Here is a 111667-nt window from a genome sequence, read left to right as displayed (position 1 = left end):
ACAGGACATACCCTCACCCCGACCCTCTCCCAGGGGGAGAGGGAGAGGGGGGCACATCAGCTCAGCTCGATTCGCTCGCCGCCCTTCTTCCTCACCCAGACCTTCGGCTTCGGGGGCACCGCCGGCTCCGGCCTCTGCGGCGCTGTCTCCTGGAGCGCCTTCGACGCCGCTCGGCCCCGGGGCAACACCACCTCCGGCACCGACTGCGGCTTCGCGTCGTCCACCCAGGCCGCCGGCCGCCGATCCGTCTTCACCAGCAACCGCAGCTTCTGGTAGTGCGCCGAGCAGTAGCCCTTCGAGCGCGCCGGCCTCTTGCACCCGATGACCGCACACCGGCGCTCGCCCTCGACCGGCGCCGCGGGAGGACGTCCCGGCCGGCCTCTCGGCGCCGGCACCAGCTCCTCGAACGTCGCCTGCCTCCCTCGGGGCACCGGCGCGGGCGTCGCGCTCCTGCCGCCCCGCCCCACCACCGGTACGTTCAGTCCCGGCAACGCCAGCTGCAGCGACTGCATCCGCGTGGCCAGCGGCGCCAGGCGCTGAACGATGTCCACCAGCTCCTCGATGATGTCCAGCCGCTCATCCATTCGCGTGATGGCCTTGTGCATCGGCCCCAATCGGCCTCGGAGCTCCGCCTGGACCATCTCCCGCAACGGTTTCTCGATCGACATGCGCGCACCATATGCCACCCAGTGGCCCCTCCCGCCAGTCCCACCGCAACCCGCTTTGTCGACCCGGCCACGCCCCACCCCACCGTCCACCTCCTCGCACCCCGTGCGGAATGCTGCGGCGCTCCAGCCCGGCTTGGGGCATGGTGCACGGTCCAAGGGCACGAGGACTCCCAGAACATGATCCACGATCCGACTGATTGGCTTTGCATCAACACCATCCGCACCCTGGCCATGGACGCGGTGGAACAGGCCCACTCGGGCCACCCCGGCGCGCCCATGGCCCTGGCGCCGGTGGCCTACCAGCTCTGGCAACAGGAGCTGCGCTTCGACCCCACCTTCCCCATCTGGCCCAACCGCGACCGGTTCGTGCTCTCCAACGGGCACGCTTCCATGTTGCTCTATTCACTGCTCCACCTGACGGGCGTGCGCCGCGTCACCTCGGAGTACGGCGTCGAGGACCAGTTGGCCGTGGCGCTGGAGGACATCAAGAAGTTCCGCCAGCTGGACAGCTCCACCCCGGGCCACCCCGAGTACCGGTGGACGAGCGGCGTGGAGACCACCACCGGCCCCCTGGGCCAGGGCGTCTCCAACTCCGTGGGCATGGCCATGGCCAGCCGCTGGCTCGCCAGCTACTTCAACCGCCCCGGCTTCGAGCTGTTCGACTACGACGTCTGGGCCATCTGCGGTGACGGAGACCTGATGGAGGGCGTGGCCAGCGAGGCCGCCTCCATCGCCGGCCACCTCAAGCTGCCCAACCTGTGCTGGGTCTACGACAGCAACCACATCAGCATCGACGGCAGCACGAGCCTGGCCTTCACCGAGGACGTGGGCAAGCGCTTCGAGGCCTACGGCTGGCGCGTGCTGCACGTGGCCGACGCCAACGACCTGGACGCGCTCTCGCAGGCCTTCCGCACCTTCAAGCAGGACCGCGGCCTGCCCACCCTCATCATCGTGCGCAGCGAGATTGGCTGGGGCGCGCCCAAGAAGCAGGGCACCGCGAGCGCCCACGGCGAGCCCCTGGGTGAGGAGGAAATCAAGGGCGCCAAGCGCAAGTACGGCTGGCCCGAGGACGCGAAGTTCCTCGTGCCCGACGGCGTGCGCGAGCGCTTCACCGAGCGGATGGGCGAGCGCGGCAAGAAGCTGCGCACCGAGTGGGAGGCCAGGTTCGCCGAGTACCAGAAGCAGCACCCGGAGCTGGCGGACCAGCTGCAGCGGATGCAGCGGCGCGAGCTGCCGGAGGGCTGGGACAAGGAGCTGCCCACCTTCCCGGCGGACGCCAAGGGCGCGGCCACCCGCGAGACGAGCGGCAAGGTGCTCAACGCGCTGGCGAAGAACTACCCGTGGCTGGTGGGCGGCTCGGCGGACCTGAACCCGTCCACGAAGACGTACCTGAGCTTCTCCGGCGCGATGAAGCCGGGGGACCACTCGGGGCGCAACGTCCACTTCGGCGTGCGCGAGCACGCGATGGGCTCCATCGTCAACGGCCTGGCGCTGAGCAAGGTGCGCCCCTACAGCGCCACCTTCCTCATCTTCAGCGACTACGAGAGGCCCGCCATCCGCCTGTCGGCCCTCATGGAGCTGCCCGCCATCCACATCTTCACCCATGACTCCATCGGTCTGGGCGAGGACGGCCCCACGCACCAGCCGGTGGAGCAACTGGCCAGCCTGCGCGTGATTCCGGGTGTCATCGTCATCCGCCCGGCGGACGCCAACGAGGTGACGGAGGCCTGGCGCGTCATCGCCCCGCTGAAGCACGATCCGGTGGTGCTGGTGCTGACGCGGCAGGCGGTGCCCACGTTGGACCGGACGAAGTACGCGCCGGCCTCGGGCCTGGCCAAGGGGGCCTACGTGCTGGCGGACAGCGAGGGCACGCCGGAGGTCATCCTGATTGGCACGGGCAGCGAGGTGTCGCTGTGCCTGCAGGCCTACGAGCAGCTCAAGAGCGAGGGTGTGAAGGCGCGCGTGGTGAGCATGCCCTCGTGGGAGCTGTTCGAGCGGCAGGACGAGGCGTACCGGGAGCAGGTGCTGCCGTCCTCGGTGAGGGCGCGCGTGGCGGTGGAGAAGGCGGCGGCGTTCGGCTGGGAGCGCTGGGTGGGGCTGCGCGGGGCGGTGATCGGCATGCGCAGCTTCGGTGCGTCGGCCCCGCTGAAGGCGCTGCTGCAGAAGTTCGGCTTCACGGTGGAGAACGTGGTGAAGGTGGCCCGTGAAGTGATGGAGCAGGCGAAGAAGTAGCACCGGGGTGAGGGTCTTCCCGCTCCCGCTCGTGGGTGGAGCGGGAAGGCCCGGCCCTGGAGAGAAGAAGCTACGGAGCGAGCTCCGGGGGAAGACCGAAGCGCGGGAACAACGCCTGGGTGTCGAGGAACGAGTTGATCCCCGTGATGCGATCGCCCGAGAGCTCGAGGACGATCAGCGCCCACGGCTTGTGCGGCCCCCCCGGTTCACCGGGACGGTAGTGCCCGAAAGCGGGCGAGCCGCAGGCCGAGGTCGGCACCAGCCGGGAGCCCCGGCAACCGGAGCCCGGCCCCAACATCCAGGCGCGAATGGACTCGGGACCCTGGAGCCACAGCGCATAGGGAGGCATCGAGAGGGTCGCGTCCTGGTGGAGCAGCTGGGTGAACGCGTCCAGGTCATAGCGCTCGAAGGCGGAGACATACCGGTCGAGCAGCGAGGACTGCGCATCGGACAGCGGCGCGCGAGCAGGGGAGAGGTCGCGGGTGGCGAGCGTCGCCCGGGCACGCTGAAGGGCGCTGTTGACGGAGGCGACCGAGGTGTCGAGGCTCTCGGCGACCTCGGCGGCGGACCAGCCGAGGACCTCGGTCAGGAGCAGCACCGCGCGCTGCTTGGGAGGAAGATGCTGGAGCGCCGCCACGAACGCGAGGCGGATGCTCTGGCGCAGCATCAGGAGCTCGGAGGGATCGGCATCCGCGGGCAGGGCCTGCACGTCGGGAATGGGCTCGAGCCACCGGGAGCCGGGAAGCATGTCGAGCGGCCCGTCGATCGAGCCCACGGGGCCCAGTTCCATCGGGCGCGCGCGGCGCGAACGCTCCTCGAGCGAGTCGAGGCACACGCGGGTGGCGATGCGGTAGAGCCAGGTGCGCAGGGACGAGCGCTCCTCGAAGCGGTCCAGGCTGCGCCAGGCGCGCACCATCGTCTCCTGGACGGCATCGTCGGCCTCGGCGGCCGAGCCCAGCATGCGATAGCAGTGTCCGGTCAACGCGGCGCGGTGCTCTTCGAGGTGGTAGGCAGTGTCCATCACGCCGAAAGTTATCAGCACTCTACCCCTTGCAAGGGGGTGGAAGACGCTCCTGCATCACACCTCGCCCCACCGGAGGATTTTTCATGGGATTCCTGAAGCCCCACACCGAACGCATCTACGCCCTGCTTCGAATCATGACCGGGTTCATGTTCATGCTGCACGGGATGCAGAAGCTCTTCGGTCTGTTCGGCGGCATGCCTCCCGGGGCACCGCCCTTCATCGTCTACGGCGCGGGACTGATCGAGTTCGTGGGCGGCGTGCTCGTCATGCTCGGGCTGTTCGCCGCACCCGCGGCCTTCATCTCGAGCGGCACCATGGCGGTCGCCTACTTCATGGGGCACGTGTTTCCCATCGGCAACATCTTCCCGATCGTGAACAAGGGAGAGCTCGCCGCGCTCTACTGCTTCGTGTTCCTCTACATCGCCGTGCGCGGCTCGGGCCTCTGGAGTGTCGACGCCGCGCGCCGGGGCACGACGAGCTAGGCCCATGCCTGCGAGGAGGCGAGCGCCGCCTCGCACCGTGCTCCTTGGCAGCACGCAAGAGGGCATCCACCCTTGGGATGGCCCGTTGACTCGGACGCGACCTGGAGCCCACATGACCGTGCCGGAGTTCATCGTCACGCAACGCGGGGTCATCATCGAGCGGTGGCTTCACGGCATGGCGGCGCTCGTCACGCCTCGCAGGTACACGCGCGAGGAGCTCATCGACAGCCTGCCCCGCTTCCTGGAAGAGCTCACCGGTGCGCTCCTGCAGCTGGACGGTTCGCCTGGCAGCTCCCAGCTGCCGGGCCACAGCGTGGTGGCCAAGGCGCACGGCCGGCAGCGGCTGCGCCTGGGACTGGACGTGGGGGTCATCGTCCGGGAGTACGCGCTGCTGCGCGAGGTCATCCTCGAGTTCCTCGCCCAGGCCGGAATGGACCTGGCCGAGCCTCACGCGCGCCTGCTCGCCCGCTGCATCGACACCGGCGCCGCCGAGGCCGTCTCGCAGTACGTGCGGGAGGAGGAGCGTCGGGAGCGCCGCGCGCGCGCCGAGTCCCAGGCCCACGAGGACAGCGCCACGCGCGAGGACGAGGAGCGGGTGCGGCTGCTGCTCGACAGCGTGCTCGACTACGCCCTCTTCCTCCTCACGGTGGACGGGCGCGTCTCCAGCTGGAACCCGGGCGCCGAGCGGCTCGTGGGCTACGCCGAGGAGGAAATCCTCGGCCAGCCGCTCGCCCGCTTCTTTCCCCGCGAGGAGATGGCGCGCGGTACCGCCGAGCACCTGCTGCGTGACGCCACGAGCGAGGGGCGGGCCGAACACGAGGGGCGCCTCGTGCGCAAGGATGGGAGCACGTTCTGGGCCAACCTCACCCTGCGCGAGGTGGAGGATGCGGCCGGGCAGCCGCGGGGCTTCTCCGCGGTGGCGCGAGACCTCAGCGAGCGGCGGCGGGCGGACCTGGCGCTGCGTGAGAGCGAGGAGCGCTTCCGGATGATGGTCGACTCGGTGCAGGACTACGCCCTCTTCGGGATCACCCCCGAGGGCATCGTCTCCGGCTGGAATCCCGGCGCCCAGCGGCTCAAGGGCTACACGGCGGAGGAGGCGATCGGCCAGCACATCAACCGGTTCTTCCCGCGCGAGGTGGTGGAGCAGGGAGAGGCCAGGCGCATCCTCGCCCACGCCCACGAGAAGAATGGCGCGGAGTACGAGGGGTGGCTCGTGCGCAAGGATCGGAGCTGCTTCTGGGGCTCGTTGATCCTCGACCCCATCCGCGACGAGACCGGGCAGCTGAAGGGCTTCGCCAACATCGCGCACGACCTCACCGAGCGCAAGCGCACGGAACAGACGCAGACGCTGCTCGCCGAGGCGGGCGAGGCGCTGGCGGGCTCGCTCGACGTGGAGACCATCGCTCAGCAGATGGCCCAGATAGCGACGCCGGAGCTGTCCGACTGGTGCGTGGTGAGCCTCGCCGAAGGGCCGCACCTGCGCCCGGTGGCCGTGGCGCACGCGGACAAGACCCGGCAACCGCTGCTACAGCGGGTGGTGCAGCCGCTGCCGGCCGAGCCCTCCAGTCCCCACGGGCCGGTCCATGTCGTGCATACCGGGCAGGTCGAGCTCATTCCGGACGCGGCCGGGGCCCCCTGGTTCGCCGAGGCGCTCGGGATACAGCCCGCGGGGGCACTCACGAAGCTGGGCACGCACGCGGCCGTGTGTGTGCCCCTCAAGGCCCGGGGCGAGACCTTCGGCGCCATGACCTTCGTGCAGGAGGGCCCGCCTCCGCGCGGACAGGGCCTCACCGACAGGGGGCTCATCGAGGCGATCGCCCACCGCGCCGCGCTCGCCCTGGACAACGCGCGGCTCTACGCGGAGGCCATGCGGCGCGCCGACTTCGAGCGGCACCTGGTAGGCATCGTCAGCCATGACCTGAGCACCCCCATCAGCGCGATGGGCCTGGGCGTCGAACTGCTGCTGGCCGACCGGGAGCTGACGCCGCGCCAACGCACCACGCTCGAGCGCATGGACCAGGCCACCCAGCGCGCCCGCCGGCTCATCCGCGACCTGCTCGACTTCACCCAGGCCCGTGTTGGCGGAGGGCTCCCGGTGAACCCCCAGCCCCTGGAACTGCACGGGCTGGCACGCACGGTGCTCGAGGAGCTCACCTCCGCCAACCCGGCCCGGCAGGTGCGGCTCACGTCCTCGGGCGACACCCGGGGGAGCTGGGATCCGGACCGCCTCGCCCAGGTCATCACCAACCTGGTGAACAACGCGCTCAGCTACAGCCCGCCGGGCACCGCCGTGCACCTCGAGGTGCTGGGGGAGGGCGAGGCCCTGCACCTGCGGGTCCACAACGAAGGAGACCCCATCCCGCCGGGACTGCTGCCGCGGCTGTTCGAGCCGCTCGAGCGAGGGGCGCGGCCCGGCACCGGCGGCCGTAGCATCGGGCTGGGGCTCTTCATCGTGGACCACATCGCGCGGGCGCACGGCGGCGTGGTGGAGGTGCGTTCGGAGCCGCGCGAGGGCACCACCTTCACGGTGCGTCTGCCACGCCAGCGCTGAGGCGCGCACGCGCTTCCCACTGCGAGCGCAGGAGACCCCACACCTGCTGGTCCTTGCGCTGCCCCTCGATGAGGTAGTGCTCGCGCATCACGCCCTCCAGCGTGAAGCCGAGCTTCCTCGCCAGTCCCTGGGACGCGAGGTTGTCCGCCGCCGTGGTGAGCCATACCCGGTGCAGGAACGGCCACTCGAAGAGGCGCTCCAGCACCCACGTCACCGCGCGCGTGCCGATTCCCCGGCCGTGGTACGCGCTCGAGAGCATGTAGCCAATCTCCACGCGCCCGTGGAAGCGCGACAGCTCCCGGGCCGCCACCGTGCCGATGATCCGCCCCTCGAGCTCCACCATCCAGCGGAAGCTCGTGGCCTTCGGGTCGGACAGGTCGCTCGTCGACTCCAGGATGCGCTTGAGCAACGACTCACGCGTGGCCGGCTCCAGCGGCATCATGCGGCGAGAGACCGGCTCCTCGCGCATGGCCTTCCACACGTCCACGTGCTCGGGCAGGGCGGGAACGAGTCGAATGTCCGGTATCGTCATGGCCGAACTGTCCCGCCCAACGGCCTGCCGGGCAAGCGCCCGCTGCACGGAGCGCAGCCAGTCCTCAGCTTCCCGACCGCAAGCGAAACGCGCAAAGGGAGGGAAGACGACATGACGAAGACGAAGCTTCTGCTGGCGGGACTCCTCACGGGAGCGGTGGCGTTCGGAACCGCGTGCAAGACGGACCAGGGCACCGCGAACACCGGCACCGGCACGGATACGACCATCATGACCCAGGATGCCGGCACCGGCGGCGCGGGTGTGGACACGCTGCCCGAGGAGGGCACGCGCGAGATGGAGCCCGGCGCGCACGGCGGCTACCCCACTCCGTCCACCAACCCCGCGGAGCCCGGCACCGGCGGCACCGGCCTCGAGCCGGAGAGCATGGACAACACCGACCGCCTCGGCGGCGAGACGAGTGACGAGCCGCTCAACCCGGGTGCGCCGGCCAACCAGCCCTCGCCGGAGAGCGACATGACGGACACCGACGAGGACAACAAGAGCCTGCGCTAGTCCGCGACAGCCTGGAGAGACCTCGGCCCACGGGCGTCAGGCGCGTGGGCCGAGGTGTTTCCCCGCACGGAGGGGGCTGCGCGGCCTCCAACTCCGCCGCTCGACGCTTCTCCACCTGGGCCTTCAGGTTCTTCAAGCCCTGCTCGAAGTAGATGTCCATCATGTCGTTCATCGCCCATACGAAGTAGCCCCCGATGACCGGGCGCAACAGGCCCTCGTACATCCAGGTCACCTTCGTCCCACCGCCCTCCTGCGTCCACGTGAGGGTGGTGAGGTGCCCGTCGACCTTCTGGCCCTCCTCGTCCAGCTCCTCGAGCCAGACACCCGAGCTCACGTCGCTGCGGGTGATGATCATCTTCCCGTGCTCATGTCCACTCCCGGGAATGCTGTCTCCAGAGGTCTCGCGCCTCGTCCACGCCCACCGCACGGAAACGCACGGACGCCCCCGGCCGACGCGCCGCCAGGCAACCCTGGTCCGCACGAATGACCATGGCGAGCACCGGGTAGCCCCCCAGCGTGGGATGGTCCGGCCCGAGCACGATGGCCTCTCCCGAGGACGGCACCTGGATGGCGCCGCGCACCATGGGCCCGGACAGCCCCGAGCCCTCATCGGCCTGCGGCAACGCCGGCCCTCGCAGCCTCATGCCCACCCGGTCGCTCGTGGGCGACACCGTGAAGGTGCTCTCCAACAACAGCTCCATCGCGTCCGCGCCGAAGCGCCCCAGGTCCGGGCCCAGCACCACGCGTATCTCGGCGTCCAGCGACAGCTCCGCGCCCGCCTCCACCCGCGCGCCGCCTCCGGCTCCGAGCGGCAGCAGATCTCCCCGCTTCAACGGCCGGCCCTCGAAGCCACCGAACCGCGCCACCGGGAGCGTGCCCCGCCCGCCGAGCAGCTCGGGCACGTCGAGTCCTCCCTCCACGGCCACGTAGCGCACCACGCCCCGCTCCGGCGGCGGAACGGAGAAGCGTCCCCCGGCCTCCACCCGGAAGGCCCGCCCATCCACCGACACCCAGGCGTCCCGCCCACGCAGCCCCAATTCCAGCCGCCCATGACACTCGAGCGCCGCCGCGTTCCACGCGTTGCCCACCGCGCGGTTGGCCGCGGTCAACCACTCCGGCACCAGCGCGCCTCCCGGGGGCACGCCCTGGTGCATGTGTCCCGCGCGTCCCCCGTCCTGCACCAGCGCCGGCCCGCCGACCTCGAGCACCTCCAGCCTCGCGTCCATTCAGTCCACCCGCTCGAAGAGCACCCGGGTCCCGAGCCGCAGCACCGCGCCGGAGTCGGGACGGAAGGCGGTGAAATCCACGGCGGTGGCGATGAGGTTCCACCCGCCCGGTGAGGCGACCGGGTAGATGCCCGTGCGGCGCCCGGCGATCCCCACCGAATGCGCCGGCACGCGCGGCCTCGGCGTGGACAGCCGCGGCACGGAGATGCGCGCGTCCACCTCGCCCAGGTAGGCGAAGCCGGGAAGGAAGCCCACGGTGCGCACCGTGTACTCGCGCGAGGCGTGCAGCAGCACCACGTCGTCCACCGAGAGCCCCACGCGCTCGGCCACCGACGCCAGGTCCGGCCCGTCATAGCGCACGCGCACGACGACGAACGGCGCCTCCTTCAGGGGCGCCGACGCCACGGCCAGCCGGCCCAGCACGCGCCGGGGATCCTCCGGAGGCGCCGCCGGGTCGAAGTACACGCACGCGTGCTCCTCGCCCACCACCACGTCCACCACGCCGGGCTCGGCCTTCAGGGACTCCAACACCCCACGCCGCTCCAAGCGCTCCGGCAGCACGAGCCGCAGCGCGCCCTCGCCCAGGGGCTCGGTGCGCAGCGACAGCACGTCCAGCACCGCGCGGACCTCTCGCGCCATCTCCACCGCGCCCGGCGAGTCCCCGTGCACGCACAGCGTGTCCACCGTCCCGCTCAGGGCCAGCCGCAGCGCGTTCTCCCGCGCCACCGTGGAGTCCGTCAGCACCGCGCTCGGCTGCCCTCGAGGAATGAGCGAACCATCCGGCCGCGTCCCCCGGTCCGCGAAGCCCTCGCGCGCGTAGGCCAACCCCGCCGCCCGGGCCGCCTCGCGCAGCGCCCCCGAGCCCGGGCCGATGAAGGTGATGCCCGTGCCCAGCGACTCGACGACACCGTCCACCACCGCACGAGCGAGCGCGGGCTCGCGATTGGCCGAGTGGTAGAGCGCGCCGTGGGGCTTGGCGTGGCGCACGGGCACGCCCACGTCGGTGGCCAGCGTCATCAACCGGGCGCACTGGGTGGCCACCTGGCCGCGCAGCACCTCCGGGGCCACCCGTACCTCCTGGCGCCCGAAGTTCTCCCGGTCCTCATAGGAGGGGTGAGCCCCGGCCCGCGTTCCGTGGCGAGCGCACGCCTCGAGCGCCCGGAGCATGGAGTGCTCGTCGCCCGCGTGTCCGCCACAGGCGATGTTCGCCACCTGCGCGTACGTGTAGAGCCGCTCGTCCTCTTCTGGAAGCTCGCCCAGGTCGATGTTGAGGAGACACTCCGCCATGAGATGACCACCCTAGTCGACCGGCCCCCCCGCACGCAGCCCGGTGGAATGGAAGCATACCCGAGGTGAACACCGGATCGCTCCCGCTGGTGTAGGTCGGGGCTCGAATAAATCCCGCCTCCCCCCGTCGGAACCGGTGTTGGCGACAACCGACCTCCGATACCCCAGAGGATGAACACCATGAACCGCCTCTCTTCCGCCCTCATCACCACCGTCCTCCTCTCCGCCGGCGCGGCCAACGCCCAGTGGGGCCGGCCCCACGAGCAGGCGCAGAACCGCCAGGAAGTCCGTCAGGACAAGCGCGAGCTCAAGGACGACAGGCGCGATGTGGCCGAGTTGGAGAACACGCTGGCGCGCTTCGACCGGGCGTGGTCGCGGCAGGACGAGCGTGAGATGTCCGGCGTGGAAGCGAAGCTGCGCGACCTGCTGCGCCAGGAGTTCGCCGAGAGCCGGAGCGAGATGAGGGACGACCGGCGCGAGGTGCGGCGCAGCGGTCACGAGGAGAACCGGGGAGGCTGGGGCCGTCCGGGGATGGACGACCGCCGCGACCGGCGTGACGACCAGCGGGACGCGGCCGTCGAGGCGGCCACCCTGAGGACGCGGGCGGCCATCGCCCGGGAGCTGCACCAGGTCATGGGCAGCCGCAGCCAGTGGGCCCTGCAGCGCCAGCGCAACCTCATCGTGCAGCTCATCCACATCGCCCAGGACGAGGTGCGGCAGACGAAGCAGGAGCTGCGCGAGGACCGTCGCGAGCAGCGCGAGGACCGTCGCGACCACCGTCGCCGCTACTAGAGCGCGCTACCGGTGATGCCGGCCATCCCGACGGTGCGCTCGAGGGTCATGATGGCGAACGGGCGCTGACCAGCCCCTATGATGGTGGTGATGCACCACCGGGTAGCGCCGCCACGTGTGGAAGAAGTAGTGGGGATGTCCCCACCTCACGACGACGCTCGCGTGCCGGTACTCCGGGACGACGACCCGGACCGAGCCACGCACGGCCCATCCGCCGACGACGAAGACCCACGAGGACCCTCGCTTCACCCATCTCGGAGAGACGAAGACGAGACCTGGCCGGGGCGGCGCAACCCAGCTCCCTCCAATCCAGGTCCACTGCGTGCCGGACCAGTACCAGTATCCGGGTGCCCACGTGAGGTTTGGAGCGGGCGCGGGCGGCGGGGTCTCCACCTTGAGCTGGGGAGGGGCCTGGGTCGTCGTGAGCTCCTCACTCGTCAGCTCGACGGGGACTTCCACCTCCATCGAGCCGGAACGCGCCCATCCGCCCGAGACCCAACGCCAGACATCACCGTCCTGCCGCCAGTAGCCGTTGACGAACTGGTAGCCCGGCATCTTCGCGATCCACGCTCCCGGCTTGAAGCGCCACTGACCGTCATCCCAGTACCAATGGCCCGAGGTCCACACCGCATCGGTGAAGGGACGCGCCGTCGGCGTCTCCTTGGGAAGCGGTGGAGGAGCGGAGGGGGCCGTGGGCACGAGCTCCCCATCCGCATCCACGTCTCCGGCGGACTCGGAATCCGACGTGGCGACCGGGGCCGTCTGCGCATGAACGGCCGGGTTCGCCAGACCCAGAACAAGACAGACCAACCATCGAGGACTCATGATGCGTCTCCGTATCTGCCGCCGAAGCAGCCACTGACACGACTCATGCCACTTCTCCATATGGCTTCGGTCCGAGCGCGAGGAACCGGTCCTGAATACCCCGGAGCCGCCCGAAGGTTAAAGGGCGGCTCCGCCGCACTTGCACCGGGAAATCTTTCGTAACCATCCGTTCATCTGGCTGACATGGGTGGTGCGCACCGTGGCGGGTACGATCGCGAGTCCACCTCTCGGGATGCAACGGGCTCGCGGAGCAGTCTCTCGCTTTGGAGCACCCGAATGCACCGGAAGATGTCGCCGCTGTGGATGTGTCTGGCTCTGTCGCTTTCCGCCTGCGCTTCGTCCTCCTCCTCCGAGCGCGCGTCCGGGGATGCCGCTCGGAAGCCCCTCCCCATGAAGTCCTCGCTGGCCGTGCTGCTCGAGCACCGCGATGAGCTGACCCTGAGCTCCGAGCAGGTCGCCTGGTTGGAGAAGCGGGAGCAGCAGCTCCAGGAGGAGAACGCCCCCCTGAAGAAGAAGGTGGAGGAGTCCCTCCCGCGGCGCGGCGAGGGCGGAAGGAACCCGGGTGGAGGACACAGGGGCGGAGGCATGGGCGGAGGCATGGGCGGAGGCATGGGCGGCGGAATGGGCCGGGGAATGGGCGGCGGAATGGGAGGAGGCATGGGCCGGGGGATGCGCGGCCCGGATGGTGGGGGCGGCCTGAGCCAGGAGGAGAGGAAGGAGCGGATGGCGCAGGTGCGGTCCGCCCTGCGCGAGATGCAGGACAACGACACCCGCGCCTACAACGAGGCGGAGACGCAACTGACCGAAGCGCAGAAGCCTCGGGCCCGGGAACTCATCTCGCAGGAGCGCGAGAAGCTGCTCGAGCAGAACGAGGCCATGCGCCAGCAGATGGGCGGCTACAGTCCCTGAGCTCCGGGCTCGAATAAAGCCCGACGCCTCCCGTCAGAACCGGTGTTGGCGACAACCGGCATCCGAGACCCCAGAGGATGAACACCATGAACCGCTTCTCTTCCGCCTTCATCGCCACCGTCCTTCTCTCCGCCGGCGCGGCCAGTGCCCAGTGGGGCCGGCCCCACGAGCAGGCGCAGAACCGCCAGGAAGTCCGTCAGGACAAGCGCGAGCTCAAGGACGACAGGCGCGATGTGGCCGAGCTGGAGGACACGCTGGCGCGCTTCGACCGGGCGTGGTCGCGGCAGGACGAGCGTGAGATGTCTGGCGTGGAGGCGAAGCTGCGCGACCTGCTGCGCCAGGAGTTCGCCGAGAGCCGGAGCGAGATGAGGGACGACCAGCGCGAGGTGCGGCGCAGCAGCCAGGAGGAGAACCGGGGAGGCTGGGGCCGTCCGGGGATGGACGACCGCCGCGACCGGCGTGACGACCAGCGGGACGCGGCCGTCGAGGCGGCCACCCTGAGGACGCGGGCGGCCATCGCCCGGGAGCTGAACCGGGTCATGGGCAGCCGCAACGCGAGGGACCTGCAGCGCCAGCGCAACCTCATCGCGCAGCTCGTGCAGGTCGCTCGGGACGAGGCACAGCAGACGAAGCAGGAGCTGAGCGAGGACCGTCACGAGAAGCGTGAGGACCGTCGCGACAACCGTCGCCGCGACTAGAGCGCGGCCCGGCTCCAAGGGGGGGTCGACCGCCCCCCCGGCCCCTGGTGACTACATCGGGGGCAGGGACTTGCGGACGCTCTCGCGCGACTCCATGCGAGCGACCCAGGCCTTCACGTGGGGGAAGGCCTCGAGGTCCACGCCCATGGGGGCGCGCATATGCAGGCAGGAGACGAGGGAGAAGTCGGCGAGGGTGAGCCTGCCGCAGAGGTACTCCTGGCCGGCGAGCGCCTTCTCCAGCACGCCGAGCTCCCGGCGGACCTTCTCCAGGCCGGCGGCATACTTCGCCTCGTCCTTCGTGCGGCCCATCATCTTCGTGTAGATCGTCTCGAACATCACCTCACCGGTGGAGGAAGCGAAGGTGGTGGCGTGCCACTGCAGCCACTGCTGGACCTGAGCCATGCCCTTGGGGTCCACGGGCAGCAGTCCGCTCTCGGGCTTCTTCGCGGCCAGGTAACAGAGGATGGCGTTGGACTCCCAGAGAAAGAAGCCGTCGTCCTCGAGCGTGGGCACCTTGCCGTTGGGGTTCTTGGCGAGGAACTCGGGAGACTTGTGTTCGCCCTTCATCATGTCGACGGTGATGAGGGTGACGGGCAGGCCGAGCTCGTGGATGAGCGCGCGGACCTTGAACGCGGCAGAGGAGAACGGGTGCTCGTAGAGCTTCATGGTGTACCTCGGGGTGGGGGGGTAAACGGCGGCGCAAGATAGGCCAGGACCCCGTCATGTCCCTAGCGAGATAGCGGACACCCGCGGGCTCGCACAGCAGCCGGGCGGACACTGCGCGGCTCGTGCCCTCGACGTACCAGATGGATTCCCCGAGCGGACCTGTATTCTGTGCCCCAGCCCATGTCTTCCAAGCCCTCGCTCCTCCAGGTCCTCAAAAGTCCTCGCGTCTGGCTGCTCATCACGCTCGGATTCTCTTCGGGTCTGCCCCTGCTCCTCGTGGGCGGGACGCTCACCATCTGGATGAAAAACGAGGGGCTCAACATCAAGACCATCACCGCCTTCGGTCTGGTCGGCCTGCCCTACTCGCTCAAGTTCATCTGGGCGCCGCTGATGGACCGCTTCGCCCTGCCCTTCCTGGGCCGACGCCGCGGGTGGCTGCTCGTGTCGCAGCTGGGCCTCATGGCCGCCATCGCCGCCATGGCCTTCGTGGACCCCAAACAGTCCCCGCTCACCATGGCCGGCATCGCCACGCTCGTGGCCTTCCTCGCCGCCAGTCAGGACGTCGTCTCCGACGCCTGGCGCACGGACATCCTCTCCGCCAGCGAGCGCGGCTTCGGCGTCGCCACCTTCGTCACCGGCTACCGCCTGGGCATCCTCGCCGCGAGCCCCCTGGCCCTCACCTTCTCGGACTCCTTCGGCTGGAAGCGCACGTACCTCATCATGGCCTCGCTCATGGTCGTGGGCATGGTGGCCACCCTGCTCGCCCCCGAGCCCGAGGGCCGCGCCCCGCGCAACCTGCGCGACGCCGTGGTCAACCCCTTCGTCGACTACTTCCGCCGCCAGGGCGCCGTTGCCGTCCTCGTCTTCCTCGTGCTCTACAAGCTGGGCGAGGCCTTCGCCGGTCCTCCCATCGTCGGCCCCTTCTTCGTCGAGCTGGGCTTCACCAACACGGAGATCGGGTGGATCAGCAAGGTGCCCTCGCTCATCGCCTCCATCGCCGGAGGGCTCATCGGTGGAGCGTTGATGGTGTCGCTGGGCATGCGCCGCAGCCTCTACGTCTTCGGCGCGCTCCAGGCGCTCACCAACCTGACGTACCTGGGGCTCGCGGTGGTGGGGAAGAACTACTGGGTGCTCGCCACGGCCATCTCCGTGGACAACCTGTGCGGCGGCATGGCCACCACCGCCATGGGCGCCTACACCATGGCGCTGTGCAACAAGCGATTCAGCGCCACCCAGTTCGCGCTGCTCTCCGCGCTCTCCAACCTGGGCGGGCGCTTCCTGTCCTCGGGCGCGGGCTTCTTCATCGAGCGCTTCGGCTGGCCCGCCTACTTCTGCTTCACCGTGGCGCTCGCCGCGCCCGCGCTCGTGCTGCTCGCCTTCCTGCGTCCGGAGGCCGGTATCGCCCCCGTGGAAGAGGAGCCCGCGCCCATACCCGCGCCTACTTCGGCCGCTGCTACGCCCACCCCCGCCGCGACGCCCTGAGCGTCAAGGGGTTCCCCGCACGGCTCCGGTCTGCCAAGGTTCCAGATTGCTTCCCAACCCGGAGCACCCATGCGCCGACTCGGTCCGCCGAGCCTCCTTTGCGCCGCGTTCCTCCTGAGCGCGTGCAGATCCCACCCCACCGAGCCCCCGCCGACTCCCGCGCCCGCGCCGGAGTCCTCGGCGGCTTCCACTCCGGGCTACATCCGCTTCACGGGCCTCAGCCTCTCCCTCCTCGAGCCCGTGCCACCCGAGCGCTGCCGGTGGGTACGGCTGGGGCTCGAGGGAGTCCGCGCGGAGCTCTTCACCTTCGACGGCGCGTGCGAGCGGGCGGAGCTCGCCTGGAGCCATGATGGGAGCAAGGGTGCCGTCCTGCTCTCGCCCCACTCCGAGGCGCCCGAGCGCGCGTGGGTGGTGGACTTCGCCTCCGGCCAGGGCGTGGAGCTCGCGCTGCCCCGCCCCGGCGACACCACGGACCTGGGCTTCGACGCCGAGGGCCACCCCATCGCGCTCGTGTCCCCCGGCATGCCCCAGGAGCCCACGCAACCCGCCGTGGCCCGCGCCTTCCTCCATGATGGCGAGGGCTGGCGGCTGCTCGAGTCCAAGGAGACGGCCTACGAGGGCGAGGGCGCCGGCAGTCACGTGCTCGACGCCACGCGGATGCTCGGCCCCACCACCACGCTCCTGGGCCCCGAGGCCCTGCCCGTGACGCGAGAGGTGGAGCGCGGCAGCATGGACATGGCCGCGCTCGGCAATGCCGTCCCCTCCAAGCGCTCCGGCGACAACGGCGAGTGGGGCGTCGCGCCCACCGCGAGCGGCCCGCTCTTCTCCTGGAAGACGTACGCCGAGGAGCCCACCTCCTGCATGCCCCTGCGCTGGTACGAGGGCGCGAAGCTCGCCGAGCCCGAGCGCCTCGCGCTCCCCGCCGACGCCTGCTTCCAGCTCTACGTGCGCGACGATGTGCTGCTCGTCTCCAGCGCCGGGTCCGCGCGCGTCTACGACTTGAAGCAGCACAAGCGACTGGCCTCGGCCGACAAGGTCCTCAAGACGCGCTTCTGGCCCGGCCCGCGGCTCGGCCCCACCGCCCGGACGTCTCCTCCTTGAGAAAGGCGGGAAGGGAAGCGGGGTGGAGGGAGCCGCTCCGCGCCCCGCCTGCCCTCCCGCCTGACGGCGAACCCCGGTTGCCGCCAGGCGGTCGCGCCATGACCGTTATTTCTCGGAGGTATTCCATCATGGCGAACCAGGACCCACGTCCACCACCGCAGCCCGCCGAGGACATGTTCGGACGCCCCACGGATGTGAGGCACGAGAAGGAAGAACCCGAGGGCCAGCCCACTCGCGAGCAGCAGGGCGCCCACCAGCGTCCCGACGACGAGAGCGACGACGCGTTCCGCAAACAGTGCGACGCGTTCCACAAGGACTGCGCCCACCATGCCCAGGAGGAGGTCGCCTACGGCGGCGTCGGAGCGATTCCCGACGGCGACGGCGTGCGCAGCGACCTCGGCACGAATCCGCTCCCCGAGAGCTACTGGTCGGCCTACCCCGACAAGCGGCCGGACGGGCACTGAGGCGCTACTTCTTCTTCTGGGTCGCGAGCCGCTCGAGGCTGGCGGCGAAGCTCTTGCGCTCGGGGTTGAGCGGCGCGTTCAACTGGCGCTGCTCGCGCACCGAGGACGTGGGTGACTCCAGGGGGCCCTCGAGGGCCTCCTTGTCGAAACGGTCCTGACCACTGCCCACGCGGCGCAGGGGCTGCGTGCCGTAGATGCGACGGTTGGGGTCTCTCCCCGCCATGGGACTCCTCCAGGTGCCGGTGGAGGAGAGAGCATAGGCCGAGCGGCGCGGGCATGCACGTGACCCTGGCCAGACATCAGGCTGGAGTGTGCGAGGCAGACACCGGGGCGGGGCTCCGGCGCGCGGCCGCATCCTGCTCGCGCATCGCCGCCAGGGAGAGCCGGATGCCCTCCGCATAGGGCGTCTTCTTCACCTCACCCAGCAGGCTTCGCAGCGCCGAGTCATCCACGATCAACGGCTCCGTGAGCAGGTAGTGCATCTCGAACAGCTCGCGCAGGACGGGGTCGAACAGGCCCAGCACGCGAAGCATGGGGCGGTTGGCCACCATCAGCTTCGGACGCCGGCCGACCTCGGCGAAGATGCGCTCGGCGAGCTCCCGCTGCGTGGTGATGCCCGCGCCCCCGAGGTTCCAGGTCCGCCCATAGGCCCGAGGCTCGTCCATGAGCGCCGTCACCACCGGCCCCACGTCCGGCACGAAGACGAACTCGTGGGGTCTGTCGATGGGCCCGATGAGCTGGGCGTGCTTGCCGTCGAGCGCCGCGCGGAAGGCGCCATGCAGGAAGCTGCGCTCCACGTTCGGCCCATAGAAGTCCGGCAGCCGGAGGATGGTGGTCTGGATGGCGCCCGACGCCCCCGCCTCGAGCACCAGGTCCTCCTGCTGCTTGCGCATCTTCCCCTTGAAGGTGTGCGGCTCGCGCGGATGCTCCTCCGTCACCCGCTCCGCGCGCGGGCGGCCGAACGAGTACAGCGTCCCAATCTGCACCAGACGCTTCACGCCCTCCGCGATGGCACCCTCCAGCGTGCGGCGCGTCAGCACCGGGTGCATACGGAAGTCCGTATAGGGCAGTCCCACCAGGTAGATGAGGGTGTGGACACCCCGCGCCGCCGCGCGCACCGAGGCCGGGTCCTCCGGATTCCACGTCACCAGTTCCGCCCGTGGGTCCGAGCCGAACTCCCTCCGCAGCGACGACATCGAGCGGCCCACCACCCGGAACTCCCGCCCCTGGGCCCTCAGCGCCTGCACCACGCTCTGCCCGATGACACCCGACGCTCCGAACAACGCCACCTTGCCTTGCTCGCTCATGTTTCTCTCCCGGTCCCGAACAGCGGGCGCTTTGTGAACACCGTTCAGTGAACGACGTTCATTTAATGATTGCCGCTCAGGGAGTCAAGGCCTACACTTCGCGTATGGGGACTGCGGAGAGGAAGGAGCGGCAGCGGGCGGAGCTGCGCGAGAAGATATTGGGCGCGGCGCGGGACATCGTGGTGCGCGAGGGCTTCGGCGCGCTGTCCATGAGGAAGCTCGCGGACGCCATCGAGTACGCCCCGGCGACGCTCTACCTGCACTTCGAGAGCCGGGAGGACATCGCACGGGAGCTGAGCGTGCGCGGCTTCCAGCAGCTGCTCGAGTACTTCACACCCACGGCCCGCATCGAGGAGCCGCTGGAGCAGCTGAACGCGCTCGCCCAGGCCTACGTGCGCTTCGGCCTGGAGCACCCGGAGACGTACCGGCTCGTCTTCATGGAGGACCCGAAGCTCAACAGCGCGCTGTTCGGCGAGGGCCATGAAGACCTGGGCATGCGGGCGTTCGAGCAGCTGGTACGTCCGTTCGAGGAGCTCAAGGCCCGGGGCAAGCTCGCGAAGGACGCCGACTCACGACAGCTCGCCGAGATGGTGTGGGCCGGGGTGCACGGCATCGTGAGCTTGAAGCTCGCCTGCTCGGGGTTCCAGGGCACGCCCGCGGAGCCGCTCACCAGCACGCTCGTCTCCACGCTCGTCCACGGACTGCCTGGGCTGACCGGGGCAGCGCGCCCACGCGCTCAAGAACAGCTGGGTACCTGACCCTGGTACTACAGCGGTGGGCCGACGGACTCGGCGCCGATGGCACCGCGGGAGAGCGCGGTGGACAGGGCGGCCTCAAGCGCCTCGGGGCCATGGGAGTCGAGCAACTCGAGCCTCTTGCTGCTCGTAGTCGTTGATGATCTCCTCGAGGAGCAATTGCTGGGCCTTGTCACGCGCGCGCACCTCCACACCCGCTCTTGGGATTGATGTCGAAGGCGCCCTGATAAGAACCAGTCAGGGTGACGAGGAGAGCCCGAGCAGAAAACTCTGAAGAAACGCACCAGCACCTCGGCGGGCGCCTCCTGGCGGAAGGCCAGTGCCTCCAGCGCTCCGGCCCGCAGGGCCGTGTCCTCCAGCTTCAGCAACTCACCCCCAACGCCCGGAGAATGGCGGCACGGGCTGGCGCTTCCGCCCCTCGCAGCCGCACCAGCACCTCCGCCACCTCTCCCAGCGCCAGCAGCGCGTGGGCCGCGGCCGTAATCCGCGGCGCCTCCTCAGACTCGACTTTCGCCATTTTGGGCGCCCCACGGTGTCGAGCGCGTCCGCGTCCTCCAGACGCGCCAGCAGCCGTTCCTCGCGCTCCGCCGTCTCCGCCAGCGTGAAGTCCGGTGCCACCAGGGCTCTTTCCCACTGCACCCACCGGAAGGCCGCCTCGTCCTGGTACTCCTCCAGCACATCCACCAACACCATGACGCCGCTCCTTGGTTGATTCGAACCGAACCGCCCCGGAGGCGAATGACGCCCTCGGCGCACGTCTCCACGTACGTCCCCTCGAAGGGTCTCCCGCCCTGGCGGACACCCCGGGGACGCGGCGTCCATGGCTGTCCACGACACGTGGTGCCTCCCATTGCCATCCGCGGCCTGGACCTTCATCCGGTCCGCGAACTCGATAGCGAAACGCGGAGCAGGACCGGCCCCTCGTGCACGCGGCATGCAGCACACTTGATCCGCTCCGCCCCCTGGACCGGGCGCGAAAGCCCGCCCCCAGGGCAGGCGGGCGTTCGCTTGCATTCGGGATATTTACGAGCGATCACCCCGCCATCGGCTACCCTGCTGGGGGAACCCCCGCCACCTCGCATGTCCTCCTCGTCGACAGCACCGCTCGCTCCCGAGTCGGCCCTGCTCCGCGTCGCGCCTCCTCCCGAGGAGTCACCGCTGCGCCGTGCCGAGCTGCGCCTCAAGCAGCTCCTCGCGGAGATCGACGCACTCGACACGGAGCTCGACTCGCTCGGCCTCGCGCTGGAACGCTTCGCCCGCGCCTACGAGGACGCCCTCGCCGCCCCCTCCGAGGAGGTGAGCCGCTCCGAGCGCCTCCTGCGCCGGCTCCGCAACCTCCAGGACGCCGCCTCCGCCCTCACCCGCCGCCTCGAGCAACCCGTCCTCCCGCCATCGTCGGAGCCCTCGCCGCGGAAGTCCGAGCGCACCTCGCGGCCTCCCGTCTCCGAGCGCCGCGCCCACACGGCCGAGGACAGGGAGGACCCCTTCGACGACGAGGACGCGGATGACTTCGCGGACGACGAGTCCCTTGAGGATGATGAGCCCTCCGAAGAGGAGCTCCTCGCCGAGCGCGAGGACGAGGCCGTGGCCCTCAAGCGGCTCCACCGCCGGCTGGCGCGCCTGCTCCACCCGGACCTCGCGCAGTCGGACGAGGAGCGCACGCGGCTCGACGCCCTCATGGCCCGCGTCAACGTGGCCTACGAGGCGGGCGATCGCACCACGCTGGAGCTCATCGCCGCCAAGGTGGGCGCGGGCGACACCGCCGCGGACTCGCTCACCGATGACGAGCGTCTGGCGCACCTCGAGCGCCGCATCCACATCCTCTCCACCGCCGCGAACACCCTGCGCCAACAGCGCGAGAACCTGCGCTCCACCGCCACCGCCCGCCTCTACGAGGAGGCCCGCCGCCGAGAGGCCGAGGGCCGTGACTACCTCGCCGAGACGCGCGCGGAGATGGAAGAGGAGCTGCACGGACTCGCCCAGGACGCGCGCGCCCGCATGCGCCAGCTCGAGCGCGCCGCGCGCACACTCACTTCCTCGAGGAACAAGCGCATGTCCACGCTCGCCGAGAGCGGCAAGGGCCGCAAGCTCCGCGCCTTCGATCCCGTGCTGGAGAGCCCCCTGGTGCGCCAGGGCGTGCTCCGCCTCGAGCGCCAACGCGCCACGCCCGCCGCGCGCGAGCTCGCCCGCCGTCTCGAGGACACCGTCTCCCAGGAGCCCTGGCAGGTCGCCCTCACCCTCATGGCCTTCTTCGCCGAGGCCGCCGGCCGCCCTCCTCCGGGGCTCGACTCCAGCGAGGCCTGGGCCGAGCGCTACGAGCTGCTGCGCGAGCTCGACATGCCGGAGGCGCCCTCCTTTGATCAGGCCCTCACCCGGCTGCCGCGCCACCTGGAGCTTGGCATGCGCGTGATGAAGAAGGAGGTCCGCTTCGGCCTCCAACTGCGCGACGCCGAGCTGCTCGCCGCCGTACCGCTGGCGCTCCAACGCGAGGACGTGGCCGAGCGGGGCCGCTCCGTGCTCGCCGTCATCGGCCCCCAGGAGCAGTGCAAGCGCTGCGGCGAGGAGGTGCTGCTCCAGCACCTGCTGCGCACCCGCGGGCTCGACGAGCTCAACGGGATGCTGTGCCCCCTGTGCGCCCACGTGCAGAAGAGCTACTGGCTCTACAGCCGCTCCGAGGGCCAGGAGGCCCTGCTGCCCCATGCGCTGCGGCTGCGCACCGTCGTCGAGCAGGGCCTGCGGCTCGCGGGCACCACCGTGGGCTTCCAGTTCCTCCCCGAGGAGCGCGAGGCCCTCACCGCCGCCCAGCTCCTCCAGCGCTTCGTGGACCTGTACCTCCAGCCCTACGGCGTGGAGCTGAACCCCGCGCACCTGCGGCTCGTCCAGGCCGGCAAGACGCTCGAGCCCGAGGTGCTCATCGGCAGAGGCGCCATCAAGCTGGTGCTGGACCCTGAGGCAGGCACGTCCGAGAAGGAAGTCCTCGAGCTGCTGCGCTCGCGCATCGAGCGGCGCTTCCGTCCCGACGCCGCCCGGTAGGATTCAACCCCTCGCGTCTTGACACTTGCCGGATGGGGCCCCGGTTTGCGCCGGGAGCGTTCCCTCCAAACGATGCGCGTCCCATTCCTCGGGAGCCGCTCGTTCATGACCTGGAATCGCATCCCCTGGGCCCAGCTGCTCGCCAGCGCCCTCACCTTCACTGCCTGCACCTCCTCGCCGTCCGGGTCCACCCCCGACGCCTCCACGCCCGACGCCAGCACGGGCGGCGAGTGGGATGGGAGCTACGTCCCACTCGAGGAGAACGGCAACACGTGGCCGTACACGGGCCCCTTGGCTTCTTGCTCTTTCACCGCGACCACCGGAGCCCCCTGCCCCGACGACTTCGACATCTTCGACCTGTCGGCCTGCAACCGCGAGTCGCTCGCGAACGCGAGCACCGATGGCCTGTTCATGCTGACCACCCGCACGAACCAGAGCACCCCCTTCTTCGCCGCCACCTCGCTCCGCCTCGGCAACGACGGCGGCACCCAGTACCTCGGCAACAAACCCATCACCGAGCAGGCGAGTGATGGAAACGCCCGCTTCTACGCCACGGAGAGCATCACCGGCATTGGCACCGTACGCCGCGTGATGCTCGCCACGTGCGAGGCGCCCCAGGCTCCCGAGTTCACCGGCTGCCAGGCCACCTGCAACAACGGGAAGGTCTCCACACTGAGCACCTTCAAGTCCCAACGGGCGGTGTGGCGCGCCGGTGAGGCAGAGGCCTCGGGCCTGGAGCTCGTCTCCGAGAACCACGTGGACATCGGCCTCCCGGTGGACATCTACGTCACCAAGGGCCACGCCTATGTGGTGTCCGTCACCGGCACCAACATCGGGAAGGGGGCGGGCGGCCTCACCGTCTTCGACGTGAGCGACAAGTCCGCTCCCGTGAAGGTGAAAACCATCCAGATGGAGAACGACGACTATTGGAACGGGGTGTGGGCCAAGGGCGACGCGCTCTATGTCGCCAGCGCCGCCCGAGGCGTGCTCGTCTTCGACATCAGCAACCCGGCCGATCCACGGATGGTGCGCAACCTGCCTGGCGGGAGAAGCGATGTCCACACCGTCTTCGTCGATGGCGATCGCCTGTACGCCGCGGATCTCGAGCAGGGCGTCCTCCTCTTCGACATCACGACCCCCACCCAACCCCTCGAGCTCAGCCGCTACATGCCCAACAGCGCCATGCCGCACGACATGTTCGCCATCGGCGACCGGCTCTACCTCAGCGGCTCCGACCTTGGCTTCTTCGTGGCGGACGTGAGCAACCCGAGCGACCCGCGCACACTCGGCAACTTCACCTACCGCTTCCAGTACGCCCACCACAACGCGGTGGGCACCTTCGGGGGCCGCACCATCGCCTTCGAGGGCGGCGAGGGCCCGGGCGAGCACCTGCGCGTACTCGACATCACCGACCCCGCGCGCATCGTGAAGATTGGCGAGTTCCAGCTCCGCCCCGAGTTCTCCATCCACAACATGGTGCTGGTGGGCAAGAAGCTCTACATCGCCTGGTACCAGGAGGGCGTGCGCGTGCTGGACGTCTCCAACCCCACGCGGCCCACCCAGGTGGCCCACTACAACACCTACCGCGCGACCGAAGCGGACACGGGCGCCTACTTCGCCGGGGCCTTCGGCATCCGCGTCCCCGGTGACGGCTTCATCTACGCGGTGGACTCCTGGCGCGGGCTCCTCATCCTGCGCGAGAAGTGAGCCCCGGGGGCCTCAGCCCTGCTGACGGCCCTCGATGGCGCACAGGAGGATCGCCGCCGCGATGCCCAGGCGGCGGTCCAGCCGGCCGGACGTATCCGCGGAGAAGTCCAGGGAGATCTTCTGGATGAAGGGGTTGAAGTGCTGCCGGAAGGTGAAGACCGGCGCACCGCCCACCGCGCCCTGGAAGGTCTGCGGCACCAGGGTGGTGAGGAAGCGCCGCACGATGGCCAGCAGCATGCTGTCCTCCTGGATGGTGCCCACCTCCTGGTCGTTCACATCCAGGATGAGCCACTCGTCACGAAGGATGGACTTGAGGCCCTTGCGGCGCAGCGCGCCCACCTTCCGGCCCGTCTGGGGATCCGTGACGTCGTACGTGGCGCTGATGTCGAGGATGTTGCGCGCCTGGATGGAGAGCACCTGCTCCTGCATGTCCTCGCCGGTGAAGACGCGCAGGTCCTCCTTCAGCTTGAAGGCCTTCATCTTCGAGTAGAAGGCGACGTTGCCCGCCTCGTCGTAGATGTGGAAGGCGCCACCGAAGAGCTTGAAGAACTTGCGGCGGATCATGTAGCGGCGCTGGCCGAAGCGGCCAGCGGCCAGGTCACTGTTCGAGCGCGGCTGGATTGCGGATGTCACGGGAGTCCCCCCGGTCTGAAGCGTGGAAACTCCCTATAGCGCATCGCGCCACGACTTCCACAAGGGGTTGGAGATGTCACGGGGCGTGGGTTGCCGACTTGACCCGGAGGGCCCCGCGCGCACACATGGTGCCCATGTCTACCGTCACCCTGCTCTGTCTCACCCTCCTCGCCGCCACACCCGAGGCCAGGACGCCCACCAAGCCCGCCACGCCCACGGCCGCGGTGAACGCCGTGCTCGACGACTGGCACAAGGCCGCGTCCCAGGCGGACGAGGCCCGCTACTTCGGCTACTTCACGCCGGACGCCGTCTACCTGGGCACGGACCCCACCGAGCGATGGACGCGGGACGAGTTCCGCGCCTGGGCCAGGCCCTACTTCACCAAGGGCGAGGCGTGGAGCTTCACCGCGGTGTCGCGTCACGTGAGCTTCTCGAAGGACGGCGCGGTGGCGTGGTTCGACGAGGCGCTCTCCACGACCAACATGGGCCCGGCGCGAGGCTCGGGCGTGCTCGTGAAGAGCGGGGGCACCTGGAAGATCGCTCAGTACAACCTCTCGGTGCCCATCCCCAACGACCTGCTGCCCGACTTCAAGGAGCGCATCGAGGCCCACTCGAAGAAGCAGCAGGGCAAGTAGTCCGCCCGAGCGCCGCTCAGAAGTCGTCGACGGGGTCCGGGTAGACTTCCTCTTCGTCTTCCTCTTCCTGGGCGCGGGCGCCCCGGCCGCGAGGCTGCGGCTCGGGCGCCGACTCGGGCCCCACCACGTACCACTGCCGGCCCTGCTGCACGCGCTTGAGCAGCCCTTCCTGCTCCAGGGCCGCCAGCAGCTTCGCGAAGGACGAGAAGCCGTGGTCGCGCTCGTCGAAGTCCGGCTCCTTGCGGACGATGGCTTCCTTGATGGCCGACGGGTTGAGCGAGCCCGTGGTCCGCGCGAGCAGACGCTGCACCACCTCCACGACACTCTCCGGCACCTGGGCCTTCTGCGTCTCGGCCTTGCCCTTGTGCCCGTTCGCCTGCTCCTTGCCCTGGCGCTCACCGGCCCCGTGCCCCTTGCCGTGCTTGCGGCCTCGCGAGCCCTCCTCGTTCTCGTGGGCGCGCTTCTCCTTCTCCTTGTCCTTCTCCGCGCGGGTGCGGGGCCGCAGGTAGATGAACTCGTCGCAGGCCTTCACGAAGAGGGGGCTGGTGGCCTCCTTCACCGCGAGCCCGATGAGCTGCCGGCCATTCTCGCGCAGCTTGTACGCGAGCGGGCAGAAGTCGCTGTCGCCCGAGGCGATGGCGAAGGTGTCGATGTGCTCGCGCGCGTAGCACAGCTCCAGCGCGTCGATGACGAGGCGCATGTCCGCCCCGTTCTTCCCCGAGCGCGTCGAGGGCGGCACGTCGATGAGCTCGACGCCGAACTCGTGCAGGTTGCCCTTGGCTTCCTTGAAGCGGGACCAGTCGCAGTAGGCGCGACGGAAGACCACCTTGCCCCGCTCGAGCAGGCGATCCATCGCCGGCTGCAGGTCGAAGTTGGCGGCGGTGAACCCGGTGTTCGTCACCAGGTTCTCGAAATCGAGGAACAGCGCGATGCGGTGTTCTTTCTTCGTATCCAAAAATGCTCCGGTAATGCGTGCCGCCTTGGCGGCGGTGAGAGGGAACGCTCGCTCGGAAACCACTCCGGCGCGCGCCTCCCGGGCCCTACCCTACTCCCAACCGGGACCGTCTCCGTGAACTTCCTGGAGAATCAGCGCCCGAGTGTCTCGCAGAAACGCTCCAGCCTCGCGAGCGCGTCGGGCATGTTGGTGCGGCCCAGCCCCAGGCGGAAGTGGTTGCCCGGGAAGTCATACACGTCTCCCGGCAGCAGCAGCACGCCCTCCTTCTCCACGAGCCGCTGGCAGAACTCCGCCACCGGCAGCGAGCCCAGCAGCTTCGGGAAGGCCACGCTCCCCGCCTTCGGGCGCACCCAGCGGAACAGGTCCGCCCGCCGGGCGAAGAAGTCGTCCAGCACCGCCAGGTTGCGGGCCAGGATGTCCCGGCTCCTCGCCAGCACCCGCTCCTTCGCCCTCAGGGCGATGAGGGACAGCACCTCGCTCGGCGCCGAGTTGCTGATGGTCGTGTAGTCCTTGAATGCCACGCACCGCGCCAGCAGCGCCGCGTCGCGAATGGCCAGCCACCCCACCCGCAGCCCCGCGAGGCCGAACGCCTTCGACATCACCCCCAGGCTCAGCCCCCGCTCGGACAGTTCGACCGCCGCGGGCAGCGTGTCACGCGGGTCGTACTCCAGCAGCCGGTACACCTCGTCCACGAACACGTACGCGCCTCGCTCCTCCGCCAGCGCGAACAGCCCCTTCCACGTCTCCGCGTCCGGCAGCGCCCCCGTCGGGTTGTGCGGGAAGTTCGTCACCACCAGCTTCGTGTTCGGCCGCAGCTCGCGCTTCAGCGCTTCCAGGTCCAGCTTCCAGCCGTCCTCCTCGCGCAGCCGCAGCAGCGACACCTCCGCGCCCGTCGCCCTCGCCACCTCGTACAGCGACTGGTACCCCGGCCACGTCACCACCGCGTGGTCCCCGGGCCCCAGCAACACGTTCATCAGGATGAAGATGGCCTCCTGCGCTCCCGCGAACGTCAGCACCTGCTCCGGCCCCACTCCGCGGTACAGCTTCGCGAGCTCCTCGCGCAGCGCCGGCAGACCCGCCGTCTCCGTGTAGCCCAGCGACAACCGCTCCCACCGCTCGCGCCCGTCCGCGTCCGCCAGCGCGAGCACGTCGCTCATCCTCCAGCCCTCGATGTCGGAGGAGCACAGCAGGTACGGCGCGTTGAACTCCCACTTCGCGAAGTAACGCTCGAGCTTGAAGTCCGGAATCCGCATGCCGACTCGCTACCGCGAGCCGGGCCGCATTGCAAAGAAGCTCGTGACCGGCATCACCCTCGTCAGAGAGAGCCAGCATCCGGCGGAGGGGCGGGCTCTTCCGGCGTGCCCTCATCCGACTGCGTACCTCCATCCATGGAGGCGGGACGCACCGCACGGATGCGCTGGCGAGCGACGAGCTGGTGGTCAAATGACCGAAGAGCGATGTCGGCCTCGACGCACTCCGGTCCAAGCCCGGTGATGTGCTCACCGAACAACCTGAAACGCACGGTCGAGCCGTACCAGTAGCCAGGCTCAAGAACGAGGAGATCCTCCGGGCGGGCCAAAGGCGCGATGATATCCGCTCTGATGGATGCCACAGCGCCATACGTGCAATCCGAGACGTAATTCACTTTCACATGAATGGTTGGAGTGAGCCGCCTGTCCAGGCGGAGTTGACCTTCCTCGGGGCTGACCAGAACTCGTCCAGAGAGGGTCCATCCGTCATATTGGATGTCTTGAACCTCCATCACGGTACGCGGAGGAACCTGTACACCCTGTCTTCCTGTGTCCTTGACTGCCCCACGGCCCGGGGATGATGGAGATTTCTTCCCGAAGAAGGGGAACCCCGTACAGGCTGCCAGCAGAAGCAGGGAGGCAGTTCCAAATCCGAGACGGGTCATTTGCATGACGTCCTCGCGTCGTTCTCGTCAACACATGCACACTCACGGAGGGGCTCTCGCTCAGGTTCATTCCCGGGAACGTTCTGCCCTTGTCCGTGGTCCCAGCCACAAGAATGCGCCAGCTCGTGCATGACGGCCTTGATGACGCACTCACGCGATGCTGGTTCCTCACACCAGTGGGTTTCCTTGACTGGATAAAAACGATGGAGCGTCCCGTGCCAGATCGTGAGTGTAAACGCAAGCAGGGGACGGTCAGGACTCTCCCTCTGCGCCTTGCACTCCCTCCGGCTCCATTCGCTGCACGTCACCGTGATGTCGCGGCATTGCCGGCGCACGCAACTCATGAGGAACTCGTCGTCAATCCCGGACGCTTCCTCGAGACACTCCTCGAGTGTGGGCAACTCCACCGATGAGGGACAGCTCGTTTTCATCGGTGTCCCTGGCGGGCGTGAAGGGGAAGTTGCGCACCCGCCCCCTACGAGAGACCCGAATATCAATGCGAGTCCCAGGGACCACCGGTTCCAGGTGGAACCTACCGAGGAGGCCCGCTTTGGCCGCATGAATCGTTTTGAGCGCACCCGCACTAGCATCCTGCGAAGAGGCGGGCTCCTCCGTGCCCCCATCCGCCTGCGTGCCCCCATCCATGGAGGCGGGACGCACGGCACGGATGCGATGGCGAGCGACGAACTGGTGGTCAAATGACCGAAGAGAGATGTCGGCCTCGACGCACTCCGGTCCGAGTCCGGTGAAGTGCTCATCGAACAGTCCGAATCGCACCGTGGTGCCGTACCAGTAGCCAGGATTGAGAACCATGAGATTCTCAGAACGAGCCAACGGAGCGAAAACATCCGCATGGATGGACGCCACGGACCCGTGCTCACACTCCGAGACGCGCGTGATATCCACGTCAATGCTCGGAATGAGCCGCCTGTCCAGGCGGAGTTGGCCTCCTTCGGGGCTGACCAGAACTCGTACCGAGAGGGTCCATCCATCATATTGGATGTCTTGAACCTCCATCACGGTACGCGGAGGAACCCGCACACCCGCGCCTCCTGCGTTCTCATTGGCCTCACGACCTGGAGATCTCCCAAAGAAAGGGAACCCCGTACAAGCCGCAAGCAGGAGCAGGGAAACAGGTCCGAGTTTGAGCCAGTTCAATCGCATGACGTCCTCGCGCCGCTCTGTCCGGCAGCGGACCGGATTCTCACTTCGCGAAGTCTCACTCAAGTTCGAAATCGGCGTCCACAGTCCGGGGCACGAGAGGCACCGCGAGGTCTGGTAGGATCATCGCCATGTTCCTGAACACGGGCATCTTCAGGCGCTCGAGCGAGAACGAACGGACGCGCGTCGTCAGAGCGAAAGACCTGGCGCGTGTCCCGTCCCCGCTCGGAGCGCACGAGGCCTTCCTCGCGGCCTATGAACGGATGAGCAAGCTGGCCCGCCTCGCCCGACGTCCTGCGATGCTCGTGGCCGCGGTGGATGGCTCCGCGCGCGTGGTGGAGGCCGTGCTCGTCGCGGCCGGCCAGTCGTTGATCATCGGCCGGCACACCAGCTGCGGGCTCCGGCTCCCGTCCGATACCATCTCGTTGCGGCAGCTCGCGGTGCACGTGTGGTCCGAGTCCCCCGATGCCACTCCAGAGACCCGGCTCTGGGACCTCAACACCGAGCAGCCCTTCCTCACCGAGGACGGAGAGCCCAACGCGGCGGTGATCGCCCAGGGCACGCTCTACGCCGCCGTGGGCGAGTACGCGCTCCTCTTCGTGCCCACGCGCGGCGCCCACGAGTCCCCCTGGCCGGCTCGAGCCGAACAGGCCTGGAAGGCACTCCCGCCGCGCCATTTCGTCGACCAGCGCACCCCGACCGGGTCCCGCTTCCGTCACTCCAGGCGCCCGCTGCGGCCGGACGGCCAGGAGTACCACACGCGAATCACCCGCGTGGGCCCGCTGCTGATGCTCGGTGAGAACGAGCAGCCCGAGGATGCCTGGGCCTCGCTGAGGCTGGTGGTCGAGCGGAAGTCGGAGGAGCACCGCATCTCGCTCTCCCGCCTGGAGCAGGGCGTGCTGCTCGGCCGCTACGAGCGCTGCGGAATCCCGCTGGCCGAGCTCGACCATGTCTCGCGCGTGCACCTGCTCCTGGTCCGCATGGGAGGGGACGTGCTGGCCATCGACACCGTCAGCACCAATGGCACCTGGCGTGGCCCCGCGAGAATCCAGACAACCACGCTGGGCGAGACGGACTCGCTCACGTTGGGGGAGGTCCTCCAGATTGACTGGCGCCGCTTGTCACGGCGCGCACCGGGCGAGGATTGAATCCGGCCCCCCCCCCGAGCGATTCAGCGGGCGAAGAGCAACACCAGCGCCACCAAGACCAGCAGCACCGCGCCCACCACCAGCACCACCTTCGCCACCGACACCGGCGCGTCGCCCAGCACCACGCCCGCGTCCTGGCCGTGCACCACCACCCGGTACAGCTTGTCCCGGTACCGATAGGCCAACACATACGCCGGCAGCGCGTAGCGCTTCGTCTCCAGGCTGGAGAGCATCACCGCCACGTGCACGTTGCGATGGCGCCTGCCTGGAATGTGCTCGCGCTCCACCCGCTCGCGCGCCTCCGCCTCCACCCCCGCCAATATCTGCCGCCGCGCCCCCGAGCGCGTCACGTCGAAGCGCTCCACCTGCGCGTCCTCCGGCCCTCGTGGCTCGCGCTCCTGGGTCGTCAGGGAGTACGCGCCCGCCAGCTGCTTGCACTCGCGCTCCTTCAATCCCCGCGACGCGGACACGAGGATGTCCTCGAACGTCATGTCCGCCTGCCCCGCGTGCGGCGCCCAGGCCGAGCGGCCACTCCCCGCGTCCGAGTCCGCCGCCCAGCTCACCCGCGCTCCCGCGCTGAAGCCCCACGCCGGCCACCACATCGGCCGCAGCGACTCCAGCGCCGCCGCCGTCGCCAGGTTCGACGGCCGGAAGAAGCGCTTCTCCGACAGGAAGCGCCCCAGCGCCTCGCGCGCCACCGCCGGCTCCACCGTGAAGGGCAGGAAGGCCTCCGCCTGCTCCAGCGGATCCGCCGTCATCTCCACGTGCATCACCGACGCGCAGAACGCGCACCGCGGCGCCTTCACCTCCGCCGAGTACTCCAGCGAGGCCCCGCACGTGTCGCACCGCACCACCTTCGCCCGCTCCTTCACCGGTACCAGGCCCCGCGCCCGGAGCGCATCCGCCGCCAGCCCGCAGATGGGGCAGCGCAGGTCCCCCTCCTCCAGCGCGCTCCCGCACCGCTCGCACCCCGCCACCACCACCGCCGTCATGACCGGCCTCCCTGGCCCATCAGCAGGTACACCAGCAGCCCCAGCGCCGCCACGACCAGCACCGTCAGCAACACCTTCACCCAGGAGATGGGCGCCTTCCCATACACCTCGCCCGACTGCCCGTTCACCACCACCCGCAGCGGTGGCTTGTCCGGGGCGTAGCGCGCCGCCAGCACCCAGACCGGCACCAGGCACACGTCCAGCGACTCCAATCCCAGATGCGTGTCGTGCTGCAGGTTCCGGTGCGAGTCCCCCGGCATGAAGGCCTCCAGCCGCCGGCCCACCCGCGCCAGCGCCTCCTCGCGCGCCAGCTTCAGGCACTCGTCCCGCGACAGCGACGGCTCCTCCGCCACCCACCCCGCCACCAGCGCCGGCTCGTAGCGCGCCAGCACCCGCAGGTCGAACGGCTCCAGCGCCTCCATCTCCACGTTGGTCAGCCCGCGCGAGGCCGTCACCAGCACGTCCGGCACGTACTCGTCGAGCTCGCCCCGCAGCGGGCGCCACTCCGTCTTCGTCACCGTGCGCGTCCTCGTGACGGTCTTCCCGTTCTCCGTCGTCGTGTACGTCTCCGTCTCGGTGTAGTTCTCACCGATGGAGGCGCTGTACCGGGACGAGGCGAGCGCGCTATAGAGGTACGCTGGCACGTACACGCCCCGCACCTCCTGCAGCGACGCCTTCTTGAGCCCCGAGTGGCTCCACGGGTTGCGCGTGCGCAGCCAGCTCTTCACCCGCTCGCCCGCCGACTGGTGCGTCAGCGCGAAGCCCAGCGTGAAGGTGGGCGCCGGCCTATCCACGCTCGGGGGCCGCTCCACCACCGAGGGCGCCGCACAGTAAGGACATACAGTGGTACGCAAATCTTCCGCCACCACCAGCTCCGCACCACATGATTGGCACCGTAAGTTCATCTCAGGCAGCTCCGTGCGCGCGTGGGCCCTTCCCTTTACCATCGCATTCCACTCAACATCCGCGCGGAATTGCGGTACATCTGCCCACCCTTGCTTATATTCAACCCCATCAACCCCCAGGACGGAATGGCTCTGTCCTTCAACACCCGATTCGTGGCCCCTGGCGGCGAGCCCTCGCCCGCCACGATCGACGGCGGGCTGTGGCCGCTGCTGGTGGTGAAGTTCGGCCGGACCGGCACGATTCGGGACCTGGATGCATACCTGGAGGAACGCCGGGTATGGCTGGAGCGGCGCGAGCCGCACGTCTGCATCATCGACGCGCGTGAGGTGCACATGCCCTCGACGCAGCTGCGCCAGCGCTACATCGACTGGCTGAGCGAGCACGAGCCGCTGCTGCGCCAGTGGCTGCTGGGCACGGCGTACGTCATCCAGTCCCCCGCGGTGAGGATGATGATGAGCGTCATCCGCCACTTCGCGCCGCTGGCCTCGCCGTTCGTCGTCACCGCCACGATGCAGCCCGCGGCCGCGTGGGCCGCCGAGCGGTTCCTGGAGGCCGGGCTCGCCTCCGCCGCCACGCGCATCCGCGCCTGCTACGCCGTCCCGTCGAGCTGAGTCGGGGGCTCCAGCGGGGGCTCCTCGCGGACGCGGTGCGCCAGCGGATCATTCCCATCCGGGAAATCGGCCCCTGACGCGAGGGGGAGGAAGTCATCGTCCTCCCTGGCGCCGGTCCCGAGCGGGGCGGGCGGCCGCTCCCATGTCCACACGAGCGACTCCGCGAGCTCCGGGTCCATGTGCCACACCTCCGCGCCGACGGACGGGCCAGGGAGAAGGTCGGCTCCCGGCGCTCCGGGTGACAGGTGCCCTCGAGTGCAGGGTCTCCGTCCGGAACGGGACAGGAGCGCCCCGCCCTCTTCACTGTTGCCTCCATGAAGGACGGAGGGAAGAGTGGAGCCCTGTCCCTCCCGTCCCCCCGGAGCTCCCCATGGCGCACCCGTCCCCTCCCGTCATCGGCATCATCGGAGGCAGCGGCCTCTACCAAATCGACGGCCTCCAGGACGTCTCCTGGCGCAAGGTGTCCTCGCCCCACGGCGAGCCCTCGGACGAGCTGTGCTTCGGCACACTCGAGGGCACGCAGGTGGTGTTCCTCCCCCGCCATGGCCGGGGGCACCGCATTTCGCCCTCCGACATCAACTTCCGCGCCAACATCGACGCGCTCAAGCGGGTGGGCGTGACGGACGTCATCTCCGTGTCCGCGGTGGGTAGCCTGCGCGAGGACCTGCCGCCGGGCACCTTCGTGGTGGTGGACCAGTTCATCGACCGCACCTTCGCGCGCACCAAGAGCTTCTTCGGCACCGGCTGCGTGGCCCACGTGTCCATGGCGAAGCCGGTGTGCTCGCGGCTGGGCGACGCGCTGATGAGCAGCTGCCAGGGGCTCGAGATCTCCGCGAAGCGCGGCGGCACGTACCTCGTCATGGAGGGGCCCCAGTTCTCCTCGCTCGCCGAGAGCGAGCTGTACCGGAGCTGGGGGTGCAGCGTGATTGGCATGACGAACATGCCCGAGGCCAAGCTCGCCCGGGAGGCGGAGCTCTGCTACGCGACGGTGGCGATGGTGACGGACTTCGACTGCTGGCATCCGGGCCACGACGCCGTCACCGTGGACCAGGTCGTCTCCGTGCTGATGGCCAACGCGGGCAAGGCCCGGGCGCTGGTGAAGAGCGTGGTGCCGCTGCTGGGCAAGCACGCGGGCCCCTGCCGCCAGGGCTGCCAGACGGCGCTCGACCATGCGCTGATGACCGCCCCCGAGGTGAGGGACCCCACGATCCTCGCACGGCTGGACGCGGTGGCCGGCCGGGTCCTCAAGCGCTAGCCACGCTCCCGCTGTGCAACCAACCCTCCCTCTCCCTCCGGGAGAGGGCCGGGGTGAGGGTCTGGGTCCTCCCGTGTTCCCCATCCCGCACACCCCTCGCGAGGAGCCCCATGAAGGTCCACGGAAAGCCGATGCGCAGCATCTGGATCGAAACCGACGGCTGGTCGGTCGGCATCATCGATCAGACGCGCCTGCCCCACGCATTCGTGACGCTGCGGCTCACGACGCTCGACGAGGCGGCGCACGCCATCCGCTCCATGCAGGTGCGAGGGGCGCCGCTCATCGGGGCGGTGGCGGCCTACGGGGTGTGCCTGGCGCTGCGCGGGGACGCCTCCGACGTGGCGCTCGAGCGGGCGTGCACGCAACTGCAGGCCACGCGGCCCACGGCGGTGAACCTGCGCTGGGCGCTCGACGAGATGCGCCAGGCCCTGCGCCCGCTCTCCCCGTCCGAGCGGCTCGCGGCGGCGTACCAGCGGGCCGCGGCCCTGTGTGACGAGGACGTGGCCATCAACCGGGCCATTGGCGAACACGGGCTGGGGCTCATCGCATCGGCGTGGGCGAGCAAGGGCCGTCAGGGGCGGGTGAACGTGCTGACGCACTGCAACGCGGGCTGGCTGGCCACGGTGGACTGGGGCACGGCGCTCGCGCCCCTCTACCTGGCGCATGACAAGGGCATCCCCCTCCACGTCTGGGTGGACGAGACGCGTCCGCGCAACCAGGGCGCGGGCCTGACGGCGTGGGAGCTGGGGCAGCACGGCGTGCCGCACACGGTCATCGCGGACAACGTGGGAGGCCACCTCATGCAGCACGGCGAGGTGGACCTGTGCATCGTGGGCACGGACCGCACCACGGCCCGAGGCGACGTGGCGAACAAGATTGGCACGTACCTCAAGGCGCTGGCGGCGAAGGACAACGGAGTGCCCTTCTACGTGGCGCTGCCCTCGCCCACCATCGACTGGACGCTGGAGGACGGGGTGCGCGACATCCCCATCGAGCAGCGGGATGGACGCGAGCTCACGGACATCAGCGGGCGGCTGCCCTCGGGCGAGGTGGTGACGGTGCGGGTGACGCCGGAGGGGAGCCCGGTGGCCAACTACGGCTTCGACGTGACGCCGGCGCGGCTGGTGACGGCGCTCGTCACGGAGCGCGGGGTGTGCGCTGCCTCCACCGAGGGACTGCTGTCGCTCTTCCCCGAGCGGCGGCCCGTGCGTGGGACGGGAACGTGAGCGGGCCCGGGCACCTCGCGCTGCGCGAGGCGATGATCTCGACGGCGCGGAAGATGAACGCGTCGGGGCTGAACCAGGGCACGAGCGGCAACCTGAGCCAGCGGGTGGAGGGCGGCTTCCTGCTCACGCCCACGGGGATGGACTACGACACGCTGGTGCCGGAGGACATCGTCCTGATGCGCCTCGACGGCAGCCACGAGGGCCGGCGCGAGCCATCGTCCGAGTGGCGCATCCACCGGGACATCCTGGCCGGGCGGCCCGAGGTGGGGGCGGTGCTGCACGCGCACTCGATGTTCTGCACGACGCTCGCGTGCGTGCGCCGGCCGATTCCGTCCTTCCACTACATGGTGGCGAAGGCGGGAGGCGAGGACATCCGGTGCGCGCCGTACGCCACGTTCGGCACGGAGGAGCTGTCGCGCTACGCGGTGGAGGCGCTGGAGGGACGCAAGGCGTGCCTGCTGGCGAACCACGGCATGCTCGCCCTGGGCGCGGACCTGGAGGGCGCCTACAAGCTGGCGGTGGAGGTGGAGACGCTGGCGGCCATGTACTGGCGCGCGCTCCAGGTGGGCGAGCCCGTGCTGCTGGACAAGGCGGAGATGGCCCGCGTGCTCGAGAAGTTCAAGACGTACGGCCAGCAGCCGGAGCCCAGGGGCTGATGAACGGGAGGCCCCTCGACGAACCTGCGTCCGCGCACGATCCGGCTTAAACTTCCCGCATGGACGATCCGCGAGAAATCTTACGGAAGGCCTTCCCGAGCTACGGGCCAGATTGGGATGCGGCGATTGACGCAGGTGTGGACGTGGCCTTGCTCGAGGAGAATCTCCGGCTCACGCCGACCGAGCGGCTCGAACAACTCCAGCGCATGACCGAGCTGTACGAAGCCCTGCGGCCCAAGGACGCCGACGATGCAGCAGACCCCTGAGCTCCTCCGTCTGCTCCTCGATGCAAAGGTGGAGTTCGTTCTCATAGGGGGCGTCGCCGCCATTGCTCACGGCTCGGCCACCTTCACGGTGGACTGCGACGTCACCGCGCCGTTCTCCGAAGAAAACCTCGCCCGGTTGCTCGCCGTGCTCGCACCGCATCATCCCCGCTACGCGCTCGCCGTTCCCAAACGACCCGTTACTGAGTCCCCCGCCGAGCTCGCGAAGAATCGCAATCTATACCTGCTGACCGACCTGGGACGCCTCGACCTGCTCTCCGAGGTTCCACCCGTCGGGAGCTATGCGGAAGTCGCATCCAGAGCAGTCACCCTGGATGTCTACGGACGTCCATGCCAAATCATCAGTCTGGACGACCTCATCGCAGTCAAGCGCCACCTGGGACGGGACAAGGACCGTCTCGTGGAACGCGAACTGCTGGCTCTCCGTAACCGGAAGAAGAGTACCGAGCATTGAGGCGAGCGACTCCACGTGCATGACCAGCGCCAGCCCCACAGCGCATTCCGCAGGAGGATTCCCAAATGAGGGTGCTGCAAACCGTGATCTCGAGCGATGGCTTCCGTGAGCCCAGGTCAGAGCGTGTTCGCACTCAACGCGCACGCCCTGCTCATGAAGGCCAAGACCAAAAACTGCGATGTAGTCGTACTACCCGCCGGCTTCTGGTCAGCGAGAGATAACAAGCATCGCGACCGGCTCATCGCAGATGCACAGAAGGCAGCCCAGGCGCACGGCGTCGCGCTCATCGCCGGTGTCGATGTGGTATGGCCACCCGTTCTCAAGGAGGGCATCCCAGCCTCAATGGTCAAGAACGAGGCCATCCCCTTTTTCGGATTCGCAGTAACCCGCGATGGAACCCTGCACGGCCCCTGGCAACAGCTTTCCATCATCAGTGCGCATACCGGCACCGCGCCAGCAATGGCTCATCGCAAGCGTATCGTTGATATCGCAGGTACTCGGATCATCGTCCTCATCTGTGGTGAAATGCTCAATGAGGACTACCGTCAGCCCCTCGGAAGTGCGACTGCTGACCTGGTAGTCGACATCGGACACAGCACCTACAAGCGGGTGCGGCAGACGATGCGTGTCGTAGCAAGGTTGGCCAACAAACCAGCGCTACACGTGCAGCATCTCTCTTTCATGGACACCATGATCTTCATCGACCGACACGGTCAGGAGCACAACAGATCCGCAGGTCCCGATCACACGTATCTCACCCAAAGCTTCTGGTACGGCTGGACCATTCGCGACATCTGAACGCTCAGCTGGCGCGACGTAAAGGCGAGGGGTCCTTTACTTCCCCAGGATCGACAAGGCATGTCCACGCGCGAAACGTCCCCCCGCCCCGACAAGCTCTCCGCCTCGATGTGGCCGCCCTGCGCCTGCACGCTCTCCCACAAGAGGTAGCGCCAGGCCCTGATTCCAATAGTTCCGCCCCGACACAGCCGCCCAGGCCCACGCGCGGGAGCTGACGAGCCGTTTCGCCCATCGCCGCGATCGCATCCACCACAGCGCGGGCGTAGACGGGACGCCAGCGCGGGAGTTTTGGCGCCCCCATCAACCCAGCGACAAAGCGCGAGGGGCTGGACCGTGTGGACGAGTGCCCCGCGTCGGCTCCCAGCCTCCCGTCCATGTCAGACCCCTCCGTTAATGTCTGTACATCACGACGCATCAGGGAGGCACCTCATGGACGTACCCAGGGAGTCACCTCACGTCTCCGTGAACAAGCTGGGGCGCTATCTCACGGCCACGCCCGCGCTGCGCAAGCGCCTCATCGACAACCAGAAGCACCCGCCCGACCCCCAGTACCTGCGCTATCCCGAGGCCTCCCAGGCCATCACCGACTTCCTGTGCCGCGGCCAGGACGAGGCCCTCCTGCGCCAGCACCAGCACCGGCTCGCCACCACCGTGTTCGCGCATGGGTTCGACGCGCACCGCGCCCAGCTGTGCATCGAGGCCATCGAGTACTACCGCCAGCTCCACCCGCGTCTGGGTCTTCACGACGTGGTGGCCAGCGAAGTGGGCCATGAGCCGCCCGCGCTGGAGATCGCCGGCGTCTCCATCCGCGTCTGGCCCCAGATGGTCCTGCAGACGGTGGACCGTCATGGCAACAACAAGGTGGGGGTGATGAAGCTGTATTTCTCCAAGCACCACCCGCTGGACGAGCGCTCCGGGCAGTACATCGCCACGCTGCTGCAGGCGTTCACCGAGCAGCACCTGTCGCTCCTGGGGCCGGTGGACCCGAAGCTGGTGCGCGTGGTGGACGTGTTCGCCGGGCGCGAGTACCAGCCGCCCAGGGCCCGCACGCGCCGTCTGTGTGACGTCCAACGGGCGTGCGAGGAAATCGCCGCCCGCTGGCCCGTGCAGTAACGGACGCTCGCCCCTGCCCACCTGGTGACGCGTTGCCGGGGGGTTCCCTTGTCGGAAGGGGGTCGCGTCGTTAAGACTTCATGTCCTGCACGACGGGAGGGGCGACGGCCTTGCTGGACGCACTGTGGGAAAGGCGGGCACTGCTCGTCTCCGGGAAGGGAGGCGTTGGCAAGACGACCCTGGCGGCGGCGCTCGCGAGGGCGGCTGTCACCGCGGGCCGCAAGGTACTGCTCGCCGAGGTGGAGGTGGCCCCCGAGGACAAGGACGTCCCCTCGCCGCTGGCCGCCCTGGTGGGAACGCGCGCCTCCGGCGCTCATGTCACCGAGGTGTCTCCGGGCCTCTCCTTCGTCCGCCTGTCCCCCATCGAGGGCCAGCGCCTCTTCCTCCAGGACGTGCTGCCCATTCGCTTGATGGCCGACGCCGCCATGCGCACCCGCGCCCTGCGCCGCTTCCTCGAGGCGGCCCCCGCGCTCCGGGAGATGGGCATCCTCTACCAGATGCTCCACTTCATCCGCCGCACCCGGCCGGATGGCACTCCCCTCTACCCGCTGTGCATCCTGGACCTGCCGGCCACCGGCCACGCGCTCGCCATCGCCGCGCTCCCGGACACGCTGCTGTCCGTCATGCCCGTGGGGCCCATTGGCCGCGCGGTGCGCGAGGGGCTGACGCTGCTGAGGGACCCCCATCTCACGGGCGCCCTGCTCGTCACCCTGCCGGAGCCGCTGCCGGTGAGCGAGACGTTGGAGCTGTCCACCGCCATCCAGCGCCACCGCATCCCCATCGCCGCGGGCGTGCTCAACCGCATGCCGGACAATCCCTTCTCTCCGGATGGCCGGGCCGCCGTGGAGCGGCTGCTGGATACCCACGGGCCGCACCTGGGACAGCGCGCGCTGGGGCGGTTGGACCGGGCCCGTGACGCGCAGGCCCGGCTGGCGGGAAACCTCCCGGCCCCGCTCCTCACCGTTCCCGAGCTGCCCGTCACGGGGAGGGAGCTGGTGGAGCGGATCGCCACGTACCTCGCACGTCCCACCCCCGCTTCCCCTGAAGCGCCCTCTCCCGGGCGCGCCGGAGCCCGGTCATGAGCAACCTCCAGTCGCTGCTGCGTGACAAGCGCGTCCTCGTGCTGTGCGGCGCGGGTGGCGTGGGAAAGACGACGACGGCGGCGGCGCTGGGCGTGGCCGCGGCGCGCGCGGGCCGCAAGGTGCTGGTGCTCACCATCGATCCGGCGCGGCGGCTCGCCGAGGCCATGGGCATGCCCGAGGGCGGCCCCGAGCCCACCGCCATTCCCCCCGAGCGCCTCTACGAGGGCCGCGAGCCCGGCCCGGGCCAGCTCGACGTGTGGATGTTGGACCCGCGCGTCGTCTTCGAGCGCTTCGTGCGGCGGCTGTCTCCCACGCCCGAGGCGGCGCGCACCATCCTGGAGAACCGCCTCTACCGCTTCCTGTCGGACCTGGTGGCGGGCATGCAGGAGTACGCCGCGGCCGAGGCCCTGGACAACTTCCTGGACGAGGGCCGTTACGAGCTCATCGTCCTGGACACGCCGCCGAGCCGCCACGCGCTGGACTTCCTGGAGGCGCCGGGCCGGCTGGCGCGCTTCCTGGATGATCGCATCGTCTCGCTCTTCCTCCCGGAGGAGAAGGGACGCGGGGGCCGGCTGTGGCGCAAGACGTCACAGCTGCTCGGCAACGTGCTGGGGAGCATCTTCGGCGAGGGCTTCACCCAGGAGATGAGGGCCTTCCTGGGCGCCTTCAGCGGGCTGTTCTCGGGCATCCGGCTGCGCGCGGATCGGCTGCGCTCGCGGCTGTCCTCGCCGGACTCGGCCTTCCTGCTGGTGACGTCGCCGGAGGCGGCCTCGCTGGACGAGGCGGCCTTCTTCCGGGACATGCTGCACGAGCGGGGACTGCCCTTCGCGGGCTACGTGCTCAACCGCAGCTGGGCGCGCGAGGACGGGCTGTCGTCCCCCGAGGCGCTGCTGCGGCACGTGGAGGACGACCACACGGCGCGCCACGGGGTGGAGGCGCTCATCCGCCTGGCCGACCAGGAGCGCGCCCGTGCCGAGGCCCACCGGGGCATGCTCGCGCGGCTCGAGGAGAAGCTGCCCGCGGGCGCCGTGGCGGTGGCCGCTCCCGAGGCCGGTGGCGAGTTGGAGGACTTCGGCGGCCTGGTGCGCCTGGGCGAGGCGCTCGCGCCCTCGTGAGCGCGGCGTCGGCCACCGGGCAGTCCGGGTGTCCGGTGGCTGTCATCCGGTGAGGGGGGCCATGCCCTCGGGCCGACAGGAGGGTGCGCTCCACCCACCCGGGCCCTTGGACGAAGCCGGGCCCGTGCCGAGCCTTGGGCACTACTTCCGACCGCAGGAGGTCCCACCCATGGCTCAGAGACACACCGAGGATGGCCGGTCCAATGGCATTCCCAGTGGCATGCCCAACGCTGGAGAGCGCGAGCGCGAACGCCGCGCCGCGGAGGCCCCGCCGGGCTCCCGCGAGCGCTCCGAGTCCGACGTCACCGGCTGGAGCAACGAGCGGGACGAGCCCCCCGAGGTGCGCCAGGGCCGCTTCCACCGCGCCGCCCAGCTTCGCATGGCCCAGCCGCGAACCGAGGAGGGAGGCCCTCCGCCCCAGGACGACACGCGCGACGACGTGGGCCCCCAGCGGCACCACCTCTTCGGCCGGCGCCGCTCCGCCGAGCGTGTGGAGCGCGCCCACCCCGCCCCCCAGGGCCCCTATGGCCGGGATGATCGCGCGGTGGATGATGCCGCCGGGATGGGACCGGGGCCGCGGATGGGCGAGCAGGACCGGTACCACTCGCTGGACGCCGACAAGCCGCACCGGGAGTACCGTGAGTGGGAGCGCACCGGCACCGGGCCGCAACGGTCCGTCGACGAGGAACGCGGCCCGCGGGGTGGAGAGCGCGTGTCCCGCGAGGTGCGCGGCGGCTACGAGCAGCGGCGGCACGAGGAGCGGGAGTGGGAGGATCGCCCGGGGCAGCGGGGAGGCACGGGTGAGGTGTACTCGGGGCTGGTGGGCATGGGCCAGCCGGTGCCCTCGCGTGACGAGACGCGGCGCCGGAGCCGCTGGAAGCGCGAGCCGCTGACGGCCCGGGAAATCATGACGCGCCACGTGAAGGGCGTGCACCTCGACAGCAGCCTGCGCGAGGTGGCGCGCGTCATGAAGGAAGAGGACTGCGGCATCGTCCCCGTGGTGGACGAGCGCGGGCGGCTGTGTGGCGTGCTCACGGACCGGGACCTGGTCATCCGCACCCTGGCCGAGGGGCGGCCGCCGGACAACATGGTCGCCCGGGACATCATGACGGACGACGTGGAGGCGGTGACGCCGGACGAGGACATCCACAGCATCATCGCGCTGATGGGCCGCCGCCAGGTGCGCCGCGTCCCGGTGGTGGAGCGGGATGATCGGCTGGCGGGCATCATCTCGATGGCGGACATCGCCACGCGCGCCGACTACGACGAGGAGCTGCAGGAGGCGCTGGACCGCATCTCGGCGCGGCGCTCGTTCTGGAGCCGGCTCTACTAGTTCCCTCGGTCTGGGGACATGCGCTGACAACTTTCCCTCTCCCCTCGGGAGAGGGAGCATCGGCTCAGGCTGGCGCGGTGGCTGGTGCCTCCGAGCGCCTCGCGTTGCCCTGCGACAGCTCCAGGCCCAGCACCCGCGGGTCGAAGTACGCGTAGAAACGCGCGATGCGGTCGCCATCCCACTCGACGATGGAGACACCCCCGTAGTCCACCGCCGCGCCGTTGTGCGCGGTGCCGTTGGACTCCCACTCCAGCGCCACGCGGTCACCCGCTTCGATCATGTTGCGGAAGGTGGACTTCACCTGGCGCAGCATGCCCTTGTACTCGCGCCAGAACTGACGCGCTCCGTCCTTCCCGTGGAAGGTGCGGTGGGCGGCCACGTTGCTCACCTGCGCGTCATCACTGAAGAGCTCCACGAGGGGCTCCAGGTCGCCGCTCTCCTCCAACTTCGCCAGTGCGTCCACGAAACGCTGCGCTCGCTCCATCGCCATGGGGGCTCTCTCCGTCTGCACGAGGGTCCTTATGAGTCGGAGGGTGCTCACGGGCTTCACGCGGTGCCTCACCCTCTGGCTGTCCGCTCGGCTGGCGGCCGGAAGTGTCGGGCATCGCCCGCGAGGCGAGGAGCGGACGGCCAGGGGTGTCTCCCGGCCCGGGTTCCGCACTGGTCTCGGAAGCCGCCATGGAACGCCTCCAGCAAGTTCCGCCCGCCGCCCATGAAGGCACCGGGTCGGTCCCCTCCCTGCCAGCCGTGGAATCCCGGCCCATTCCCGTGCGCGAGCGGCTGAAACCGCTGCTCGACCCGGGGGTGACGGCCGCGGAGGTGGACGCGTTCCTGTGATGGTGGGGCTGACGTGTCTGTACCTGACGCTGATGGAGCTGCCCGAGGGCTTCTGGATGTACAGCGAGGAGCGGCTCATGGCGCCCGTGCCCGGACCCCTGAAGAAACGAAGGACCGCGCCCGGGTCACGGACGCGGTCCTCGGGTCTCCCCCCGTCTGGGAAAAGGGGGAGAGCCGTGCCGAAAAGAGAGTGGATCAGCTGAGCACGCCGAGCGCGCGATGGTAGTAGGCCTCGCGGCTGGCGAGCCCGTTGTAGCCACCGTTGATGCGGCGGGTGACCTCGCGGAAGTTGCCCGCGTCCGCGTAGCTGTTCAGGTTGCGGCTGTTCCAGAACCAGGCGGCGGTGCGGAAGCCCACGTCCGGATCGGCGGCGCGCTTGGGGTTGTTCTCCAGGTCGATTCCCAGCGCCTGGCCCGCGGCGCGGTAGTTGGCGCGGCCGGTGAGCTGGATGGGACCACGGCCCTTGAAGCGCACGCCGTCGCCCGGCTGCGTGTTGCCCAGGTCCCTGCGGCCCTCGTAGGCGGCGCCGGAGGCGATCTCCTCCATGTAGCGGAACTCACCGCTCTCGTGCGCGAGCTGCGCGAGGAAGGCGGCCTGGCGCTTGGGGGTGTTGATGCCGGCCTCGGCCATGGCCCTGTTGAGGTGGGGCAGGTACTGCTCGGCCTTGGCCTGCGACAGGTTGGGCATGATCTTCCGCAGCTGCGCGAGCGACACGCCGCCCGAGGAGCCACCGGGCTCGGTCGGGCCGACAACGGGGCCGGGGCCGGAGGAGCCGCTGGCCTTGGCGCCGAGCTTCTCGAAGGCGGCGCGCGTCCTGGCACCGTAGACACCGTCGGCCGAGAGGCCATGGGCACGCTGGAACGCCTTGAGGGCCGACTCGGTCTTGGGCCCGAAGGTGCCCGGGCCGGTGTTCATCTCGGCCTGGGTCATGTGGCCCGCCTTCACCAGGGCGGACTGGAGCTTCCTCACCGCCTCGCCGCTCTCACCGCGACGCAGGGTCTCGGTCGGCACGCTCACGCCATTCAGGGAGCCGCCACCCGTGGAGGGGTTGGAGACCACCGGAGCCCCGCCGCCGGCCGGCGCCGTGCCCGGGTTGGGGTTGCCACCGGAGAACGTCACCAGCTCGCCGGTGCTCTTGTAGCCCTTGGGCCCGCCCACGAGCCGGTTGCCCTGGAGCTTGAGGGCGATCTCCTCGCCGGTGGCCGGATCATTGGCGTAGTAGGTGTCGCCCTTGCGGTGCGTGACGGTAATCCAGTGGTCGGTGCCGTTGCCGCCACCGTTGGAGCCGGCCTTGTAGTCCACGCCGATGACGACGGGGCGGCCGGCGTCGATCTGCTTGTTGATGGTGCCCAGGCTCCAGCCGGGCTTGCTGGCGCCGAGCCCCGCCATCCTGGCGGCCTGACCCCAGACGATGGCGTTCCCCGAGTAACCACCATTCTTGTCCAGGTACGCGTCCAGCTCGCCCGGGTTGATGACCTGGCCGGAGATCTTGCTGATGGCCATGGCGGTGGACGCCATGGCGCAGCCGGCGGCGGAGATGCTGCTGCCCGAGCCCAGGGCGCGGCCGCCCCACTGCGCATCGCCCTGACGGAACTTGGGGGTGCCGTCGGCGGAGACGTTGAACGTGCGGCCGTCATCATCGCGCACGGGGCCGCGAACGCCGCCCGTACCACCGGAGCCCCCCGTGGAAGGCGTGGGATCGAAGCCGTCGGAGGAGTTGCCAGGCCTGGAGGTCGAGGAGCCCCCGCCGCCGGGGATGGTCAGCTTCTGCCCGACGGAGATGCGGTTGGGGTTGCTGATGTTGTTGGCCTTGGCGAGCGTGTTCACGCTGGTGCCGAAGCGCTTGGCGATCTCACCGAGGGTGTCCCCGGAGCGCACGGTGTAGCTCCTGGCGGACGAGCCGCTGGCCTGGGTGCTCGAGCCGCCGGGGACGTTGAGCTTCTGCCCGACGAAGATGCGGTTGGGGTTGCTGATGTTGTTGGCCTTGGCGAGCGTGTTCACGCTGGTGCCGAAGCGTTTGGCGATCTCACCGAGGGTGTCCCCGGAGCGCACGGTGTAGCTCTTGGCGGACGAGCCGCTGGCCTGGGTGCTCGAGCCGCCGGGGACGTTGAGCCTCTGGCCGACCTGGATGTTGTTCGGGTTCTTGATGTTGTTGCTCTTGGCGAGCGCGTCCACCGAGGTACGGAATTTCTTGGCGAGCTCGGACAGAGTGTCGCCACGACGAACGGAATAGGTGCTCACGGTGGGCTCCGGGGGGGAGGAGGGGGGGCCTGAATCTCTGGACCCATTCTCGCAGCGGATGAGAAATGGTTGCGTGGGCCCCGAAAAAAACCGGCGCGTTCCGCTTTCAGTGCGTGAACGGGCCCGGAAAAACGGGAGCGGACGCACTCGGAGAGCGGGATCCCCCCAGCGGTTTCTCAAACCTCCTCGTCGAACACACAGGCCCAGCGCGTGCCGTCCCGGAGCCGCTCGCACTTCTCGCCCGGCCCGCAGGAGCCCGGAGAGTCCGGGTGACAGGCGCGTACGCAACGCCGTCGTTCGAGCACAGGAGCTCACACCGCATCCAGACCCTTCCCGCCCTTTCCGGCGGGGCGCGCGTCTCACAGACGTGCGCCTCGGGGCAGGGGGACCGCTGGCAGTTCGTCCCATGGACCACGGCGCAGACCGAAGCGCCCTGGCTGGAGCGGATACAGGCCTGACCAGGAGGACAGCCTCGCGCCTCGCACGTGGGAAGACAGGAGGAGCCGTCGGGACCTCCCTCCCGAGGGCAGGCAGAAGAAGCCCTCGGAGCAGCTCCCCGTCACCTCTGGCTGACAGGGCCGCCCACACCAATCGTTGCAGAGCAATCCCGGAGCACAGGCGCTCGCATGCGTTCCCGACAGCGGCTCGCAGCCCTCGCCTTCCCGCCGATCTCCCTCCAGCGCGCATCGCCTCAGGAGCTCGCCGCCCCAGGTGCTCTGGGCCCCGCAGGCGAAGCCCTCTCCGCATTGGGAATCCGTCACACAATCACTGTCGGCGCAGTAGAGCCCCTGGACCTTCTTGTCGAAGACGCAGGCGAGAGGGGGCTCACAGTCACTGAGAGCATCGGCACCGCCTCTTCCCGCGCGGGAGACAGGCGCGTGAGCGGCACGAGCCAGTTGCTGGCGAGGAGGGCCATGAGCGGCGCGGACAGCAGCAGCCCCGCCACGACCGCGACCAGGAGCCGTCTCCTCACCCGTCTTCCTCCAGGGCTTCTCGGCACTGCCGCTCGCACTCCTGGAGCTTCTTCGGGTGACAGATGGACTGGAGGGTTTCCGGCTCGCGGTCCGTCAGCTTCAACGGCGCCTCACCCCGTCCGCGCGCCCGCGTCGTCGCGCCCGGCGAGCCGCGCCACCGCCTCGATGAGCGTCGCCGGCTCCAGCGGCTTGGCCAGGTGCACCTGGAAGCCCGCGCGGTAGGCCCGCCGCGCGTCCTCCGCGCCCGCGTACGCCGTGAGCGCAATCGCTGGCACCCATTGGTCACTCGCCTCGGCCCAGGCCCGCACCTTCCTCAGCAGCGCGTGCCCGTCCTCCCCCGGCAGGCCGATGTCCGACACCAGCACGTCCGGCATCGCCACCTTCAGCCGCTCCATCGCCTCGGCCGCGGTGCTCGCCGTGTCCACCACCGCGCCCCGCTCGCGCAGCATGAGGGCGATCAACTCGCGCGCGTCCGCCGCGTCCTCCACCAGCAGCACCGACACCCCGTCCAGCTTCACGCCCGGCACCTGGGCCTCCGCGCCCGGCAGGGCCTCCGTGCGGACCTCGGGCAACACCGCCGGCACCGGCAGCAGCACCGTGAAGGTGGCGCCCTTCCCCTCCCCCGCGCTCTCCGCCCGCACGCTCCCCCCGTGCAGCCCCACCAGGTGGTGCACGATGGCCAGGCCCAACCCCAGCCCGCCGTGCTCGCGCGTCGCCGAGCCATCCGCCTGCCAGAAGCGCTCGAAGAGGTGCGGCAGCCAGTCCGCGCGAATCCCCTTCCCCGAGTCCGTCACCCGCACCCGCAGCTCGCGCTCGTCGCGGTCCACCCGGATGAGCACCCGCCCTCCCGCCGGAGTGAACTTCACCGCGTTCACCAGCAGGTTCCAGCACACCTGCTGCAACCGCCCCGGGTCCCCCACCAGCATCGCCGTGCCACTGCCGCCCACGTCCACCTCGAGCGACAGCGACACCCCCTTCTGCTCCGCGTGCGGCCGCACCACCTCCACCGCCGCCTGCACCACCCCCACCAGCTCCACGCCCCGCCGGTGCAGCGTCAGCTTGCCCGTGATGATGCGCGACACGTCCAGCACGTCTTCAATCAGCTGCGCCAGCGTGCGCGCGTTGCGCTCGATGACGGCCAGCCCCTTCTCCACCGCCCGCGCGTCGTTCTGCCGGCTGCGCAGCATCTGCGTCCAACCCAGCACCGCCGTCAGGGGCGTGCGCAGCTCGTGGCTCATCACCGCGAGGAACTCGTCCTTGGCGCGGTTGGCCGCCTGCGTCTCCGCCATCAACCGCGTGTTCTCGATGGCCACCGAGGCCATGCGCGCCAGCTGCACGAGGATGGCCTCGTCCTCGGAGCTGAAGTCGCCCTCGTGGCGATCCGACAGCTGGATGAGGCCCAGGTTGCGCCCGTCACGCCCCACCAGCGGCGCCGCCAGCCAGCCCCGCAGCGGCGGATGCTTCGTCGTGTGCCGGCCGAAGCCACGCCAGGCCGGGTGCGATTCCAGCTCCGCCTGCGTCAGCCGCATGGGCAGGTTCAGCCGGCACACCCACGAGTAGATGCCCGTGCCCTCCGGCGGCTCGCTCCAGTCCCGCCACGCGGCATACCTGTCCGACACGGACGAGGCATGAATGGCCCGCGCCCAGTTCCCCTCCAACGTCAGGCTGGTGAAGGCCTGGTGCGCGCCAATCACCTCGCGGGCCTGCTCGGTGATGGCCTTGAGCACGTGCTCGATGGAGTCCGCCTCGCTGATGACGAGCGCGGCGCTGGCCAACCCCTGCAACTGCACGGAGTGGCGCTGCTCGCGCGCGAGCAGACGCTCCAGCTCGGCCTCGCCCTGGCGCTGGCGGGTCACATCCCGGTGGGCGCCCACCCACTCGCGCACCGAGCCGTCCTCCTCCAGCACCGGCACCGCGCGCGCCAGCATGTGGCGGTACGTCCCATCCAGGTGGCGCAACCGGTGCTCCAGGTGGAAGGGCGTGCGCGTGGAGAGCGCCTCCTCCCAGGCCCGCACGGTGCGCTCCCGGTCCTCCGGGTGCACGGCGTCCAACCAGCCCCAGCCGAGCAGCTCCTCGCGCGTCTGCCCGGTGAAGGCGCTCCAGCCCGGCAGCTCCTCGACGAACTCGCCCGAGGGCGGCGTGGCCCAGATGATGTCCGACGTCGCCGTCACCAGCGAGCGGAAGCGCTCCTCGCTGTAGCCCAGGTCTCGCGCCAGCGCCTCCGCGGTGCGGCGCGAGCGCACCAGGTCCGTCACGTCGTAGGCGAAGATGGCCACGCCCTCCACCCGCCCGGCGGCGTCGCGCTGCGGGTGGTAGGCGATGTCGAAGTACATCTCCTCCGACTGCGCGGTGCCCGGACGCGGCACCCTCACCGACCGGGCGCGCCCCACGTACGGGTTGCCGGAGGTGTACACCTTGTCCATCACCTCGAAGACGCCCTGGCCCTCCAGCTCGGGCAGGGCCTCGCGCGCGGCCTGGCCCACCATGTCCCGGCTCCCATGGAAGCGCCGGTGCAGGAGGTTGGAGAAGACGAAGCGGTGCTCGGGGCCCCGGGTGATGCAGACGGAGGCGGGCGCCAGCATCAGCATCTCCTGGAAGCGGGCGCGCTCGTCCTCGACGGCGGTGCGCGCCGCCTGCTCCGAGGACAACAGCCGCACCCGCTCGTTCTCCGCCAGCCGCCGCTCCGTCACGTCCCGGCTGAAGACGACGAGCCCCTCGCCCGAGGGGAACGCCCGCGCCTCCAGCCACACGCCCGCGGGCCCGAAGAACTCCTCCAGCGACACCAGCGTGCGCACCTCCATGGCGCGGCGCCAGGCCGGGGCGAAGGCGCTCTCCGCCACCTCCGGCAGCGCCGTCCACAGCTCCTGCCCCAGCAGTTGCTCGCGCGAGCGGCCCAGCAGCCGCTCGAACACGGCGTTGAGCCACACCAGCCGCCAGGCCCCATCCACCACGAGGATGCCGTCGGTGACGCCATCGAGGAGCGGATCGAACCCCGAAGGGCCCCGCGGCTCCGGCCCCCCAGTCGGAGTTCTTGGCGTCTCGAGTTTGGCCATGGATGAGGACTCCAGGCTTACCAGAGCGCTCCGACCGCCGCTCGCGAGGGCACCCGGACTGTTCGGCGCAGACCTCTCCGAGGTAGGAGTAGCGAACACCCGGGGGAGCGTGAAGCCGCCCGGGGAGGAAGGAAGCGGCCCGGGGACGCGCGGCCTTGTGCATCCCCGGCGCATCCGTTAGCAGTCGGACCCTTACCCCATGTCCACCGACGTCCAGACCTCGTCCGTCCCCGCGCCGCGCTCCGCGAACCGCTTCCTGTGGGTGGCCCTGGCCTCCGCCGCGTGCCTGTTGGCGCTGGTGGTGGGCCTGTTGCGCCCCCGGCAGGAGACGCTGGAGCGCTACGGCCGGCTCCCGGCCTTCTCCTTCACGCGCCAGGACGGCCAGCCCTTCGGCTTGAAGCAGCTCGAGGGCCGCCCCTGGGTGGCCAACTTCATCTTCACCCGCTGCCCCACCATCTGCCCCGTCTTCACGCAGAAGATGGCGCGCCTGCAGAAGCAGACGGCGGACATCGGCGGCGAGCTCGCGCTCGTCTCCTTCTCGGTGGACCCGAAGTACGACACCCCCGAGCGCCTCACCGCCTACGCCGCGAAGCACGGCGCGGACCCCGCCCGCTGGAGCTTCCTCACCGGCGACTACGAGCAGCTCAAGCAGACCGTCGTCGGCGGCTTCAAGATGGCGATGGGCCGCGAGGGCGATGACGAGAACGACATCGCCAGCATCTTCCACGGCTCGCACTTCGTGCTGGTGGACCGCACCGGCGAAATCCGCGGCTACTACAACAGCGAGCACGACGACGACGTGGAGCGGCTGCGGCGCGACGCCGAGCGGCTGGTGCGCAGCGGCGAGTAGCCTCCCCGACACGGCCATCACCCCACGGGGAGGGGAGCGGACAGACAGGCAGGCAGGGGCGAGGCCGCCCATGACGCGGTGCTCCCAACCGCGAGGCGCGTGCATACCTTGGCCGGAAAGACACGGCCATAGGGAAGGGATGCACATGGTGACGAACGCGACGCGCCTGGTGGACAGGTTGAAGGGAGCGGCGGTGCGGATGGGCACCGAGGGGGTGCGGTACGTGGTGGAGGGCACCATCACGGCGGTGAAGGTGATGGACCGGCTCCAGGAGCTGCTGCCCAGGCAGGAGCAGGTGGTGCGGGTGGCGCGGGTGAAGCTCCAGGAAGAGCCGGAGCTGGCCCGTCCCGTCCCCGCGCGGCCCGAAGTGGAGCCCATGCCCTCGCCGGTGCGCGAGCAGGCGCAGGCCACCGCGGAGCGCGTGCTGGAGGAGGCGCAGGCCGTGCAGGAGCGCATCAAGAAGGCGCGGCCGGCCCGCAATCCCCTGAAGGTCTCCGTCGAGGCGGACGCCGAAGCGCCGAAGCGCCGGACCCGGAGCCAGGGACGCAAGACGACGGCGTCGGCCACGGCGCCCAAGCGCGCCGCGGCACGGAAGGAAGGCTTCAAGGCCAAGCGCGGGCAGAAGCACGACTGAGGCGCCCGCCCCGCGCGCGCCCGTTACCTGCGCGTGACCTTGGGCGAGGTGGCGCGAGGGGCCACCTTGCTGCGCATGCGCGACGCGCTCTTCACCGAGATGCCGGCGGCCTTCATCTTCGCGGCCTTCTCGGCGGCGAGCCGCTCGGCCTCGGCCTTGCGGGCGGCCTCCTCGGCGGCGAGCTGCGCGCGGCGCTGGGCAATCACCTCGCGCATGCCGTCCACGGAGAGGTCCACCTGCGCCAGGTGCAGGCGGTAGAGCAGATCCTCACGCAGGGTGCCCCGGCTGCGCGCGTGCTCCACGGCGCCCGACAGGCCCACGACGATCTTGGGCCGCTCCTCCTGCGTCTGGAGGCAGCGGACGATGAGCCCCTGGGCGATGAAGCTGATGCGCGCCACGTCGGGGATGAACACCACCCCGCGCGTCTTCTTGAGGGCCTCGCCGACCTGCTCGGTCTGGCGGACCTCCACCAACGGGCCCTCCTGGAAAAAGTTCCTCGCCGCCGCCGCCGCCCACGTGCGCCGCTCGTCCTCCGTGCCTCCGCTCAACAGCACCGAAGCACGGTTCGCCACGAGTTCCTCTTCGCGATACCCACGCGGTGTCAAAGGCAGACCTCCCCCGTCTGACAGCTTTGGACAAAGCCTAATTCAAAACGGGTTTCCCGTCGAACCCCGCAAGCGCTCCCGGGCCGGAATTCCGGCTTCTCAGGCGGCGGACAGGGGATTGGCCTCCCACGGGGATACCCGCCAGGTGACCTCGCGCTCCAGCCACCCCAGCTCCGTGGCCACCCCTCGGCCCTCCCGGATATGGGGGCGCAGGGCCTCGCGAAGCCCCGCGGCGGTGGAGACCGGCCCCGAGGGCTCGCAACGCAGCGCGTCACGTATCACGTCCCCCAGCCCCGACGGCAGCCGGAGCCCACGCAACCGCCGGTCCACCTCCTCCGGGGGCAGGCCATGCCTCCACGTCGAGGCGGAGTCGAGCCCCCAAAGTGGTTGGCCCACCAACATCTCCAGCAGCACCACCGCCAGGGAGTAGAGGTCCACGCGGCACGCCGGGAGCTCCCGGAAGCGCGGGGCGGAGGGGGCGTACAGAGAAGCCCGGCACAGGTCCGTCCACTCCCTGCGGCGCTCGTAGCGCCCCACCCGCCGGGAGGCGCGCGTGCCGAAGCCCACCAGCTTCACCCGGCCGTCGGGGCAGAGCCAGATGAGCGAGGGGGAGATGTCCCCGTGACCGAGCGCCCAGCACCACCCGCGCGAGTCCGACCGGGTGTGCAGGTGCTCGAGGGCATCGGCCACCTGCGCGGCGATGTCACACGCGGCGGCCACCGACAGCGGCTTGCGCTCCAACACCGCGGAGAGCTTCAGCACCGAGGCCAGGGAGCGGCCCCCCACGTACTCGAGCACCGCGTAGGGCCGCTCCAGGTGGGACCGCTGCGGGAGGAGGACGAACTGACGCATCTGGAGCAGACCGGGGTGCGTCAGGCCCAGGGCGTGCTTCGCCTCCCACACGAGCTCCCGGAGCCGGCGGCTGTCGACGGAGCGGTGCAGCCGCTCGATGACACACAGGCCCTCGGGGCCCGGGACGTGCTCGAACCGGGCGAGCATGAGTTGCTCCTCCGTCTCGCGAGCCCCCAGCGAGCCGAGGGCCTCGTAGACGAGGCTCCCCAACGCGAAGAAGTGGCGGCGCCGGGTGAAGGGGAGGCGGAAACGACGGACGGGGGGCAGCTCGTGCAGGAAGCTCATCACGGGGGAGACTTCTTACGTCATCTCGCGCCGCGTGTCCTTTGAGGTGGGCGCCGCGGATGACCTGTACGCGCTGGGGGTGAGCCCGTACCGCGCGGCGACGGGGCACTACCCCTTCCCGCCCGAGCGGCTGGAGGACCTGCTGGGATTCGCGATCGCCGTCCAACGAGCACCCGCCGAAGAGGCCGGAGGAGCGCTACCGGGACGGCGCCGAGCTGCATGACGCGCTGATGGCGGCGGCGGCCTTCGGCGGACGGGCCCAGTGGGAGGCGAGCCTCTTCGAGTGGGAGGAACTTCCAGCCAGGCGGGAGGGAGAAGCACCAGGGAGACGCATCCAGAGGCCGGCCTTCCCCACGAAGCGGGTGACACTTCCCGCGCCCCTCGTGAGGCTCGCGACGGGAGCGTCCTCCCTGAGGAAGAGGAGAAGGGAAGGAGCGGAGGTCCCAGCCACCGGGGCACACCCGCGGCGAGGCCTCGCGGGTTCGGGGTGGATGCTGGGAGCGGGGTTGGGGCTCGGCGTGGTGGTAGCGGAAGAACGCGCAGCAGGGAGCGACGGGCAACACCTCGAGTAGCGCGCCCTCCCCTCCAGGCCGTCATGTTCCGTTTCCTCCACCGCCTCTTCAACGGAGAGAACATCGTCCTCCAGAGGCTCGGAGGAAAGCTCATCTTCAATGCGGACTCCAGCTATTGGGCCGATGAGAACTGGCTGCAAAGCAGGCTCACCGTTCCCTTCGAATGCTGTAGAACGCTGAGCGGGCCCATCGACTGCCTCTTCACCCCGCATCGCTGGTGATTCCCCAGTGGCTTGACGGACGAACCCGCTCTTCCGTGTGATTCCAGAGGGATGGCTCGCGACGCCGTCTGTCCCGGTGGGGAACTCGGAGGTGTTCGTCTTCCAGGCTGACGCCGTATCGGTGCAACTGATAGAGCGCTCATTCATGCGAATCGCTGTATCCGGTACTCATCGCGCGGGGAAATCCACTCTCATCGACGAGTTGTCCGACCGCCTCCCCTCCTATGTGACGGTGGATGAGCCGTACCACCAGCTGGAAGAAGAGGGGTACGGGTTCGCGGAGACCCCGTCGGTCGAGGATTTCGAAGAGCAGCTCGCACGGTCCATCGCCAACCTGGACGAGGGTCCTCGCGACGTGTTGTTCGACCGATGTCCGGTGGACTTCATCGGATACCTGTTGGCCCACGAGGACCGCGACGCGTTCGACCTTGACGCGTGGCTCCCGCGCATACGCGGAGCCCTCCAGAAGCTCGATTTGATCGTCCTGGTCGGGATCGAGCGGCCGGACCGGATCGCGCTCTCCGCCTCGGACGACGAGGAGCTGCGCCTGGCTGTCGACGAGAAGCTGAAGGAACTCCTCCTCGATGATCCTTACGCCTTCGAAGTGGAGGTGCTCGAGGTCGAAGGTGCTCCAAGAGCGCGTGCGAAGCAGGTTCTCGAGCACCTTTCCTACTGACACGGCCATGCCGTTGCACGGCGTGGCTACGTCCCCTCCGCGCTCGGCCCTGGCACCCGCACCGGCAGGGAGTGGCTGGTCTCGGTGCCATCCCCGCATCTCTTCTTCACCGGGCTGGACTGCGAGAAAAAAGCACATCCCTCGCCCTCTCCGAAGCGTTGAAGGAAGCTCGCAAGACGCAGGAGGGGCAGGTCATCGAGCTTCCACCCGAACACCAGGCCCTTCCCCATCCCGGCCTCGCCGATGGACTCTTCTCGGGTGCCGTCAAGGAAGGCACGAGCGGATACGCGCTCTGGCGCAAGGCGGGTGGTATCGAGTTCCCCAGCACCGGACAGACACCCGAGGGTCTCAGTGCCGGCATGCACGTCTTCACCCCCAGATCATCGCCCTCCTGATGCCAAAGCGCCCCAGATACCCACTCGTGGCCGCTGGATTCATCTTCGCGGCGGCAGGAGTCTTCGCGCTCAAGTACGGATTCGAGGCTTCCTACATGATGCAATGCCAGAAACTCACCCAGAAGCAACTCGAGGCGGCGCGCACCCATTTCGACCAACTCCATCGGTATGTCCTGAGTGACAAAGGACGCTCCTCCGTACAGTTTCAGTTCAACCTGAGTCCCATGGTGGTGGGCGAATCGCTCTTCGCCATCTATTCCAACCGGACGCTGACAACCGTCTACCTCGGGCCCTATCAGCCCCAGCTCACCGTGGAGATCGACGACAACCTCACCTCGGACAAAGGCTACGATCAGCTCGAGTTCCGGCTCCTCCAGCTCGAGAAGATGCAGGGCTGCCTGTGGGCGAACGAGCAGGACGAGCCCTACTGGCAACCGGGAGCACGGATCGCCATCGAGTTCCTGAGGGCGCAGGTGCTCGATGAGAACGAGCTTCCCAAGCGCTTCGACGTCACCATCCGTTGACGGGCGCGACGTGACGGAGCGAGGACACGGTGCTACACCCCCGCGCCCTCAATCCATGTCCACACCCGAGGAATCTCCTCCACCCTCTTCCTGGATGGCGCGATGAACAACGAAGAGTTGCTGAAGAAGGCACTACACGTGGCCAGGGAAGCGGGCCTGCTCCTGCTTCGCAAGCATGGCTCCGTGCTCCCGTTCGGGAGCATAGGCGGCATGGGAGCCCTGTCGCGGGGGAGGGCCGGGGTAGGTGGTCGTCCAGGAGGGCCGCGCGACACGCATTGGACGGTGCCCTGGGTGAGGTACGCCAGCACCCGCTGCCTTCCTCCGCACCTCGGGCAGGAGAAGACGTCCACTGCGAACGACTTGCGTAACAACCCCGCCCAATCCAGCCTCCGGGCGCGCTGACGCTTCCGGCACATGGTCCGAGCTGCCTCATCTGACGCAGGTGCCTCCTCCTCGCCCGGGGCCGCCGCTGCGGAGAGTGCTCGTGCTGATGGGCGTGAGGTTGACGCAGAAGGCGCACGTGCGGCCTTCGCCCGCGCCACCGTTGCCAGGGGAATCGGGACGGCAGGCGGCGTAGGTTCAAGAACGACGTCGGCGTGAGCGTTGCGCCACGGGCTCCCGGGCGCGGGGGTGATGCAGGCGCAGCGCGGCGAGAAAGGCCTCCAGCGGAGGTTCTGGCTCCTCCGCGCGTGTGGCCACCGACCAATCCAGCCAGAGGCCCTTCGGACCGAGGCTCACCGCGTGCAGCTCCCCGTTGGCGAGGGCCGGTTCCGCGGACCAGCGTGGGGCGAGGGTGATGCCCAGGTTGGCGCGTGCCAACTCCAGGGGCGCGCCGCCCGTGAGGGGAAGGGCCGTCACCCGGCGGGGGAGGATGCTGCCCGCCTCGGCGAACGCGCGCGCGACGAGGCTGTCGCGATGGAACGTTCCCGCCTCGGCCCAGACGTGTTGATCGGCGAAGGCGCGGAGTTCGACCGCCTTCTTCGCGCACCAGGGATGCCCCCTGCCGACCAGCGCAACCAGCTCGTCCCGGAACAGCGGCTCCAGGCGGACGCGTGGAGCGTTCCTGATTTCTCCCGCGACGAGCGCGACATCCAGTGTGCCTTGGACAATCCACTCGCAAGGCGAGGCCGCCGCTTCGGGGACCACCGTGACTTCGATGTCGGGACAGGTCCGTGCGAAGTCCTTCAGGAGGTCGGGAAGCCAGCGGTAGGAATGATGGCAGGCCGTCGTCAGTCGCAGCGTCCCCGTGGCGCCATTCAGCAGCCGGCGTGCCTCCGCTTCCGCGCGGCCCAGCTCCCCCAGGACGGAGCGGGCGACCTCGGTGAGATGGCGCCCCGCGGCCGTCGCCACCAGGCGCCTCCACCTCCTTTGGAAGAGCGCACCGCCGAGCCGTTCCTCCAGGTCGCGGAGCTGCAGGCTGAGGGCTGAAGGCGTGAGGTGCAGCCGCCGGGCGGCTGCATTCAGGCTCCCGGTCTCTTCGAGGGCGACGAGCAGCAACAGGTGGCGTGTTTCGAAGGCGGACACGGCGGTCACCTAAGCACGACTCAACAAATCGCCGAAAACAATTCGCTGCACTGATGTCATCCACCAGCGCATGGTGTCTCGACTTCCTCTTTCGACACCTCTGGAGAGAACCATGAGAATCCAAGCTGCGCTGCGGTGCCTGGTGACATCCCTGATGACCTTCGACTGCACGGGATGCGCTCATGGCGGCGCGCACGAGACTCGGTCGGTGAGTGGTGTGGGGCCGACCGCCGAGCTGATGGAGCAGGTCGCCATCCGGGAGCTCCTCGACCGGTCGAGTGATGCCATCAATCATCAGGACTGGACAGCGCTCATGGCCATGTTCACGGAGGACGCGGTCTGGGAGCGACGGCCGCCCACGGCGTGGCGCATCGAAGGGCGCGAGGCCATCAGGGCATTTCTCGCGCGGAACTCCGACAAGGTGGACGTGGTGTCGTACACGGTCTCCGCCACCGCCATCCACGTGCAGGGGCCGGAGCACGCCTCCGCGCGCTCCACGCTGGTCGAGCTGCTCCGGTTCATGGACACCGGCCGAGGCCTGCGCATCATCGGCACGTATACCGATGAGTTCGTCAAGAAGGATGGGCGGTGGTGGTTCAAGCACCGCACGGGCCATCCCCGCTACGAGGATGAGGTCCCCGGTCCCACGCGCATGCTCGACGGCGATGCGTCCCCCGCCTCCGCGACCGAGAGCATCCGCCCTCCGACGCCCGAGTGAGGCGCTGATCCGTTCCCGCCTTGGCGTAGACTCACCGGATGCTTCGTCCGGGAGGGGCGAAGGGGACCTGGTCTGTGTGCAACCGCTGCCTGGGATCACCTCCCCGAACGCGGTGGCCCCCGCTCCGGGGCTCGCCGCCAATCGTCCGCGAGGGCCAGTTCGTTCACGTCGCCATGGGAACCCTCGTCGATGCGCCCACCCTCCGCCCGACCGAGCACATCTTCGTTGGCTCGAAGGCACCGTGGTTCACGATACCGATGACCTGCCACAAGACGAGGAACACGTCACGACAGCCGGGCCCGATGACGCATAGTCCATGGCGCCGGTGGAATCAGTGCGGAGGTGCGTCTCTCCCGGTGCGCCCGATGAAGACGAAGAGCGCCGCGACGACACCTCCGACGACGGCCGCCACCGGGCCGATGAACGCGCCGAAGCTGGCGCCGAGGATGGTGCCGATCAGCCCCAGCGGTCCGTGCATTCCCTCCCGGATGTGTCCATGAGTGTTGACGCGCAAGCTGGTTGATGGGCGCGTGAGCGAGCTGGGTGATGGGCATCACGCCGGTGGAGGTTCACCACGGCGGGTGATGGGAAGGCGACGAGCCGCCACCCGGGAGAGTGGCGGCCCGCCGCATGCAAGGCATCAGGAGGAGGAGACCTGGTGGTTGAGGACACTGTGGTGAGCGACCACATGATGCCCCGGCGCACTGGGGTGGAGCTGCTCCGGACGCTGCGGGCCGACCCGCTTTAAGCACGGTCCCCCTCCTGCTCTTGAGCGCCGCGCACCCCACGGGCTGGAAGAGGCCGATGCCTTCCTCTCCAAGCCCGTGGATCTCGACACCTTCGAAGCCGCAGTGCTGAAGGTGTTGCGCTCGCGTCCCGCTTCAGGAAGGTAGTGTCAAAGGACTCGCAACGGGGGTCTTGAGCCAGAACGGAACTGGGCGTGGACGGGTAACCGACCGCTCCTCGATTCTTTCCGAGGACTTGGAGCTGGCCCACGGGGTGCATCCTGGCCCGGCGGACCGTACGCAGGGGATGGGGATGGGCTGGCCGTTGAGGATGTTCCAGGAGGAGGGTCTCTATTTCGTCACGTCCAGGTGCTTCCAGGGACGGCTGTTGCTGCGCCCGAGCGCGGAGGTGAACGAGGTAGTGGGAGGCGTGCTGGCGCGAGCCGTCCAGCAGAGTTCCGGCACCATACGGCTGCACGCCTTCACCTTCGCATCCAATCACTTCCACCTGCTGGTGTGGGGTGCCGCGCTCGCCTCCTTCATGCAGTACTTGCGCTCCAATCTGTCCAGGAAGGTAGGGAGGCTGGTGGACTGGAGCGGCGGTTTCTGGGAGAGGCGTTACTCGGCGGAGCCGGTGCTGGACAATGAGGCGATGGTGGGCCGGCTTCGCTACGTGCTGGCCCATGGAGTGAAGGAGGGATTGGTGGAGAGGAGCGCCGAGTGGCCGGGCCTCACGTGTCTGCCACAGCTATCAGGGCCAGCGCGGCGACTGTTCCAGTGGTTCAGCTGGACGAAGCGCTGGAGCAGGCGGGGCAGCGAGGACATGGCAGGAGCACAGGGGCGTTTCGCGGAGGAGTGGGCCGAGCCGGTGGAGTTGGAGGTGGCGCCACTGCCGTGTTGGGAAGGGCTGGGGGAGGAGGGGCGGCAGCGTGCGGTGCGGGGACTGGTGGAGGAGGTGGAATCCGAGGCTCGCGCACCCCAGCACCCGCATACCCGGCCCGAGCATCTCAAACGTAGCCCGCGGCCGTTGGGGCATGCCTCCACGCGCCAGGCGCTGAGGGAGTTGCGCGAGCAGTACCGTGCCTTCATCGCGGTGTTCCGAGAGGCGGCGGCTCGGTGGCAGCGGGGGGACTTTTCGGCCCCCTTTCCGCTCTACTCCTTCCCTCCGCGTGTCATGCCGGGTCGCGTCGCTCGAATTCTTTGACACCCTCTCGGCACGCGGCGCTGCTGACGCGGGAGATTCTGGGCGGGGACGAGACGCGCTGGCCGCTGCCAGGCAGCAAGAGCCAGACGCGCAGGCACGCCTGGGCGCTGTGCGCTCCGGACGCGGTGGTGTACCGGATACAGGAGGGCCGGGACACCGAGGCCGCGCGCAACATGCTCCAGGATTTTGGCGGAATCCTCATGGTGGACGGGCTGAGCACCTACGAGACTCTGAGTGACATCGGCAAGGCGATGGGCCTGCCCTCCTCCAGTACCAGCTTCACCGCACCGGCCTTGAACTCGGGGTTCCACTCCCAGCCATCGAACACCCTTCCATCACACCGGTGGTGTCCACGGAAGCGGGGGAGGCTCAGAAGCTTCCCTGGAAGGCCAGCACCAGTCCCTCGGTTCGCTCACGGGCGCCGAAGCGCTCGCGGCGGGCGAGGTACTGGAGCTGCGCACGCAGATGTTCCTCCACCAGCGGCACGTTCAGCCCGCCGCTGAGCAGGAGTAGATCCTGCTCATCCCGGCGCACCCGGTCGCCATCGAAGAGCTCGCCGCGGGCCACGACTTGGACGGGGCGGCCCCAGACGGGGAAGGCATACCCCAGCTCGAGGTATCCTCCGCACCGGTCTGGGGAATCCCCGGTCCGGCCCCGGGCGCAGATCACCTCCACGAGCGCGCTGGCTCCCCGCCAGACCCCCAGCAGGTCCGCCGAGAGGCCCTCGCCAGGGTCGTTCCCGCCCTCCTGTCGAAACGCGCTCAGCCCGAAGGACACCCCGCTCCCCGAGAGCTCCTGCGGCGAGGGAAAGGTCCAGGGGGCGAGCTCCACTCTCGCCCCGAACATCACCCCCCGGTCGAGATTTGCCATGGCGAAGCCCGGTGTCCCGTTCATCACGCTCACGAGATAGGTCAGACGGTCTCCAGGAAGCTTGCCCCCGAGCACCAGGCCCAGCCTGCGCGCCGGCGTGAGCTCGGTCACGGTGAAGGGGCGCTCCACCATCGAGAGCTGGCTCGAAGGCGCCAGGGCCGAGCGGGAGAAGGGTGGCTTGAGCGTCCCCAGCGCGACCTCCAGCCCCTTCCAGATCTCGAACGCGAGCTGCGCGTCAGCGATCGTCCCCTCGATCTCGGGGTCCGTTTCGAGCAGGTTGGCAGTGAGCAGCAGTTCGACGCGGGGGCCGATGAGTGTGCTCACTCCCAGGCGCGCCCTTCGGATCCGAAACCCTGGCGCGGTGGCGGCATCTCCCCCCTCCGCATCCACCCCCCGGGAGGCGAGCGGCGCCAGCTGAATCTGGGTCAACGCCCCCAGGGCCACCGTCACCTGTTCGGTCTCCACCACCCTCACCGAGGGAGAGAGATCACGGGAGGCGACCGTCTGGCGCTCCACCGTATCCTCCTGCGCCTGCACAGGGCCGCTCACCAGCGCTGCCAGGCAGATGGCCAAGGCTACGAGGTTTCTCTCCAAGAGCCCCTCCGGCTGTGCACATCTCAGCGGCCCCAGGCCTGCTCAGCAAGCCGAATTCCTACGGGAGTCGGGGGACGGACGGTTCCGGTGTTCACTCCAGCATGTCAATGACACGGAGACCCGGGGATGCCTCTTGCTCGTGCCGCCAGCGCCTGCCCGCCAGCGGCGGGACCCTGCCTCTTCCTCGGAGTGGCCCGGAGTTGGCCCGTAGTGGACCTGGGGGGACTCTGAATGGTCCCTGGACCGCCCCCCCCACACACCGGGGAGATTTCCGCGAGAGGCATCTGCGAAAGGCCCGCTCGAAAGTTTCCACCCCCAGCGCTTCCGATGGTCGCCGCCAGAGAAGAGGGTGCGCACGCACCCGCCCGCGCAGCTGGAGGTACTTCGGGAGTAAAGGACGGGCTCTCCTCCGGCTCCGGTCTCGCCCCTGCTTGGGGGACCAGAAATAGCCGCGGTTGCGCGCCTGGTGTTACCGAGCACGCTGGATGAGGGAGAAGTGGGCCTGGGTGAGCAAGCAGAATGATGGAGAGGCCCCCGGGCGTGGCCAGGATTCCATCAGCAAGCCCGGCGAAAAGGGAGGAGGGAGAGGGTCGTCCGAGGAGGCCCGCTCGTCGCGCTCCAGGCACACCCCTCCCCTGCGCAGGCGACCGGTCGCCTTGGGCTCCGCCAGAGAGTGCATCCCTCTGCCGTGCGTCACTCCCACAGCGCCTGCTGCTCTGGCCCCCTGGCAGGTGCCTGGGGTGGGAGCATCTCGGGCAGGAGAAGACGTCCACTGCGAACGACTTGTGTAGCAACCCCGCCCAATCCAGCCTCCGGGCGCGCTGACACTTCCGGCACATGGCCCGAGCTGCCGCATCTGCAGCGGGTGCCTCCTCCTCGCTCGGGTCCGCCGCTGCGGAGAACTGCTGGGACAACGCCGTGGTGGAGAGCTTCTTCAGCAGCTTGAAGCTGGAGCTCGTCTATACCAGCGACTCGTCACGCGCGAGCAGGCCCGCACGGCGCTCTTCGAGTACATCGAGGTCTTCTACAACCGCCAGAGGCGGCACTCGTCACTGGGCTATACGTCAGCCCCATGAGCTTTGAGCTTGCTCCTCCATGAGCCGCCGCGACTCCTCCGCTACGTCCAGCAGCCGCGCCTCGTACCCCCGTTGAGCGTCGACCCACTCCGGGCGACGGTCGATCTCCGACCCGGCCGCCACGACTCTCGCTCTCTGCCGCGAAGGAAGAGGCCGTGAGGACGATCCTGGCCTATGTGCACTCCTGAGAGACCTGGGCGGGCTGACAATCCGACCGGGCCGGGATTGCGGAGCATAGGAGAAATTGGGGCGCTGCTGAGGGGGGCAGGTGCAGAGGGGCCGAGGAGATCGCCGACGGGGTGGCCAGCGTCGCAGGTCATCCTACCCGAGGAGTCTGATTTTATCAAAGTAAAGAGTTTTTTACTGATTTTCCATTTTCAATCGGAGACAGGTGAGTGGGTGGGCGTGTCGTTACCCGGGCGTGTCATGGAATCCGGTGGGGCGAGACTGGTGCCGGCGGATGGCGGCGGACATGACGAGCAGGGGCGGGGTCGGTATCAACTGTCGAGGAGAACATACTGATTTGAAGAGGTTGGCTCTCCGAGGGTAAGAGGCACACCGCTCCACGCCTCTCTCGTGAGTGCTAATGACCGTCCCTTCAGATGCCGATGAGGCAGTTGCTCGGCGGTTGCATGCGCTAGTCGCCCGACAACGGCGATGGCTGCTCGCCCAGGCCAGCGCCCTCTGTCGCAATCCGGCCGATGCCGAGGATCTCACCCAGGAGACGATCGTTCGTTTCCTGAGCACCTTCGGCAAGGTCTCCCAGCTGCCCGATGACAACATCTGTGCCAGCTGGCTCGTCACCACCCTCACGCATTGCTTCTACGACCAGCTCCGCAAGCAGCGCACCCGGGAGCGGAGCGCCTCGGAGCTGGCCCGGCAGGCGCTCGCGGTCGATCCCGAGCCCCCCGCCCGACCCCTCTATGAGCGCGTCTCCGACGAGCAGTTCAGCTCGGCCGTGCAGGCCTTGAGCCCGGCCGCGCGCACCACCTTCGAGCTGCATGCCCGGGGCCGCAAGTACAAGGAGATCGCCGAGGAGCTCGGCATCCAGGAGGGCACCGTAGCCAAGCGGCTCCATGATGCCCGCTCGAGGCTCCGGAAACTGCTCGACCCCCTCATCCAGCTGGGAGAGAACTGATGTCCGCGCCCTGTGAACGAATCGAGCGTTTCGCGGATGGAGAGCTGGCTCCCGACGAGGCGGAGGCCTTTCGTGAGCACCTGCTGGACTGCATCCGCTGCAAGGTCGAGCTGGGCAACCTCCTGCAGCTCGAGATGATGGCCTCGCGCTACGTGGAGCAGCGGCCGATTCCGCTGTTCGCTCCCCCCCGCCGCGTCGTCTCCCGTTGGCGCGTGGTGGCCCTCGCGGGAGCGGCCTGCGCCGCGCTCCTCGCCGTTGCTGTCTTCGTGAGGTCCGGGGCTTCGTGGGCCGACCCGTGGTTGATGCGTGAGCCGAAGCGACGGCTCGAGATGCGCCTGGCCATCGCGGCTGCCGATCACCACCGGCCCCTGGCGGCCCGGAGGATGGGAGAGTCCTCGCAGGGCGCGCAGCTTCCTCTCGAGGCACTCGCGAAGCTCGAACGGAACGGTGATACCGCGGGGCTGGCCGCCGCCCTCCTCGCGAGGAACGACAAGAGCCTGGTGGAGCAGGCGTTGGCCTACCTCGCGCCCCTCCCGAGCACTCCGGAAAACGAGACCCTCCGGGCCACGGCCTTCCTCCTGAAGGGCGCTCCCGAGGAGGCGCTCCGGCACCTGGATCGCGCGCTCGACCAGGACCCCACGTTCCCCCAGGCGCTCTGGAACAAGGCCCTCGCCCTGAGGGAGTTGGACCTCCTGGCGCCTTCGGCCCGTCTCTTCCGCGAGCTCGCCCAGCGGGGAGAGCCCGGGTGGGCGGAGGAAGCACGCCAGCGCGCCGAGGCGCTCAGCGCGGCGGAACAGGCACGCATCCTGCGTTGGAAGGCCATCGTGAGCGCGGGGCAGGCGCTCGCCACGGACGGCACACCGCTCTCCTCCGAGATTCTCGCCGAGCGCGCCCCCATCCTCCGGTTGTACTTCTACGACGCGGTCCGCACCCGCACCTCCCGGGAGCAGGTCCTGGCACTCCTACCCCTGGCACGAGAGCTCGATCACCAGGCCGGAGGCGGGAACGTTCTGGCCCGGTACGTCGAGCGCATCGCCGCGAGCGACTTCGCGCGCCGGGCGCCCCTGGCGCGGGCCTATGGTGAGCTTCGTCAGGGCACGCTGCCGCCCGAGAGGGTCCAGGCGTTGATCGCGCAACTGCTCCGCTCCCCCGAGGATGATCTGCTCCTGGGCGTGCTCGTCTACGCCAGGGCCGTGGGCAGCCATCTCGAGGCGTTCGAGGCTCGGGCCGAGGCCAGCCAGGATCCCTGGTTCCGGCTCCTCGCCGCCCAGGAGCGCGCGGCGGCCCAGGTGGCGCGAGGGGAGGAGGAGGAGGCCCGGCAGACGCTCCTGGGGGCCCTCGCGCTCTGCGCCACCACGCCCATCGAGTATCGTTGTCAGCTCATCCGGATGGAGCTCGCCGGAATCCAATCCAAGCAGTTGCGGCTGGATGAGGCGTGGACGCTCGCGGAGCAGGCCTGGCGGCAGGCCCGCGCGGCGAACAACCGGGAGAAGGAGGCTCTCGCGCTGGGCCACCTCGCACAGAGCGCGCGGCTCCGGAACGATGCGCCGCTCGCACGGGCATGTTTCGCGGAGCTCCTCGCTCGATTCCAGGGGAACAAGGAATACGAGCGGTTCGCCCACCAGAGCCTGGCGCACGTCGCGCTGACTGAGCTTCGTTTCGATCTGGCACGTGCGGAGTTCGATCAGGCGATGGCCACCGGTCTTCCCCTGACGTTCGTCGGGACGCTGGCGCTCGCGGACCTCTCGCGGCAGAAGCCCGCTCCCGGGGACGAGGCCGCGCTCCACCGGGCGATCGCGGAGGCGCCCGCCAGCACCACGGAGGTCCAGCGCTTGATGCTGCGGCATTCCCTGGGCCGGTTCATCATCGAGCGGGATCGCCAGAAGGGCCGCGCTCTGCTCGAGGAGGTGCTCCAGGGGCTGGAGTCCGGTGACCTCCTGGCCCGGGACACGGATGCCCAGAAGCTCAGGGCCTATACCTTCACGTCGCTCATCTTCGACGCGGGCAAGGCTGGCGAGCATGGCGCGGCGCTGGAGCTGTTCGGCCGGGAGCAGGGCAGTCCCCTGCCCGGGCGGTGTCTGGTCGCCGCGACCGAGGACAGCGAGCGGAGCCTGCTCATCGTCCGGGGGGCCGCGGGGCAGCTCCTGGGCTACCACGAAGGAGCGCGCCGGACCCGGCTGCCGGAGAACCTCCATGGCTTCGTCCCTGGCGAGGCCCTCGCCGCGCTCCAAGGGTGTGAGAAGGTGGAGGCATTCGTCCGACCTCCCCTGATGGATCGGCCGGGCCTGCTACCAGCGGACATGGCTTGGAGCTACAGACTGCGCGCGGGGCCCGCTCCCTCACCCCGGGTAGGGCGGAGTGTCCACCTCGTGGTGAAGGACGTGGCGCTCTCTCCCGAGCGTGTGCGGGCCCTGGGGCAGCTCAACGCCTGGAGCGCGGTCTTTGGCCCGGATGAGGAGCGGCGGGTGCTCATGGGCACGGAGGCGACACCTTCCCGGGTGCTCGCGGCCATGCGGGATGCAACGGACATCGATCTGGTGACCCACGGCATCATCACTTCGTCACGATTCTCCTATCTCGTGCTCGCGAAGGAGGGCTCGAGTGACGAGCTGGGCGCGGGGCACATCCGGGTGCAGCACCTGGAGGGAGCGCCACTGGTGGTGCTGGCCGCCTGCCGGGCTGCGCGCGGCGCCTACATCCTCCACGAGCCATCGGGATTGCCCGCGGCCTTCATCCAGGCGGGAGCACGGGCGGTGATGGCCGCCACCGAGGAAATTCCGGACCTGGAGGCGGCCGGGTTCTTCAACGCCGTCCGGGAGAGGATCCGCCAGGGAAGCTCACCCGCTTCGGCTCTCAGGGACGAGCGGCGCCAGTGGCTCGCCGAGGGCAAGGGTCGGCGGTGGCTCGAGGGTGTCCTGCTCTACGAATGAGCCCACGTAAGAAATCACGTGGATGCCGTCTCTTCTGGTGAAGCATCTCGACTCACACCAGGAGACACACATGCCAGAAGCACCTCCTGCGTCACGGACTTCCTCATCGGCTTCCCAGAAGCAGGACGACTCCTTCCTTCCGCGTCCTTCGGTGATGAAGCCGAAGCCCGTGGGCAGTGGCCTCAAGGACAGCCAGGTCGGGGAGAATCCTCCGGGGAGTGGGGGAGGACAGCCTGGTAGCAATGAGCTCAGGGCTCCGGACTCGAGCTCTGACAAGCGAGGAGAGCTCGTACGTAAGAAATAGCGGGCCCCAGAGGAGTCGGAGCCCGGCCGGAGCCAGCGCGGTCTGGTTTCTTCGTCCGTCTGACGTTGGGGGTTGGTAAGAAAAAATAGACATCACGTCTTTATTCGTGAGGCGCGAAACAGGTTGCGCCCCATTGCGGTAAACCCTTTTCCCACCGAGGTTCAAACATGCGTTCAAATCTCAAATCGGGTCTCCGGACCGTTCTGGGTGTCACCCTCCTCTCCGCCACGCTCGGCGCGGGAGCCGCACAGGCGGGCGGCGTGTATGACGATACGTACTCGTACTGGCTCTACAGCAACGGGTGGGCTCTCTTCGCGGGCGGTCCCTATTCCGATGCGTACAACGGGACGCTCCACCTGACGCAGATTCCCGGCTCGGTCGCGACGTTCACCTGCTTGGATTCACAGGCCTTCCAGTTCTTTTACACCAAGGCCTACAATCGCGGCATGTTCGAGGTCTATCTCAATGGTGTGAAGATCGGCACCTACGACGGGTACTCGGAGACCCTTCAGCGGAAGACCCATCTGGTGCCAGGCGGCTACTACGTGGGGTACAGGGGTAACTTCAACGTGACGATCAAGACCCTGGATGCCAAGAATCCGGCCTCGTCCGGGTACTTCGTCGACGTCGACGCCATCGAGTGCAGCGGCTGATGTGCGCCACCACAGAGCCAACAGGCCTGGTCCCCTACCGCGCCCCCCATGGGTGGGCGGCATGGGCAGGCGTGTACCTCAAGGGGGCGGCACCGGCGATACCGAGCGCCCGCCGATCTCCGGGAAGCGCTCGTAGGCCCGTTTGAGCGCGTCCAGGTGGGCGGGGTTGTCCAGGTCGAGCGGCGCATCGGTGAGCTGGACAATCCACCCGTGTTGACGCGCAAGCTGGTTGATGGGCGCGTGAGCGAGCTGGGAGAGGGTGGAGCTGCTCCGGACGCTGCGGGCCGACCCGCTTTTAAACACGGTCCCCATCCTGCTCTTGAGCGCCGCGCACCCCCACGGGCTGGAAGAGGCCGATGCCTTCCTCTCCAAGCCCGTGGATCTCGACACCTTCGAAGCCGCAGTGCTGAAGGTGTTGCGCTCGCGTCCCGCTTCGGAGCCACGCGAGGTGGCCATGACCGCGGGGACCGCGCGGCCCGTCCCGGCAGCGCCGTGCGCGGAGAGATGCTCAACTGGGTGGCCCATGAGATCAAGACCCCCCAGAGCTCCGCGCGGCTCAACGCCCAGTTGCTGCTGCGCAAGCAGGGGAGCAAGGCTCCCCCGAGGAGAAGAAGCGCACCGAGGCGATCCTCCGCCAGCTCGACCGGATGAACGAACTCGTCACCTCCATCCTCGATACGGCGCGCCTGGCCGAGGGGGTGGCTCTACGGACAGAGCTGGTCTGCCAGCTCCTCTTTCGCCCGCGAACCAAGCAGTGCCGATGCCGCGAGCTTCTGAATTCTACCCGCCTTGGAACAGTCATCCGGCTCAGTGAGCGCCTGCTCCAGCAGAGAATCAAGCTTGTCCGTGGGGCCCTCCGCTTTCTTCTTGATGCAGCGGATCGAATCGCCGTTGTGGTAATAATAACGAACCTGCGTCACACCGTCTCGGGTCGCTGGTTTATCTGGAGTGCCCCCACTGGTGAATTCCCAGGTCTTCATCTCATACAGAGCGAAGACGACCTCGCGTTGATCATAGAAGAACAGGTACAAGTCTTCGCCGTGCCCTGGTGGAATGAACTCTAGTTCTGCTTTTTGGACCGCCCCGTTCTTCTCGAACAGCCGGACCCTGCCGCTGCCCTCGCCACCTTTGCACGTCAGGTCGAATTCGCTCTTCTTCAGGCCCTGATCGGCCTGAACTTGTTGATACCTCGCGCGAATCCCCTCGATCCGCGGATCTTCCGGCTTGGACGCCCGCGCTGGCGGAGCGGTGTTCCCGGCCCCAGACGTTTTCGAGGGCAACGGGTCAGGTGATTGTTGACAACCCAAGCCCGCGAAAAACGCTAGCATCACAGAGGCGCGCAGCACATGGTGCATTGAAAATTCCTTCCTGGATGAACCCAATATCACTCTCATCTGAGTATAGGCGGCATGGGAGCCCTGTTGCGGGCGAGGGCCGGGGTAGGTGGTCGTCCAGGAGGGCCGCGCGACACGTATTGAACGGTGCAGGACCCCGAGGAGGCCCGCTCGTCGCGCTCCAGGCACACCCCACCCCTGCGCAGGCGACCGGTCGCCTTGGGCTCCGCCAGAGAGAGCATCCCTCTGCCGTGCGTCACTCCCACAGCGCCTGCTGCTCTGGCCCTGAGGCATCCCCTCATAAAGGCCAAAGGCTTCACGGAAAACGAGCTGCTCGCAGACGCGTTGGGCGAAGCGTTCAATGAGAGGCCGCAGCTGGGCTTCGGGCATGTTGGGCAGAGCCTGGTAGTACATGCAGCCCTGGCGGAAGAGGGAGTAGGTGCGCTTCTTGGAGGTATTGGCTTTGAGGTCGCGCTCCATGCCGAGGCTCTCGCCAGCAGCCCCCAGCAGCGTCAGCAGGGCACATGCCAAGGCACTCAGTAGCAGGAGCCTGTCACGCCTGTCCGTCTGGGCGATTCGGAAGGAGGACAGGCCCATGCCGAAGCGCAAATCCTTCACGTCCCTGAAACTCTCCTCGATGGTGAATCTCCCGCCGTAGAGCGCCACCACCTCGGCTCCGGACGCTTCTCCCAGGCTGGAGGCCAGACACCAGGGCTCCTTCATGCCCTTCTTCTTCACGCATACCACCGCGGCGACTTCCACCTCATCGGCCGTGACGCGTGCGCCTTTGAGCTTGCGCAGGTGGCCTGAGGTCGGCACCCACTCAGCCGCACTCCGGCGCTCTCCCTGGGCGCTGGTGACGATGATTCGCTGGCGGAAGCGCACCACGTACTCAAAGCGGGGCCAGGGCTCCGCGCAGACAGTGGAGAAAGAGAAGCGGAGCAGCCGAGAAATCATCCGGGTGGCGCTGCCAGTCAAGAGTTGGGAGCAGGGGCCACCGGACGTGGAGGCGGTGAGGCCGGGGTGGTGCCCCGGGTGTGGTGCGGCGAGCCGGCCGGTGGGCGGGCGGGTGGTGCTGCACGGGCACGGCACGCGCAGTCGGCAGGTGTTGGGGCCGGAGGAGCCGGGAGGGACACCGAGACAGGTGGAGGTGCGGGTGCGGCGCTACCGCTGCCAGGCGTGCGGGGCCACGTGCACGGTGGCACCGTGGGAGGTGTGGACGCGCAGGCTGTACTCGTTGGCGGCGGTGGCGTGGACGCTGGCGTTGTGGGCCGTGGTGGGGCTTGGGCTGGCGGCGGTGCGTGAGCGCGTCAGCCCCTGGGTACACGTGGGGGCCACCTCGGCCCGGCGTTGGCGTACGCCACTGAAGTGGGTGGAGGCGGTGGAGGAGCGCAGGCTGCTGTCCCGGGTGCGTCCCTGGCCAGCCGGGTGGGAAGCGCGCCGGGCGGCGTGTGGCCACTTCAGGCCGACGACTGGCGGGCGCGGGAGAAGTCCACACATGGAAGGCCTCACCCCCAAGTCCCACGCCGAAGCGGTGGCGGTGTTCCGCCACGGCGTGCTGGGCGCCCTCACCCAGGCTCAGTTGGAGAAGGGGCAGTTACGCGCGGCGTTGCTGACCCTCAGCCAGCAGCGTTTCCGCCCTCCAGGTGCCCAGGCCACACGCGGCTTCTCGGTGCCCACCCTGGAGCGGTGGTACTACGCCTACAAGCGCCAGGGCCTGCCGGGGCTTTTGCCCACCGCGCGTGGCGATAAGGGCCGTGCCCTGGCTCTCACCCCCGAGCAGCGCCAGCTGCTGTTGGACATCGATGATCCTTACGCCTTCGAAGTGGAGGTGCTCGAGGTCGAAGGTGCTCCGAGAGCGCGTGCGAAGCAGGTTCTCGAGCACCTTTCCTACTTCCCCTCCGCGATCAGCCCTGGCACCCGCACCGGCGTGCGAAGTCCAGGCCCGAGGCCATTTCCGTTCGGCTCACAACCTACGCGCTACATCTTCCAGCCCTCGGCCTACCCGGTGGCTTGACGGACGCACCCGCGCTTCCGTGTGATTCCGGAGCGACGGATTGCACGCCGTGTCGCGCCTGGAGATGCACCGTGACCACCCCTCGTGTTGGCTCGCGCCCATCTGGCGCTCGGCGGCATCCCCTGCCAGGCGGCTGGTTTCTCCTCGTCCTCTTCCTCCAGTCGGCCTGCACCACGAGCGCCCCGCACGGCAACCGCCTCGTCGGTTACGGGTATGGCTCGCTCACGCCCCCACCCGCGCCCAAGGCGCGTGAGGCCGCCTCGGCTGAACCCGGCCTCGAGTCCGCCACCGTTTACGTGGTGGACTTCATGGAACCCGGTGCCGTCGCCACCCGGCCGGTGCCCATTCCCAGGGCCGAGTTCCAACAGGCCTTCCTACGCCTCTCCCGTGACGTGCGGCTGGAGAGGAAGACGCCACGGCAGGCCGCCCACGCGCTTCTCAGCCTCCTGGACACGCCACCTGAGGACTCCAGGGTATCCGTGACGGGCTACTGGAAACTGGAGCATTACCGCGGCGAGGGCCTCACCTGGATACCCGAGCGACAGGAGGGCCCGGTTGTCCTCACCCCCCGGGCCGAAGCAGCCCTCAAGGAGAAGTACCTCCGGTGGTGTGCACACCAGAGCGGTGGCGACTGTCTGGGACTGCTGGACGACGACAGCTATCTGCGCACGGATGACCGGCGCACGCTGGCCCTGGCTCTGTCTCTTGGCACCGTGCTCGACGAGACACACGAGGCCCTGGGACGCGAGTTGCTGGACACACAAGCGCTCGTCTCCATGGTCGTCTGGATGGTGGCCCTCTATTGCATGATGTGGGTGGTGCCCGAGCCGACGACCAAGGCCCTGGCGGCCGGCATGACCCTCCTCCTCATCGGCTACCTGGGCCTCCAGACGGTGTACGGACTGATGGACGGGTGGGCCCGCCTGGCTGACACAGCGCACCATGCCACCACCTTCGAGGAACTGCGCGCGGCGGGTGAGGAGTTCGGCAAGGTGCTGGGCGAGGATGCGGCACGAGCCCTGATTCTCGCCGTGGCTACCCTCGGCGGGCACACGCTCGGGCAGGTGTTGCCTCGGATGAAGTCGCTTCCAGGCTTCAACCTCGCGCGAGCGCAGTTCGACGCGCAGGGCGGCGGTGCTGTCATGAGACGCGTGGAGGTCGTGGAGACGGCGCTCGCGACGGAGGCGGCCCTGACCAGGGCCGTGGCGGCGGTGGAAACGGTGGCCACCTCACCACAGGGCCCCCTGGCCGTGGTGCTGCTCAAGAAGGGGACGGGCAGTGGTGGGGGACAGGCCCCAGGGGGCCGCGCCTCCGAGACCGTCATCCGTCACCGAGGTGGCAACCGGCAGGTGCAACTCAGTGACGGCCAACGCTGGCACCTGCCACGCGGCAAATCGGCCGCGGATATCCCCTCCGAGGACAAGGTGGGGGACATGCTCCAGGAAGCCATCACCCAGGCCGCGAAAGAGTGGGGGCCACATAGGCTCACGAATAGAGAGATCGCCGCCATCGAAAAGGCCAGGAAGAACGGTGAGTACTGGCTGGCGCGGCTGCTGGAACGCGAGGCCCGGGGGCGTTTCGTGCAAGTGAAGGTGAAAGAGCAGTTCCAGCATCTCTACGACTTCAGCCTGAGAAAGGGCGTCGACGTCATTGACCCGGTAACGGGCACCCGGTACGAGATTCTCTCCGGCACGGACTCGAATCTGGCGCGCCATGGCAGGCGCATGGCGGGCGAGTTCTTCCGGATGCTCACCTTCTGAAAGAGAAAAGGGCGGCGATGGATTCGCTCGGTAACATCGTCTTCAACGACCGGGAAATCGAAAACGAGCGGTTGGAGCTGACGGACAACAAGGCGAACTACATCCTCGGCCCCAACCTGCTGCTGAAGGACTGTACCCTCGTGCTGAAGGTGTCCTCTCGGCGCCTGAGCCTCCAGCAGCCCCGGTTCGTCGGCTGCACCTTCGAGGTGAAGCAGGAGTTGAAGAATTACCAGAGCTGGGTGGCCGCGTCTCTCAAGGGTTGCCGATTCAAGGGGCGGCTGACGGGGTGCGACTTCGGCCACTGGCCTGAATACATGAGTCTGCCGTGGTATCAGCACGGCTCCATCGAGGACTGTGACTTCACCGAAGCCCGCCTGGATGGCTGCCGCGTCATAGGGTGTGACCCCGCCACCCTTCGCTTTCCCAAGTGGCCCTGCTTCACCATCCTGGACCCCATTGGACGAGCCCCAGAGCTGCGCAGCGTCAAGTGGCCGGGTGCCCATGGCGACATCATCCCGGACACGCTCCTCAAGAACCCACCGACGACCAGGGCCCTGACCTATTACGCTCCCGCCGCCGCCAGGCTGCTCGAGACCACACCCGAAGAGCTCCGCGCCGTCATCGAGAAGTTCGACTGCATCGTCTACTGACGCGGCCATCTCGTACACAGCATGGCTACGTCCCATCCGCGCTCAGCCCTGGCACCCGCACCGGCAGGGAGTGGCTGGTCTCGGTGCCATCCCCCAATTGGCCGTAGGCGTTGAAGCCCCACGTCCATACGGAGCCGTCATAGAGCACCGCCAACGCGTGGGAACCCCCGCCCATCACGGCCACGACATCGCTCAGCCCTGGCACCCGCACCGGCACGGAGCGATAGGACGAGGTGTCATGCCCCAGCTGGCCGGAGGAGTTGTTGCCCCAGGCCCACACGGTCCCGTCGGAGCGCAACGCCAGTGAGTGATGGGAGCCCGCGGCCACGGCCACCACCCCGCTCAGCCCTGGCACCGGCCTCGGCGTGAAGCGATTGGTCGTGGTGCCATCCCCCAGCTGGCCGTAGAAGTTGTTGCCCCAGGCCCATACGGTCCCGTCGGAGCGCAACGCCAGCGCGTGGTAGGCACCGGCGGCCACGTCCATGATCCCGCTCAACCCTGGCACCTGCGCCGGTGTGGAGCGGTAGGGAGTGGATTCATCCCCCAGCAGGCCGTAGCCGTTGTAGCCCCAGGCCCACACGCTCCCGTTGGAGCGCACCGCCAACGAGAAGGACCAACCCGCGCTCACTGCCACCACCTCGTTCAGCCCCGACACCTGCACGGGCGTGGAGCGACGGGTCGTGGTGCCATCCCCCAGCTGACCGGAGGCGTTGTTGCCCCAGGCCCACACGGTCCCGTCCGTGCGCACCGCCAGCGAGTGGTCATAATCGGCGACCACGACCACGGCCTTGCTCAACCCCCGCACCTGGACCGGCCCGGAGCGACCGAGCTCGGTCCCATCCCCCAACTGGCCGGCGTAGTTGGCGCCCCAGGCCCACACGGTGCCCTCGGGGCGCAGCACCGCCAGCGAGTGGTTGTCGCCCGCGGAGACGGACACGACACCGCTCACGCCTTGTACCCGCACCGGCTGCACGGAGTAGCTGGAACCGGAGCCATCTCCCAGCTGGCCGGAGGAGTTGAACCCCCAGGCCCAGAGCGAGCCATCCTCGTGCAATGCCAGGGAATGGTATTCCCCCGCCGCGACAGGGATTCGCACCTGCGTACGCAGCGGCGCGTCGAGCACCGCCCGCGCTTCCGGCACCTCGTTCGCCGGCCCACAGCCGACCACCCCCCCCACTCCGAGCCAGACTCCCAGGAGTCCATTCATCCACAACCCGGTACTGCTTCGCATCCGCTACTCCTGCTCGACCTGAAAGAGGATGCTCCCATAGTCGAGCGGCGGCGCGACACCAACATCACCGGCGATTCACGCGTGGAGAACGACGACGGGGCGCCGGCAGCGCTCCACCAGGGCCCGCGCCACCGCGTCGCTGAGGTACCCGGCTTCACCCGGCGCGCGGGACGTCCCCAGACATACCAGGTCCACGCCCTCGCGCTCGGTGGCCTGGCAGATGGCCCGGGCCACGTCGTCACCGGTGACGCCCTCCATCGTCCACCGCACCTGCTGGGCGCCGTCCTCGTGGGGCACCAGCGCCTTGAGCCGCTCCATGACGAGGGACTGCTCGTGAGGTGGCTCGGGCACCACGCCGTACTGGTCCATCACCCAGGCCCTGTCCGCGACGCGGCGGCGGTGCACGTGCAGCAGGTGGACGCGGCCTCCGGGACGCACCAACGCGCGAGCCTCGGAGATGGCGCGGGCGCTGGCCTCGGAGAAGTCGATGGGCACGAGCACGGAGCGCGGCGGCACGGACGCCCGGACATGGGCCCGGGAGGGCGGCACGCACGCCACGGATTGCTCGGCGTGGCGCAGCACGCCCGCGGACACCGAGCCATGCCACAGCCGGGCCAGGCCTCCGCGCTGGTGGTTGCCCACGACGACGAGGTCCACGCCGCGCGCGTGCGCCACGTGCAGCAGGTGGTCCGCGGGGCGGCCGAAGCCCGGCTCCAGGTGCAGCTCGAGCGTGCCTTCTCCGGGCAGTTCCCCCACGCGCTCGCCCAGCTCGCGCAGCAGCACGCGCTCCACTTGAGGATCGAGCACCTCGATGCGGCGCACCACCGGGTCGAGCACCTCCAGGTGCACGGGGGTGTGGATGCCCAGCCGCTCGCGCTCCTCCACGGGCGAGCACACCACGGCGGCGATGATGTCACAGGGGCCCACGCGGCGCAGCTCGTGCAGCCACGCCACGGCGGCCTCCGAGCTGCGCGAGTCATCCGCGCCGACGAGCACCCGCAGGCGGCGCCGGCCGAGCGCCCACTCCCGGAGGGAGTCGCCATTGCGGCGCACCACGAGCACGGGTGCATGGGCCCGCTGGGCGAGGCGCTCATGGAGGGGAGCGCGGTGCCAGGAGACGGGGCCCCAGCCCTCGGAGGAGAGGACGAGCAACCGGGCGTCCTGGAGGAGCTCGTCGCTGATGAGCACGGAGCCCGGGGGACCTTCCACCAGCCGCGTCTCCACGGCGAGGTCGGGGGAGCGCAGGCGGGAGGCCTCGGCGAGCAGACGCGCGCGGGCGTCCTCGAGGGAGGTGGGGCCCTCGGGAGCGGGGTGGTGGCCATCGAGGACGCCGAGCAACCACAGCGGCTCACGAAGACGGGCGGCGATGGCGGCCGCGGCCAGGGTGGCCCGAACGGAGGACTCCGACAGATTGCTTGCACACACCACGGGCATGACGGCCTCCCACAGAGGGCCAGAGGGAATGCCCTCCTGACAGGAAAACCCACGAGGGGAGGATGACCATTGCCAGAAAGCACCGGAGCCCCCCGGCCGCCCATGCCCCCGCGAGCACGCCCCGTCCCCCGCCCACCAACCACCCTCTCCCTCCGGGAGAGGGCCGGGGTGAGGGTATGCGAGCCCCGAGGCCCTACTCGGCGCTACCGCGACCCGAGCACCGAGTGCCCGTCATGGATGGTGTGGTCCTGGTTGGACCCATTACCGCCGCGCCGCCCATCCTCTCCGAGCGACTGGATGAAGGGCCGTTGCCCATCGCTCGAATAGACATAGGGATGACCCCAGAAGTCGGTCGGCTCGGCGGGGAGGAACTTGGGCACGAGGAAGGAGAGGTCACCCTCCTCGGGGAGGGAGCCATGCTCGGCGCGGTAGGCCTCGAGGGCCGAGAGGATGCGCTCGAAATCAGCGTGGGCCTGGACGGCGCCGGGGTCGCGCTTGCCGCGCAGGCCGAGCCACACGGCGAGGACGAGCGCCACGAAGGCGACCGCCAGGAAGATGACCATCGGATGGGGGGAGCGGCGCTGCGTCACGGTGACCTCTCGAGCCACGCACTACCACAGGGCGCGGAAGAGCGGCACGGGATGTGGCTTGCCCTTGAGGCGGACGGGGGGCAGCTCCTCGAAACCCGAGTCCTGACCGGCCAGCAGGGCGACGGTGCGCTCGCCCACCAGGATTTCTCCCGGCCCGGCGAGGGCGCACAGGCGGGCGGCCACGTTCACCGCGTCGCCGATGCAGGTGTACTCGGCGCGCATGGCGCCGCCGATGTTGCCGGCCACCACCACGCCCGAGTTGATGCCGATGCCCAGCTCGAGCGTGAGGGGGCGGCCCTGACGCGTGGTGGCCCACTCGGCCTCGGCGCGCTCGCGCAGCTCGACCATGAAGGCCATCATCATCTTCGCGGACTGGAGCGCGCGCAGCGGATCATCCGCGCGGGACACGGGCGCGCCGTAGACGGCCATGAGCCCATCGCCGAGGAACTTGTCCAGGGTGCCGCCGCAGGTGAGCACCGCGTCCGACAGTCCGCCGAGCACCTGGTTGAGGACCCCGACGGTCTGCTCGGGCGGGAGGCTGTCGGCGAGCCCGGTGAAGTTGCGGATGTCGGCGAAGAGGATGGTGACCTCGCGATTCTCGCCGGTGAGGACCACCGAGTCGGGGTTCTTGAGGATCTCCTCCACGACGGCGTCGGAGGTATAGCGGGCGAAGAGCTTGCGCATCCGCTCCGTCTCGCCGGTGCGGCGCATGACGCTCTCGATACGCGCGGCGAGCTCGTCCATGGAGGCGGACTTGTTGACGTAGTCGTCGGCGCCCGCGCGCAGACCCCTCACGCGCTCGGTGTCGTTGTCGTTGGCGGTGAGGATGATGACGGGCAGGGCGCGGCTGGGGCCGTCCTTGATGCGGTGGCACAGCTCCATGCCGTCGATGCCGGGCATGTCCAGGTCGCTCAGGACGATGGCCGGCTGCACCTTGTTGACCTGCTCGAGGGCCTCGTAGGGGTCCTGGAAGCAGACGACCTCGTAGCCGAGCGACACGAGCCCGTCCTGGACGAAGGCACAGGCGAGCGGACTGTCATCCACCACCATGACGCGGTGGTGGCCACCCTCGTGGGGCTCGAGGCGGGCGGGGGGCTCCTGGCGGCCGACGCGGCCCTGGAGACCGAGGCCCTCGTAGAGCTGCTTATAGGTGCAGTACCCATTCTCGACGAGGATTTCGCCCAGCTTGCGGCCGGTGCGGCGCTGGAGGGCGAGCGCCTCGTCGAGCTGCGCGACGGTGAGGTACTTGAGGCCCACGAGCAGCTCCCCGAGCGGGGGCTGGATGGGGGTGAGGCCCTGGGGAGGCGGGTTGTGCAGGCCGAGCGCCTCGCCGAGGGCGTCTTGAATCTGCTCGCGGGTGACGTAGCCGAGCGAGATGAGGGCCTCGCCGAGCCGCTGGCCGTTGAGGGCCTGGAGGGCGAGGGCCTCCTCGATTTGATTGGGCGTGACGATGCCGAGCTTGAGAAGGAGCTCGCCGAAGAGCGGGCTGTCCGCGCGAACCGCGGAGCGTTTGCCACTCTCGGCGCGCTCGGCCGGCGGCACGTTGTCCAGGACAGGACGGGTCAACGGGCTCTCCACCTTCGAAAGGGGTGATTCCGGGGGCGCAGCGTATCCCAGCACCCGGGGTGGAGACAGGGACGCGACACGCTTCCCTGGCCGGAGTCCGGGCGGGCGGAAGAATTCTCACGCCACCCTTTACCCCCTATAATCCCTCCCTTCGCTCCCGGGGCCCTACTCCCGGGGCAGCTCCACGGTGAAGGTGGAGCCCTCGCCGGGGGCGCTCCACACCTGGATGTGGCCGCCGTGGGACTCGACGATCTCCCGCGAAATCCACAGCCCCAATCCGAGCCCGTGGAACTGCCTGCCATTCACGGCGCGCTCGAAACGCTCGAAGATGCGGCACTGGTCCTCGGGGGCGATGCCAATCCCGTGGTCCTTCACCACGAGCCGCGCGCGGCCGTCGTGTCCCTTCTCCACGCACACCTCCACGGGCTGACCGCGCCCGTACTTGGCCGCGTTGGACAGCAGGTTGCCCACCACCTGCTCGAGCCGTACCCGATCCCACCGCCCCATCACCGCGGCGTCCGCCACCAGCTTCACCTCGCTACCCGCGCGGGCCAGGGCCTCGGACATGCGCCCCACGGTGTCGCGCGTGAGCGAGGCCAGGTCCATCTCCTCGCGCTGAAGCGTCAACCGTCCGGCGGTGATGCGGCCCGCGTCCAGCAGCTCGTCGATGAGGGCCCCGAGCCGCTCGCTGGTGCGCTCGGCCTTCTCCACGCGCTGGGCCAGCCCGGGCGTGGTGGCCACGTCCCGCGTCACGCGCGCCAGCATTTGAATCTGCAGCCGCAGCGCGCTCAGCGGCGTCTTCAGCTCGTGCCCCGCCACGGAGAGGAAGTCATCGCGCAGGCGCACCGCCTCGGTGGCGGCGCCGTACAGCCGCGCGTCCTCGATGGCCAGTGCCGCGCGCTCGGCCAGACTCTGCAGGAGCAGCTGATCATCCTCGGCGTAGGGCCGTCCGCCGGCCACGTCCCGCACCACGCCCAGGGTGCCGAACACCCGCCCCTTCACCGCGAGCGGCACCACCAACAGGCTCTGCGGGCCATAGCGGTCCAGGTAGGGCAGGTACTCCGGGAGCCCGCCGGACGCGCGCGCCTCCTCCACGTCGATGTCCGGCAACAACACCGCGCGCCCGCTGGAGACGGTGCTCCCATGCAACCCCTCGCCCCGCTTCTGCCGCCGCGCGTGCACCGTGCCCGCGAGAAGCCAGCGCGCCTCCGGGTCCGGGTGGTGGATGGTGACGGGCTCCAGGAAGTCGCCGTCCTCCGCCATGAGCTGAAGCACGCACCCGTCGCCGATGACCTCGGACACCTTGCGGGCAATCACATCCAACACCGCGGGCAGGTCCAGCCCCGCCTCGGCCAGCATCCGGTCCACGTCCACGAGGATGCGCAGGCGCGCGGCGTGGTGGCGGGACTCGGCCTCGGCGGCGCGGGCCTTGCGCAACAGGCGCGCGTTGTCGATGGCCAGCCCCGCGCGCGCGGCCAGGTCCTCCGCGAGCGAGCGGTCCGCCTCCGTGAAGGGCGGCCTCTCCGGCCCTCGCACGAAGGACATGGCGCCCAGGGTGCGCTGGCGCGCCACCAGGGGCACGAGGATGAACGAGCCCCCCTCCGGCTGCCGCCCGCTCCCCGCCTCCGCCTCGCGAGCACCGGGAGGCCTCAGCCCGGTGACGAGCTGCGAGCGCCCGGTGCGCACCACGTCCGTGATGGCCGAGGGCCGCGAGCGCTCCGGGGAGAAGAACTCGATGGTGCCATGGAGCAGCGCCCGCTCGGGGCGCGCGTGCTGGACGGTGAGCCGCCGCAAGGCGCCATGCTCGTCGAGGAAGTCCACCGCGCACCAGTCGGAGTAGGCGTCCACCGCGAGCCGCGCCACCCCGACCACCGTGGACTCCCACTCCAGCGAGCTGGACAACAGCACGCCCGCGTCCGCCAGCAATTGCAACCGCTGCCCGGCGGCCTCCGCCTGGAGCCGGGCCGTGCGCTCCGTCTCGTACAGTCGAGCGCGCTCCAGGGCCTGCGCGCACTGGCGGGCCAGCCCCAGCATGAGGGTGCGCTCCAGCTCGGTGAAGTGCCGCGCCTGCGCGAAACCAAACACGAGCAACCCCAGGTTGCGCTGCTCCACCCGCAGGGGGAGGAAGGCGAAGGCCTTGGCGAGCTGGCGCTCCATGGAGGGCACGAAGGTGGGGTAGCGCGTCCGTGCTTCCTCCGGGGATTCCAACCACACGGGCGAGCCGCGCTCCGCCGCGTCGTAGCCGGGCATCCCGGGCATCTCCCGGGGCAACGACTTCCACGGGGCCAGCTCCTCCTGGGTGGTGCCCACCGCCGCCACCAACTCCACCGAGCGCCCATCCGCCGACTCCTGGTGCACCGTCCCGCCCAACGCGCCCACCGCGGGCACACCCAATTCCAACACCGCCCGCCCCACGTCCTCGCGGGTGAGGGCGCGCCCGAAGGCCTCCGTCACCGCCTGGACGCTGGTGAGGCGCAGCAGCTCGGCCTGTTCGGCCTCGGCCCGGGCCTGCAGCGCGGAGGTGCGCGCGGACTCCACCCACCGGCCGCGCTCGATGGCCAGTCCGGCCAGCCGCGCATACAGATTGAAGCGCCGCGTCTCCTCACACGAGAAGGCGCGCGGCTCGGGCGAGGGCCCCAACAGGATGCCCACACACCCGCCGCTCGCGCCGAGCACCGGCAGCGCCAGCAGCGACGCCGCCCCCATCGCGTCCATCATCCCGGCCAGCTTCGGATCCACTCCCGCGGCCCCCAGCTCGAAGTGCCAGGGCGCGGACGCCAGCTCCGCGCCCTGCAACAGGTGACGCCCACACGAGACCACGGCCTCGGGCGACAACCCGGGCGTGACCTGGGCCAGCAGGGAGCCCTCCACGTCGAACCAGGCGACGGCCGCGCGCTCCATCCCCAGGGAAGCCGCGGCGCAGCGCACCACCTCTTGCAGCATGGCCTTCGCGGATGGAGCCGCAGCCAACTGCTCCAGCGCGCGCGACATGCGCTCCACCGCGGCGACAAAGTTGTTTCCGGGCATCTGCATGCCCCACCCCCCAAACCCGGTCTCCACCAGCCCCGGGCCTGAGATGAGAGTTTTCCACGACTTGCCACGCTTGCCCACCCGCCGCCGGGCGAAGCGTCGGATTCAAGATGAACGGAACTCTCTGGCTCGCCCGGAAGTTCACAGGCTCAATGTTCGAAGACCCGGAGGACGGCGAAGAGGATCTCCAGGACGATGAGCAGCACGACGGTGAGCTCCAGGGTGTGGCTGCGATCCGTGTCCACCTCGCCCTTGAGCAGGCCGTACGTCTGGGCCAGCAGCTGCTGCTTGCGCGTCACCGAGGCCTGCCACGCGGGGATGCGCATGCGCTTGACGGCGGCCTCGTACACCTTGGCCAGGTAGAAATCGCCAATGATTTTGAGGCTGTTCTCGATGCGCTCGATGAACTCGTTGAGGTCCACCAGGGTGGCGAGCGTCTCGCGGGCCAGGGCGCGGTAGGGGCTGCGGAAGAGCGCGCGGAAGCCGTGACGCCGGGCCTGCACCTGGTCGTGGATGCGGGCGATGTGCCCATCGAGCTGCTCGTCGTAGTAGCGGAACTCGAGCAGCTGGGCGTTGGCCACCTCGAGCAGATCCGGAATGTCACCGGAGCCGGAGGGCTCGTAGACGAAGGCGCTGTTCCAGTCGACGACGACCAGGTCCTCCTCGGTGTAGCTGAAGCGCGACTGGGTGACGGCCTCGCGCTCGCGGGAGGACAGCGGCTTGGAGTCCACCTCGCCGAGCAGCACCCGGGCCAGGTCCGCGCGGGCCAGCAGCTCCTCGGCGGAGGGGTTGCCCTCCATCCGCTCGACGAAGAGGACGGTGTAGCTCTCGTTCTGGTCCCACAGGTGGGGCCCCTGCACGGCCGGGGCGATCATCCGGCGCACCGCCTCGATGAGCTCCAGGGCGAGCTCCTCCAGGGCCACGCTGTCATACAGCTCGTCGGCCAGCGAGGTGAGCGCCTCGAGCGTGGTGCCGGAGGACACCGGGACGCGGAGGATGATGGAGGCGGCGCCGTGGTCGAACAGGCGCGCCGTCACGTCCACGGTGACGGGCCCCTCACGCAGGGCGAGCGCGCGCCGGCCCAGCTCGAAGGCCAGGGGCGGGTTGGGCAACTGGAGGTACTGGCTGTTCTCCCGGCCGAGCTTGAGGCGGCGGGTGTCCGAGGAGACGACACGCCGGGCGTGGTCGAGGTTGATCTCCTCGGCGATGTCGAAGGTGCGGTAACAGAGGACCTGGGCCCTCTCGATGATGAGCGGAGCTGCGACCATGGGAAGTCGCAGCCTAACCGCTCATTCCGCCCACAGGAGGCGCAACGGGAGCTCCAATGCACCAAAAGGTTCGGCACGGACGGTACTGGAGCCCGAATGGAGCGCCACGAGCGAGTAGCGGCGGCCGTCGAGCTCGAGCACCTCCAGGGTGCGCACCTCGGGGTCCACCAGCCAGACGTGGCGGATGCCCTCCCGGGCGTAGAGGGGCAGCAGGTGGGCGCGCTCGTCGGGGTGGGCGAGCACCTCGCAGACCCAGTCCGGGGGCAGGACGATGCCGGAGGAGCCCCGGGGCAGGCGGGGAATGCGCTCGCGCCGCCAGCCGAGCAGATCCGGCGAGAGGACGCTCTGGCCGAGGTGGATTTCGAGGCCGGACAAGAGGAGCCAGGAGCCGGGGACGCCACGGCCCGCCCCATAGGTGCCGATGAGCTCGGCGCCGAGCTGGGAGGTGGCATAGGCGTGGAGCGTGGCGGAGCGCGGGGTGACGGGACGCGCGGCCATCGGGAGCCCCATCCGGCGCGGGGCCAGGGGCTCGAGGTGGGAGACGGTGGCGGGGCTCATCATGGCGTTCATGGGGCCACCATGATGAGGAGGGGGTCTGACATCCCCGGGCCGGACGGCGCTACTTCCCCCCCTCCGCGCCGCCGAGGGCCTCGGAGAAGTCCAGCTGGGAAAAGAGGCTGTCGGCGAAGCGCTGGGTGCAGTCCGGGGTGGGGCTGGGGACGAGGGCGCACTGGCGCGGGGCGAGCGCCTCGGGGCCGGCGGCGGCGCGCTCCAGACGCTCGTTGTAGGATTTCCAGTCCTCCTTGGAGAGCTGACGCACGGGGAGGTCGGACTCCTCCACGTGGACGGGGGCGCGGGCGGCGACCTCCCCGGTCCTGGCGCGGTAGGCCTGGAGGGACTCGCGCGCCTTGCGGGCGGGCTCGGCGAAGCCCTGGAGGGCCTTCTCAATCCCCTTCCAGTCCCTGCGGGCCCAGGCATCGGCGTAGAAGCCGCGCCAGGCGTACTGCCGCTGGAGACACTGGAGCTCGGTGTAACCGTAGCCGGTGCCCATGGAGCGCTCTCCGGAGGAGAGGTCGACCCAGTTGGCCTCCTCGAGGGCGGCGCAGGACTCGGCCATCCAGCGGTTGTAGTCGGCCTGCAAGGACATCCACTCCTTGAAGGCGGCGGGCTTCTGCTTCTTGAGGGGGACGATGACCTTGTCGAGCGCCTTGTTCATGGCCTTGCGCAGGCACTCCGCGCGCTTCTGCTCCATGAACTTCATCTCGATGTTGGAGTCGGGCATCTGCTTGGGCGGAGGGCAGGCCTTCCGGGCCCAGGCGTCGATGGGATTGGGATTGGCCACGAGCACGGCGGCGAGGGCGAGCACGAGCATGTCCCCGCTGTCCTAGCACGCGGAAGGAGGGAGCCCAATCCACCCTCCTTCCGGAGTGAACACTCAATCCTCTGGCGAACGCGGAGGGAAGACGACCGGCTTGCCGGGGCCGGGTGCATCATCGGGAAGATTGCCGATGTGCCCGGGAGTGGGAATGGGCCTGTCTCCGGCCTGACGTCGAAGATGTCCCTCGTCATCCTCGGGAAGCGGGGGCTCGTGCTTGGGCCTTTCGTGCTCGGCCATGTGCTCCTCCTTTTCCTGCTCAAGGTAGGAACGAGACACGCCGGGAACAGCGCTGACAGGTGCCCTACCTGCCGGCCGGGGGAGCGAGCTCGGTGCGCACATCCCAGAGCTCGGGGAAGAAGCGCAGGTCCAACGCCTTGCGCAGGAAGCCCACGCCCGAGGAGCCCCCCGTGCCCTGCTTGAAGCCGATGACGCGCATCACCGTCATCATGTGCCGGTAGCGCCAGAGCTGGAAACGCTCCTCCACGTCCACCAGCTTCTCGCACATCTCGTAGGCATCCCAGTGCTTCTCGATGTTCTCGTAGATGCCGCGGAATACCTCCATCACGCCGGCGCTCTTCTCATAGGGCTGACGCCAGTCGCGCTCGACGCGGTCCGCCGGCACCGCGTGCCCCTTGCGCGCCAGGTGCCGCAAGAACTCGTCATATACACTGGGCGACTCCAGGAAGCGCTCCAGCTCCAGGCGCACTCCGGACATGTGCTTGAAGGGCCCGAGCGCGTGCTCGTCCTTGTGGCCGAGCAGGAATTCCAGCGCGCGGTATTGATAGCTCTGGAAGCCCGAGGCCTGCCCCAGCGCGCCCCGGAACTCGAGGTACTCGTTGGGGGTGAGCGTCTCCAGCACGCTCCACTGCTCGAAAAGCATCCGCTGGATGTGCCCCACGCGGGAGAAGATCTTGAACGAGGGCTCCAGGTTGTCGGACTGGATGTAACGGATGACCGCCGTCAGCTCATGCACGAGCAGCTTCATCCACAGCTCGCTCGTCTGATGTTGGATGATGAACAGCAGCTCATCATGATGCGGCGGTTGCGAGCGGGGCACCTGCGCGGACAACAACCGGTCCAGCTGCAGGTAGTCGCCGTACGTGGTCCGTCCGGCCAGGTCGGTGAAGATTCCGGGTTCCAGCTCGCGCTTGTTCATGAAACAAGAATGACGGGCTCACTGCTGGCCCGCAAGAACCGGACCCTCCAGCAAGAGATGGGAGGGCCCGGCTCTCAAACTCCGGCTCGGCCGGAGAGGGGGCCTACCCCGCGTTCTTCGCCTCGGCCAGGGCCTTGGCGGCGGCGCGACCGCGCGGGAGCTTGATGTCCTCCACGCTGTTCGGGTCGGCGTAGTCCACCCAGTTCGACGGGCGGCGGTTGGTCTTCTCGAGCATGCGCAGCTTCTGGTAGTGCGCGGCGCAGTAACCCTTGGTGCGGCTGGGCTTGCCGCAGCCGATGATGGCGCAATCACGCGCCCCACCCTCGGCGGCCGGCTTGCGGCCGCGCTTCTTGCCACCCGTCGCCGCGGGAGCGGGAGCCGCCGCCGCGCTCCGGGCGGGACGGCCCGGGCCACGACGGCCCGTCGTCGCGGCGCGACCACCGCCGCCACCGCCACCGCCACCAGCAACGCCGAACAGGGGACCCACCGCGCTGGCCAGGGGCGCCAGCTGCTCGGCCACGTTGCGCAGCCTGTCGAGATCCGACGTGCCCGCCTCCAGACGCGACACAAGGTCGCGCAGCGGCTTGAGCTGCGCCTCGATCTCGTTACGAACCATCTCCCGGAATGCCTTGTCGACCGACATGCTCGTGTATCCTCTTCTCGATGAGACCGTCTCCTGGGCGAGACGCCTCATCAGGGGTTTGTTGATGAGGAGCTGTTCTACTTCAACAGCTGCCCAGTCATAACTCCACAGATACACGATTTGTCGATTAAATTTAAATGAATGTTGCGCTTTTCGTGGCGATTCTGGACATCACTGTCCGCTTGTTCAGGTAGCGATTGAGCAGGGATCGGCGTGATCCAACGCCCCCAACCCATGACGCGTGCGCCGCATTTCCAAGCACAAAGCCTCGCGTGTGGCCGCCAGGGCCCGGACGAGGTCCTGCTCCTCCCGGTCATCGAGGGCCGCGTCCAGCCGGGGAAAGAGCTGCAGCTCCAACGAGCGGATATGCGCCAGCGCCGCGTCCCCGAGGGCCAATAGCCGCACCTGCCACTCCAGGCCGCCTCGCGGAAACCACTCCAGCTCGGCCATCAGCTCATGCATCGTCAGGAGGAGCTCGGCCTCCTGCAAGGCTCGAGCATGCCCCTCCACCCGCACTATCAGTGGTTGCAGGTGGCGTTCCGTCAACCGGATGTGAAGCCGAAGCGCATCGAGCAGCGCCTCGACCCGCGCCTCTGGCGGCACCCCACCCCCACCCGTCTCCAGCGTCTCGAGGCACGCCAGCAGCTCCCGGTGCTTCCCTGACAACATTTCGAAAGGCCCCATGGCCCCACAACCATCGCCACCGCTCGGAAGGCGGACAACCACCGGGCCCGGAAGTCCCCCTCCGTCAGCGCCCTCCCGCCTTCCTGACAGGCGTTGAGGCTGGAAGTTGGCAGGCAGGCACGCGGCGGGGGTGTGTCATCCAGGCCGGGCGTCTCCATCTTCAGACCGCGTGGACGCGACCCAGAACCCCTTACGCCGCGCGGTCTTCCGGTTCGCCGAGACGGGCGCGGCCCTCTCCGCGCTCTACCACCGGGCCCGCCTGCTCGGAGCCGAGCACCTGCCTGCCCGGGGCCCGGTGCTGCTCGTGGGCAACCATGGCCTCTGGGGCTATGAAACACCCGCCTTCTTTCATTTGATACATCAAGCTACAGGCCGCTACCCGTTGGGACTGGCCGAGCGGGGGTTCTTCAGAATCCCCCTGGTGAGAACCGTTTTGCCCTGGTTGGGAGGTGTCGAGGGCACCCGGGAGAAGGCGTTGGCCTCACTGAGGGAAGGACACCTCGTCGTCTGCTACCCGGGCGGGGCCTGGGAGACATTCAAGAAGCCCCGGCACCACTACACGCTGCGGTGGGAGGGGACGCTTGGTTTCGCGCGGCTCGCCGCCCAGGCGCGGGTGCCCATCGTGCCCTTCGCTGGCTTTGGCGTGGATGACACCTTCCTCTGTCCGAATGACGAACGGTGGTGTGTGCCACTCGCACCCGGAGAGAAATACCGGGTGCCGCTGGGCATTGGCCTGGGCCCGCTGCCCCTGCCCGTGAAGATGACGTTCGTCATCGGACCGGCGCTCACCCCGCCGCCCTCGGATGCACCCGAGTCCCGGCTGAAACACTTCCGAGACCGCATCGCCACCACCGTGAGCCACCTTCTCGTCCGAGCCTGTCATGCGTGAAGCCATCCTTCCCGCCGCGCCGCGGCTCGTCCCCGAGCCGGAGGAAATCCAACCAGGGTATGAGCTGTCGTGTGAGCAGCGGATGGTGCGCGGCGCCCCGGTGCGACTCTTCACCTTCCCGGGGGGCGCCCGGGACGAGTCGCGCACCGTGCTGTGTCTGCCTGGGCTGGGAGCCTCCGGCCGCTCGTTCGCGCCCATGCGCCCCCTGGCGGACCAGCACCGGTTCCTTCTATGGACCCCGACGCTGCATACGCCCCTGACGCATACGCCGTTGCAGTGGAACATGGCGTCGCTGGAGCACCCGGACGCGCGGCTCCCCGAGCGTTTCGCCCTGGTGGGCTCGTCCTTCGGCAGCCTCCTCTCCATCCTCTTCGTGCTCACGCACCCCGAGCGGGTGAAGGCCCTGGTGCTCGTCTCGCCGGTGGCCAGCGTGCAACGGGTCCGGCGCTGGGCCCTCGCCCTGTCCACGCTGGTGCGCATACCCAAACCCTTCGCATACATCTTCGCCCCCACCGTGGCGAGGGTGCTGGGTGGACGCCACCTGCCTCCCGAGGGCCGGGCCGAAATCGTGCGCGAGGCGCGCCGGCTCTCACCGCTGGAATTGCTGCGGCGGCTGCAGGACATCCTGGCCGTGGACTACCTGGATGACCTCGAGCGCCTGCGCGTGCCCACCCTCATCATCCACGGCGCCAGGGATATGCTGGTGCCCCTCTCGTATGCGCGGGACGTGGCCGCGCGCATCCCCGGCTCGCGCCTGGAGGTCATCCGCGAGGCCAGCCACCTGCCCTACATGAGCCACACCGACTCCTTCAATGCCTTCGTCGGCGACTTCCTCGCCCGACACGGCTCGTAGAAAACACCATGGACCAGGCCACCCAACTGTCCCGCTCCGCCCTGCTGTTCCTCTCGCGCCAGGAGGGCTTGAAGGATGTCGCCACCGGCGTGCCGGCCCTGCGGCGCATCTCCCGGCGCTTCATCGCCGGTGAGACGTTGGAGGAAGCCGTGCCCGCGGTGAAGGAGTTGAACGCGCGTGGGCTGTCGGTCTCCTTCGACCACCTCAACGAGGCGGTGCGCAACGAGGCCGAGACACGCGACGAGGTGCGCGAGTACCAGCGCTTGCTGGCGCGCATCGACCAGGTGGGCGTGCGCGGCAACGTGTCCCTGAAGCTCACGCAGTGCGGACTGCTCTTCGACCGGGAGCTCGCCCTGGCCAACGCGCGCGAGGTGGTGGCCGACGCGAAGCGGCGCGGCTCGTTCGTGCGCGTGGACATGGAGCACGGCGCGGTGACCCAGACGACGCTGGACGTGGTGCGCGCGCTGCACCGGGAGTTCGGCGAGCCGCACGTGGGCGCGGTGCTCCAGAGCTACCTCTACCGCACCGAGGCCGATGCGCGCGCCCTGTGCGCCGAGCGCATCCGCATCCGTCTGTGCAAGGGCGCCTACCTGGAAGGGCCCGACGTGGCGTACCAGGACAAGCGCGACGTGGACGAGAACTTCCTGCGCGTCATGCGCATCCTGCTCGACAGCGGGGTGTACCACGGCATCGCCACGCACGATGAGCGGATGATTCACGAAACGCTGGCGTATGCCCGGAAGAAGGGGCTGCCGCGCGGCGCGTTCGAGTTCCAGATGCTCTATGGCATCCGCCGCGACCTGCAGGAGCGACTGGCGGCCGAGGGCCACCCGGTACGCGTCTACGTGCCGTACGGCAGGCACTGGTACCCGTACTTCATGCGCCGGCTCGCCGAGCGTCCCGCGAACGTCTGGTTCGTGATGAAGAACCTGGTGAAGGGATAGCCCGGCCCTACCGCAGCATCCGGCGCAGGGCCTCCTGCACCGCGTGGGTGAGGACCCGGAAGGCGGACACGCCCGCCATGGCATAGAGCACCCAGGCGGGCGCCCGAGCCCCCGCCACCTGATGGATGCGCTCCAGCGCGTCCCCCACCTCCTCGTTGGCGATGCGCGGATCGACCCACCGGCCCACCCCATCCAGGAACCACGCCACGCGCCGCACCACCCGGTACTCCGGCGCCACGGGGGAAAGCCACGTCCGGGAGGTCTCCCCCTCCGGCTCCGGAAGGGGCGTGTGCGGCCGCGGCGCGTGAACCCCCAGCGTCCCACGGCCACCGCGGAGGTCCGCGGCGAGCACCTGGCGGCGCGAGTCCGTGAGCCCGTCCTCGACGTCTCCCTCCATCCCGAACGCGCTCAACAGCGGGAACCGGGAACCGGGCTCGGGCGGGTAGTGGACTTCCATTCAGACTGCCTCCGCGGGCTGCAGCAGATTGAGCAATGCCGTGCGCTGTTCCCTCGCCACCCTGCGCCCTTCCCCCGTCAACTCGTAATAACGCCGTGGCCGTCCGCCCCGCTCGGGCATGGGCTCTCCATCGAAGCTGCGCAGCAAGCCCTCCCGCTCGAGCGCCTTGAGCGCCGGATACACGGAGCCCTCGTTCAGGCTGATCTTCCCGTGCGTCCTCTCCCTCACCCGCTCGATGATTTCCAGACCGAATCCCCTGCCGCCCATCAGCGACATCAAGATGGCGGTCCGCGCGGATATCGGAGTGTCCATGAACCTCAGGCTATCCTGAAATCCGGGGAGATCAACCTAGAACCTTGAGGTTGCAGGGAGACGCAAAAGATTCAGACGGGCAGTGATTCGAGGGGCTCGGGCTCCCTCGGCACGGCACGCCAGACCCGATTGCGCGGCACGGGCGTCCGGGTCGCGGGCAGGAGCTTCTCGGTGAGTACGGAGCGACGGGACAGCGAGAGTCCATCCTCGCAGCCGTCATCCAGCCGGGGCACCTCCACCAGGAGGTACGTCGACGTGAGCTCGATCATGTCCCCCCCTTCCTGGAACGAGGAATCAGTGTTCGACAGATTATCCTCAATTCATGAGGATTGCAAGACTCCGCTCCGGCTGTGCTGAAGGACGGGTGCGGACCTGGTGAAGCTCGCTCACGAGGGCGAGGACCTGAGGCTCAGCGCTGGAGGGCGTCGTGGCCGAGCTCCCGGGCCGCGTCCTCCACCGGATCCGGGCGCTTGTCGCGCATCGTCACGAACTCCTCGGCCGCCGTGGGGTGGATGCCCACCGTCGCATCGAGCAGCTTCTTCGTGACGCCACACTTCAGCGCCACCGACAGGCCCTGGATGATTTCCGGAGCGTCCGCGCCCACCATGTGGAAGCCCAGCACCCGGTCGGTGTCGCGCTCGACGATGACCTTCATCATCGTGCGCTCGTCCCGCCCGCTCAGGGTGTGCTTCATGGGCCGGAAGTTGGAGACGTAGACGTCCACCTTGCCGTGACGCTCGCGCGCCTCGCGCTCGGAGCACCCCACCGTCCCCACCGGCGGCTGGCTGAACACCGCAGAGGCCACCCCCGTGTGGTCCATCTTCGTGGGGTTGTCGTGGAAGAGCGTCTCCGCGAGGGCTCGACCCTCGGCGATCGCCACCGGCGTGAGGTTGATGCGGTCCGTCACGTCCCCCACCGCGAAGATGCTCTCCACGCTGGTGCGCGACCACTCGTCCACCTGAATGGCTCCGTGCTCATCCAGGCGCACGCCCACATCCTCCAGTCCGAGCCCCTTCGTGTTGGGCACCCGTCCCGTCGCGTACAGCACCGCGTCCACCTCGAGCGTGTCCCCCATGCGGGTGAGCAGGCTCAGCGTGCCGTCCGGACGCTTCTCGATGTCGCGGATGAAGGTCTCCGGTCGCAGCTCGATGCCCTTCTTGCGCAGCTCCTGCGTGAGGAACGAGCGGATGTCGTCATCGAAGCCACGCAGCAGCGTGTCGCCGCGGATGATCATCATCACCTTCGCGCCCAGCGCGTTGAAGATGCCCGCGAACTCCACCCCGATATAGCCCCCTCCCACGATGGCGAGCCGGCGCGGCAGCTCCGGCAGGGAGAGTGCGCCGTCCGAGGAGATGGCGTGCTCGATGCCCGGCACCTCGGGGAGGAAGGGACGCGAGCCCGTGGCCACCAGGATGCGCTCGGCCGAGTAGCGCTGGCCGTTGACCTCCACCGTGTGCGCGTCGACGACGCGGCCCCGGCCCTCGATGAGCTGGACTCCCGAGTCCCGGAGCAAGCGCCGGTACACGCCGTCGAGCCGCTCCAACTCCTTGTCCTTCGCCGCCTGGAGCTTCTTCCAGTCGAAGCCGGGCTCGGAGAGCTCCCAGCCATAACCGGCGGCGTCCTCGAAGTCATGGCGGAAGTGCGCGCCGTAGACGAGCAGCTTCTTGGGCACGCAACCGCGGTGCACACAGGTGCCGCCGATGCGACTGTCCTCACAGATGGCGACCCGAGCACCATAGGAGCCCGCCCGGCGACTGGCCGCCACACCGCCCGAGCCCGCGCCAATGGTGAACAAGTCGAAGTCGTACTGGGGCATCGTGTCTCCTATATATCCCCTCTCCCTCCGGGAGAGGGACGGGGTGAGGGTATCCGTCACCGTCTTCCAGACCGTGAACATGGTCAGGGTGGTCCCGATATGCGCCCCACGTGAATGGGTTGACACGGTGCGCCCCGAGCCTCTGGCGAGAAGCCAACGTTCCGTCTGGCCACCAGGAACACCGGGCAACGAGAACAGCCCTGGGCAATACCCTCACCCCGACCCTCTCCCGGAGGGAGAGGGAGGGATGGATGGAGGGAGGGTCACGCGGACAGGGCCTTCGGGGACTCCGGTGGTATCCGCACGTCCTCTCCGGGTTCTTCCGGTGGCAGCTTCCTCGCCTTCCACAGCGCGAACAGGGCCGGGTACACCGTCAGCTCCAACAGGAAGGACGTCAGCACGCCTCCCACCATCGGCGCCGTGATTCTCTTCATCACGTCCGCCCCCGTCCCCGTGCTCCACATCACCGGCGCCAGCCCCAACAGCGTCGTCAGCACCGTCATCAGCTTCGGGCGGATCCGCCGCGCCGCTCCCTCGACGATGGCCTCCCGCAGGTCCGCGAAGCTTCTCAGCCGGCCCTCCTGCTGCGCCTTCTGGTGCGCCAGCGTCAGGTACAGCAGCATCACCACCCCTGTCTCCGCGTCCAGTCCCGCCAGCGCTATCAACCCCACCCACACCGCCACGCTCAGGTTGTAGTCGAGCAGGTACAGAAGCCAGATGGCCCCAATCAGGCTGAAGGGCACCGCCAGCAAGACAATCCCCGTCTCCGTCCAGGACTTCGTGTTCAGGTACAGCAGCACCAGCACCACCAGCAGCGTCAGCGGCACCACCACCTTCAGCTTCTCCTTCGCCCGCTCGAAGTACTGGAACTGCCCGCTCCACTCGATGCGCACGCCGTCCGGCAGCTTCACCTCCTTCTCCACCACCGCCCTCGCCGTCTGGACGTAGTCGGCGATGGGCACGTCTCCCGGGTCCACGAAGACGTAGCCCACCAGCTTGCCATCCTCGCTGCGAATCATTGGCGGGCCATTCACGAAGCGGATGTCCGCCACCTGCCCCAGCGGCACCTGCGCGCCTCCCGGCGTGGGCACCAACACCTCGCGCAGCAGCTCCGGCGTGTCACGCAGCTCGCGCGCGTACCGCACGCTCACCGGGTAGCGCTCGCGACCCTCCACCGTCTGCGTCACCTCCTCGCCGCCAATCGCCCCCATCACCACCTCGTTCACGTCCCGCACCCTCAGGCCCAGCCGGGCCGCCTCCTCGCGCTTCACCTTCACGTCCACGTAGAAGCCACCCGTCGAGCGGTCCGCGAACGCGCTCCGAGTCCCCGGCACGCCCGCCATCACCTTCTCGATATCCACCGCCGCCTTCTCGATGGTCTCCAGGTCGTCTCCGAATACCTGGATGCCCAGCGGACTGCGGATGCCCGTGGCCAACATCTCCGTGCGCGTCTGGATGGGCATCCACCAGATGTTCGGCATGCCCGGGTACTGGACCTTCTCGTCCATCTCCCGCAGCAGGCCCTCCCACGTCATCCCCGGACGCCACTGGTCCTTCGGCTTGAGCGTCACCACCGTCTCCGCCATTCCAATCGGCGCCGGGTCCGTTGGAGTCTCCGCCCTCCCCATCTTCCCGAAGACGCGCTCCACCTCCGGTATCTTCTTCAGCTCCGCGTCCATCGACTGGAGCACCTTCGCCGCCTCCGTCACCGACATGCCCGGCGGCGCGCTCGGCATGTAGAGGATGGCGCCCTCGTTCAGCGGGGGCATGAACTCGTTCCCCAGCCGCAGGAACGCCGGCACCGTGAAGGCCATCACCACCACCGAGCCCAGCACCACCGCCTTGCGGTGCCTCACCACCCAGCGCACCACCGGCGCGTACCCCTGCACCAGCCAGCGGTTCACCGGGTTCGACTCCTCCCGAATCACCTTCCCCCGGATGAACAGCGCCGCCAGCGCCGGCGTCAACGTCACCGCCAGCACCGACGCGAACGCCATGCTGTACGTCTTCGTGAACGCCAGCGGCTTGAACATCCGGCCCTCCGTCGCCTCCAGCGTGAAGACCGGGATGAACCCCACCGTCATCACCAGCAGCGAGAAGAAGACGCTCGGCCCCACCTCCTGCATCGCGTGGATGATGACGTTCAGCCGCGTCCCCGGCTTCCCCGCGTCCTCCCACTCCTCCAGCTTCTTGTGCACGTTCTCCACCAGGATGATGGAGGCGTCCGCCAGCTCGCCAATCGCCACCGCGATTCCGCCCAGCGACATGATGTTCGCCGTCAGCCCCTGCCAGAGCATCGGCAGGAACGACAGCACCACCGCCACCGGCAGGGTGATGATGGGCACCAGCGCGCTCCTCGCGTGCAGCAGGAAGAGGAAGATGATGAGGCTCACCACCACCATCTCCTCCACCAGCGTGTCCGTCAGCGTGGCGATCGCGTCCCGGATGAGCCCCGAGCGGTCATACGTCACCACCACCTCCACCCCCTCCGGCAGGCTGCGCTGCACCTCCGCCAGCCGCGCCTTCACCGCGTCGATGACGTCCAGCGCGTTCTGCCCGTAGCGCATCACCACGATGCCGCCCACCGTCTCGCCCTTGCCGTCCAGCTCCGCCAGCCCCCGCCTCGGCTCCGGGCCCAGCGACACCTGCGCCACGTCCTTCACCCGCACCGGTGTGCCGTTGGACTCGACCTTCAGCGGAATGCTCTCGATGTCCTTCGTGCTCTGGATGTAGCCGCGCCCGCGGATCATGTGCTCGTGGCCCGCTATCTCCAGCACCCGTCCGCCCACGTCCTCGTTCGACTCGCGGATGGCCTGCGCCACCTCGCCCAGCGTCACCCCGTAGGCCCGCAGCCGGTTCGGGTCCACGTCCACCTGGTACTGTTTGACGTAGCCCCCCAGGCTCGCCACCTCCGCCACCCCGGGCACGCTCTCCAGCGCGTAGCGGATGTTCCAGTCCTGGATGCTCCGCAGTTCCTGCAGGTCCGTCTTCCCCGTCTCGTCCACCAGCGCGTACTGGAAGACCCAGCCCACTCCCGTCGCGTCCGGCCCCAGCGAGGGCATCACCCCCTCCGGCAGCTTCGACTTCGCCGTGTCGAGGTACTCCAGCACCCGGCTCCGCGCCCAGTACATGTCCGTGCCGTCCTCGAAGATGACGTACACGAACGACATCCCGAACATCGACTGCCCTCGGACGTAGCGCACCTTCGGCGCCGCCAGCAGCGCCGAGGAGATGGGATACGTCACCTGGTCCTCCATCAGGTCCGGGCTCCGCCCCTCCCACTCCGTGAAGACGATGACCTGCACGTCCGACAGGTCTGGAATCGCGTCGAGCCTCGTGTCTCGCATCGCGAGCACGGACCAGAGCGCGAGTCCTCCGACCAACAGCAGCGTGAAGAATGGATTCTTCGCGCTCCCCGCGATGAGCTTCTGGAGCAACCCGGGGTTCTCGATACCCTCACCCCGTCCCTCTCCCGGAGGGAGAGGGGTTTTGTCCTCAGTGGGACTCATGTTCGCCTCCTCCCCAGTGGTCCGCCGCCGAACGGATCCGGCTCTCCGCCGCCACCAGGAAGTTCCCACTCGTCACCACCACCTCCCCCTCCTTCAATCCCTCCAACACCTCGTACGACTCTCCCGCGTGAACGCCCAGCTTCACCTCGCGCGGCGCCAGTCGCCCTTCCCCCAGGTCCACGAACACCAGGCGTCTCGGCCCCGTGTACAGCACCGCTGACTCCGGCACCTGCAACCGCGCTCCTCCCTCCTGCTTCAGCTGCACCTCCGCGTACATGTCCGGTTTCAGCTCCAGCTCCGGGTTCTTCAGCTCCACCCGGATGCGGCCCGTGCGCGTGCTCGCCTGGAGCGCCGGATAGATGTACCCGACCCGTCCCTTGAACGTGCGTCCCGGCAGGTACGGCAGCGTCACCACCACCTCCTGCCCCACCTTCACTCTCGGCAGATCCGTCTCGTAGACGTCCGCCTCCACCCACACCTTGTCCAACGGGGCGATCCGATACAGCCGGTCTCCCGCTCGCACCGCCGCGCCCGCCACCACGCTCTTCTCCAGCACGTAGCCACTCGCCGGAGCCAGGAAGGGCAGGTTCTCGATGGGCGCGCCCTTCTTCGCGATGGCGTCGAGCTGCGCCCTCGTCAGGCCCCACAGCTCCAATCGCTTGCGCGACGCATGCACCAGCGAGTCCATCCGCTCCGGTGCCCCTGAGTCCTTCGCCGCCGCCTGGCTCTTCAACGCCAGCAGGTACTCCTGCTGCGCCGCGTACAGCTCCGGGCTGTAGAGCGTGAACAGCGCCTGGCCCTTCTTCACCGGCTGCCCCGTCGCGTCCACGTGCAGCTCGTGGATGTAGCCGTCCAGCTTCAGCGTCACGTCCACCAGCGCCGTCTCGTCGTACGTCACCCGCCCCAGCGCCGTCACCGACAGGTCCATCGGCCCCACCTTCACCGGCGCCGTCTTCACGCCAATCCGCTGCCGGCGGATGGAGTCGATCAGCACCGTCCCGCTCTCCAGCTCCTCGCGCGTCACCGGCGTCAGGTCCATGCCGCAGCTCGGGCACTGCCCCGGTCCCGCCTGCTTCACCGAGGGGTGCATCGGACACGTGTAGTGGGCGATCTCCCCCGGGGCCGGCGCGGGTGCCTTCGGCTTCGAGCCCACCTTCCACTCGGACTCCACGCCGCACGCCAGCATCCGCCGGCCCATGTACGGGTTCTCCATCGCCTGGTTGCGCTGCACCCACTTGTTGAAGCCCTTCTCCATCGGGCACTGGAAGACGTGCCAGCCCTCGCGCAGCCGCGAGTCCGCCTCCGCCAGGCCCACCAGCACCCGGGTCACCTCGCCGAACCGCGCCCGCGCCTCGTCCAGGCCCTTCGTCTCCGCGAGCCGCTCGGCCGCCTCCGCGCCCGACTCCACGCCCTTCGTCCCCTCCGCGCCCTTCAGCTCCCCGGCCAGGGCCCGCAGCGCCGCGACCACCTCGCGCGCTCGCGTGTCGAGCCCCTCCAGCGAGTCGTTCGCCAGCAGCAGGCGCATCCGCTCCGTGGCCTCGAAGGCCGCTCGCGCGTACTCGACGGACACGCCCGGCAGCGGCCCCGAGGGCAGTGCCGGTCCCGTGGGCCCCTGGGCCTGCTCGTGTCCGTGCGCCTCGTGCGCGGTGGCCGCCGGAGCCGCCTTCGCCGGAGCGTCCTTCACCCGCGCCCCGGTGAACCAGTCCACCAGCGGCCCCCGGAAGACGAGCCCCAACACCACGAGCCCCACGCTCCAGAGCAGGGGCCCCAGCCAGCGGCGATACGACGACGTTTGCGTGCTCATGGAACACTCCCCTCCTCGGGCAACCCGGGCACCCGCCCGAGCGCGCGTTGCAGCTCGGCCTGACGACGCTGCACGTCCGCCAGGGCCTCCTCGAAGCGCAGCTCCACGCCGCGCTGGTTCTTCTCCGCGTCCAGCAACACCTGGAAGCCGTTGCGCCCGGACTCGAAGCCCGCTCGCGCCGCCGCCACCTGGTCGTTCGCCGCCGGCACCACCCGGTCCCGGTACAGCGCCACCGCCTTGCGCGCCTCCACCAGCCGCGCCCTCGCCTGCGCCACCTCCACCCGGATGTCGTCCGCGAGCTGCTCCTCCTCGCTCTTCATCCGCTGGAGCATCCCCCGCGCCTCGTCCACCATCGCCCGCCGCTTCCCCTGGAAGAGGGGCAGCTCCAGCGCGACGCCCGCCATGAACCGGTGCGGCGTCTCCATCCACATCGTGCTGTACGAGCCCATCACCATCACGTCCGGGAAGGACTCGCGCCGCGCCAGCTTCACCGACGCGTCGCCGCCGCCCACCCGCGCGCGCTGGCTCGCCAGCTCCGGACGCTGCTTCAGCGCCTCTTCCGCGAGGGACTCGACCGGCGGCGGTGACTCCGTGGACACCGCGAGCGTCTCGGGCGGTGGCGGCAGGGGCAGGTGTGGCGCCCGGTGCAGCAGCCCGTTGAGCTGGGCCTGGAGGACCTCGCGCTGGGACTCGAGCATCAGCCGCTCGCGCTCCAGCATCCCCAGCTCCACCTCCGCCTGCAGGGGATCCTGCTGCGACGCCCGGCCCGCGACATATTGCGCCTCGGCAGCGCGCCGCATCTCGCGCAGCACCTCTTCATGGTGCGCGTTCACCACCAGCCCGCGGTGCACCACGTACAGGTCGTCGTAGAGCATCGAGGCCATCAGCGCGAGCCGCAGCCGCGCCGCCTCGAAGTCCCCGCGCATCGCCTCCGCCTCGGCCCTGGCCACCTCGCCCGCCAGCGCCCGCTTGCCCGGAAAGGGCAACCGCTGACTCAGCTCGATGGACTGGCCGAAGCTCGTCTCGCGCGAGAAGAGCGACAGCGGCGCCATCTCGTAGCGCAGCATCGGATCCTCCAGCGCCGTGCTCAGCTCGGGCCGCGCCTGCGCCGCCCGCCACGCCGCTCGCGCCGCCTCCAATCCCGGGTTGCGCTCCAGCACCTGCCGCACGAGCTCCGCCCGCTCCAGCACCCGCGCGCCCGTGAAGGGCTCGTCGGAAGCCTGGGCCCGGGCGACACCGGCGAGCCACAGCGCGCCAAGCGTCACCGCGGTGGCGCCCACGCGGGGCCACCGGTTCTTCATGTCGTGGAACATCTGCTCGGACTCCAAAAGTGAGACGAGGGCCCGCTCCCGGAGCGCGAACGCACACCGGGGCCTCGGGCGAAAGACGGACGGCGGGCACACGTGCACCCGTCCCTCCGCGCTTCAGCGCTCGGGCTCCCGGCTCAAATCAGGTACGTGCAGTGCTGGATGTAGATCGGCGGCGCCGTGGAACGATGGTGGCTCTGGGTGCGAACCCACGCCTCGGGCAGCGACTCCGGCTCGGGCGGCGGCGGCAGCACGGGCCGAACCGGAAGCAGGGCCTTCGCGGGCAGCTCCCAGCGGCTCTCGAACATCGCGAGCGCCGTGGACTGCTCGGGCCGGACCACGGGCGCGTCGCAGCAGCGCAGCTCCGCCGCCTGTCCCAGCTCCTGGGGCGCGGGCTGTCCGGCCTTCTTGCCGTGGCCACAGCAGCACGTGGCCCGCAGCCGCACCTCGTCCCGGCACAGGTGCAGCAATCCCGTCAGCGCACCCATGCCTGAGTGCAGCCCGAGGAATGCCACCAATGCCAGTACGCGCAGTCCCATTGCCATCCTTCGTTACGGCCTAGTAGGCCGCAAAGGAATAGCGGACGCAATTGCCTTGTGCCCGTGTGTCTCGGGCTTCGCATGCGCAAGAGCTATCTGTCCGCTCGAGGGCTCCCCCCCCACCCCACGGGGAGAGGAGGCGGGCTCGCTCTGCCTCCCCGGGGCACCCCTACCTTCCTCGGAGTGCGAAGGAAGCACTTCGGGAGGTGCGCATGGGAACCGGGCCAGGCAGGCGTCTTCTGCATGGGCTGGGCGCGGGGGTACTCGGCACACTCGCACTCACCGGGTGGGAGCCCTTCCGCGATCGCTGGAGCGGTCATCTGCCTCCCTACTCCGTCAGGGATATCGCCAGGCGAGGGGCCAGACGGTGGCTCGGCGTACGGCTCGGTGCTCGTGAGGCCTTTCGTTGGGGACTCCTCATGCGCTGGGTCTACGGGCCCACACTCGGCGCGCTCTATGCGTGGCTCCGGCCCGCGCTTCCGTCCACCGTCCGGCTTCGCGGGCTCTCGCTGGGAGGTGCGGTGTGGCTCCTCGAGCGGCTCACCTTTCCCGTCCTCCGTGTCACGCGCCCACCTCGCACCTGGTCTCCCACCGAGCGCCGGCTGCTCGTGCTCCAGACGCTCGTCTTCGGGTTCTTCACCGAGGCCGTGCTCTCCCGAGGGCAGGCGGACAGCCCTGGCTCGGCTCACCCGCTCCGGGTTGGCAGGGGCAGACCGGCCTCCCCAATTTGAATCCATCAACTGAAACCATCACCGGTGCAAGTGTCCGGAGGAGCGGCGCATGTGGGCTCGCTGGTTGAACGTCATCCTGGGCTTCTGGTTGGTGTCGGCTCCTTTCGTGCTCGACTACCGTCTCCGGGTAGCGCAGCTCAATGACCTGTGCGTGGGTCTGGGCGTCATCCTGATGGCCCTCGCGGCCATCGCCATCCCCAAGTTGCGCTACGCCAATACCCTGCTCGCCGTGTGGCTCATCCTCTCGCCCTTCGCGCTGGGTTATGGCGGCTACCGCACCCCCACCCTCAACGCCATCATCGTGGGCGTGCTCGTCGGCGTGCTGTCGCTCGTCTGGGATCACCGGACGTGGACGCCCCATCGAAGGCCGCTCACCGACGCGTAGCGCTTCGTCCGTTGCCCGACGGCCGCACGCGGGACACCGGCACCCGGGCACCTCGGGGGAGTAAGACAGCCCCATGAGGATCCATCTGAAGCTCTGCCTTGGCGCGAGTGCCCTCGCGCTGACCGCGTGCGCCCTGGTCGGCAAGAAGCAGACCGCCGCGCCCCGCCAGACCTGCACGCCCCAGACCCTCGAGCTCATGAAGAAGCTGGAGGTGGAGCCGGGCCAGAAGGGCTCCATGCTCCTCGAAGCCGATCAGCCTGGAGGCCCCCAGGACTACGGCGTCTACCGCCAGGGCCAGGTGACGAGCCGCCTGGAGACGGCCGTGGGGACCCTGCCCGCGGGCACGCTCGTCGACGGCGTGCTCTGGATGGACACGGGCAGGGTCCAGGCCCACTACACCCAGGCGCGCACGCCGGATGGGCAGACCTTGCCCGTGTGCCTGGTGCTCGGCTCCCCGGCCCCGGGAGGCGTCTACGCCGAGGCGGGCACCACCCCCGGCTCCATCACCCTGCCCCGGAGCGTCCCGTTCACCGTGGTCGACACGTTCCAGTGAGCGGACCCACTCGCCCGTGGATCCGCTCCGGCGCGCGACTCAGTGGTGGCGGCCCGAACCCGGCTCCGACAGCTTGCGGTGCTGCTCGGCCGAGGCCTTGTCGGGCAACACCTTGGCCGCGGCGGCCATCGCCTTGTTCCTGAACGAACCGGCGACGACCTTGTCCTCACCGGCCATCAAGGCCTCGAAGCCCTGACGCGCGACGAGCTCCGCGCTGTCCTGCTCGTCCTTCTGCCCCGCCTTGGTGTCCTCCATGCCCGCGCGGTGGAAGAAGTTCGTCTCGGTGGGGCCCGGCAGGAGCGCCGTGACCGTGATGCCGGTGTCCTTGAGCTCGTTGCGGATGGCCTCGGAGAACGAGAGCAGGAAGGCCTTGGAGGCGGCATACACGGCCTCGAAGGGCCCGGGCATGGCGGCCGCGATGGACGAGGTGAACAGGATGCGTCCCTCCCCGCGCGCGACCATGTCCTTCAGCACGCGCTTGGAGAGGTGCACGGCGGACGTGACGTTGAGGTTGATGAGGTTGAGCTCGGCCTCGAGCGACGTCTCCCGGGCGAAGTCACCGCCCACGCCCACGCCCGCGTTGATGGCGATGGCATCCACGGGACGGCCCAGCGCCTGGGTCCGCGCGTAGAGCTTCTCGACACCGTCGTAGATGGAGAGGTCCGCCTGAATGCTCTCCACCCTGGCACCCAGGGTCTCGAAGGTCTGCGCGGCTTCCACGATGCCGGGGTCCTCCGCGCAGACCAGGAGGTCGAAGCCATTGCGCGCGAACTGCCTGGCGAGCTCGTAACCGATGCCGCTGGAAGCGCCCGTCACGACCGCGAGGGGGCGATCCGATAGCTTGGGTCTGTCAGCCTTGATCATGTCCGTCTCTCCCTGTCGAAGGGTTCACGAAAACGGGTTCAAGGTTGGGCCAGCGCCAGGGGTGGACAACCCGTGAACTCCCCCTGACACGGAGAGGGTCGATCGGCCGTCTGCTTCTCCGGGTGGCCGTCAGGCCCGGTATTCGGGCAGCAGCGGCAGCTCGCGCTTGAGGTGCTCCACCAACAGGCGAACCTTGGGCGAGAGGTGCCGCTTCTGCGGATAGAGCGCCCAGACGGCGGTGTTCGGCGGCTGGTTGGCCTCGAGCAGGGAGATGAGCCGGCCCGAGCGCAGGTGCTCGCGCACGTAGTAGTCCGGGAGCTGGCAGAGGCCGAAGCCCCGCAGCGCCGCATCCAGCACCGCCGCGCCACTGTTGCAGCGCCACGGCCCGCGCGCCCGGAAGACGTGCTCGTGGCCCTGCTCGTCCTGGAACACCCAGGCATCCGTGGTGCCAATCAGACACGGGTGGCGCTCCAGCTCCGAGAGGCTGTGCGGCGTGCCGTAGCGCTCCAGGTACTCCGGCGCGGCGCACAGGTACATCGACCGCGGCGCCAGGCGCGTCGCCACCAGCGTGGAGTCCGTCAGCCGGCCGAGCCGGATCGCCAGATCGAACCCCTCCTGCACCAGGTCCACTGTCTGGTTGGTGAGGTGGATGTCCACGCGCAGCCCGGGATGCCGAGCCATGAAGGCGTTGACCAGCGGCACGATGAAGCGCTCGCCGTACGTCACCGCCGACGTCATGCGCAGTAGACCCTTGGGCGTGCCCTGTAGGTCGCTGACCGCGAGGAAGGCCTCGTCCCGCTCCTCGGCGAGCCGCTGACAATGGGCCAGGAAGGTGTGCCCCGCCTCCGTCAGCGACACGCGCCGGGTGGTGCGGTAGAAGAGCCGCGCCTGGAGCCTGTCCTCCAGACGGCTGATCTGCCGGCTCACGTGCGAGGAGGACACCCCCAGGCGCTCGGCCGCGCGCGAGAAGCTGCTCGTCTCGGCCACGGCGACGAACTCGTCGATTCCTTCCCACCGGTTCATGCGGGGTCCATCTGCCACGGGATTATCCCTGGACGGCAACAATCTTTTCCCGGAGCGATGAAGATCCACCCGCCCCCATGGATTAGCTAGCGAGGCACTTCACCCCCCGCAGAGGAGTCCCTCCGATGATCAAATCCCGCGCCGCCGTCGCCTGGGCCGCCAACCGTCCACTCGAAATCGAGGAGATCGACGTCGCTCCGCCCAGGAAGGGCGAGGTGCTGCTGCGCATGGTGGCCACGGGCGTCTGCCACACGGATGCCTATACGCTCTCCGGCAAGGATCCCGAGGGCCTCTTCCCGGTCATCCTCGGACACGAGGGCGGCGCCATCGTGGAGGAGGTGGGCGAGGGCGTCACCTCGGTGAAGCCGGGTGACCACGTCATCCCGCTGTACACACCCGAGTGCCGGGAGTGCAAGTTCTGCCGCTCGGGCCGGACGAACCTCTGCCAGGCCATCCGGGCGACGCAGGGCAAGGGCCTGATGCCGGATGGGACGTCGCGCTTCTCCAAGAAGGGCCAGCCCATCCTCCACTACATGGGCACCTCCACCTTCTCCGAGTACACGGTGCTGCCGGAGATCGCCGTGGCGAAGATCTCCAAGGAGGCGCCGCTGGAGAAGGTGTGCCTGTTGGGCTGCGGCGTGACGACGGGCATGGGCGCGGTGCTCAACACGGCCAAGGTGAAGCCGGGGAGCACGGTGGCGGTGTTCGGCCTGGGCGGCATCGGCCTGTCGGTCATCATCGGCGCCGTCATGGCGAAGGCCTCGCGCATCATCGGCATCGACATCAACCCGGCGAAGTTCGAGGTGGCGAAGCAGCTCGGGGCCACCGAGTGCATCAACCCGAAGGACTACGACCGGCCCATCCAGGAGGTCATCGTCGGGCTGACGGACGGCGGCGTGGACTACTCCTTCGAGTGCATCGGCAGCGTGCAGGTGATGCGCTCGGCGCTCGAGTGCTGCCACAAGGGCTGGGGCGAGAGCATCATCATCGGCGTGGCGGGAGCGGGCGAGGAGATCTCCACCCGGCCGTTCCAGCTCGTGACGGGGCGGGTGTGGCGCGGCTCGGCGTTCGGCGGCGTGCGCGGACGCACCGAGCTGCCGGGCTACGTCGACCGGTACATGCGCGGCGAGTTCGAGCTGGACACCTTCATCACCCACAAGATGGGACTGGAAGAGGTGAACAAGGCGTTCGACCTGATGCACGAGGGCAAGAGCATCCGCTCGGTGCTCCTGTTCAACCGCTGAGCCGGAGGCCGCGATGAGTGAAACCCTGACGGTCGTCTCCAGCCACAAGAGCTTCGGAGGCTGGCTCAAGCGCTACCGCCACAAGTCCAGCACGCTGGGCTGCGACATGACGTTCGCCATCTACCTGCCGCCGAAGACGGCTCGGGGCGAGCAGGTGCCGGCGCTCTACTGGCTCTCCGGGCTGAGCTGCACGGACGAGAACTTCTCGCAGAAGGCCGGGGCGCAGCGGCTCGCGGCGGAGCTGGGCATCGCCCTGGTGGTGCCCGACACCAGCCCGCGAGGCAAGGACGTGCCGGGAGATCCGGACGGCGCCTGGGACTTCGGGCACGGGGCGGGCTTCTATGTCAACGCCACGCGAGAGCCCTGGTCGCGGAACTACCGCATGCACGACTACGTGGTGCACGAGCTGCCCGCGCTGGTGGAGAAGACCTTCCCGGTGAACGGGAAGCGAGGCATCAGCGGACACTCGATGGGCGGGCACGGGGCGCTGGTGTGCGCGCTGCGCAACCCGGGGCGCTACCTGTCGGTGTCCGCGTTCGCGCCCATCAGCAACCCGATGAATTGCCCCTGGGGCGAGAAGGCCTTCAGCCGCTACCTGGGGCCCGACCGGACCACGTGGCGCGAGTGGGACGCGTGCGCGCTGATCACCGGGGCGACGGAGAAGCTGCCGTTGCTGGTGGACCAGGGAGACGCCGATGACTTCCTGGCCACCCAGCTCCTGCCCGAGGCCCTGGAGCGCGCCGCCGCCGCCGCGGGACATCCGCTGACCCTGCGCCGGCAGCCCGGCTACGACCACGGCTACTACTTCGTCTCCAGCTTCATCGACGACCACCTGCGCCACCACGCGCAGGCATTGCTCGGCTGAAGCGGAGAACGCTAATGACCTCTTCGCCGGGAGAGACGTCTCCGCCCGGCGAAGGGGCGCGGCTCACTGCTTCTGTTTGCCACGCACCTCCGGCGGTAGATCCTCGATGGTCCTGTAGAGGTAGACCCTGCCCCGCTCCTTGGAGAAATCGATTTCGCCATAGCGGGAGACGGCCCTCACGGCAGCGAAATTGTCCTGGATGAGGGCCACGCCAGGGGGAGACTCCGGCTTCTTCTCCTGCCCGCCGCTGTCATCGACCTCGGCACAGAAGGGCATTCGCTCCCCTCCAGGAACCTGAGCCTCGTCATAACGGACGATGACCATTTCTCCCGCCGTCCAGACTCGGCCGAACAGCCGGGTTCTCTAGTGAGGTACATGCACGGAGAATTCTAGTCCGCGTCCCACTTCACAGGTAGAATAGCGAACCCGACCTGCGCAATCGTGCCCATGGGTTCCATCGATACGTGGAGTGACATGGATTCCAAGCTGGAAAACCTCTGCAACACCCTCGAAGTACTGGCCGGGCAGCACTCCAGCGAACCGGATGCGGAGACCACCATCAAGACCGCAGCCAAGGCGCTCCACTTCATCCAGCACATCGGCCGGATGAAAGACTTCTGGGAGTTCGCCAGGATCTTCGACACTGAAGAAGCCTGGCCGAAGCCCCAGCACTCCTTCGCATGCCGGGACGCGGCCCTTGCATGGCTGCGGGCCCAGTGGACAGTTCCCCATGAAACCGTCCTGGGGGTAGCGGGGACTCTTTACAACGTCGCGCGCATGCCCGACGGCGAGTGGGTCTTCATCCGCTTCCCCACAATCGAGGAGTTGGAATCGGAGGAGTGAGCAACCCTCCGAAGCATCAGGGCCCAGGCGCTGGAGTAGACCGTGGAGCCCAGAGTCGCCCCAGGTCGAGCGGCTCGGCATCGAATGGCTCGGCGCGGACCACCTCTGCGCCGCCATGACGGGCTGATAACTGCCAGCCCTGCTCTCCTCGACGGTAGATCTCCAGGGTGTGAGCCCGCGGGTCCACCAGCCAGGCATGGCTCACCCCCTCCTGGTAGTAGAGGGACAACTTGCGCCCACGATCCAATGCGGCCGTGGAGGGCGACAACACCTCACAGACCCAATCGGGCGTCAGGTCGAAGAAGGGATCATCCCGCTCGAGCAGTCCGGATGCACGCTCCTGGCGCCAGCCCGCGAGGTCGGGCACCAACACCTGCCGACCGAAGTGCAGCTCCGGCTCGTACAGGATCCACCAGCCACCCGGGCCTCCCTGCCCATAGCTGAAGGTATTGCCCAACATCCCCCCAAGTGCCGAAGCCACCCACGCGTGCCACTTCGCCGGCCGTGGAAAGGCCCACAGCTCGTCGTCGATGATCTCCCCCACCCACCCCGGCGGTAGCGCCTCGATGTCCTCGTAGGTGGCTGGACGCTTTCCCCTGCCCATGTCCGCTCCTCCCGCAGGCCTTGCTGCCTGACCGCTCGCATTCTACAGGAAGGTCTGACGGGAGAGGTAGGGCAGGCCTCGCTCAGCGTGCCGCGCGCGCCAGTCCGGCCACGCTCAGTACCAAGCCACCTACGAGCGCGGCGAGCCCCGCAGTCGCCGAAATGCGCTTCCACAGTGGCGTGGGCGGCACCGGCCCGTGAGGGCCCACCCCCTGCGGTATCGCGTGGAAGAGATTGCCCTTGGGCCGGGTGACGGGCACGTCGCGCATCTGCATCCGCGCGCCCCACTGCCCCATGATGGCCTTGCCCACCCACGGGAAGAGCTGGTTCAGCCACAGCATCAGCTTGCCCTGGAGGAACACCGGCACCACCGTCTTCCCCGGGCGCATCGCGCACCGCACCACCGCTCGCGCCACCACGTCCACGTCATACGTGGGCGGCACCGGCTTGGGCGCCAGGCCGAACATCGTCGGCGCGTGCGCGAACATGTTGCTGTCCACCGAGGGCACCAGCACGTTCGACACCTGGATGCCCGTCCCCATCAACTCCAGCTCCAGGCTCTTCGCCCACCCCAGCGTGGCGTGCTTGCTCGCGCTGTACGCGGACAACAGTGGCGCCGAGCCCTTCGACAGCATCGACTGGATGTTGAGGATGTGCCCGCTGCCCCGCGCCCGGAAATGCGGTAGCACCGCCCGCGCGAAGCGCATGAAGCCAAAGCAGTTGATGTCGAAGATGCGCGTGATGTGCTCCCACGGCAGCTCGTCGAAGAGCCCGTAGCTCTGCACTCCCGCGTCGTTCACCAGGATGTCCACACGGCCGAAGTGCGCCAGGCACTCGCGCACCACCTGGTCCACGTCCCCTTGGATCGTCACGTCCCCGGGCACCGCGATGCACTCGATGCCCCGCTCCTCCATCTGGTGGCGCAGCTTCTCCAGTGCCTCCACCCGGCGCGCGGTGACGCACAGCTTCACCCCCGCCTCGCCCAGCCGCACCGCCGACTGCCAACCCACCCCGCTCGACGCCCCCGTCACGATGGCGACCTTGCCCATCAGGTCCTGGCGAGCCATGTCCTCTCCCTGTGTCTCGAACCCCGGAGGAGTGCCCGGCGTTCACGCGCGATTCCAACCGGGAGGATGGGAATTCCCGCCCCCTCCGCGCACCCCGCCCCCTGCTCCCCGTGCCTGCCCGCCCGGGTCCCCTGGCGCCAGACGACTCCAGACGTCCACTGGTGAACGCAATGCGATGGCCATTTCCTCGCGAACCCGTCAGGTCGGGTGAGATTACGCATATGAGCTCGGTGCTCGATGCGGTCGTGGTGGGCGCGGGCCCCAACGGGCTCGCCGCCGCCATCTCCCTGGCTCGCGCGGGACGCTCGGTGCGGGTGCTGGAAGCAGCCCCCTCGCCCGGCGGTGGTGCCCGCTCGGCCGAGCTCACCCGCCCCGGCTTCGTCCACGACGTCTGCTCCGCCATCCACCCGCTCGCCGCGGCCTCGCCCTTCTTCCGCCAGCTCCCGCTCGACGCCCACGGCCTGGAGTGGGTGCACCCCGACGCCCCGCTCGCCCACCCCCTGGAGAACGGCACCGCCGCCGTGCTCGAGCGCGGCCTCGAGGCCACCGCCCGGGGGCTCGGCCCCGACGCGGACACCTATGGGAAGTGGATGCGCCCCATGGTGCGCGCCTTCGACGACGTCATGGCGCAGCTGGGCGACCCCTTGCGCGTCCCCCGCCGTCCGCTGCGCCTCGCCCGCTTCGGCCTGCGTGCCCTGCGTCCCGCCCGCTCGCTCGCCGAGAACGCCTTCCAGGGGCCCCTGGCGCGCGCCCTCTTCGCCGGCTCCGCCGCGCACTCCTTCTCCGCGCTCGAGCGCCCCTTCACCTCCGCCTTCGGCATCCTCCTCATGGCCTCGGGCCATGCCGTGGGCTGGCCCTTCCCTCGCGGCGGCACGCAGAAGCTCGTGGACGCGCTCGTCAGCTACCTGCGCGCGCTCGGCGGTGAGGTCGTCACCGGCCATCGCGTGCACAACGTGGACGAGCTCCCGCGCTCGCGCGCCGTGCTGCTCGACGTGACGCCCGCGCAGCTCGTGAAGCTCGCCGGCCACAAGCTGCCGCCGCGCTACGTGGAGAAGCTCCGGCGTTTCCGCTACGGGCCCGGCGTCTTCAAGGTGGACTGGGCCCTCTCCGGTCCCATTCCCTGGAGTGCGCAGGCGTGTGCCCGCGCCGGCACCGTGCACCTCGGTGGCACGTTGGAGGAGATCTCCGCCAGCGAGGCCGCCATCTCGCGCGGGGAGGCTCCCGAGTACCCCTACGTGCTCCTGGCCCAGCACACGCTGTTCGACGACAGCCGCGCGCCCCCGGGCCAGCACACCGGCTGGGCCTACTGCCACGTGCCCAACGGCTGCACCGAGGACATGACGGAGCGGATTGAGGCCCAGGTGGAGCGCTTCGCCCCCGGCTTCCGCGCGCGCATCCTCGCCCGGCACACGCGCTCGCCCGCGCAGTACGAGGCCTACAACCCCAACTTCATCGGCGGCGACATCTCCGGCGGCTCGCTGGAGGGAATGCAGTTGTTCGCCCGGCCCCTGGCGCGGCTCGTGCCCTATGCCACGCCGGACCCGCGCCTCTACCTGTGCTCGTCCTCGACGCCTCCCGGACCTGGAGTGCACGGGCTGTGCGGGTTCCTCGCCGCGCGCGCGCTGCTCGCCAGCGAGGTGTGGCGCAAGGGGTGAGCTCCCGCTCCCTTCATGTGGGACTTCCGTTTTTCATGGATTTACTGTCCGTACAGGAGCGTCGGGTCTCGGGTAAATCACCCGAAATTCCTTTTTATGAGCCGTTGGCGAAATCGGGAGGTCCTAGAGCAGGAACCTCCCGACCGGTCCGACCGCCATGACCCCAGACGCCCCCCCTTGCTCCACTTCACCCCGGACAGACGCGCCTCCGCGTCGGCGCGGGCCGCTGCTCATTGCCGGGGTTGGCCTCGTGGCCCTGCTCGCCGGCGTGGCGCTGCTCCGCCGTGGCGGTGGTGACGAGGCGGACACGGCGGAGGCACGGCAGGCCGCCGCGCCCAAGGACCCGAAACAGGGCGCCACCCGGAGGACGGGCCCCCCCGGCCAGACCGGGCCCGAAGCCGCGAGCGGAGAGGCCCGGGGCGCGCAATTCGACGCGACGACCTGCTGGAGGGACCTGGAGCGCTTCAACGTGGAGGTGACACTCGACAACTTCCGCGAGTGGGCCGCCCCCCTGCTGAGCGCGAGGGATCCGCTCGTGCGCAACTACCTGAAGGAGCGCCTCACGGAGCTCATCGGCAACGACGCGGGCCGGGCCCTCCAGGTGGTGGACTGGGCCCTCGACGCCGAGGGCAAGTCGTTCGGGGTGTTCCTGACGGCCGTGAGGGACTCCGAGGCCGTCCACCTCCCCCAGGTCTCGGCGAAGCTCCTGGACATGGGCCTGGACGCCCGCATCGCTCCGGAGCGGCGCGCGGGAATCCTGTCGGCCCTGGACACGCAGAAGAAGCTCGCTCCGGCCGCGCTCGACCGGCTCGCGACCTTCGCCAGCGACCCGGCCTCCGGCGAGGCGGGCTGGGCCGCCGCCCGCACCATCGGGCGGGTCATGAAGCACGATGCCCGGCGCAACGGCGACCTCGCGCCCTACCTGGACAGGCTGCTCACCATCGGCGTCGAGTCCCCCGACGAGCAGATCCGCTACCTGGGGCAGATGATGCCCATGCACGTCGCGCCCCTCCTCGATGCACGGAGCACCGAGCGCTACGCCCGGATCCTCACCTCCGAGGGCAACGAGGCGGGCCGGGATGTGGCGGCGCACCTCCTCTCCCTCTCTCCGGAGAAGGAGAAGGTGCTGGCGCTGTTCGCGAAGACCTTCGAGACCGACCCGTCCGTGTGCGTGCGCTGGGCCCTCTTCCGCTTCTCCGCTCGCGTGGCCGGCAGGGACGCGCTCCCGGTCATGGCGAACATGGCCCTCGCCGACCCGCGCTTCCAGCCGCTCTACCAGGCCTTCGAGCAGCTCTACGCGAGCGGCACGCAAGACTGGGTGCGGCTGTGGAACAGCCTGCCCGAGCAGGATCCCTTCCACTGCCTCGACCGCCACGACTGAGCACGGGAGCCCCCATGACACGCCCCCCTTCCTTCCGCCCCCTCCTGCTGGCGCTCACGCTCAGCCCTCTCCTGCCCACGGCCGCGCGGGCGGCTTCCCCGGGCCCGGCGCCCGCCCTCCAAGCGGAGACCTGCTCGGTGGAGGGCCTGATGGACTCCATCCGCCGTGGGCTCCACTCGAAGTCGGAGGCCTACAAGAAATACATGCGGACCCTGCTGCGCGAGTCCGCCGTGAACCTGCCCGGCGGCGAGCTCCAGGCGGCCTTCGAGCGGGAGAGGGATCCGCTCATGGCCGAGCACCTGGCGGCCGCCCTGGTCGCGCGCACCGAGCGCGAGGCGGACCCCAGCGCCATGGAGGCCGTGGTCCGAAGGGTCCTGGAGGAACCCGACCCGGCCCTCCGCGCCGCCACCGTGCGCGCGATGCGGCGCACCAGCGCCCTCGAGAAGACGGGGGACATGTACGAGCGCCTGGTGAGGGACGCCTCGCCCGAGGTGCGCCAGGAGGCCGCGACGAACATCGTCGAGGACATCCAGCAGGTCTACTCGGGCTACCACGGCCCGGCCTCGAACACCGCGGTGGCGGCCGCGGTGGCCTCCGCGGATCCCCAGGTGACGGCGAAGATTCTCGGCAATATCGACACCCATAAAATCAGCGCCGGCTCGGCCAGCGGGATTCAGTCGTTGCTGCGCAGCGACGATGCCGGGGTCCGCGCGGCGGCGGCCACCGCGCTGGGCGGGGTGGGCGCGGAGCAGATGGCGAGCGCCCGGGAGTCCCTGCTCGGCATGTACCGCGACGAGCGCGACCCCGGAGTGCGCAAGGCCCTCCTGCGGAGCATCGCGCAGCTCGGCTTCTCCAGCGCGGTGCCCGAGCTGCGGCGGCTGCGCGACGTCGACCCCAGCCTGGCACCCGAGGTCGACACGTGGATCCGAGTGCTCGACATGGGCCTTCAGGAGTGGAGCCTGATCCTGAGGGAGAAGCAGCGGCTGCAGCAGGCTCCGTAGAACAGCAACCTCCCCCCTCCACGCGGGCCGTGAACCGGCCCGAGAGGAACGACGATGCGCAAGACGATGAAGATGTCCCTGGCGGCGCTGGCGTCCCTGGCGATCCTCCCCACGGCGGTGACCGCGCACGAGGTCCGGTCTCCGCACCCGGGCACGGTGACGGCCCTCACGTACTACTCGAGCGGTTCGTTCCACGGCGCGATCGACGTGGCCAGCGGTTCCGGTTGCAACTACTGGGGTGTCCAGACGGGCGTGGTGGGCTCGGTCTCCTGGAACGTGACCATCCGCACCAGCACCAACGTCTGCTACGGGAACGGCAGCGGCAACCAGAACGAGGTCAAGCACATCTGGGCGAACGGGTACACCTTCCGCATCTGGCACTTCAACAAGACGGCCAACTCGTATGACCGTACGTGCGACCGCTGCCAGGTCGGTGACGAGGGCGGCACCGGCAACGTCACCGGTCCCCACAGCCACATCCAGTACGACCTGAACGGCTCCAACGACACGTCCTGGTACGCGAACTACACCACCAAGGGCGAGTACGTGGATCGCAGCGAGACGCTCGGCTACCTCGACTGAGCGGAGCGTGCGGGGCCCGACACCGGCCGGGGAGCGGCGCCACCGGGCGCCGTTCCCTCGCCGGTTCCTCGTGGGGTGGACGCACGAGATTCCAACGACCCGGTTCCCGGAGCGCCGTGCTCGCGAGAGAGCCCGAGCAGGCAGCCGAGCCCTTGCACGCGGACGTTGCCGGGAAGAGTCGTCGCGCGACGTTGCGGAGCGCGATGCCTGCATTACCTAGAAACAATGACCGACGTTCAGACAACGCCACGCGATTACATGATTCCCGAGGGCTGCCCCGTGTGCGCGGCGGACCTGCCGGTGCGGGTCACCGCGTCCGGACCGAACGGCGTCTGCAAGTACTGCGGCTGGTTCGGCCGTCCGCTCGTCACGATGACCCACCGGGGGCTGCGCATCACGTACGAAGTCGCGCAGGCCTGAGCCCGCCCGCGAGGCGCATCAATCGAGGAATCGCATCCACCAGCGCCGAGCTTCGTCCTCGCTGAAGCACAGGCTCGAGTGAAGCACAGGCTCGCCGGGCCAGATGCGCTCCCACAACCGCGGAGGCTCGAGCCAGGGCTCCAGCACCCGTGCGAGCTCGTGGTACGCGGGAAGGGCCTTCCCGGCGGACAGGTCTCCCGCTTCGGGCATTTCACCGAGGGAGACGACGACGCGGTCGCCCTCGAGTTCGTGCACGGTGGTTTCGGGGGCATGGAGACGAGAGCGTAGGGCAGTGGCA

General features: G+C 69.1%; 108 protein-coding genes and 4 pseudogenes (1 of these 112 cut by a window edge). 58 read left to right on the top strand and 54 right to left on the bottom strand.

Translation table 11 applies throughout. The features are described 5' to 3' along the window. Positions 1 to 56: 56 nt before the first annotated feature. The gene (locus JQX13_RS16750) at positions 57 to 668 is read right to left on the bottom strand and encodes a hypothetical protein (RefSeq protein WP_203410008.1); all 612 of its coding nucleotides are present in this window, start codon (positions 666 to 668) and stop codon (positions 57 to 59) included. A 177-nt stretch (positions 669 to 845) separates the two neighbouring features. Between JQX13_RS16750 and tkt the strand changes: the two genes are divergently transcribed. Next, a complete protein-coding gene (gene tkt, locus JQX13_RS16745; RefSeq protein WP_203410007.1) occupies positions 846 to 2900 on the top strand; it encodes a transketolase in 2055 nt (684 codons plus the stop codon). Positions 2901 to 2970: 70 nt separating this feature from the next. On the opposite strand, the gene JQX13_RS16740 is transcribed toward tkt, so the two are convergent. After that, positions 2971 to 3921, bottom strand: coding sequence for a sigma-70 family RNA polymerase sigma factor (locus tag JQX13_RS16740; RefSeq protein WP_203412055.1), 951 nt, complete (start codon positions 3919 to 3921; stop codon positions 2971 to 2973). 86 nt (positions 3922 to 4007) lie between these two features. On the opposite strand from JQX13_RS16740, the gene JQX13_RS16735 reads away from it, so the two are divergent. Then, on the top strand, positions 4008 to 4406 hold the full coding sequence (locus JQX13_RS16735; RefSeq protein WP_203410006.1) for a DoxX family protein: 399 nt from the start codon (positions 4008 to 4010) through the stop codon (positions 4404 to 4406). A 112-nt stretch (positions 4407 to 4518) separates the two neighbouring features. Beyond that, positions 4519 to 6957 (top strand): PAS domain S-box protein, encoded by a 2439-nt coding sequence (locus JQX13_RS16730; protein ID WP_203410005.1) that lies wholly within the window; start codon positions 4519 to 4521, stop codon positions 6955 to 6957. Here JQX13_RS16730 and JQX13_RS16725 read toward each other — a convergent pair. Beyond that, on the bottom strand, positions 6929 to 7489 hold the full coding sequence (locus JQX13_RS16725; protein WP_203410004.1) for a GNAT family N-acetyltransferase: 561 nt from the start codon (positions 7487 to 7489) through the stop codon (positions 6929 to 6931). The two genes, JQX13_RS16730 and JQX13_RS16725, sit on opposite strands and share 29 nt — an antisense overlap. A gap of 111 nt (positions 7490 to 7600) precedes the next feature. Between JQX13_RS16725 and JQX13_RS16720 the strand changes: the two genes are divergently transcribed. Then, on the top strand, positions 7601 to 8002 hold the full coding sequence (locus JQX13_RS16720) for a hypothetical protein (RefSeq protein WP_203410003.1): 402 nt from the start codon (positions 7601 to 7603) through the stop codon (positions 8000 to 8002). Here the strand turns inward: JQX13_RS16720 and JQX13_RS16715 are convergent. From JQX13_RS16715 to JQX13_RS16705, 3 genes are read right to left on the bottom strand one after another with little or no spacing between them, the layout of a single operon-like run. Beyond that, positions 7920 to 8357, bottom strand: coding sequence for a hypothetical protein (locus JQX13_RS16715; RefSeq protein ID WP_203410002.1), 438 nt, complete (start codon positions 8355 to 8357; stop codon positions 7920 to 7922). The genes JQX13_RS16720 and JQX13_RS16715 overlap by 83 nt on opposite strands. A gap of 10 nt (positions 8358 to 8367) precedes the next feature. Next, the gene (locus JQX13_RS16710) at positions 8368 to 9228 is read right to left on the bottom strand and encodes a biotin-dependent carboxyltransferase family protein (RefSeq protein ID WP_203410001.1); all 861 of its coding nucleotides are present in this window, start codon (positions 9226 to 9228) and stop codon (positions 8368 to 8370) included. Next, positions 9229 to 10515: a LamB/YcsF family protein gene (locus JQX13_RS16705; RefSeq protein WP_203410000.1), complete on the bottom strand. Its 1287-nt coding sequence runs from the start codon at positions 10513 to 10515 to the stop codon at positions 9229 to 9231. It abuts the gene before it with no gap. 180 nt (positions 10516 to 10695) lie between these two features. Between JQX13_RS16705 and JQX13_RS16700 the strand changes: the two genes are divergently transcribed. Further along, positions 10696 to 11307, top strand: coding sequence for a hypothetical protein (locus JQX13_RS16700; protein ID WP_203409999.1), 612 nt, complete (start codon positions 10696 to 10698; stop codon positions 11305 to 11307). A gap of 6 nt (positions 11308 to 11313) precedes the next feature. On the opposite strand, the gene JQX13_RS16695 is transcribed toward JQX13_RS16700, so the two are convergent. Beyond that, positions 11314 to 12132: a YXWGXW repeat-containing protein gene (locus JQX13_RS16695; RefSeq protein WP_203409998.1), complete on the bottom strand. Its 819-nt coding sequence runs from the start codon at positions 12130 to 12132 to the stop codon at positions 11314 to 11316. A gap of 390 nt (positions 12133 to 12522) precedes the next feature. Between JQX13_RS16695 and JQX13_RS16690 the strand changes: the two genes are divergently transcribed. Continuing rightward, the gene (locus JQX13_RS16690; RefSeq protein ID WP_203409997.1) at positions 12523 to 13041 is read left to right on the top strand and encodes a hypothetical protein; all 519 of its coding nucleotides are present in this window, start codon (positions 12523 to 12525) and stop codon (positions 13039 to 13041) included. A gap of 86 nt (positions 13042 to 13127) precedes the next feature. Next, positions 13128 to 13739, top strand: coding sequence for a hypothetical protein (locus tag JQX13_RS16685; protein WP_203409996.1), 612 nt, complete (start codon positions 13128 to 13130; stop codon positions 13737 to 13739). Between the two features lie 51 nt (positions 13740 to 13790). Here JQX13_RS16685 and JQX13_RS16680 read toward each other — a convergent pair whose 3' ends face one another. Beyond that, positions 13791 to 14405, bottom strand: a complete 615-nt coding sequence (locus JQX13_RS16680; protein ID WP_203409995.1) for a glutathione S-transferase family protein — start codon at positions 14403 to 14405, stop codon at positions 13791 to 13793. Between the two features lie 180 nt (positions 14406 to 14585). Between JQX13_RS16680 and JQX13_RS16675 the strand changes: the two genes are divergently transcribed. From JQX13_RS16675 to JQX13_RS16665, 3 genes are all read left to right on the top strand, one after another. After that, positions 14586 to 15887: an AmpG family muropeptide MFS transporter gene (locus JQX13_RS16675; RefSeq protein WP_203409994.1), complete on the top strand. Its 1302-nt coding sequence runs from the start codon at positions 14586 to 14588 to the stop codon at positions 15885 to 15887. Between the two features lie 69 nt (positions 15888 to 15956). After that, positions 15957 to 16988: a hypothetical protein gene (locus JQX13_RS16670; protein WP_203409993.1), complete on the top strand. Its 1032-nt coding sequence runs from the start codon at positions 15957 to 15959 to the stop codon at positions 16986 to 16988. Positions 16989 to 17116: 128 nt separating this feature from the next. Then, on the top strand, positions 17117 to 17452 hold the full coding sequence (locus tag JQX13_RS16665; RefSeq protein WP_203409992.1) for a hypothetical protein: 336 nt from the start codon (positions 17117 to 17119) through the stop codon (positions 17450 to 17452). Positions 17453 to 17456: 4 nt separating this feature from the next. On the opposite strand, the gene JQX13_RS16660 is transcribed toward JQX13_RS16665, so the two are convergent. After that, positions 17457 to 17675, bottom strand: a complete 219-nt coding sequence (locus JQX13_RS16660; RefSeq protein WP_203409991.1) for a hypothetical protein — start codon at positions 17673 to 17675, stop codon at positions 17457 to 17459. A 76-nt stretch (positions 17676 to 17751) separates the two neighbouring features. Further along, positions 17752 to 18759 (bottom strand): NAD-dependent epimerase/dehydratase family protein, encoded by a 1008-nt coding sequence (locus tag JQX13_RS16655; RefSeq protein ID WP_203409990.1) that lies wholly within the window; start codon positions 18757 to 18759, stop codon positions 17752 to 17754. A gap of 104 nt (positions 18760 to 18863) precedes the next feature. On the opposite strand from JQX13_RS16655, the gene JQX13_RS16650 reads away from it, so the two are divergent. Then, complete coding sequence (locus tag JQX13_RS16650) at positions 18864 to 19517, top strand: TetR/AcrR family transcriptional regulator (RefSeq protein ID WP_203409989.1); 654 nt, start codon at positions 18864 to 18866, stop codon at positions 19515 to 19517. 366 nt (positions 19518 to 19883) lie between these two features. Here JQX13_RS16650 and JQX13_RS16645 read toward each other — a convergent pair whose 3' ends face one another. Further along, complete coding sequence (locus tag JQX13_RS16645) at positions 19884 to 20207, bottom strand: hypothetical protein (RefSeq protein ID WP_239014790.1); 324 nt, start codon at positions 20205 to 20207, stop codon at positions 19884 to 19886. Positions 20208 to 20594: 387 nt separating this feature from the next. Here JQX13_RS16645 and JQX13_RS16640 point away from each other — a divergent pair, with 387 nt between their 5' ends. Together JQX13_RS16640 and JQX13_RS16635 are read left to right on the top strand one after the other, a co-directional pair. Then, positions 20595 to 22547 (top strand): molecular chaperone DnaJ, encoded by a 1953-nt coding sequence (locus JQX13_RS16640; protein ID WP_203409988.1) that lies wholly within the window; start codon positions 20595 to 20597, stop codon positions 22545 to 22547. A gap of 105 nt (positions 22548 to 22652) precedes the next feature. Continuing rightward, positions 22653 to 24254, top strand: a complete 1602-nt coding sequence (locus tag JQX13_RS16635; RefSeq protein ID WP_203409987.1) for an LVIVD repeat-containing protein — start codon at positions 22653 to 22655, stop codon at positions 24252 to 24254. A gap of 12 nt (positions 24255 to 24266) precedes the next feature. Here JQX13_RS16635 and JQX13_RS16630 read toward each other — a convergent pair whose 3' ends face one another. Then, positions 24267 to 24887 (bottom strand): hypothetical protein, encoded by a 621-nt coding sequence (locus tag JQX13_RS16630; protein ID WP_203409986.1) that lies wholly within the window; start codon positions 24885 to 24887, stop codon positions 24267 to 24269. A 134-nt stretch (positions 24888 to 25021) separates the two neighbouring features. Between JQX13_RS16630 and JQX13_RS16625 the strand changes: the two genes are divergently transcribed. Further along, positions 25022 to 25522, top strand: a complete 501-nt coding sequence (locus tag JQX13_RS16625; RefSeq protein ID WP_203409985.1) for a nuclear transport factor 2 family protein — start codon at positions 25022 to 25024, stop codon at positions 25520 to 25522. 16 nt (positions 25523 to 25538) lie between these two features. On the opposite strand, the gene JQX13_RS16620 is transcribed toward JQX13_RS16625, so the two are convergent. The 3 genes from JQX13_RS16620 to JQX13_RS16610 all read right to left on the bottom strand — a co-directional run bounded on the left by JQX13_RS16620 (position 25539) and on the right by JQX13_RS16610 (position 28242). Next, positions 25539 to 26477: an NYN domain-containing protein gene (locus JQX13_RS16620; RefSeq protein ID WP_203409984.1), complete on the bottom strand. Its 939-nt coding sequence runs from the start codon at positions 26475 to 26477 to the stop codon at positions 25539 to 25541. A gap of 131 nt (positions 26478 to 26608) precedes the next feature. Continuing rightward, the gene (locus JQX13_RS16615; protein WP_203409983.1) at positions 26609 to 27730 is read right to left on the bottom strand and encodes an aminotransferase class I/II-fold pyridoxal phosphate-dependent enzyme; all 1122 of its coding nucleotides are present in this window, start codon (positions 27728 to 27730) and stop codon (positions 26609 to 26611) included. A gap of 62 nt (positions 27731 to 27792) precedes the next feature. Then, on the bottom strand, positions 27793 to 28242 hold the full coding sequence (locus JQX13_RS16610; protein WP_203409982.1) for a hypothetical protein: 450 nt from the start codon (positions 28240 to 28242) through the stop codon (positions 27793 to 27795). Between the two features lie 1442 nt (positions 28243 to 29684). On the opposite strand from JQX13_RS16610, the gene JQX13_RS16605 reads away from it, so the two are divergent. After that, the gene (locus JQX13_RS16605) at positions 29685 to 30701 is read left to right on the top strand and encodes an FHA domain-containing protein (RefSeq protein WP_203409981.1); all 1017 of its coding nucleotides are present in this window, start codon (positions 29685 to 29687) and stop codon (positions 30699 to 30701) included. A 23-nt stretch (positions 30702 to 30724) separates the two neighbouring features. Here JQX13_RS16605 and JQX13_RS16600 read toward each other — a convergent pair whose 3' ends face one another. Together JQX13_RS16600 and JQX13_RS16595 are read right to left on the bottom strand one after the other, a co-directional pair. Continuing rightward, positions 30725 to 31693, bottom strand: coding sequence for a zinc ribbon domain-containing protein (locus JQX13_RS16600; protein WP_203409980.1), 969 nt, complete (start codon positions 31691 to 31693; stop codon positions 30725 to 30727). Continuing rightward, complete coding sequence (locus tag JQX13_RS16595) at positions 31690 to 32487, bottom strand: hypothetical protein (RefSeq protein WP_239014789.1); 798 nt, start codon at positions 32485 to 32487, stop codon at positions 31690 to 31692. The genes JQX13_RS16600 and JQX13_RS16595 overlap by 4 nt, the downstream gene beginning before the upstream one ends. A gap of 237 nt (positions 32488 to 32724) precedes the next feature. Between JQX13_RS16595 and JQX13_RS16590 the strand changes: the two genes are divergently transcribed. Next, positions 32725 to 33210 carry a hypothetical protein gene (locus JQX13_RS16590; protein ID WP_203409978.1) on the top strand — a complete coding sequence of 162 codons (486 nt, stop codon included), beginning with the start codon at positions 32725 to 32727 and terminating at the stop codon, positions 33208 to 33210. Here the strand turns inward: JQX13_RS16590 and JQX13_RS16585 are convergent. After that, positions 33189 to 33389: a hypothetical protein gene (locus JQX13_RS16585; RefSeq protein ID WP_203409977.1), complete on the bottom strand. Its 201-nt coding sequence runs from the start codon at positions 33387 to 33389 to the stop codon at positions 33189 to 33191. The two genes, JQX13_RS16590 and JQX13_RS16585, sit on opposite strands and share 22 nt — an antisense overlap. 191 nt (positions 33390 to 33580) lie before the next feature. Between JQX13_RS16585 and JQX13_RS16580 the strand changes: the two genes are divergently transcribed. The 10 genes from JQX13_RS16580 to JQX13_RS16535 all read left to right on the top strand — a co-directional run bounded on the left by JQX13_RS16580 (position 33581) and on the right by JQX13_RS16535 (position 42526). Next, positions 33581 to 34465: an S-methyl-5'-thioadenosine phosphorylase gene (locus JQX13_RS16580; RefSeq protein ID WP_203409976.1), complete on the top strand. Its 885-nt coding sequence runs from the start codon at positions 33581 to 33583 to the stop codon at positions 34463 to 34465. 110 nt (positions 34466 to 34575) lie between these two features. Next, positions 34576 to 35691, top strand: coding sequence for an S-methyl-5-thioribose-1-phosphate isomerase (mtnA, locus tag JQX13_RS16575; RefSeq protein WP_203409975.1), 1116 nt, complete (start codon positions 34576 to 34578; stop codon positions 35689 to 35691). Next, positions 35688 to 36347: a class II aldolase/adducin family protein gene (locus JQX13_RS16570; protein WP_239014788.1), complete on the top strand. Its 660-nt coding sequence runs from the start codon at positions 35688 to 35690 to the stop codon at positions 36345 to 36347. Before mtnA ends, JQX13_RS16570 begins: the two co-directional genes overlap by 4 nt. A 59-nt stretch (positions 36348 to 36406) precedes the next feature. Further along, entirely contained in the window at positions 36407 to 36613 is a 207-nt protein-coding gene (locus JQX13_RS16565) for a hypothetical protein (RefSeq protein WP_203409974.1), read from the top strand. Next, positions 36597 to 37085 (top strand): hypothetical protein, encoded by a 489-nt coding sequence (locus JQX13_RS16560; RefSeq protein WP_203409973.1) that lies wholly within the window; start codon positions 36597 to 36599, stop codon positions 37083 to 37085. The genes JQX13_RS16565 and JQX13_RS16560 overlap by 17 nt, the downstream gene beginning before the upstream one ends. Positions 37086 to 37208: 123 nt before the next feature. After that, on the top strand, positions 37209 to 37883 hold the full coding sequence (locus JQX13_RS16555; RefSeq protein ID WP_203409972.1) for a hypothetical protein: 675 nt from the start codon (positions 37209 to 37211) through the stop codon (positions 37881 to 37883). Positions 37884 to 38312: 429 nt separating this feature from the next. Then, positions 38313 to 38996, top strand: coding sequence for a hypothetical protein (locus JQX13_RS16550; protein ID WP_203409971.1), 684 nt, complete (start codon positions 38313 to 38315; stop codon positions 38994 to 38996). 110 nt (positions 38997 to 39106) lie between these two features. Beyond that, entirely contained in the window at positions 39107 to 40078 is a 972-nt protein-coding gene (locus JQX13_RS16545) for an ArsA-related P-loop ATPase (protein WP_203409970.1), read from the top strand. Continuing rightward, complete coding sequence (locus tag JQX13_RS16540) at positions 40075 to 41193, top strand: ArsA family ATPase (protein ID WP_203409969.1); 1119 nt, start codon at positions 40075 to 40077, stop codon at positions 41191 to 41193. Before JQX13_RS16545 ends, JQX13_RS16540 begins: the two co-directional genes overlap by 4 nt. A 169-nt stretch (positions 41194 to 41362) precedes the next feature. After that, the gene (locus tag JQX13_RS16535) at positions 41363 to 42526 is read left to right on the top strand and encodes a CBS domain-containing protein (protein WP_203409968.1); all 1164 of its coding nucleotides are present in this window, start codon (positions 41363 to 41365) and stop codon (positions 42524 to 42526) included. A 64-nt stretch (positions 42527 to 42590) separates the two neighbouring features. Here JQX13_RS16535 and JQX13_RS16530 read toward each other — a convergent pair whose 3' ends face one another. Next, complete coding sequence (locus JQX13_RS16530) at positions 42591 to 43016, bottom strand: nuclear transport factor 2 family protein (RefSeq protein WP_203409967.1); 426 nt, start codon at positions 43014 to 43016, stop codon at positions 42591 to 42593. 188 nt (positions 43017 to 43204) lie between these two features. Between JQX13_RS16530 and JQX13_RS16525 the strand changes: the two genes are divergently transcribed. Beyond that, positions 43205 to 43363, top strand: a complete 159-nt coding sequence (locus JQX13_RS16525) for a hypothetical protein (RefSeq protein ID WP_203409966.1) — start codon at positions 43205 to 43207, stop codon at positions 43361 to 43363. Positions 43364 to 43558: 195 nt separating this feature from the next. Here the strand turns inward: JQX13_RS16525 and JQX13_RS54125 are convergent, their stop codons facing one another. Both JQX13_RS54125 and JQX13_RS16505 read right to left on the bottom strand, forming a co-directional pair. Further along, the gene (locus tag JQX13_RS54125; RefSeq protein WP_239014787.1) at positions 43559 to 45604 is read right to left on the bottom strand and encodes a LysM peptidoglycan-binding domain-containing protein; all 2046 of its coding nucleotides are present in this window, start codon (positions 45602 to 45604) and stop codon (positions 43559 to 43561) included. Between the two features lie 1084 nt (positions 45605 to 46688). Further along, positions 46689 to 49631: a PAS domain-containing protein gene (locus JQX13_RS16505; protein WP_203409965.1), complete on the bottom strand. Its 2943-nt coding sequence runs from the start codon at positions 49629 to 49631 to the stop codon at positions 46689 to 46691. Between the two features lie 199 nt (positions 49632 to 49830). Between JQX13_RS16505 and JQX13_RS16500 the strand changes: the two genes are divergently transcribed. Both JQX13_RS16500 and JQX13_RS16495 read left to right on the top strand, forming a co-directional pair. Further along, positions 49831 to 50481 (top strand): SCO family protein, encoded by a 651-nt coding sequence (locus JQX13_RS16500; protein WP_203409964.1) that lies wholly within the window; start codon positions 49831 to 49833, stop codon positions 50479 to 50481. A gap of 145 nt (positions 50482 to 50626) precedes the next feature. Continuing rightward, entirely contained in the window at positions 50627 to 51115 is a 489-nt protein-coding gene (locus tag JQX13_RS16495) for a hypothetical protein (RefSeq protein ID WP_203409963.1), read from the top strand. A 23-nt stretch (positions 51116 to 51138) separates the two neighbouring features. Here the strand turns inward: JQX13_RS16495 and JQX13_RS16490 are convergent, their stop codons facing one another. Both JQX13_RS16490 and JQX13_RS16485 read right to left on the bottom strand, forming a co-directional pair. Then, the gene (locus tag JQX13_RS16490; RefSeq protein ID WP_343211098.1) at positions 51139 to 51687 is read right to left on the bottom strand and encodes a Fis family transcriptional regulator; all 549 of its coding nucleotides are present in this window, start codon (positions 51685 to 51687) and stop codon (positions 51139 to 51141) included. 132 nt (positions 51688 to 51819) lie between these two features. Then, on the bottom strand, positions 51820 to 52857 hold the full coding sequence (locus tag JQX13_RS16485; protein WP_203409961.1) for a protein kinase domain-containing protein: 1038 nt from the start codon (positions 52855 to 52857) through the stop codon (positions 51820 to 51822). Between the two features lie 34 nt (positions 52858 to 52891). Between JQX13_RS16485 and JQX13_RS16480 the strand changes: the two genes are divergently transcribed. The 5 genes from JQX13_RS16480 (at position 52892) to JQX13_RS16460 (ending at position 55245) form a co-directional block, all read left to right on the top strand. Beyond that, positions 52892 to 53080, top strand: coding sequence for a hypothetical protein (locus JQX13_RS16480; protein WP_203409960.1), 189 nt, complete (start codon positions 52892 to 52894; stop codon positions 53078 to 53080). A gap of 372 nt (positions 53081 to 53452) precedes the next feature. Next, complete coding sequence (locus tag JQX13_RS16475; protein WP_203409959.1) at positions 53453 to 53650, top strand: hypothetical protein; 198 nt, start codon at positions 53453 to 53455, stop codon at positions 53648 to 53650. 91 nt (positions 53651 to 53741) lie between these two features. Then, a complete protein-coding gene (locus JQX13_RS16470; RefSeq protein ID WP_239014786.1) occupies positions 53742 to 54326 on the top strand; it encodes an AAA family ATPase in 585 nt (194 codons plus the stop codon). Positions 54327 to 54484: 158 nt separating this feature from the next. Then, entirely contained in the window at positions 54485 to 54721 is a 237-nt protein-coding gene (locus JQX13_RS16465) for a hypothetical protein (RefSeq protein WP_203409958.1), read from the top strand. 26 nt (positions 54722 to 54747) lie between these two features. Then, complete coding sequence (locus JQX13_RS16460) at positions 54748 to 55245, top strand: hypothetical protein (protein ID WP_203409445.1); 498 nt, start codon at positions 54748 to 54750, stop codon at positions 55243 to 55245. A gap of 579 nt (positions 55246 to 55824) precedes the next feature. Here the strand turns inward: JQX13_RS16460 and JQX13_RS16455 are convergent. Continuing rightward, a complete protein-coding gene (locus JQX13_RS16455) occupies positions 55825 to 56769 on the bottom strand; it encodes a LysR family transcriptional regulator (protein ID WP_203409957.1) in 945 nt (314 codons plus the stop codon). A gap of 112 nt (positions 56770 to 56881) precedes the next feature. Between JQX13_RS16455 and JQX13_RS16450 the strand changes: the two genes are divergently transcribed. Then, a complete protein-coding gene (locus JQX13_RS16450) occupies positions 56882 to 57487 on the top strand; it encodes a nuclear transport factor 2 family protein (protein ID WP_203409956.1) in 606 nt (201 codons plus the stop codon). Between the two features lie 331 nt (positions 57488 to 57818). On the opposite strand, the gene JQX13_RS16445 is transcribed toward JQX13_RS16450, so the two are convergent. Continuing rightward, the gene (locus tag JQX13_RS16445) at positions 57819 to 57965 is read right to left on the bottom strand and encodes a hypothetical protein (protein WP_203409955.1); all 147 of its coding nucleotides are present in this window, start codon (positions 57963 to 57965) and stop codon (positions 57819 to 57821) included. Between the two features lie 560 nt (positions 57966 to 58525). Between JQX13_RS16445 and JQX13_RS16440 the strand changes: the two genes are divergently transcribed. Continuing rightward, positions 58526 to 59416 carry a hypothetical protein gene (locus JQX13_RS16440; RefSeq protein WP_203409954.1) on the top strand — a complete coding sequence of 297 codons (891 nt, stop codon included), beginning with the start codon at positions 58526 to 58528 and terminating at the stop codon, positions 59414 to 59416. Beyond that, positions 59329 to 59592: pseudogene (locus JQX13_RS56310) on the top strand (IS66 family transposase); the annotation flags it as partial. The gene JQX13_RS16440 and the pseudogene JQX13_RS56310, both read left to right, overlap by 88 nt. Positions 59593 to 59785: 193 nt before the next feature. On the opposite strand, the gene JQX13_RS16435 reads toward JQX13_RS56310, so the two are convergent. Then, positions 59786 to 60859: a porin gene (locus tag JQX13_RS16435; RefSeq protein WP_203409953.1), complete on the bottom strand. Its 1074-nt coding sequence runs from the start codon at positions 60857 to 60859 to the stop codon at positions 59786 to 59788. 921 nt (positions 60860 to 61780) lie between these two features. Here JQX13_RS16435 and JQX13_RS16430 point away from each other — a divergent pair. The 4 genes and pseudogenes from JQX13_RS16430 to JQX13_RS16415 all read left to right on the top strand — a co-directional run. Beyond that, a pseudogene (locus JQX13_RS16430) lies at positions 61781 to 61956 on the top strand (IS3 family transposase); the annotation flags it as partial. A gap of 628 nt (positions 61957 to 62584) precedes the next feature. After that, positions 62585 to 63094, top strand: coding sequence for an RNA polymerase sigma factor (locus tag JQX13_RS16425; RefSeq protein ID WP_203409952.1), 510 nt, complete (start codon positions 62585 to 62587; stop codon positions 63092 to 63094). Further along, a complete protein-coding gene (locus tag JQX13_RS16420; RefSeq protein WP_203409951.1) occupies positions 63094 to 66024 on the top strand; it encodes a CHAT domain-containing protein in 2931 nt (976 codons plus the stop codon). The genes JQX13_RS16425 and JQX13_RS16420 overlap by 1 nt, the downstream gene beginning before the upstream one ends. A gap of 471 nt (positions 66025 to 66495) precedes the next feature. After that, the gene (locus tag JQX13_RS16415; protein ID WP_203409950.1) at positions 66496 to 66981 is read left to right on the top strand and encodes a hypothetical protein; all 486 of its coding nucleotides are present in this window, start codon (positions 66496 to 66498) and stop codon (positions 66979 to 66981) included. Positions 66982 to 67059: 78 nt separating this feature from the next. On the opposite strand, the pseudogene JQX13_RS55935 reads toward JQX13_RS16415, so the two are convergent. After that, positions 67060 to 67191 (bottom strand): annotated as a pseudogene (locus tag JQX13_RS55935) (DUF5953 family protein); the annotation flags it as partial. Between the two features lie 1427 nt (positions 67192 to 68618). After that, a pseudogene (locus tag JQX13_RS54120) lies at positions 68619 to 69212 on the bottom strand (IS4 family transposase); the annotation flags it as partial. Between JQX13_RS54120 and JQX13_RS16400 the strand changes: the two are divergent. The 3 genes from JQX13_RS16400 to JQX13_RS16390 all read left to right on the top strand — a co-directional run bounded on the left by JQX13_RS16400 (position 69178) and on the right by JQX13_RS16390 (position 72742). After that, on the top strand, positions 69178 to 70332 hold the full coding sequence (locus JQX13_RS16400) for a transposase family protein (protein ID WP_203409948.1): 1155 nt from the start codon (positions 69178 to 69180) through the stop codon (positions 70330 to 70332). The pseudogene JQX13_RS54120 and the gene JQX13_RS16400 overlap by 35 nt on opposite strands. A 71-nt stretch (positions 70333 to 70403) precedes the next feature. Beyond that, the gene (sitA5, locus tag JQX13_RS16395) at positions 70404 to 72092 is read left to right on the top strand and encodes a SitA5 family polymorphic toxin (RefSeq protein WP_203409947.1); all 1689 of its coding nucleotides are present in this window, start codon (positions 70404 to 70406) and stop codon (positions 72090 to 72092) included. A 17-nt stretch (positions 72093 to 72109) separates the two neighbouring features. After that, positions 72110 to 72742 carry a hypothetical protein gene (locus JQX13_RS16390; protein WP_203409946.1) on the top strand — a complete coding sequence of 211 codons (633 nt, stop codon included), beginning with the start codon at positions 72110 to 72112 and terminating at the stop codon, positions 72740 to 72742. 25 nt (positions 72743 to 72767) lie between these two features. Here JQX13_RS16390 and JQX13_RS16385 read toward each other — a convergent pair whose 3' ends face one another. The 12 genes from JQX13_RS16385 to JQX13_RS16330 form a co-directional block, all read right to left on the bottom strand. Beyond that, positions 72768 to 73973 (bottom strand): RCC1 domain-containing protein, encoded by a 1206-nt coding sequence (locus JQX13_RS16385; protein ID WP_203409945.1) that lies wholly within the window; start codon positions 73971 to 73973, stop codon positions 72768 to 72770. A 75-nt stretch (positions 73974 to 74048) separates the two neighbouring features. After that, the gene (locus JQX13_RS16380) at positions 74049 to 75407 is read right to left on the bottom strand and encodes a universal stress protein (protein ID WP_203409944.1); all 1359 of its coding nucleotides are present in this window, start codon (positions 75405 to 75407) and stop codon (positions 74049 to 74051) included. A gap of 203 nt (positions 75408 to 75610) precedes the next feature. Continuing rightward, a complete protein-coding gene (locus JQX13_RS16375) occupies positions 75611 to 75997 on the bottom strand; it encodes a type II secretion system protein GspG (protein ID WP_239014785.1) in 387 nt (128 codons plus the stop codon). A gap of 21 nt (positions 75998 to 76018) precedes the next feature. Beyond that, positions 76019 to 77539: a response regulator gene (locus JQX13_RS16370; RefSeq protein ID WP_203412051.1), complete on the bottom strand. Its 1521-nt coding sequence runs from the start codon at positions 77537 to 77539 to the stop codon at positions 76019 to 76021. A 189-nt stretch (positions 77540 to 77728) separates the two neighbouring features. Next, on the bottom strand, positions 77729 to 80596 hold the full coding sequence (locus tag JQX13_RS16365; RefSeq protein WP_203409943.1) for a GAF domain-containing sensor histidine kinase: 2868 nt from the start codon (positions 80594 to 80596) through the stop codon (positions 77729 to 77731). Positions 80597 to 80742: 146 nt separating this feature from the next. Next, positions 80743 to 81861, bottom strand: a complete 1119-nt coding sequence (locus JQX13_RS16360) for a hypothetical protein (RefSeq protein ID WP_203409942.1) — start codon at positions 81859 to 81861, stop codon at positions 80743 to 80745. Between the two features lie 21 nt (positions 81862 to 81882). Beyond that, positions 81883 to 82431 carry a Uma2 family endonuclease gene (locus JQX13_RS16355; protein ID WP_203409941.1) on the bottom strand — a complete coding sequence of 183 codons (549 nt, stop codon included), beginning with the start codon at positions 82429 to 82431 and terminating at the stop codon, positions 81883 to 81885. Positions 82432 to 82480: 49 nt separating this feature from the next. After that, positions 82481 to 83233 carry a hypothetical protein gene (locus tag JQX13_RS16350; protein ID WP_203409940.1) on the bottom strand — a complete coding sequence of 251 codons (753 nt, stop codon included), beginning with the start codon at positions 83231 to 83233 and terminating at the stop codon, positions 82481 to 82483. Between the two features lie 63 nt (positions 83234 to 83296). Further along, entirely contained in the window at positions 83297 to 83476 is a 180-nt protein-coding gene (locus JQX13_RS16345) for a hypothetical protein (protein ID WP_203409939.1), read from the bottom strand. Positions 83477 to 83540: 64 nt separating this feature from the next. After that, positions 83541 to 84395 carry a tryptophan 2,3-dioxygenase gene (locus JQX13_RS16340; RefSeq protein WP_203409938.1) on the bottom strand — a complete coding sequence of 285 codons (855 nt, stop codon included), beginning with the start codon at positions 84393 to 84395 and terminating at the stop codon, positions 83541 to 83543. Between the two features lie 103 nt (positions 84396 to 84498). After that, complete coding sequence (locus JQX13_RS16335) at positions 84499 to 85038, bottom strand: cell wall protein (protein WP_203409937.1); 540 nt, start codon at positions 85036 to 85038, stop codon at positions 84499 to 84501. Positions 85039 to 85224: 186 nt separating this feature from the next. Beyond that, positions 85225 to 85707, bottom strand: coding sequence for a hemerythrin domain-containing protein (locus tag JQX13_RS16330; RefSeq protein ID WP_203409936.1), 483 nt, complete (start codon positions 85705 to 85707; stop codon positions 85225 to 85227). Between the two features lie 184 nt (positions 85708 to 85891). Between JQX13_RS16330 and JQX13_RS16325 the strand changes: the two genes are divergently transcribed. From JQX13_RS16325 to JQX13_RS16315, 3 genes are read left to right on the top strand one after another with little or no spacing between them, the layout of a single operon-like run. After that, the gene (locus JQX13_RS16325) at positions 85892 to 86611 is read left to right on the top strand and encodes a lysophospholipid acyltransferase family protein (RefSeq protein WP_203409935.1); all 720 of its coding nucleotides are present in this window, start codon (positions 85892 to 85894) and stop codon (positions 86609 to 86611) included. Next, complete coding sequence (locus JQX13_RS16320; protein ID WP_203409934.1) at positions 86604 to 87464, top strand: alpha/beta fold hydrolase; 861 nt, start codon at positions 86604 to 86606, stop codon at positions 87462 to 87464. The genes JQX13_RS16325 and JQX13_RS16320 overlap by 8 nt, the downstream gene beginning before the upstream one ends. Positions 87465 to 87472: 8 nt before the next feature. Next, the gene (locus JQX13_RS16315; RefSeq protein ID WP_203409933.1) at positions 87473 to 88408 is read left to right on the top strand and encodes a proline dehydrogenase family protein; all 936 of its coding nucleotides are present in this window, start codon (positions 87473 to 87475) and stop codon (positions 88406 to 88408) included. Positions 88409 to 88415: 7 nt separating this feature from the next. On the opposite strand, the gene JQX13_RS16310 is transcribed toward JQX13_RS16315, so the two are convergent. From JQX13_RS16310 to JQX13_RS16275, 8 genes are all read right to left on the bottom strand, one after another. Next, positions 88416 to 88865 (bottom strand): hypothetical protein, encoded by a 450-nt coding sequence (locus tag JQX13_RS16310; RefSeq protein WP_203409932.1) that lies wholly within the window; start codon positions 88863 to 88865, stop codon positions 88416 to 88418. Further along, on the bottom strand, positions 88866 to 89177 hold the full coding sequence (locus JQX13_RS16305) for a PadR family transcriptional regulator (protein ID WP_203409931.1): 312 nt from the start codon (positions 89175 to 89177) through the stop codon (positions 88866 to 88868). 71 nt (positions 89178 to 89248) lie between these two features. Continuing rightward, positions 89249 to 89446: a hypothetical protein gene (locus JQX13_RS16300; RefSeq protein ID WP_203409930.1), complete on the bottom strand. Its 198-nt coding sequence runs from the start codon at positions 89444 to 89446 to the stop codon at positions 89249 to 89251. Between the two features lie 140 nt (positions 89447 to 89586). After that, complete coding sequence (gene gor / locus JQX13_RS16295; RefSeq protein ID WP_203409929.1) at positions 89587 to 90993, bottom strand: glutathione-disulfide reductase; 1407 nt, start codon at positions 90991 to 90993, stop codon at positions 89587 to 89589. Positions 90994 to 91256: 263 nt separating this feature from the next. Further along, positions 91257 to 94502, bottom strand: a complete 3246-nt coding sequence (locus tag JQX13_RS16290) for an efflux RND transporter permease subunit (protein WP_203409928.1) — start codon at positions 94500 to 94502, stop codon at positions 91257 to 91259. Then, positions 94489 to 96306, bottom strand: a complete 1818-nt coding sequence (locus tag JQX13_RS16285; RefSeq protein ID WP_203409927.1) for an efflux RND transporter periplasmic adaptor subunit — start codon at positions 96304 to 96306, stop codon at positions 94489 to 94491. Before JQX13_RS16285 ends, JQX13_RS16290 begins: the two co-directional genes overlap by 14 nt. After that, positions 96303 to 97619 (bottom strand): TolC family protein, encoded by a 1317-nt coding sequence (locus JQX13_RS16280; protein WP_203409926.1) that lies wholly within the window; start codon positions 97617 to 97619, stop codon positions 96303 to 96305. Before JQX13_RS16280 ends, JQX13_RS16285 begins: the two co-directional genes overlap by 4 nt. 131 nt (positions 97620 to 97750) lie before the next feature. Beyond that, positions 97751 to 98152 (bottom strand): hypothetical protein, encoded by a 402-nt coding sequence (locus tag JQX13_RS16275; protein ID WP_203409925.1) that lies wholly within the window; start codon positions 98150 to 98152, stop codon positions 97751 to 97753. Positions 98153 to 98571: 419 nt separating this feature from the next. Here JQX13_RS16275 and JQX13_RS16270 point away from each other — a divergent pair, with 419 nt between their 5' ends. From JQX13_RS16270 to JQX13_RS16260, 3 genes are all read left to right on the top strand, one after another. After that, positions 98572 to 98883 (top strand): hypothetical protein, encoded by a 312-nt coding sequence (locus JQX13_RS16270; protein ID WP_203409924.1) that lies wholly within the window; start codon positions 98572 to 98574, stop codon positions 98881 to 98883. Between the two features lie 49 nt (positions 98884 to 98932). Continuing rightward, positions 98933 to 99268 carry an SPW repeat protein gene (locus JQX13_RS16265; protein WP_203409923.1) on the top strand — a complete coding sequence of 112 codons (336 nt, stop codon included), beginning with the start codon at positions 98933 to 98935 and terminating at the stop codon, positions 99266 to 99268. A gap of 73 nt (positions 99269 to 99341) precedes the next feature. Beyond that, on the top strand, positions 99342 to 99821 hold the full coding sequence (locus JQX13_RS16260) for a hypothetical protein (RefSeq protein ID WP_203409922.1): 480 nt from the start codon (positions 99342 to 99344) through the stop codon (positions 99819 to 99821). Between the two features lie 39 nt (positions 99822 to 99860). Here JQX13_RS16260 and JQX13_RS16255 read toward each other — a convergent pair whose 3' ends face one another. Together JQX13_RS16255 and JQX13_RS16250 are read right to left on the bottom strand one after the other, a co-directional pair. Continuing rightward, a complete protein-coding gene (locus JQX13_RS16255; RefSeq protein WP_203409921.1) occupies positions 99861 to 100685 on the bottom strand; it encodes an SDR family NAD(P)-dependent oxidoreductase in 825 nt (274 codons plus the stop codon). Between the two features lie 129 nt (positions 100686 to 100814). After that, positions 100815 to 101708: a LysR substrate-binding domain-containing protein gene (locus JQX13_RS16250; RefSeq protein ID WP_203409920.1), complete on the bottom strand. Its 894-nt coding sequence runs from the start codon at positions 101706 to 101708 to the stop codon at positions 100815 to 100817. 128 nt (positions 101709 to 101836) lie between these two features. On the opposite strand from JQX13_RS16250, the gene JQX13_RS16245 reads away from it, so the two are divergent. Beyond that, positions 101837 to 102952, top strand: a complete 1116-nt coding sequence (locus JQX13_RS16245) for an S-(hydroxymethyl)glutathione dehydrogenase/class III alcohol dehydrogenase (protein ID WP_203412050.1) — start codon at positions 101837 to 101839, stop codon at positions 102950 to 102952. 13 nt (positions 102953 to 102965) lie between these two features. After that, positions 102966 to 103817 carry an S-formylglutathione hydrolase gene (fghA, locus tag JQX13_RS16240; RefSeq protein ID WP_275424999.1) on the top strand — a complete coding sequence of 284 codons (852 nt, stop codon included), beginning with the start codon at positions 102966 to 102968 and terminating at the stop codon, positions 103815 to 103817. Between the two features lie 63 nt (positions 103818 to 103880). Here fghA and JQX13_RS16235 read toward each other — a convergent pair whose 3' ends face one another. After that, positions 103881 to 104093 (bottom strand): hypothetical protein, encoded by a 213-nt coding sequence (locus JQX13_RS16235; protein WP_203409919.1) that lies wholly within the window; start codon positions 104091 to 104093, stop codon positions 103881 to 103883. 198 nt (positions 104094 to 104291) lie between these two features. Here JQX13_RS16235 and JQX13_RS16230 point away from each other — a divergent pair, with 198 nt between their 5' ends. After that, positions 104292 to 104660, top strand: a complete 369-nt coding sequence (locus JQX13_RS16230) for a hypothetical protein (RefSeq protein WP_203409918.1) — start codon at positions 104292 to 104294, stop codon at positions 104658 to 104660. Between the two features lie 16 nt (positions 104661 to 104676). On the opposite strand, the gene JQX13_RS16225 is transcribed toward JQX13_RS16230, so the two are convergent. After that, positions 104677 to 105264, bottom strand: coding sequence for a Uma2 family endonuclease (locus JQX13_RS16225; protein WP_203409917.1), 588 nt, complete (start codon positions 105262 to 105264; stop codon positions 104677 to 104679). Between the two features lie 82 nt (positions 105265 to 105346). After that, on the bottom strand, positions 105347 to 106330 hold the full coding sequence (locus tag JQX13_RS16220) for an SDR family NAD(P)-dependent oxidoreductase (protein ID WP_203409916.1): 984 nt from the start codon (positions 106328 to 106330) through the stop codon (positions 105347 to 105349). Between the two features lie 221 nt (positions 106331 to 106551). Here JQX13_RS16220 and JQX13_RS16215 point away from each other — a divergent pair, with 221 nt between their 5' ends. From JQX13_RS16215 to JQX13_RS16195, 5 genes are all read left to right on the top strand, one after another. After that, complete coding sequence (locus JQX13_RS16215) at positions 106552 to 107985, top strand: phytoene desaturase family protein (protein ID WP_203409915.1); 1434 nt, start codon at positions 106552 to 106554, stop codon at positions 107983 to 107985. A 250-nt stretch (positions 107986 to 108235) separates the two neighbouring features. Next, complete coding sequence (locus JQX13_RS16210; protein ID WP_239014784.1) at positions 108236 to 109366, top strand: hypothetical protein; 1131 nt, start codon at positions 108236 to 108238, stop codon at positions 109364 to 109366. A gap of 14 nt (positions 109367 to 109380) precedes the next feature. Next, positions 109381 to 110367, top strand: a complete 987-nt coding sequence (locus JQX13_RS16205; RefSeq protein WP_203409913.1) for a HEAT repeat domain-containing protein — start codon at positions 109381 to 109383, stop codon at positions 110365 to 110367. 54 nt (positions 110368 to 110421) lie between these two features. Continuing rightward, positions 110422 to 110949: a hypothetical protein gene (locus JQX13_RS16200; RefSeq protein WP_203409912.1), complete on the top strand. Its 528-nt coding sequence runs from the start codon at positions 110422 to 110424 to the stop codon at positions 110947 to 110949. Positions 110950 to 111174: 225 nt separating this feature from the next. Further along, positions 111175 to 111369 (top strand): hypothetical protein, encoded by a 195-nt coding sequence (locus JQX13_RS16195; RefSeq protein WP_203409911.1) that lies wholly within the window; start codon positions 111175 to 111177, stop codon positions 111367 to 111369. A gap of 18 nt (positions 111370 to 111387) precedes the next feature. Here the strand turns inward: JQX13_RS16195 and JQX13_RS16190 are convergent, their stop codons facing one another. Beyond that, on the bottom strand, positions 111388 to 111667 hold the final stretch of the coding sequence (locus tag JQX13_RS16190) for a type VI immunity family protein (protein ID WP_239014783.1). Its footprint extends 662 nt past the window's final position; only the last 280 of its 942 coding nucleotides appear in the window; its start codon lies beyond the right edge, outside the window; the stop codon is at positions 111388 to 111390.

This window comes from Archangium violaceum (assembly GCF_016859125.1).
GTDB lineage: Bacteria > Myxococcota > Myxococcia > Myxococcales > Myxococcaceae > Archangium > Archangium violaceum_A.
Note: the sequence above shows the minus strand (reverse complement) of the source record. Positions and strands in the feature narration are given on the sequence as shown.

Bases quoted from the DNA above. Each gene is read 5' to 3' on its own strand.
- JQX13_RS16275 (WP_203409925.1), bottom strand. From the start codon at position 98,152: ATGGGACTGCGCGTACTGGCATTGGTGGCATTCCTCGGGCTGCACTCA.
- JQX13_RS16445 (WP_203409955.1), bottom strand. From the start codon at position 57,965: ATGCACGGACCGCTGGGGCTGATCGGCACCATCCTCGGCGCCAGCTTC.
- JQX13_RS16615 (WP_203409983.1), bottom strand. From the start codon at position 27,730: ATGCGGATTCCGGACTTCAAGCTCGAGCGTTACTTCGCGAAGTGGGAG.
- JQX13_RS16235 (WP_203409919.1), bottom strand. From the start codon at position 104,093: ATGCCCTTCTGTGCCGAGGTCGATGACAGCGGCGGGCAGGAGAAGAAG.
- JQX13_RS16270 (WP_203409924.1), top strand. From the start codon at position 98,572: ATGCGCTGGGTCTACGGGCCCACACTCGGCGCGCTCTATGCGTGGCTC.
- JQX13_RS16335 (WP_203409937.1), bottom strand. From the start codon at position 85,038: ATGTCGGTCGACAAGGCATTCCGGGAGATGGTTCGTAACGAGATCGAG.
- JQX13_RS16740 (WP_203412055.1), bottom strand. From the start codon at position 3,921: ATGGACACTGCCTACCACCTCGAAGAGCACCGCGCCGCGTTGACCGGA.
- JQX13_RS16735 (WP_203410006.1), top strand. From the start codon at position 4,008: ATGGGATTCCTGAAGCCCCACACCGAACGCATCTACGCCCTGCTTCGA.
- JQX13_RS16505 (WP_203409965.1), bottom strand. From the start codon at position 49,631: ATGGCCAAACTCGAGACGCCAAGAACTCCGACTGGGGGGCCGGAGCCG.
- JQX13_RS16590 (WP_203409978.1), top strand. From the start codon at position 32,725: ATGGCTCTGTCCTTCAACACCCGATTCGTGGCCCCTGGCGGCGAGCCC.
- JQX13_RS16675 (WP_203409994.1), top strand. From the start codon at position 14,586: ATGTCTTCCAAGCCCTCGCTCCTCCAGGTCCTCAAAAGTCCTCGCGTC.
- JQX13_RS16385 (WP_203409945.1), bottom strand. From the start codon at position 73,973: ATGCGAAGCAGTACCGGGTTGTGGATGAATGGACTCCTGGGAGTCTGG.
- JQX13_RS16440 (WP_203409954.1), top strand. From the start codon at position 58,526: ATGGGCTGGCCGTTGAGGATGTTCCAGGAGGAGGGTCTCTATTTCGTC.
- JQX13_RS16360 (WP_203409942.1), bottom strand. From the start codon at position 81,861: ATGGTCGCAGCTCCGCTCATCATCGAGAGGGCCCAGGTCCTCTGTTAC.
- JQX13_RS16350 (WP_203409940.1), bottom strand. From the start codon at position 83,233: ATGCTCGTGCTCGCCCTCGCCGCCGTGCTCGTGGCCAATCCCAATCCC.
- JQX13_RS16330 (WP_203409936.1), bottom strand. From the start codon at position 85,707: ATGTTGTCAGGGAAGCACCGGGAGCTGCTGGCGTGCCTCGAGACGCTG.
- JQX13_RS16710 (WP_203410001.1), bottom strand. From the start codon at position 9,228: ATGGACGCGAGGCTGGAGGTGCTCGAGGTCGGCGGGCCGGCGCTGGTG.
- JQX13_RS16230 (WP_203409918.1), top strand. From the start codon at position 104,292: ATGGATTCCAAGCTGGAAAACCTCTGCAACACCCTCGAAGTACTGGCC.
- JQX13_RS16280 (WP_203409926.1), bottom strand. From the start codon at position 97,619: ATGTTCCACGACATGAAGAACCGGTGGCCCCGCGTGGGCGCCACCGCG.
- JQX13_RS16200 (WP_203409912.1), top strand. From the start codon at position 110,422: ATGCGCAAGACGATGAAGATGTCCCTGGCGGCGCTGGCGTCCCTGGCG.
- JQX13_RS16310 (WP_203409932.1), bottom strand. From the start codon at position 88,865: ATGGAAGTCCACTACCCGCCCGAGCCCGGTTCCCGGTTCCCGCTGTTG.
- JQX13_RS16500 (WP_203409964.1), top strand. From the start codon at position 49,831: ATGTCCACCGACGTCCAGACCTCGTCCGTCCCCGCGCCGCGCTCCGCG.
- JQX13_RS16415 (WP_203409950.1), top strand. From the start codon at position 66,496: ATGCGTTCAAATCTCAAATCGGGTCTCCGGACCGTTCTGGGTGTCACC.
- JQX13_RS16580 (WP_203409976.1), top strand. From the start codon at position 33,581: ATGGCGCACCCGTCCCCTCCCGTCATCGGCATCATCGGAGGCAGCGGC.
- JQX13_RS16315 (WP_203409933.1), top strand. From the start codon at position 87,473: ATGGACCAGGCCACCCAACTGTCCCGCTCCGCCCTGCTGTTCCTCTCG.
- JQX13_RS16260 (WP_203409922.1), top strand. From the start codon at position 99,342: ATGAGGATCCATCTGAAGCTCTGCCTTGGCGCGAGTGCCCTCGCGCTG.
- JQX13_RS16485 (WP_203409961.1), bottom strand. From the start codon at position 52,857: ATGAGCTTCCTGCACGAGCTGCCCCCCGTCCGTCGTTTCCGCCTCCCC.
- JQX13_RS16530 (WP_203409967.1), bottom strand. From the start codon at position 43,016: ATGGCGATGGAGCGAGCGCAGCGTTTCGTGGACGCACTGGCGAAGTTG.
- JQX13_RS16715 (WP_203410002.1), bottom strand. From the start codon at position 8,357: ATGATCATCACCCGCAGCGACGTGAGCTCGGGTGTCTGGCTCGAGGAG.
- gor (WP_203409929.1), bottom strand. From the start codon at position 90,993: ATGCCCCAGTACGACTTCGACTTGTTCACCATTGGCGCGGGCTCGGGC.
- JQX13_RS16250 (WP_203409920.1), bottom strand. From the start codon at position 101,708: ATGAACCGGTGGGAAGGAATCGACGAGTTCGTCGCCGTGGCCGAGACG.
- JQX13_RS16665 (WP_203409992.1), top strand. From the start codon at position 17,117: ATGGCGAACCAGGACCCACGTCCACCACCGCAGCCCGCCGAGGACATG.
- JQX13_RS16400 (WP_203409948.1), top strand. From the start codon at position 69,178: ATGATTCGCTGGCGGAAGCGCACCACGTACTCAAAGCGGGGCCAGGGC.
- JQX13_RS16600 (WP_203409980.1), bottom strand. From the start codon at position 31,693: ATGACGGCGGTGGTGGTGGCGGGGTGCGAGCGGTGCGGGAGCGCGCTG.
- JQX13_RS16345 (WP_203409939.1), bottom strand. From the start codon at position 83,476: ATGGCCGAGCACGAAAGGCCCAAGCACGAGCCCCCGCTTCCCGAGGAT.
- JQX13_RS16655 (WP_203409990.1), bottom strand. From the start codon at position 18,759: ATGAGCGAGCAAGGCAAGGTGGCGTTGTTCGGAGCGTCGGGTGTCATC.
- JQX13_RS16750 (WP_203410008.1), bottom strand. From the start codon at position 668: ATGTCGATCGAGAAACCGTTGCGGGAGATGGTCCAGGCGGAGCTCCGA.
- JQX13_RS16205 (WP_203409913.1), top strand. From the start codon at position 109,381: ATGACACGCCCCCCTTCCTTCCGCCCCCTCCTGCTGGCGCTCACGCTC.
- JQX13_RS16625 (WP_203409985.1), top strand. From the start codon at position 25,022: ATGTCTACCGTCACCCTGCTCTGTCTCACCCTCCTCGCCGCCACACCC.
- JQX13_RS16685 (WP_203409996.1), top strand. From the start codon at position 13,128: ATGAACCGCTTCTCTTCCGCCTTCATCGCCACCGTCCTTCTCTCCGCC.
- JQX13_RS16560 (WP_203409973.1), top strand. From the start codon at position 36,597: ATGCAGCAGACCCCTGAGCTCCTCCGTCTGCTCCTCGATGCAAAGGTG.
- JQX13_RS16215 (WP_203409915.1), top strand. From the start codon at position 106,552: ATGAGCTCGGTGCTCGATGCGGTCGTGGTGGGCGCGGGCCCCAACGGG.
- JQX13_RS16525 (WP_203409966.1), top strand. From the start codon at position 43,205: ATGGAACGCCTCCAGCAAGTTCCGCCCGCCGCCCATGAAGGCACCGGG.
- JQX13_RS16680 (WP_203409995.1), bottom strand. From the start codon at position 14,405: ATGAAGCTCTACGAGCACCCGTTCTCCTCTGCCGCGTTCAAGGTCCGC.
- JQX13_RS16650 (WP_203409989.1), top strand. From the start codon at position 18,864: ATGGGGACTGCGGAGAGGAAGGAGCGGCAGCGGGCGGAGCTGCGCGAG.
- JQX13_RS16720 (WP_203410003.1), top strand. From the start codon at position 7,601: ATGACGAAGACGAAGCTTCTGCTGGCGGGACTCCTCACGGGAGCGGTG.
- JQX13_RS16725 (WP_203410004.1), bottom strand. From the start codon at position 7,489: ATGACGATACCGGACATTCGACTCGTTCCCGCCCTGCCCGAGCACGTG.
- JQX13_RS16550 (WP_203409971.1), top strand. From the start codon at position 38,313: ATGGACGTACCCAGGGAGTCACCTCACGTCTCCGTGAACAAGCTGGGG.
- JQX13_RS16305 (WP_203409931.1), bottom strand. From the start codon at position 89,177: ATGGACACTCCGATATCCGCGCGGACCGCCATCTTGATGTCGCTGATG.
- JQX13_RS16535 (WP_203409968.1), top strand. From the start codon at position 41,363: ATGGCTCAGAGACACACCGAGGATGGCCGGTCCAATGGCATTCCCAGT.
- JQX13_RS16690 (WP_203409997.1), top strand. From the start codon at position 12,523: ATGAAGTCCTCGCTGGCCGTGCTGCTCGAGCACCGCGATGAGCTGACC.
- JQX13_RS16475 (WP_203409959.1), top strand. From the start codon at position 53,453: ATGTTCCGTTTCCTCCACCGCCTCTTCAACGGAGAGAACATCGTCCTC.
- JQX13_RS16225 (WP_203409917.1), bottom strand. From the start codon at position 105,264: ATGGGCAGGGGAAAGCGTCCAGCCACCTACGAGGACATCGAGGCGCTA.
- JQX13_RS16285 (WP_203409927.1), bottom strand. From the start codon at position 96,306: ATGAGCACGCAAACGTCGTCGTATCGCCGCTGGCTGGGGCCCCTGCTC.
- tkt (WP_203410007.1), top strand. From the start codon at position 846: ATGATCCACGATCCGACTGATTGGCTTTGCATCAACACCATCCGCACC.
- JQX13_RS16695 (WP_203409998.1), bottom strand. From the start codon at position 12,132: ATGAGTCCTCGATGGTTGGTCTGTCTTGTTCTGGGTCTGGCGAACCCG.
- JQX13_RS16640 (WP_203409988.1), top strand. From the start codon at position 20,595: ATGTCCTCCTCGTCGACAGCACCGCTCGCTCCCGAGTCGGCCCTGCTC.
- JQX13_RS16340 (WP_203409938.1), bottom strand. From the start codon at position 84,395: ATGAACAAGCGCGAGCTGGAACCCGGAATCTTCACCGACCTGGCCGGA.
- JQX13_RS16195 (WP_203409911.1), top strand. From the start codon at position 111,175: ATGACCGACGTTCAGACAACGCCACGCGATTACATGATTCCCGAGGGC.
- JQX13_RS16320 (WP_203409934.1), top strand. From the start codon at position 86,604: ATGCGTGAAGCCATCCTTCCCGCCGCGCCGCGGCTCGTCCCCGAGCCG.
- JQX13_RS16380 (WP_203409944.1), bottom strand. From the start codon at position 75,407: ATGCCCGTGGTGTGTGCAAGCAATCTGTCGGAGTCCTCCGTTCGGGCC.
- JQX13_RS16220 (WP_203409916.1), bottom strand. From the start codon at position 106,330: ATGGCTCGCCAGGACCTGATGGGCAAGGTCGCCATCGTGACGGGGGCG.
- JQX13_RS16255 (WP_203409921.1), bottom strand. From the start codon at position 100,685: ATGATCAAGGCTGACAGACCCAAGCTATCGGATCGCCCCCTCGCGGTC.
- JQX13_RS16450 (WP_203409956.1), top strand. From the start codon at position 56,882: ATGAGAATCCAAGCTGCGCTGCGGTGCCTGGTGACATCCCTGATGACC.
- JQX13_RS16300 (WP_203409930.1), bottom strand. From the start codon at position 89,446: ATGATCGAGCTCACGTCGACGTACCTCCTGGTGGAGGTGCCCCGGCTG.
- JQX13_RS16705 (WP_203410000.1), bottom strand. From the start codon at position 10,515: ATGGCGGAGTGTCTCCTCAACATCGACCTGGGCGAGCTTCCAGAAGAG.
- JQX13_RS16585 (WP_203409977.1), bottom strand. From the start codon at position 33,389: ATGGACCCGGAGCTCGCGGAGTCGCTCGTGTGGACATGGGAGCGGCCG.
- JQX13_RS16565 (WP_203409974.1), top strand. From the start codon at position 36,407: ATGGACGATCCGCGAGAAATCTTACGGAAGGCCTTCCCGAGCTACGGG.
- JQX13_RS16265 (WP_203409923.1), top strand. From the start codon at position 98,933: ATGTGGGCTCGCTGGTTGAACGTCATCCTGGGCTTCTGGTTGGTGTCG.
- JQX13_RS16660 (WP_203409991.1), bottom strand. From the start codon at position 17,675: ATGGCGGGGAGAGACCCCAACCGTCGCATCTACGGCACGCAGCCCCTG.
- JQX13_RS16390 (WP_203409946.1), top strand. From the start codon at position 72,110: ATGGATTCGCTCGGTAACATCGTCTTCAACGACCGGGAAATCGAAAAC.
- JQX13_RS16670 (WP_203409993.1), top strand. From the start codon at position 15,957: ATGCGCCGACTCGGTCCGCCGAGCCTCCTTTGCGCCGCGTTCCTCCTG.
- JQX13_RS16355 (WP_203409941.1), bottom strand. From the start codon at position 82,431: ATGAACGCCATGATGAGCCCCGCCACCGTCTCCCACCTCGAGCCCCTG.
- JQX13_RS16645 (WP_239014790.1), bottom strand. From the start codon at position 20,207: ATGGTGTTGGTGGATGTGCTGGAGGAGTACCAGGACGAGGCGGCCTTC.
- mtnA (WP_203409975.1), top strand. From the start codon at position 34,576: ATGAAGGTCCACGGAAAGCCGATGCGCAGCATCTGGATCGAAACCGAC.
- JQX13_RS16540 (WP_203409969.1), top strand. From the start codon at position 40,075: ATGAGCAACCTCCAGTCGCTGCTGCGTGACAAGCGCGTCCTCGTGCTG.
- fghA (WP_275424999.1), top strand. From the start codon at position 102,966: ATGAGTGAAACCCTGACGGTCGTCTCCAGCCACAAGAGCTTCGGAGGC.
- JQX13_RS16730 (WP_203410005.1), top strand. From the start codon at position 4,519: ATGACCGTGCCGGAGTTCATCGTCACGCAACGCGGGGTCATCATCGAG.
- JQX13_RS16495 (WP_203409963.1), top strand. From the start codon at position 50,627: ATGGTGACGAACGCGACGCGCCTGGTGGACAGGTTGAAGGGAGCGGCG.
- JQX13_RS16365 (WP_203409943.1), bottom strand. From the start codon at position 80,596: ATGCAGATGCCCGGAAACAACTTTGTCGCCGCGGTGGAGCGCATGTCG.
- JQX13_RS16700 (WP_203409999.1), top strand. From the start codon at position 10,696: ATGAACCGCCTCTCTTCCGCCCTCATCACCACCGTCCTCCTCTCCGCC.
- JQX13_RS16420 (WP_203409951.1), top strand. From the start codon at position 63,094: ATGTCCGCGCCCTGTGAACGAATCGAGCGTTTCGCGGATGGAGAGCTG.
- JQX13_RS16605 (WP_203409981.1), top strand. From the start codon at position 29,685: ATGTTCCTGAACACGGGCATCTTCAGGCGCTCGAGCGAGAACGAACGG.
- JQX13_RS16290 (WP_203409928.1), bottom strand. From the start codon at position 94,502: ATGAGTCCCACTGAGGACAAAACCCCTCTCCCTCCGGGAGAGGGACGG.
- JQX13_RS16635 (WP_203409987.1), top strand. From the start codon at position 22,653: ATGACCTGGAATCGCATCCCCTGGGCCCAGCTGCTCGCCAGCGCCCTC.